Annotated in this window: 122 protein-coding genes, 2 pseudogenes and 1 CRISPR repeat array (2 of these 125 cut by a window edge); of the genes and pseudogenes, 57 read left to right on the plus strand and 67 right to left on the minus strand. The window is 56.9% G+C overall.

All coding sequences use genetic code 11. From position 1 onward, the window contains the following. The 24 genes from FNY10_RS09625 to FNY10_RS09740 all read right to left on the minus strand — a co-directional run. Positions 1-512 carry the 5' end (the start) of a phage baseplate assembly protein gene (locus tag FNY10_RS09625; protein WP_160704724.1) on the minus strand. It extends 568 nt beyond the left edge of the window, so the window shows 512 of its 1,080 coding nt (coding positions 1-512); it begins with the start codon at positions 510-512; the stop codon falls past the left edge of the window. After that, positions 509-1,909 carry a DNA circularization N-terminal domain-containing protein gene (locus FNY10_RS09630; RefSeq protein WP_160704722.1) on the minus strand — a complete coding sequence of 467 codons (1,401 nt, stop codon included), beginning with the start codon at positions 1,907-1,909 and terminating at the stop codon, positions 509-511. Before FNY10_RS09630 ends, FNY10_RS09625 begins: the two co-directional genes overlap by 4 nt. Before the next feature lie 44 nt (positions 1,910-1,953). Next, positions 1,954-3,828 (minus strand): hypothetical protein, encoded by a 1,875-nt coding sequence (locus FNY10_RS09635; RefSeq protein ID WP_160704720.1) that lies wholly within the window; start codon positions 3,826-3,828, stop codon positions 1,954-1,956. Between the two features lie 141 nt (positions 3,829-3,969). Next, on the minus strand, positions 3,970-4,248 hold the full coding sequence (locus FNY10_RS09640) for a phage tail assembly protein (protein ID WP_160704718.1): 279 nt from the start codon (positions 4,246-4,248) through the stop codon (positions 3,970-3,972). A gap of 1 nt (position 4,249) precedes the next feature. After that, positions 4,250-4,618, minus strand: coding sequence for a phage tail tube protein (locus FNY10_RS09645; RefSeq protein ID WP_160704716.1), 369 nt, complete (start codon positions 4,616-4,618; stop codon positions 4,250-4,252). 3 nt (positions 4,619-4,621) lie between these two features. Next, positions 4,622-6,133 (minus strand): phage tail sheath subtilisin-like domain-containing protein, encoded by a 1,512-nt coding sequence (locus tag FNY10_RS09650; RefSeq protein ID WP_160704714.1) that lies wholly within the window; start codon positions 6,131-6,133, stop codon positions 4,622-4,624. Beyond that, positions 6,134-6,313, minus strand: a complete 180-nt coding sequence (locus FNY10_RS09655) for a DUF2635 domain-containing protein (RefSeq protein WP_025713564.1) — start codon at positions 6,311-6,313, stop codon at positions 6,134-6,136. 3 nt (positions 6,314-6,316) lie between these two features. Next, on the minus strand, positions 6,317-6,862 hold the full coding sequence (locus FNY10_RS09660) for a hypothetical protein (protein WP_025713565.1): 546 nt from the start codon (positions 6,860-6,862) through the stop codon (positions 6,317-6,319). Next, entirely contained in the window at positions 6,859-7,221 is a 363-nt protein-coding gene (locus tag FNY10_RS09665; protein ID WP_025713566.1) for a hypothetical protein, read from the minus strand. The genes FNY10_RS09660 and FNY10_RS09665 overlap by 4 nt, the downstream gene beginning before the upstream one ends. A 5-nt stretch (positions 7,222-7,226) precedes the next feature. Further along, positions 7,227-7,595: a hypothetical protein gene (locus FNY10_RS09670; RefSeq protein WP_025713567.1), complete on the minus strand. Its 369-nt coding sequence runs from the start codon at positions 7,593-7,595 to the stop codon at positions 7,227-7,229. A 1-nt stretch (position 7,596) separates the two neighbouring features. After that, complete coding sequence (locus tag FNY10_RS09675) at positions 7,597-8,646, minus strand: major capsid protein (protein ID WP_160704712.1); 1,050 nt, start codon at positions 8,644-8,646, stop codon at positions 7,597-7,599. A gap of 97 nt (positions 8,647-8,743) precedes the next feature. Further along, a complete protein-coding gene (locus FNY10_RS09680; RefSeq protein ID WP_025713569.1) occupies positions 8,744-9,148 on the minus strand; it encodes a head decoration protein in 405 nt (134 codons plus the stop codon). Next, the gene (locus FNY10_RS09685) at positions 9,148-9,726 is read right to left on the minus strand and encodes a hypothetical protein (protein ID WP_160704710.1); all 579 of its coding nucleotides are present in this window, start codon (positions 9,724-9,726) and stop codon (positions 9,148-9,150) included. Before FNY10_RS09685 ends, FNY10_RS09680 begins: the two co-directional genes overlap by 1 nt. A gap of 1 nt (position 9,727) precedes the next feature. Further along, positions 9,728-10,597 carry a S49 family peptidase gene (locus FNY10_RS09690; protein WP_075594564.1) on the minus strand — a complete coding sequence of 290 codons (870 nt, stop codon included), beginning with the start codon at positions 10,595-10,597 and terminating at the stop codon, positions 9,728-9,730. Next, the gene (locus FNY10_RS09695; RefSeq protein WP_047723972.1) at positions 10,594-12,231 is read right to left on the minus strand and encodes a phage portal protein; all 1,638 of its coding nucleotides are present in this window, start codon (positions 12,229-12,231) and stop codon (positions 10,594-10,596) included. The genes FNY10_RS09690 and FNY10_RS09695 overlap by 4 nt, the downstream gene beginning before the upstream one ends. Then, complete coding sequence (gene gpW / locus FNY10_RS09700) at positions 12,231-12,491, minus strand: gpW family head-tail joining protein (protein WP_025713573.1); 261 nt, start codon at positions 12,489-12,491, stop codon at positions 12,231-12,233. The genes FNY10_RS09695 and gpW overlap by 1 nt, the downstream gene beginning before the upstream one ends. A gap of 8 nt (positions 12,492-12,499) precedes the next feature. Then, positions 12,500-14,623, minus strand: a complete 2,124-nt coding sequence (locus tag FNY10_RS09705; RefSeq protein WP_032717775.1) for a phage terminase large subunit family protein — start codon at positions 14,621-14,623, stop codon at positions 12,500-12,502. After that, entirely contained in the window at positions 14,565-15,128 is a 564-nt protein-coding gene (locus tag FNY10_RS09710) for a hypothetical protein (protein WP_160704708.1), read from the minus strand. Before FNY10_RS09710 ends, FNY10_RS09705 begins: the two co-directional genes overlap by 59 nt. A gap of 240 nt (positions 15,129-15,368) precedes the next feature. Beyond that, positions 15,369-16,007, minus strand: coding sequence for a hypothetical protein (locus FNY10_RS09715; protein ID WP_160704881.1), 639 nt, complete (start codon positions 16,005-16,007; stop codon positions 15,369-15,371). Between the two features lie 81 nt (positions 16,008-16,088). Next, positions 16,089-16,292, minus strand: coding sequence for a hypothetical protein (locus FNY10_RS09720; RefSeq protein ID WP_086816353.1), 204 nt, complete (start codon positions 16,290-16,292; stop codon positions 16,089-16,091). Between the two features lie 515 nt (positions 16,293-16,807). Then, positions 16,808-17,158, minus strand: a complete 351-nt coding sequence (locus FNY10_RS09725) for a hypothetical protein (protein ID WP_075594565.1) — start codon at positions 17,156-17,158, stop codon at positions 16,808-16,810. Next, complete coding sequence (locus FNY10_RS09730) at positions 17,158-17,718, minus strand: lysozyme (protein WP_160704880.1); 561 nt, start codon at positions 17,716-17,718, stop codon at positions 17,158-17,160. Before FNY10_RS09730 ends, FNY10_RS09725 begins: the two co-directional genes overlap by 1 nt. Then, positions 17,696-17,965 (minus strand): HP1 family phage holin, encoded by a 270-nt coding sequence (locus tag FNY10_RS09735; protein ID WP_142131667.1) that lies wholly within the window; start codon positions 17,963-17,965, stop codon positions 17,696-17,698. The genes FNY10_RS09730 and FNY10_RS09735 overlap by 23 nt, the downstream gene beginning before the upstream one ends. A gap of 853 nt (positions 17,966-18,818) precedes the next feature. Continuing rightward, complete coding sequence (locus FNY10_RS09740) at positions 18,819-18,995, minus strand: hypothetical protein (protein ID WP_158414542.1); 177 nt, start codon at positions 18,993-18,995, stop codon at positions 18,819-18,821. Between FNY10_RS09740 and FNY10_RS09745 the strand changes: the two genes are divergently transcribed. Then, entirely contained in the window at positions 18,994-19,491 is a 498-nt protein-coding gene (locus FNY10_RS09745; RefSeq protein ID WP_049100455.1) for a hypothetical protein, read from the plus strand. The genes FNY10_RS09740 and FNY10_RS09745 overlap by 2 nt on opposite strands. A gap of 286 nt (positions 19,492-19,777) precedes the next feature. Here the strand turns inward: FNY10_RS09745 and FNY10_RS09750 are convergent, their stop codons facing one another. The 5 genes from FNY10_RS09750 to FNY10_RS09765 form a co-directional block, all read right to left on the minus strand. Then, positions 19,778-20,560: an antitermination protein gene (locus tag FNY10_RS09750; protein ID WP_160704706.1), complete on the minus strand. Its 783-nt coding sequence runs from the start codon at positions 20,558-20,560 to the stop codon at positions 19,778-19,780. Then, the gene (locus FNY10_RS09755; RefSeq protein ID WP_160704704.1) at positions 20,557-21,522 is read right to left on the minus strand and encodes a toprim domain-containing protein; all 966 of its coding nucleotides are present in this window, start codon (positions 21,520-21,522) and stop codon (positions 20,557-20,559) included. The genes FNY10_RS09750 and FNY10_RS09755 overlap by 4 nt, the downstream gene beginning before the upstream one ends. Beyond that, a complete protein-coding gene (locus FNY10_RS09760; RefSeq protein WP_416309052.1) occupies positions 21,519-23,090 on the minus strand; it encodes a DEAD/DEAH box helicase in 1,572 nt (523 codons plus the stop codon). Before FNY10_RS09760 ends, FNY10_RS09755 begins: the two co-directional genes overlap by 4 nt. Positions 23,091-23,444: 354 nt before the next feature. Beyond that, positions 23,445-23,729 (minus strand): hypothetical protein, encoded by a 285-nt coding sequence (locus FNY10_RS26875; protein WP_227699362.1) that lies wholly within the window; start codon positions 23,727-23,729, stop codon positions 23,445-23,447. Between the two features lie 75 nt (positions 23,730-23,804). Continuing rightward, entirely contained in the window at positions 23,805-24,080 is a 276-nt protein-coding gene (locus tag FNY10_RS09765; protein WP_160704700.1) for a YdaS family helix-turn-helix protein, read from the minus strand. 143 nt (positions 24,081-24,223) lie between these two features. Here FNY10_RS09765 and FNY10_RS09770 point away from each other — a divergent pair, with 143 nt between their 5' ends. The 16 genes from FNY10_RS09770 (at position 24,224) to FNY10_RS09845 (ending at position 30,173) form a co-directional block, all read left to right on the plus strand. Further along, a complete protein-coding gene (locus tag FNY10_RS09770; RefSeq protein WP_160704698.1) occupies positions 24,224-24,913 on the plus strand; it encodes an XRE family transcriptional regulator in 690 nt (229 codons plus the stop codon). Between the two features lie 191 nt (positions 24,914-25,104). Further along, complete coding sequence (locus FNY10_RS09775; protein WP_160704696.1) at positions 25,105-25,419, plus strand: hypothetical protein; 315 nt, start codon at positions 25,105-25,107, stop codon at positions 25,417-25,419. After that, positions 25,412-25,600 (plus strand): hypothetical protein, encoded by a 189-nt coding sequence (locus FNY10_RS09780; protein ID WP_160704687.1) that lies wholly within the window; start codon positions 25,412-25,414, stop codon positions 25,598-25,600. Before FNY10_RS09775 ends, FNY10_RS09780 begins: the two co-directional genes overlap by 8 nt. A gap of 69 nt (positions 25,601-25,669) precedes the next feature. Further along, positions 25,670-25,969: a hypothetical protein gene (locus FNY10_RS09785; protein WP_160704685.1), complete on the plus strand. Its 300-nt coding sequence runs from the start codon at positions 25,670-25,672 to the stop codon at positions 25,967-25,969. A gap of 138 nt (positions 25,970-26,107) precedes the next feature. Next, a complete protein-coding gene (locus FNY10_RS09790; protein WP_160704683.1) occupies positions 26,108-26,341 on the plus strand; it encodes a hypothetical protein in 234 nt (77 codons plus the stop codon). Next, complete coding sequence (locus FNY10_RS09795) at positions 26,322-26,657, plus strand: hypothetical protein (RefSeq protein ID WP_416309046.1); 336 nt, start codon at positions 26,322-26,324, stop codon at positions 26,655-26,657. Before FNY10_RS09790 ends, FNY10_RS09795 begins: the two co-directional genes overlap by 20 nt. Positions 26,658-26,660: 3 nt before the next feature. Continuing rightward, positions 26,661-26,918 (plus strand): hypothetical protein, encoded by a 258-nt coding sequence (locus tag FNY10_RS09800; RefSeq protein ID WP_160704681.1) that lies wholly within the window; start codon positions 26,661-26,663, stop codon positions 26,916-26,918. Further along, positions 26,890-27,111: a hypothetical protein gene (locus FNY10_RS26880; RefSeq protein WP_416309045.1), complete on the plus strand. Its 222-nt coding sequence runs from the start codon at positions 26,890-26,892 to the stop codon at positions 27,109-27,111. Before FNY10_RS09800 ends, FNY10_RS26880 begins: the two co-directional genes overlap by 29 nt. Further along, complete coding sequence (locus tag FNY10_RS09810) at positions 27,108-27,497, plus strand: hypothetical protein (protein WP_160704679.1); 390 nt, start codon at positions 27,108-27,110, stop codon at positions 27,495-27,497. The genes FNY10_RS26880 and FNY10_RS09810 overlap by 4 nt, the downstream gene beginning before the upstream one ends. An 8-nt stretch (positions 27,498-27,505) precedes the next feature. Further along, positions 27,506-27,703, plus strand: a complete 198-nt coding sequence (locus tag FNY10_RS09815; RefSeq protein WP_160704676.1) for a hypothetical protein — start codon at positions 27,506-27,508, stop codon at positions 27,701-27,703. Continuing rightward, the gene (locus FNY10_RS09820; RefSeq protein ID WP_160704674.1) at positions 27,700-28,527 is read left to right on the plus strand and encodes an SPFH domain-containing protein; all 828 of its coding nucleotides are present in this window, start codon (positions 27,700-27,702) and stop codon (positions 28,525-28,527) included. Before FNY10_RS09815 ends, FNY10_RS09820 begins: the two co-directional genes overlap by 4 nt. 43 nt (positions 28,528-28,570) lie before the next feature. Further along, positions 28,571-29,158: a hypothetical protein gene (locus tag FNY10_RS09825; protein WP_160704672.1), complete on the plus strand. Its 588-nt coding sequence runs from the start codon at positions 28,571-28,573 to the stop codon at positions 29,156-29,158. Further along, positions 29,142-29,366 carry a hypothetical protein gene (locus FNY10_RS09830; RefSeq protein ID WP_160704670.1) on the plus strand — a complete coding sequence of 75 codons (225 nt, stop codon included), beginning with the start codon at positions 29,142-29,144 and terminating at the stop codon, positions 29,364-29,366. The genes FNY10_RS09825 and FNY10_RS09830 overlap by 17 nt, the downstream gene beginning before the upstream one ends. After that, a complete protein-coding gene (locus FNY10_RS09835) occupies positions 29,366-29,728 on the plus strand; it encodes a hypothetical protein (RefSeq protein ID WP_160704668.1) in 363 nt (120 codons plus the stop codon). The genes FNY10_RS09830 and FNY10_RS09835 overlap by 1 nt, the downstream gene beginning before the upstream one ends. Then, positions 29,725-29,925 (plus strand): hypothetical protein, encoded by a 201-nt coding sequence (locus tag FNY10_RS09840; RefSeq protein ID WP_160704666.1) that lies wholly within the window; start codon positions 29,725-29,727, stop codon positions 29,923-29,925. Before FNY10_RS09835 ends, FNY10_RS09840 begins: the two co-directional genes overlap by 4 nt. A 56-nt stretch (positions 29,926-29,981) precedes the next feature. Then, positions 29,982-30,173 (plus strand): AlpA family transcriptional regulator, encoded by a 192-nt coding sequence (locus tag FNY10_RS09845; RefSeq protein ID WP_115192988.1) that lies wholly within the window; start codon positions 29,982-29,984, stop codon positions 30,171-30,173. On the opposite strand, the gene FNY10_RS09850 is transcribed toward FNY10_RS09845, so the two are convergent. Then, entirely contained in the window at positions 30,154-31,335 is a 1,182-nt protein-coding gene (locus FNY10_RS09850) for a site-specific integrase (RefSeq protein WP_160704664.1), read from the minus strand. The genes FNY10_RS09845 and FNY10_RS09850 overlap by 20 nt on opposite strands. Before the next feature lie 189 nt (positions 31,336-31,524). Here FNY10_RS09850 and FNY10_RS09855 point away from each other — a divergent pair, with 189 nt between their 5' ends. Beyond that, positions 31,525-32,079: a DJ-1/PfpI family protein gene (locus tag FNY10_RS09855; RefSeq protein ID WP_032716401.1), complete on the plus strand. Its 555-nt coding sequence runs from the start codon at positions 31,525-31,527 to the stop codon at positions 32,077-32,079. A 148-nt stretch (positions 32,080-32,227) separates the two neighbouring features. After that, a CRISPR array of direct repeats spans positions 32,228-32,676; the repeat unit is 28 nt; unit sequence TTTCTAAGCTGCCTGTACGGCAGTGCAC. A 481-nt stretch (positions 32,677-33,157) separates the two neighbouring features. Here FNY10_RS09855 and FNY10_RS09860 read toward each other — a convergent pair. Beyond that, positions 33,158-34,063, minus strand: coding sequence for a LysR substrate-binding domain-containing protein (locus tag FNY10_RS09860; protein WP_131047974.1), 906 nt, complete (start codon positions 34,061-34,063; stop codon positions 33,158-33,160). A gap of 243 nt (positions 34,064-34,306) precedes the next feature. Here FNY10_RS09860 and FNY10_RS09865 point away from each other — a divergent pair, with 243 nt between their 5' ends. Both FNY10_RS09865 and FNY10_RS09870 read left to right on the plus strand, forming a co-directional pair. Continuing rightward, entirely contained in the window at positions 34,307-34,912 is a 606-nt protein-coding gene (locus tag FNY10_RS09865; protein ID WP_131048033.1) for a glutathione S-transferase, read from the plus strand. A gap of 232 nt (positions 34,913-35,144) precedes the next feature. Beyond that, positions 35,145-36,755 carry an FAD-NAD(P)-binding protein gene (locus FNY10_RS09870; RefSeq protein WP_160704662.1) on the plus strand — a complete coding sequence of 537 codons (1,611 nt, stop codon included), beginning with the start codon at positions 35,145-35,147 and terminating at the stop codon, positions 36,753-36,755. 79 nt (positions 36,756-36,834) lie between these two features. Here FNY10_RS09870 and FNY10_RS09875 read toward each other — a convergent pair whose 3' ends face one another. From FNY10_RS09875 to FNY10_RS09895, 5 genes are all read right to left on the minus strand, one after another. Then, positions 36,835-37,470, minus strand: a complete 636-nt coding sequence (locus FNY10_RS09875) for a carbonic anhydrase (RefSeq protein ID WP_131047972.1) — start codon at positions 37,468-37,470, stop codon at positions 36,835-36,837. Between the two features lie 197 nt (positions 37,471-37,667). Next, positions 37,668-38,438, minus strand: coding sequence for a DeoR/GlpR family DNA-binding transcription regulator (locus FNY10_RS09880; protein ID WP_131047971.1), 771 nt, complete (start codon positions 38,436-38,438; stop codon positions 37,668-37,670). A 147-nt stretch (positions 38,439-38,585) separates the two neighbouring features. Beyond that, positions 38,586-39,011, minus strand: a complete 426-nt coding sequence (gene arsC / locus FNY10_RS09885; protein ID WP_160704660.1) for a glutaredoxin-dependent arsenate reductase — start codon at positions 39,009-39,011, stop codon at positions 38,586-38,588. Between the two features lie 9 nt (positions 39,012-39,020). Further along, positions 39,021-40,313 carry an arsenic transporter gene (locus tag FNY10_RS09890; protein WP_160704658.1) on the minus strand — a complete coding sequence of 431 codons (1,293 nt, stop codon included), beginning with the start codon at positions 40,311-40,313 and terminating at the stop codon, positions 39,021-39,023. 45 nt (positions 40,314-40,358) lie between these two features. Next, complete coding sequence (locus FNY10_RS09895) at positions 40,359-40,679, minus strand: metalloregulator ArsR/SmtB family transcription factor (protein WP_160704656.1); 321 nt, start codon at positions 40,677-40,679, stop codon at positions 40,359-40,361. 254 nt (positions 40,680-40,933) lie between these two features. Between FNY10_RS09895 and FNY10_RS27180 the strand changes: the two genes are divergently transcribed. The 11 genes from FNY10_RS27180 (at position 40,934) to FNY10_RS09945 (ending at position 51,099) form a co-directional block, all read left to right on the plus strand. After that, positions 40,934-41,062: a hypothetical protein gene (locus tag FNY10_RS27180; RefSeq protein WP_255493190.1), complete on the plus strand. Its 129-nt coding sequence runs from the start codon at positions 40,934-40,936 to the stop codon at positions 41,060-41,062. A gap of 115 nt (positions 41,063-41,177) precedes the next feature. After that, positions 41,178-42,401, plus strand: coding sequence for an SfnB family sulfur acquisition oxidoreductase (locus tag FNY10_RS09900; RefSeq protein ID WP_160704654.1), 1,224 nt, complete (start codon positions 41,178-41,180; stop codon positions 42,399-42,401). Positions 42,402-42,411: 10 nt separating this feature from the next. After that, positions 42,412-43,077, plus strand: a complete 666-nt coding sequence (locus tag FNY10_RS09905; protein ID WP_416309044.1) for a methionine ABC transporter permease — start codon at positions 42,412-42,414, stop codon at positions 43,075-43,077. A 42-nt stretch (positions 43,078-43,119) separates the two neighbouring features. Beyond that, a complete protein-coding gene (locus tag FNY10_RS09910) occupies positions 43,120-43,896 on the plus strand; it encodes a MetQ/NlpA family ABC transporter substrate-binding protein (protein ID WP_142255873.1) in 777 nt (258 codons plus the stop codon). A 61-nt stretch (positions 43,897-43,957) separates the two neighbouring features. Then, entirely contained in the window at positions 43,958-45,001 is a 1,044-nt protein-coding gene (locus tag FNY10_RS09915) for a methionine ABC transporter ATP-binding protein (protein WP_160704650.1), read from the plus strand. 148 nt (positions 45,002-45,149) lie between these two features. Further along, entirely contained in the window at positions 45,150-46,853 is a 1,704-nt protein-coding gene (locus FNY10_RS09920; protein WP_160704648.1) for an ABC transporter substrate-binding protein, read from the plus strand. Positions 46,854-46,898: 45 nt separating this feature from the next. Beyond that, a complete protein-coding gene (locus tag FNY10_RS09925) occupies positions 46,899-47,858 on the plus strand; it encodes an ABC transporter permease (RefSeq protein ID WP_141964460.1) in 960 nt (319 codons plus the stop codon). A 3-nt stretch (positions 47,859-47,861) separates the two neighbouring features. Beyond that, positions 47,862-48,809: an oligopeptide ABC transporter permease gene (opp4C, locus tag FNY10_RS09930; protein WP_160704646.1), complete on the plus strand. Its 948-nt coding sequence runs from the start codon at positions 47,862-47,864 to the stop codon at positions 48,807-48,809. Beyond that, positions 48,806-49,786 (plus strand): ABC transporter ATP-binding protein, encoded by a 981-nt coding sequence (locus FNY10_RS09935; protein WP_160704644.1) that lies wholly within the window; start codon positions 48,806-48,808, stop codon positions 49,784-49,786. The genes opp4C and FNY10_RS09935 overlap by 4 nt, the downstream gene beginning before the upstream one ends. After that, entirely contained in the window at positions 49,783-50,769 is a 987-nt protein-coding gene (locus FNY10_RS09940) for an oligopeptide/dipeptide ABC transporter ATP-binding protein (RefSeq protein ID WP_160704642.1), read from the plus strand. The genes FNY10_RS09935 and FNY10_RS09940 overlap by 4 nt, the downstream gene beginning before the upstream one ends. A gap of 189 nt (positions 50,770-50,958) precedes the next feature. Next, on the plus strand, positions 50,959-51,099 hold the full coding sequence (locus tag FNY10_RS09945; protein ID WP_004862935.1) for a hypothetical protein: 141 nt from the start codon (positions 50,959-50,961) through the stop codon (positions 51,097-51,099). 47 nt (positions 51,100-51,146) lie between these two features. Here the strand turns inward: FNY10_RS09945 and FNY10_RS09950 are convergent, their stop codons facing one another. Then, positions 51,147-52,037: a LysR family transcriptional regulator gene (locus tag FNY10_RS09950; protein ID WP_160704640.1), complete on the minus strand. Its 891-nt coding sequence runs from the start codon at positions 52,035-52,037 to the stop codon at positions 51,147-51,149. A gap of 142 nt (positions 52,038-52,179) precedes the next feature. On the opposite strand from FNY10_RS09950, the gene FNY10_RS09955 reads away from it, so the two are divergent. The 7 genes from FNY10_RS09955 (at position 52,180) to FNY10_RS26890 (ending at position 58,260) form a co-directional block, all read left to right on the plus strand. After that, the gene (locus FNY10_RS09955; RefSeq protein WP_160704636.1) at positions 52,180-52,887 is read left to right on the plus strand and encodes a CoA transferase subunit A; all 708 of its coding nucleotides are present in this window, start codon (positions 52,180-52,182) and stop codon (positions 52,885-52,887) included. Positions 52,888-52,889: 2 nt separating this feature from the next. After that, positions 52,890-53,546 carry a CoA transferase subunit B gene (locus FNY10_RS09960; RefSeq protein WP_131047957.1) on the plus strand — a complete coding sequence of 219 codons (657 nt, stop codon included), beginning with the start codon at positions 52,890-52,892 and terminating at the stop codon, positions 53,544-53,546. A gap of 9 nt (positions 53,547-53,555) precedes the next feature. Beyond that, complete coding sequence (locus FNY10_RS09965) at positions 53,556-54,737, plus strand: acetyl-CoA C-acetyltransferase (RefSeq protein WP_160704634.1); 1,182 nt, start codon at positions 53,556-53,558, stop codon at positions 54,735-54,737. An 11-nt stretch (positions 54,738-54,748) separates the two neighbouring features. Further along, the gene (locus FNY10_RS09970; RefSeq protein WP_141964455.1) at positions 54,749-55,672 is read left to right on the plus strand and encodes a 3-hydroxyacyl-CoA dehydrogenase family protein; all 924 of its coding nucleotides are present in this window, start codon (positions 54,749-54,751) and stop codon (positions 55,670-55,672) included. 40 nt (positions 55,673-55,712) lie between these two features. Further along, positions 55,713-57,107, plus strand: coding sequence for a GntP family permease (locus FNY10_RS09975; protein WP_416309043.1), 1,395 nt, complete (start codon positions 55,713-55,715; stop codon positions 57,105-57,107). A gap of 36 nt (positions 57,108-57,143) precedes the next feature. Beyond that, complete coding sequence (locus tag FNY10_RS09980) at positions 57,144-57,914, plus strand: 3-hydroxybutyrate dehydrogenase (protein WP_160704630.1); 771 nt, start codon at positions 57,144-57,146, stop codon at positions 57,912-57,914. A gap of 175 nt (positions 57,915-58,089) precedes the next feature. Further along, complete coding sequence (locus FNY10_RS26890) at positions 58,090-58,260, plus strand: YnfU family zinc-binding protein (RefSeq protein ID WP_227521270.1); 171 nt, start codon at positions 58,090-58,092, stop codon at positions 58,258-58,260. A 193-nt stretch (positions 58,261-58,453) separates the two neighbouring features. On the opposite strand, the gene cspA is transcribed toward FNY10_RS26890, so the two are convergent. Then, positions 58,454-58,669, minus strand: a complete 216-nt coding sequence (gene cspA / locus FNY10_RS09985) for a cold-shock protein (RefSeq protein ID WP_160704628.1) — start codon at positions 58,667-58,669, stop codon at positions 58,454-58,456. A 310-nt stretch (positions 58,670-58,979) separates the two neighbouring features. On the opposite strand from cspA, the gene cspF reads away from it, so the two are divergent. Further along, a complete protein-coding gene (cspF, locus tag FNY10_RS09990; RefSeq protein ID WP_100683625.1) occupies positions 58,980-59,192 on the plus strand; it encodes a cold shock-like protein CspF in 213 nt (70 codons plus the stop codon). A 45-nt stretch (positions 59,193-59,237) separates the two neighbouring features. Here the strand turns inward: cspF and FNY10_RS09995 are convergent, their stop codons facing one another. Further along, positions 59,238-60,110 (minus strand): LysR family transcriptional regulator, encoded by an 873-nt coding sequence (locus FNY10_RS09995; protein WP_131047952.1) that lies wholly within the window; start codon positions 60,108-60,110, stop codon positions 59,238-59,240. A 106-nt stretch (positions 60,111-60,216) separates the two neighbouring features. Between FNY10_RS09995 and budA the strand changes: the two genes are divergently transcribed. From budA to FNY10_RS10010, 3 genes are read left to right on the plus strand one after another with little or no spacing between them, the layout of a single operon-like run. Continuing rightward, a complete protein-coding gene (gene budA / locus FNY10_RS10000; protein WP_131047951.1) occupies positions 60,217-60,996 on the plus strand; it encodes an acetolactate decarboxylase in 780 nt (259 codons plus the stop codon). A gap of 10 nt (positions 60,997-61,006) precedes the next feature. Further along, on the plus strand, positions 61,007-62,686 hold the full coding sequence (alsS, locus tag FNY10_RS10005) for an acetolactate synthase AlsS (RefSeq protein ID WP_160704626.1): 1,680 nt from the start codon (positions 61,007-61,009) through the stop codon (positions 62,684-62,686). A 23-nt stretch (positions 62,687-62,709) separates the two neighbouring features. After that, complete coding sequence (locus FNY10_RS10010; protein WP_100683621.1) at positions 62,710-63,480, plus strand: (S)-acetoin forming diacetyl reductase; 771 nt, start codon at positions 62,710-62,712, stop codon at positions 63,478-63,480. A 130-nt stretch (positions 63,481-63,610) separates the two neighbouring features. Here FNY10_RS10010 and FNY10_RS10015 read toward each other — a convergent pair whose 3' ends face one another. From FNY10_RS10015 to FNY10_RS10035, 5 genes are all read right to left on the minus strand, one after another. After that, positions 63,611-64,681 (minus strand): ABC transporter ATP-binding protein, encoded by a 1,071-nt coding sequence (locus FNY10_RS10015; protein ID WP_100683620.1) that lies wholly within the window; start codon positions 64,679-64,681, stop codon positions 63,611-63,613. Then, positions 64,674-66,443 (minus strand): ABC transporter permease subunit, encoded by a 1,770-nt coding sequence (locus FNY10_RS10020; protein ID WP_160704624.1) that lies wholly within the window; start codon positions 66,441-66,443, stop codon positions 64,674-64,676. The genes FNY10_RS10015 and FNY10_RS10020 overlap by 8 nt, the downstream gene beginning before the upstream one ends. A 108-nt stretch (positions 66,444-66,551) precedes the next feature. Further along, positions 66,552-67,640: an ABC transporter substrate-binding protein gene (locus tag FNY10_RS10025; RefSeq protein WP_131047947.1), complete on the minus strand. Its 1,089-nt coding sequence runs from the start codon at positions 67,638-67,640 to the stop codon at positions 66,552-66,554. Positions 67,641-68,039: 399 nt separating this feature from the next. After that, positions 68,040-68,858, minus strand: a complete 819-nt coding sequence (locus tag FNY10_RS10030; RefSeq protein WP_160704622.1) for a phytanoyl-CoA dioxygenase family protein — start codon at positions 68,856-68,858, stop codon at positions 68,040-68,042. 206 nt (positions 68,859-69,064) lie between these two features. Further along, positions 69,065-69,979 (minus strand): LysR family transcriptional regulator, encoded by a 915-nt coding sequence (locus FNY10_RS10035; protein ID WP_100683616.1) that lies wholly within the window; start codon positions 69,977-69,979, stop codon positions 69,065-69,067. Between the two features lie 500 nt (positions 69,980-70,479). Between FNY10_RS10035 and FNY10_RS10040 the strand changes: the two genes are divergently transcribed. Genes FNY10_RS10040 through FNY10_RS10055 form a run of 4 tightly spaced genes read left to right on the plus strand, consistent with a single transcriptional unit; the run spans position 70,480 to position 74,475 of the window. After that, a complete protein-coding gene (locus FNY10_RS10040) occupies positions 70,480-72,000 on the plus strand; it encodes an amino acid ABC transporter permease/ATP-binding protein (RefSeq protein WP_131047943.1) in 1,521 nt (506 codons plus the stop codon). 26 nt (positions 72,001-72,026) lie between these two features. After that, positions 72,027-72,899 carry a phytanoyl-CoA dioxygenase family protein gene (locus FNY10_RS10045; RefSeq protein WP_160704620.1) on the plus strand — a complete coding sequence of 291 codons (873 nt, stop codon included), beginning with the start codon at positions 72,027-72,029 and terminating at the stop codon, positions 72,897-72,899. A gap of 21 nt (positions 72,900-72,920) precedes the next feature. Next, positions 72,921-73,739, plus strand: coding sequence for a transporter substrate-binding domain-containing protein (locus FNY10_RS10050; protein ID WP_160704618.1), 819 nt, complete (start codon positions 72,921-72,923; stop codon positions 73,737-73,739). A gap of 4 nt (positions 73,740-73,743) precedes the next feature. Next, a complete protein-coding gene (locus FNY10_RS10055; protein ID WP_141964448.1) occupies positions 73,744-74,475 on the plus strand; it encodes a class II aldolase and adducin N-terminal domain-containing protein in 732 nt (243 codons plus the stop codon). 39 nt (positions 74,476-74,514) lie between these two features. On the opposite strand, the pseudogene FNY10_RS10060 reads toward FNY10_RS10055, so the two are convergent. Continuing rightward, positions 74,515-74,706: pseudogene (locus FNY10_RS10060) on the minus strand (TlpA family protein disulfide reductase); the annotation flags it as partial. A 669-nt stretch (positions 74,707-75,375) separates the two neighbouring features. Between FNY10_RS10060 and FNY10_RS10065 the strand changes: the two are divergent. After that, complete coding sequence (locus tag FNY10_RS10065; RefSeq protein WP_160704616.1) at positions 75,376-76,335, plus strand: helix-turn-helix domain-containing protein; 960 nt, start codon at positions 75,376-75,378, stop codon at positions 76,333-76,335. A 27-nt stretch (positions 76,336-76,362) separates the two neighbouring features. On the opposite strand, the gene FNY10_RS10070 is transcribed toward FNY10_RS10065, so the two are convergent. After that, a complete protein-coding gene (locus FNY10_RS10070; protein ID WP_202395495.1) occupies positions 76,363-76,488 on the minus strand; it encodes a small membrane protein in 126 nt (41 codons plus the stop codon). 217 nt (positions 76,489-76,705) lie between these two features. Between FNY10_RS10070 and FNY10_RS10075 the strand changes: the two genes are divergently transcribed. After that, positions 76,706-77,788: a malate/lactate/ureidoglycolate dehydrogenase gene (locus FNY10_RS10075; RefSeq protein WP_160704614.1), complete on the plus strand. Its 1,083-nt coding sequence runs from the start codon at positions 76,706-76,708 to the stop codon at positions 77,786-77,788. Between the two features lie 240 nt (positions 77,789-78,028). After that, a complete protein-coding gene (gene fdhF / locus FNY10_RS10080; protein WP_160704612.1) occupies positions 78,029-80,179 on the plus strand; it encodes a formate dehydrogenase subunit alpha in 2,151 nt (716 codons plus the stop codon). Between the two features lie 58 nt (positions 80,180-80,237). Here fdhF and FNY10_RS10085 read toward each other — a convergent pair whose 3' ends face one another. After that, positions 80,238-81,395, minus strand: coding sequence for a M20 aminoacylase family protein (locus FNY10_RS10085; protein ID WP_131047936.1), 1,158 nt, complete (start codon positions 81,393-81,395; stop codon positions 80,238-80,240). Positions 81,396-81,682: 287 nt separating this feature from the next. Between FNY10_RS10085 and FNY10_RS10090 the strand changes: the two genes are divergently transcribed. Beyond that, positions 81,683-82,882 carry an MFS transporter gene (locus tag FNY10_RS10090; protein ID WP_100683607.1) on the plus strand — a complete coding sequence of 400 codons (1,200 nt, stop codon included), beginning with the start codon at positions 81,683-81,685 and terminating at the stop codon, positions 82,880-82,882. 74 nt (positions 82,883-82,956) lie between these two features. On the opposite strand, the gene FNY10_RS10095 is transcribed toward FNY10_RS10090, so the two are convergent. The 8 genes and pseudogenes from FNY10_RS10095 to FNY10_RS10130 form a co-directional block, all read right to left on the minus strand. Further along, positions 82,957-83,679 carry an amino acid ABC transporter ATP-binding protein gene (locus tag FNY10_RS10095; protein WP_131048031.1) on the minus strand — a complete coding sequence of 241 codons (723 nt, stop codon included), beginning with the start codon at positions 83,677-83,679 and terminating at the stop codon, positions 82,957-82,959. Beyond that, positions 83,666-84,430 (minus strand): amino acid ABC transporter permease, encoded by a 765-nt coding sequence (locus FNY10_RS10100; protein WP_100683606.1) that lies wholly within the window; start codon positions 84,428-84,430, stop codon positions 83,666-83,668. The genes FNY10_RS10095 and FNY10_RS10100 overlap by 14 nt, the downstream gene beginning before the upstream one ends. A gap of 65 nt (positions 84,431-84,495) precedes the next feature. Next, entirely contained in the window at positions 84,496-85,263 is a 768-nt protein-coding gene (locus tag FNY10_RS10105) for a basic amino acid ABC transporter substrate-binding protein (protein WP_100683605.1), read from the minus strand. A 95-nt stretch (positions 85,264-85,358) separates the two neighbouring features. Then, positions 85,359-86,289 (minus strand): annotated as a pseudogene (locus tag FNY10_RS10110) (MurR/RpiR family transcriptional regulator). Then, a complete protein-coding gene (locus tag FNY10_RS10115) occupies positions 86,255-87,208 on the minus strand; it encodes an iron-siderophore ABC transporter substrate-binding protein (RefSeq protein ID WP_160704610.1) in 954 nt (317 codons plus the stop codon). Before FNY10_RS10115 ends, FNY10_RS10110 begins: the two are co-directional and overlap by 35 nt. A 9-nt stretch (positions 87,209-87,217) precedes the next feature. Next, positions 87,218-88,276 carry an iron ABC transporter permease gene (locus FNY10_RS10120; RefSeq protein WP_202395493.1) on the minus strand — a complete coding sequence of 353 codons (1,059 nt, stop codon included), beginning with the start codon at positions 88,274-88,276 and terminating at the stop codon, positions 87,218-87,220. Then, positions 88,273-89,292: an iron ABC transporter permease gene (locus FNY10_RS10125; RefSeq protein WP_160704608.1), complete on the minus strand. Its 1,020-nt coding sequence runs from the start codon at positions 89,290-89,292 to the stop codon at positions 88,273-88,275. Before FNY10_RS10125 ends, FNY10_RS10120 begins: the two co-directional genes overlap by 4 nt. After that, a complete protein-coding gene (locus tag FNY10_RS10130; RefSeq protein WP_160704606.1) occupies positions 89,289-90,110 on the minus strand; it encodes an ABC transporter ATP-binding protein in 822 nt (273 codons plus the stop codon). The genes FNY10_RS10125 and FNY10_RS10130 overlap by 4 nt, the downstream gene beginning before the upstream one ends. Before the next feature lie 567 nt (positions 90,111-90,677). On the opposite strand from FNY10_RS10130, the gene FNY10_RS10135 reads away from it, so the two are divergent. After that, the gene (locus FNY10_RS10135) at positions 90,678-92,699 is read left to right on the plus strand and encodes a TonB-dependent siderophore receptor (protein ID WP_160704876.1); all 2,022 of its coding nucleotides are present in this window, start codon (positions 90,678-90,680) and stop codon (positions 92,697-92,699) included. A gap of 45 nt (positions 92,700-92,744) precedes the next feature. Here FNY10_RS10135 and FNY10_RS10140 read toward each other — a convergent pair whose 3' ends face one another. The 7 genes from FNY10_RS10140 to FNY10_RS10170 form a co-directional block, all read right to left on the minus strand. After that, on the minus strand, positions 92,745-93,188 hold the full coding sequence (locus tag FNY10_RS10140) for a laccase domain-containing protein (protein WP_160704604.1): 444 nt from the start codon (positions 93,186-93,188) through the stop codon (positions 92,745-92,747). Positions 93,189-93,361: 173 nt separating this feature from the next. Next, positions 93,362-94,378 (minus strand): 4-hydroxy-2-oxovalerate aldolase, encoded by a 1,017-nt coding sequence (gene mhpE / locus FNY10_RS10145; RefSeq protein WP_160704602.1) that lies wholly within the window; start codon positions 94,376-94,378, stop codon positions 93,362-93,364. Beyond that, a complete protein-coding gene (gene mhpF, locus FNY10_RS10150; protein WP_131047929.1) occupies positions 94,375-95,325 on the minus strand; it encodes an acetaldehyde dehydrogenase in 951 nt (316 codons plus the stop codon). Before mhpF ends, mhpE begins: the two co-directional genes overlap by 4 nt. Next, a complete protein-coding gene (gene mhpD, locus FNY10_RS10155; RefSeq protein WP_141964438.1) occupies positions 95,318-96,124 on the minus strand; it encodes a 2-keto-4-pentenoate hydratase in 807 nt (268 codons plus the stop codon). The genes mhpF and mhpD overlap by 8 nt, the downstream gene beginning before the upstream one ends. Positions 96,125-96,133: 9 nt before the next feature. Then, positions 96,134-97,000: a 2-hydroxy-6-oxonona-2,4-dienedioate hydrolase gene (mhpC, locus tag FNY10_RS10160; RefSeq protein WP_131047927.1), complete on the minus strand. Its 867-nt coding sequence runs from the start codon at positions 96,998-97,000 to the stop codon at positions 96,134-96,136. Positions 97,001-97,017: 17 nt separating this feature from the next. Next, a complete protein-coding gene (mhpB, locus tag FNY10_RS10165; RefSeq protein ID WP_131047926.1) occupies positions 97,018-97,962 on the minus strand; it encodes a 2,3-dihydroxyphenylpropionate/2,3-dihydroxicinnamic acid 1,2-dioxygenase in 945 nt (314 codons plus the stop codon). 1 nt (position 97,963) lies between these two features. Then, positions 97,964-99,625: a bifunctional 3-(3-hydroxy-phenyl)propionate/3-hydroxycinnamic acid hydroxylase gene (locus FNY10_RS10170; RefSeq protein WP_160704600.1), complete on the minus strand. Its 1,662-nt coding sequence runs from the start codon at positions 99,623-99,625 to the stop codon at positions 97,964-97,966. Between the two features lie 188 nt (positions 99,626-99,813). On the opposite strand from FNY10_RS10170, the gene FNY10_RS10175 reads away from it, so the two are divergent. From FNY10_RS10175 to FNY10_RS10190, 4 genes are all read left to right on the plus strand, one after another. Next, positions 99,814-100,620 carry a DNA-binding transcriptional regulator gene (locus FNY10_RS10175; RefSeq protein WP_160704598.1) on the plus strand — a complete coding sequence of 269 codons (807 nt, stop codon included), beginning with the start codon at positions 99,814-99,816 and terminating at the stop codon, positions 100,618-100,620. Positions 100,621-100,718: 98 nt separating this feature from the next. Then, on the plus strand, positions 100,719-101,780 hold the full coding sequence (locus FNY10_RS10180) for an ABC transporter substrate-binding protein (RefSeq protein ID WP_160704596.1): 1,062 nt from the start codon (positions 100,719-100,721) through the stop codon (positions 101,778-101,780). After that, complete coding sequence (locus FNY10_RS10185) at positions 101,770-102,774, plus strand: iron ABC transporter permease (protein ID WP_160704594.1); 1,005 nt, start codon at positions 101,770-101,772, stop codon at positions 102,772-102,774. The genes FNY10_RS10180 and FNY10_RS10185 overlap by 11 nt, the downstream gene beginning before the upstream one ends. Next, positions 102,774-103,523 carry an ABC transporter ATP-binding protein gene (locus FNY10_RS10190; RefSeq protein WP_160704592.1) on the plus strand — a complete coding sequence of 250 codons (750 nt, stop codon included), beginning with the start codon at positions 102,774-102,776 and terminating at the stop codon, positions 103,521-103,523. The genes FNY10_RS10185 and FNY10_RS10190 overlap by 1 nt, the downstream gene beginning before the upstream one ends. On the opposite strand, the gene FNY10_RS10195 is transcribed toward FNY10_RS10190, so the two are convergent. From FNY10_RS10195 to FNY10_RS10210, 4 genes are all read right to left on the minus strand, one after another. Beyond that, positions 103,507-104,247: a substrate-binding domain-containing protein gene (locus FNY10_RS10195; RefSeq protein ID WP_160704590.1), complete on the minus strand. Its 741-nt coding sequence runs from the start codon at positions 104,245-104,247 to the stop codon at positions 103,507-103,509. The two genes, FNY10_RS10190 and FNY10_RS10195, sit on opposite strands and share 17 nt — an antisense overlap. A gap of 59 nt (positions 104,248-104,306) precedes the next feature. After that, the gene (locus FNY10_RS10200) at positions 104,307-105,143 is read right to left on the minus strand and encodes a shikimate dehydrogenase family protein (protein WP_131047920.1); all 837 of its coding nucleotides are present in this window, start codon (positions 105,141-105,143) and stop codon (positions 104,307-104,309) included. Between the two features lie 11 nt (positions 105,144-105,154). Further along, positions 105,155-106,477 (minus strand): MFS transporter, encoded by a 1,323-nt coding sequence (locus FNY10_RS10205; RefSeq protein ID WP_131047919.1) that lies wholly within the window; start codon positions 106,475-106,477, stop codon positions 105,155-105,157. 82 nt (positions 106,478-106,559) lie between these two features. Further along, positions 106,560-108,413 (minus strand): TIM barrel protein, encoded by a 1,854-nt coding sequence (locus tag FNY10_RS10210; protein WP_160704875.1) that lies wholly within the window; start codon positions 108,411-108,413, stop codon positions 106,560-106,562. A gap of 125 nt (positions 108,414-108,538) precedes the next feature. Between FNY10_RS10210 and FNY10_RS10215 the strand changes: the two genes are divergently transcribed. Next, complete coding sequence (locus tag FNY10_RS10215) at positions 108,539-109,177, plus strand: TetR/AcrR family transcriptional regulator (protein WP_131047918.1); 639 nt, start codon at positions 108,539-108,541, stop codon at positions 109,175-109,177. A gap of 26 nt (positions 109,178-109,203) precedes the next feature. Here FNY10_RS10215 and fumD read toward each other — a convergent pair whose 3' ends face one another. Next, on the minus strand, positions 109,204-109,419 hold the full coding sequence (fumD, locus tag FNY10_RS10220) for a fumarate hydratase FumD (RefSeq protein WP_100683583.1): 216 nt from the start codon (positions 109,417-109,419) through the stop codon (positions 109,204-109,206). A gap of 505 nt (positions 109,420-109,924) precedes the next feature. On the opposite strand from fumD, the gene pykF reads away from it, so the two are divergent. Continuing rightward, on the plus strand, positions 109,925-111,183 hold the 5' portion of the coding sequence (gene pykF, locus FNY10_RS10225; RefSeq protein ID WP_100683582.1) for a pyruvate kinase PykF. 154 nt of this gene lie beyond the right edge of the window; the window shows 1,259 of its 1,413 coding nt (coding positions 1-1,259); its start codon is at positions 109,925-109,927; the stop codon falls past the right edge of the window.

Raw genomic sequence — 111,183 nt, forward strand, 5'->3', positions numbered from 1 at the left:
TCCGGAAGGTCATAATAAAGCAGCGCAGACCAGCGAGTTACTCGCTCAATTATTTCCTGCGGAGACTCCCCCCAGTTAATTGTGAACTGAGGTACATTAACCAGATCACTAACATCGCAGGAAACGCTGATGCCATACCATGAAGCCAGACGGGAAGCGATACTCAGCGCATCACTTTGGTTGATGACATTGTTTGGCCACTCTGCAGAGCAGTCCACCAGGTCCTGGCACTTGCTACGCCCGTTAGCTTGCACTTCATGTCTGGACCGTGTAATTGACGGCTCCCAGTTGTCAACGTAGCCCGTCAGGACCAGATCATTACCGATACGCACTTCGCAGGACTGCCCCTCCTGCACCAGCTGCTTATCATTAGTACCTGGGTAATAGTCCATTAACCCAAGACTAAAATCGGATGGGAATCGCTCTATGCTTCTGGTAACACGAACCGCATCCCAGCCCTCAATAGTTTTATTGCCGACCGTTAACCGAACCACATCCTGATCGTCGCTCATTGTCGTAATACCTTCATTGAGGTCGGCATAAATGCCGGGTGAGGAACATTCGACTCCTGAATAAGCTCATCAGCCCTTCCGGCGTTCTGATATAACCGGTTTGCCAGCGTCAGTGCAGGCAGAGGCTGTGCCGAATTAAACTGCATCAGCTCACTCAGGCCCGCAGAAAGGGTGTTCATGGTGTCGAGAAATGACGTTCTGACCTGCAGCAGCCCGCTGTAAAGATCATCATCTCCCCGGTCACCCGCCACCAGCAAGGCGGCATCGAGCTGGTTGGCCACGCGCCGGGTGATCTGTTCGGCTTCGTCGCGGCTCGTCGGGTTGGATTCTGATGCCGCGGCTGCCATAGCTACGCTGCACAAAACGATAATGAGGGTATTGACCGTTTCAGCAATCTCTGCGCTGGCATTCGACTTCTGATACTCTGTACTGGTTGCATTGGCCAGCTTTTCTAGTGCCGAAATCCGCTCGTTAATGCCGCCCGCACAGTTGAGAATGGCATTGATAACATCAGCGGTTCGCTGGACAAAATCATCAACGGTGGTGGAGTTGTTCAGTCCGGTAGCGGTGTCAGTAATCCTCTGCCTGTCCATAATGGATTGCGCAGCAACCTGATCCGATAACGACTGAAAATCGTCAGTATCAGCCGTATCCACACTGCCGGTCGCCCCGGATGACGAGCCACCTACCGTTCCCTTGCTGTAACGACCGTATCGCTGATTGCCGAACGTGGATTTCAGCACGCTACTGATATTCGTTACCTCATTGGTGGTGCTTTCAACCATATTCGTCCAGAAGCCGATGGTGCTCTTTATGGTTTTTATTGCCTGTGTCACACCGCGAATTTCACCCTTAATACGCGCGATAGTGCTGAAGACTGTTGTGCTGACCAGTTTCAAATAATTCGTGCGAACGGTTTTACCTGCCGCACTACTGCCAGTCACAGCAAAAACCTTTAACCCGGACTCGATCGCCATCAGCGTGAATTCAAATACACGCCCACTCTTCATATCGCCGGAGAGCGTCAGCCCATTTTCAGGAACTGAAACAGTCATCTCACCCAGCGTGGGGTGAATTAGCGTCCCGCTGCCTTTGGTTTCGCATGCGGCAATTAGCGCCAGACGCTGGGAAATAACATCACCACCGCCATAAATTAGGCTATCCTGAACCAGAAATCCCTTGAGAACAAAACGGCGGGTTCCGCGCCCCATATCCTCTATCCATGCCGTGTCCCGATAAGGATATTCATGTACAGCCTGCCGGCGTCCGTGACTCCCCTCTTCACTGATGATGGCAAAGGGGACGCCACGGAAGGAGCATGGTCGAAGCTGACTTTGCCAGTCTTCAACCGTATCTCCCCCCATCAGGGATGTGATCGCATCCTGAATGATTGCCATCAATCCTCCGGAAATAAAAAACCGCCGTTAATGGCGGTTATATGTTAATAATTCATGGGAGTGGTAATTTTTCCATTATTTTCCACGTTATAGGTTTTTCTCTCCCCCTTATCATTAATCATGGTTATTTCCAGCTTTAATGGATGCTCAGAAAAAGCATCCGTCAGAGAGCGAGTAATATTATCGGCCATGATGTTAGTATCACCGCCTCCATCAGTTGGAGACAGTATGGAGGGCGGTCTTCCATTACCTCCAGCGCCAGAGATGATGTCTCTTCGCTGTTGTGTAAGATTATCGCGGCTTCGCAAGCCTGACCACCTGTCATCCATAATGGCTGACTGTATCGCATTTTTCAGTTGCTCTTCCGTGTACGGTTGCGATCCCTGTTCATGCTGAATCATTGCTGCCATCAGATTTTTAAGTACTTCAGGGTTATGCAGATCAAGGCGTTGACGAGAGTCATAGCCAGTCCTGGCGGAAACATCGTTAATATATTGCTGAGTTTTATTTTCAGTTCGCGGGGCATACGTATGAAGAATGCCACCCGGAGTATTATTACCCCGATCACCATAAAGCATTAGTTGGCGAGCCATCGCAGCTAAACCATCGTCATCGCTGGAAAACGTAGAAAAACCCTGATTTCTTCCTGTTGTATTTGAGGCATCCCTCAAATTTCCAGGGTTGTGATTTCTAAACCCAAGGGTATTTTTACCATTCGGGCTGTAAACAATGGGGCCACGTGAGGTTTCTGGCCTAATAATGGCATTTACATCGTCACGTAATTGCTGCGAGCGATCCTGATTATAAAAATACTGCCGATATTTCTTCCTGGACTCATCAGTCATTACGCCAGCAGTAAGCTGGTTTTTTTCATTTCCGTTGAGGCTCTTCTGGAATTCAGGGTCCGCCAGCGCCCTACGCATTAGTTCAGAGTCATCACCTTTGTTTTGCCCAGCAAATCGGCTCATAGAGATGTTGTCGAAGTTATTCGCCAGCATATCAGTAAAGCCGCTGACCATATCCGTCAGGCCATTGGTATCAACGTAGGCATAAACCTTACGTTCAAGCTTTGATTTAAATCCATCCCATGAGGCGCTTGCTTCCTTGACCGCAACATCAAAGTTTGTCAGTTGCTGGTTCAGGGCAGGATCCACCGTCAATCCTACCTTATCCGCTTTTGCCAGAAGCCCGGCGTATTTTGCCCCTTCACGCATCAGCGTCAGCATCTCAGGTGTTAAACCCATCGCATCGGCAAATGACTTTTGTTGATCGGGTCGAAGTTTTGGGAAAATCCTTGCAATGGACTCAAGCGTCCTTAGCGTGTTGACAGAACCATCATTATTTCTTTCAATTTGGGCGCCAATCTGTGCCATTGCAGCCATGACACCAGCATTTTTACCGCTATTTGCTTCGTTGAGAGACTTGAAAATTCCCTCGATAGAAGATGCAGCACTTTCACTGTCAGCCCCTACAAGCTGCAGAGCCCCGGAAAGCCGGGAAAAGTCCTGAACACTCATAGCAGTATTTTGCGCATGCGTGTTCAGGTCATAAGCGCCTCTGGCTGCTTCCCGGTAGCTTTCTGCAAGCTTACCTGTCGCATATGCTGCGCCACCGATAGTACCGATAACTCCACCAGCCAGCCCCAGCCCAGCCAACTTGCCTGCCAGTTCTCCCACTATTTTCATGGGGGGGATCATGTCGCCAATAAACTGAACGTTATCGCGTGCAGTCCGGGCCATAATATCCAGCCTGGAATTATATCCGTTCAGCCCATCAATCGTCTCCTGCCCGCCTAACTGCAAGCCCTGCCGGGTCTTCTCCAGTTGGGGTTCAAGGTTGCGAACAGCCTCGTCGATCTGTGCTATTGCTTCGCTGACATGATCACCGGCTACCAGTTCAAAATCAAAAGAGTTACTCATCGTGTGAAGATTTCCTGATTTTGTTAATCCTTGAGGCCTGTGATACCCACCACTTCAGACGGGAGTAGGTCATACCCCACGCCCTGTCCTCAGTCCAGCGGAAATAAAATGTCACTTCAGCAGCAAGTTCCTGCCATGCTGTCAGGGCTGCCAGGTCAAAAAACTGAGCAGATAAACCTCGCACTTGCGGAAGTCGATAAAGTCCATCGGATGCAGCACGCTTTCGCGGGTGTCAGATACCAGAGAAATCAGTAAGCGCATTGCCGCAAGAGAGGTTGAAGAAGACTGTTTTTCGTAAAACTGCTCAGCCTGGCTCAGTGTCGGCGCTTTAAGCTCAAGTTGCTCATAGCGCGTTTTCTGTGCCACATCTTCAAGAGGCGTTGTAAGAACAATGATTTTCGTACGTTCTAATTCAGCCATCTTAGTTCTCCGTGACCTCAAACCCTTCCCAGCGAACATCGAACACTGCATCTTCGCTTTCAACTTCCTGGACGTTTACCGTCCAGAGCCCTCGACCAATGATTGTTTTGCCATTCGCCAGTTCCGCGATGACGTTGACATTGGTCTGTTTGTTAAAGCCCTGCACATTTGTGCCGCTACTATCGCGCAGGCGGGCAGAAATGTACGGCGCAACAGGCTTTTCTTTATAACCGTGTACGCCATCCATTCCGGTCAGCGTGGTACGGTTTACCGTTGAGGGCTGGTATTTGAACGAGCCTTCAACCATGACCGACACACCATTAACGGTGACATAGGCAGTACCGGCAATGCGGTTAGAAGTATCAGTCATGACTTATGCTCCTGTTGATTCAGCCTGCAGGCGGAACTGGTTAAGCAGCGCAAAAATACGCAGCTGATTGATGAGCGTTCCCGGCCACAGCACGTCAACGCGGTTCGGATTGGACGCATTTTGTTCAACGATAATATTTTTCGCGAACGCGTCAGCATCCTGGGCGTAACCGTTAAACACCAGCGTCTGGTATTCGGCGATCTGGTCAGCTTTGATGATGTTGGGCGTGACAATGGGCTGACCGGGTGCAAAGCGGGTGCCGTCGGCGGCCAGTTTCATGCGCCCGAACTTGCTGGTCACCGCTGTGCGGAGATAGCGGGTCACAAACATCAGGCTGAACAACGTTTCCACCTGCAGATAGCTGTCGTCTTCATCACCGTAACTGTTTTTCTGGTAGGTGGTGATGATGTTTTCCACGTTGACCGTTCCGTCGTCGGCGACGGTATACGTTGAAATGCCGCTGTACAGCAGGTTGTTACGCTCGGTTAGTTCAAAGCGGTCCTGCAGATCTGGCGCCAGCACGCCATAAACCGGCAGGCTCTGCAGCGGGCGGCCCGGATCATTACGCAGGCTCGGGGCAATGGCGCCGGTCAGCGCGGCAGACCAGATATAACGAGGCGTCGGAGAGCGATACACGCCCAGCAGCGTTTCATGCTGGTTATTTCTGGCCTCGCCTTTTGTGCCCAGTTCAGCATAAGTTCCCGACGTCGTGCCGAAAGCATGCCCGTACAGCTGTTTATCCCACGCCCAGCGGCCGGAAGCATCGTTCAGAAACGCCTTCATGGCATCAAGAGAGGCCGTATCGTCGTACGGGTTGATGATGAAATCGAACGTTTTATCCTGCAGATTGCCGAGTGCATCCACAAAATCCGGCGCGCCGGCGCCGCCTGCCATCGAGGTAATGGTCAGGGTGAGACCTGCAGGCGTCGATTCCCCGCCCTGCGTTCCCAGATAGTTGAGACGAATATCAATCCCGTTACCCAGAAGCCCCGCATTTTTAGCCGTCAGCTCGACCGTATCGGTCGCGTCTGATTTAACAGCTGCTGTAACCGGGAGGTCAGTTTTTTTGGCGATGGCGGCGACCAGTGCCGTAGCGATTTGCGCCGGCGTATCGGTTGCCAGCACGGTGAGCTGCACGCGGTTCCCGGCGAGGTAGAGAGAGATTACGCCCGTCTCAGACGCCTGTGACGCAACCTTGATACTCCCCTTCGCGGCCACCATTGACCCGGAGTCGTCCGCCAGCGGCAGGATCCAGATTTCAGCGGCCGTGTCATTCTTCTGATAGGCAGTCATCATGCCATGCAGTTGTGACCCCTTACCGGTCAGCTCTCCCACGCCATTCGGCGAGGAGACTTTGACGGGGATATTGACCTGCGTCGAACCAGCAGCCAGCATCTGGCCAATCAGCAAGGTTCGTTGCGTCGCCGTCGCAGTATTGGCCATAGAGTTGTCGAACTCGACGTAAAACAACGGCGTCCGGAGGTTACCGGGTACGCGAGAAAACGGAACGGTCATTTAAGCGTCCTCTTTTTTAGCGGTGTTCTTCACACCTTTTTCCAGCACCAGGCTGACATCGCCATCCTTCAACCGACGGCGCCAGAACGTATTATCCGGAACTTCCCCGCCCTCTTGGGGCAAAGGCTCTCCCCGGACGGGGCAGCGAACGCTAAGCCCGTCTTTTGGTTTTACAAACATGGATTACTCCTGCAGGTTAATACTGATGCCCGGGCGCGGTGTGCCATCCGGCATTTCGACGGTGATATCGATCCCCTCCAGCGGTGGCGGGTCGATGGGATAAAAATCTTCCGGCCCCTGATAATGTTCGATGTCGATCTCAAACAGCAGCTGACCCAGATGCGCTTCACCATCACCGTCAACGTCAATCGTTGAACGGATTTCCGCGTACTTCTGGATTTTACGGGTGAGCTCGTAGCTGTTGATGACCGCCCTTTCTACCTGCTCGCGCAGGTCCTCCAGCGATTCCTCGGCTCGTAGCGCCCCATCATCATCGGTTTCCCCGTCATATTCCTGGACGCGGCCAGTGATGCGAACGGTGGTCACCGTAGTAAATGCCGGCGTATTCCGCCCCTGCGCCTTTTTATGATCAAACGGGGTCTGAACCAGCAGCGCCGGATAGAGCGCTGCCGAGGTTGGCCAGTCCCGCGGCGAATAAACGCGGTCGCCGGCATCGGTGTGACCGGACAACGCTGTCACCACCATTTTGCGAATAGCTGATGCATTCATCGTGTTTTCACCACATTGAGGACAAGGCGGGATCCGCCATGACTGTCAGGCTCGACATTGGACACCACGAATAACTGATTAATGACGTGGCCGCCGACGGTCTTAATAAACACGCGGTCCGAGACTTCAGGCTGAGGTTTCCCCAGTTTGCGGAACTCGGCATCACGCACGCCGAGCATCGGGCTGGAGGTGTTGATCACTGAATCCCCGTCGAGGTTTTCAGCAGCCTGGGCATACCCACGGTCAAAAATGCCGTTAATCGTGAAAGGAGCAGTACCGTCTTTGGGACGGTACTCGTGTTCATCGCCGAAGACGCCATGTAGCGGACTCAACAGGTGTAAATCCCAGTCCACTCCCATCGCGTTTACTCCGTAGTAATTTTCACGCCACGCGCAGCAGATAACGCACGCTGCCGAAGAACCTGAACATCGGCGATCACACCTGCAGCCAGCAGACGTTCGGCGTCCTTACCGGAGACCGGAATACGCAGATTTTCGCGGTAAATCTCGCCGTCATGACGAATGCAGTTTCCCTTCAGAACGACGTATTCAGGGGCTGCGGTTTCATCTTCAGCGCCATCCGCATCATCTGCTGAATCGTCGTCTGTTTCGTCATGCTGTTGGTTATCCTGAACGATGCCGCCCGCATTCAGATCGTCAACGTTCAGACCTTCTTCGGCGGTACTTTCCGCATTCAGGTCATCCACCGACCCGGTTTTGGTTGTTTTAGCCATATCAGACCACCGTTGCGCAGAGGGATGCGTTGACCCTGCTCGGAATAACCAGCGGGGAGGATTGCATCAGGATAAGACGTTGTGCCGGATCTTCTTTAACCCAGGACTTGGGCGCATAAGCCAGCGGACCATAGTTGAACGCCGGGTCCAGAATCACGCCAAAGGCGCGGGTGCCCATCAGGTCCGCGCCGCTCATGATGACAGCGCCATCAGGGATCATCGGTTTCTCGACGTTATCCAGCGGGTCAATAAACCAGTCGTTATACAACCAGAGGTCAAAGTTACCCCAGCGGCCTTTGTAGATAGCTCCCTTCATGACCTGCGGGCCCGCATTAATCTGGTTACCAAACGGGCTCAGCGCCGGAAATGTGATGGCGTTATCCTTGATGGTGGTATCGAGTCGGAATGCACACCATGACTTATTCGTGAAGACCAGGTCGGTGGCGACAGAACCGGACTCTTTCAGGAAAGTGGTCTGCCAGACTTCGATATCATCAGAAGGTTGGGTATTGGTCGCGCCAGCGGCAACGGTCAGCGGCCATTTATCCGAACCGCTCAGGGTGATAGTCAGGTCGGAAGCACGACCGAAATCCACCACTTTGGTTTCATAGCCTTCCCCGGTAACCGTGACGGTTCCGGACACCAGCGCGCTGGCGGCCATCCACTCCAGACGACGGTTGATCATGTCGATTTGGTCAGTCATTTCAAACTGCAGATTCAGCATTTCACGTTCGGCGGCGGTGTATTCACCACCAATTCGCTCGCCGATCTGGCGACGAATGGGTTTACGCAGATCAGGGGCGCGCTTGTCTTTGATGTAAGCAGGTTTGAACGTATTGGTCTGGTATTTACGGGACTCGACCAGTTTACCCTCCACCAGCGGAGAGACAAACGGCGCCATACGACGCAGGCCGATATCAACATCAATCGCCACTTCTTCAGTCTCGTAGGTCACGACATTCGGGAAGAAGCGATCGAGCAGCCAGTTCTGACTGGTTTTCAGGTTAGGAACGACCTGTACCAGCACGCTGGTATCATAAATATTTTCCATATTCAGTCTCTTGATAATGCCAGCTGCACGCTGGCAAAAATTGGAATGAGTCAGCCCCTGCCGGTTAAAGCATTGGGTCAGAGGTAAGAGGGTTAAATCAGGAAGCGGCTACAGGGGCCTGAGTGCTATCTTTCAGGAAAATAGCCAGCGGGCGCAGCGCCGTTTTCATTGCCGCCAGAGTCCATGATGCATCAATAATGATATGGTTCTGGTTGAACTCGCCCATCAGATAGAGTCCGCCATTCTGATCGGCTGACGAGGCATCGACATTATCAACAAGAATTGCCACAGGCGTTTCACTGCCATCTTCAGCCGTTTTCACACAAGTAGTGTATTTGCCGCTGGCGGTCACCATCCCCAGTACGGTTCCACGCTTATAGGTCCCACCGGTGATAATGCCGGTATCAGTAACTACCTGAAGCGTACCGGCGATGAGCTGGTCCGGCATAAATAAGGCACTTTTCATACCCGGAGCAAACTGATTCTGACCATACTGATCCATTATTTCTCTCCTTTGGTGGAGTTGTAGAGACTGGTCATTTTGTTCACCAGCGTCGCTTTACCGCCAGATGGTTTATCCCCATCCAGCCCAAGCCGGACATTCTCGCTTTCCTGCATGCGCTGATCGAGAGAGCGCTTGCGCGTCGCCTGGGGTTGAGTGGCTGGCGCGGTAGATGCCAGGACGTCGATAGCGGCGGCAGCGCTCATCCCTGTGTTGAATGCGAGTGAAGCGGCCAGTGACGGATTGGCCGCGGCATACTTACTGCCGAAGATGCGGGCGCAACGTTTACGCTCAGCAATGCGGGCACTTTTGGCCGCCTTGCCTTCTTTGCGGTCGTCGTCATCGTCGGAATCATCCTCTTCGGAAGCGTCCGGATCGTCGTCATCATCTTCCGCATCGTCGTCGCGTTCGTCTTCTTCAGCGTCGTCGTCACGCTCATCGTCTTCCGCATCATCATCGCGCTCGTCTTCTTCCGCACGACGGGCTTTCGCCTTTTTGGACTTTTTATCGTCTTCCTCTTCGGAAGCCGACGCGCCAAATCCGATAAGGTGGGCAAAACTAAACGGTTTCTTTGCCATTTCAGGCTCCTGTTTTTTCAAGTAAATGTCTGAACGCAGCATCCGGAGGGCATACCTCATCAGCCAGTCCAAGCTCCACACCATCAGCAGCCATAAAACAGGCAGCCTGAGTACTTTTAATCACCTTCGCGCTGATCCCGCGATTTCTGGCGACGGTATTCACAAACAATTCCCCCATCGCGTTAATGTCCTGCTGGATGGCATTGAAGGCTTCTTCAGAGAGCTCCCGCAAAGGGGAACCTTCGGCTTTACGGCTTCCGAAGGTAATGATCGTCACTTTCAGGCCGTCGTCTTTAATTCGCTGCGTCCAGTCCAGGTGCATGGTGATGACGCCGACTGAACCCACACCGCCGGTTCTGGGAACGGAAATACGGTCAGCCGCGCTGGCAATCGCATACGCTGCGGAATACGCATTTTCGGTCAGAATGGCATGGATGGGTTTCGTGCCCCGGGCGTTGTAGATTTCATCCACGAGATCAAAGCACCCGGCCACTTCACCGCCGGGCGAATCAATATCCAAGCAGATGCCGTTAACTTCCGGGTCGGCCAGCGCGGTCAGAAATGACTGGCGGATGCCGTCATAACCGGTCATGCCACTATAGGGTCGCAGACTTCCCAGTTTTTGAACCAGCGTACCGCAGATGGGGATCACGGCGACCCCGGCCACGTTGTCATATCCGGGGTCGCGTTTTGACTCCCGACCACGTTTGTCGTCGTAGCCGTACCAGTCATCGTCTTCCATAGCCAGAGAGGATTCGATTCTGCTGATGCCAAACCGGTCCATAACCGCGGCCATGATGACCTCGGCTTTATTCGGATGAAGGGCCAGCGGCGTATTAAACAGACGTTGCGCCAGATGAGGTAGATTCACTTTTCCTCCGGATCTTTGATTGTCTCGCTGGCGAACTTGTCCGCCTGCGCCCAACTGGGTAATGGGAGACCGCGTTTCAGGCAGGACTCAATTTCCAGTTGCCGTTGGTCAAGCACCTCTTCCCAGTCCTCGCCGACGTTTTCCCCCACTTCAATTTCGAGTGTGGAAAGCCCCGCATCCAGACCAAGAATGGCGCCTTTTTTCTCTGCAACCGGATCTACCCAGCCGCGGCCAGGCCCCATCCAGCGAGCGCGGGAATAGGCGGCGCGGGCCTCTACAAAGTCAGGCGCACCCGACGGCAGAGGCAGGTCCTCGTTATCATGAACTTCTTCTGCAAACGCAGTCAGGACAGGCTGCGCGGTCCCCATTGAAAAATCATCACGACGTCGGGTCAGTGTTTTCCAGGCTTCAAGCAATGAAGATCGCGCGGAGCTGTAGTTAACATCTGACCAGTCCTGAGTGACCTGTTGCGGGGAAAGCCCGGTACCGGACGAGAAGTTACGCAGCACGGCCGATTCGAACACCTCAAAGTTGCTGTACGGCCGGGCGGCATTAACCGTTGTGATTTTTTCACCTGGGTAAAGAATCGGCATCCTGGCGCCATTTTGCAGGGTCAGCCGGCGGTCATTGTGAAATTCCACTCGGCCGTCCTGATAGGCTCCCAGACTGGTGTCATCGAAGCTTTCCCCCATCGCAGCCTGAACCATTTCAGAATCATAAGGTGACTCTATATATGCTGCGAAAATGGCATTCAGAATGGCGGCCTCCAGTTCGCTCTGGTCATATTTCACCAGCATTTTCAGACGCTGAATGACCGGCGTCAGGATGCCATTGCCGCGGTGTTGAGCACCCCGCTCATGGTCGAAATCATGGACGACATGCGGACGCCCCCAGGCGGTTTCACGGGGTATACGCCGCCATGTCATAGTTTTGGCACCGCTCCACCAGTCGCCGATATGCGCCTCACGGATGTGATAAGCAATCGGTGCGCCGTCCTCATCAATCTCCACGCCACCGCGAATATTCGGCATGTCGAAATTCTGCTGTGGGTTACTGAGCCTGTCAGGATCGACGACCTGAACAGTGGTGGCATATCGTCCCCTGCCCCGCCCCAACCGGTCAGGCCGGTACTGGAGGACCATCAGCGCATCCCCGTCAATCAGCTTGTGGCGAAAGGCCAGGCGCAACATCTGCGGCACAGTCAGCTTGCGTTCAACATCGCAGTACCGCCCGGTGTCATATGCCCAGGTGCGCCAGTGCGCCTCCAGCGCTTTGCCGTACTCTTCAGCCCATGTTGAATCGAAGGATTTATTACCGGTGACCATACGCAGCACCCGGTAATCGGGTTTCATGATGGGCCTGAAATTGGCGCCGACGGCGTTATCCAGAAGACGGGTTACGGCGCCGTTCGCCCACCCGTCATTACGGACCAGGTCACGGGCACGCGAAACAATGCGATCGCGATAAATGTTGATTTCGTTGTCCGGCGACCATAGCGCTGGTTGCCAGTTCGCCAGCTGATCACTAAACGAATCGGCGGCGTCATAAGGTACCCGGCTGCCGCCCGTCAGCATGCTGGGCCGCGGTGCGCGATACGGGGTACCATCCGGGCCAAGTATTTGCACTTTATTCATCAGAATCGAAACCTCACTGGCTTACGTGGCCTCACGACAATACCCAGATACGCCTGTAGAAGCTGAATCAGCCCCAATAGTTCGGACAGTGTGGTTTGCTGGTAGGACACGGAGCGTGTTCCGTCTCCCTGCGTATAGGAAAATGAAACACCGTGGCTCCCTGCGGCTAAGTCAACGTAAGCAGCCTGGGCTTTAGCTAATGCTGCCCGCGCCTGATCATCACTCATTCCAGCCAGCAGGCTGGTATTCCGGTTGAACATGGTTTTCCTTATTGCGGCAGGAGTTTAGAAATTTGCTTACGCTTAACTGGCGCGGGTTCTTCAATAACCGCGCCGGGTAACTCGTAGCTGATTTTTTCTTCTGGTACGGCAGGTGCCGGCAGGAATTTTTCAGGGTTGGCTTCAAGGTTTGCGGCCCGAACGTTGAGCTTTAATCCCATATGTTTGAGTCCACACAGTGCGGCGTAGCTGTAAACCAGGCAGTCGAGCGCTTCGTTCGCCCGCCCCGGTATCTGTTCCCAGACACTGAAGCGCTGGCCTGCAGTCACTTTGTAAACCAGACGTTCGGCCAATAGCTGATTGAAATATCCCAGGTCCCGATCATCAGGGAAATGCATATAACCCGCTGCGGCTGCGCCCGGTGCGGGAGGGTCCAGGTGGAGGCGACCACGCACAACATCCTTGGCAGAGTTCACACCGATGATAATTGGCCGGAAACTGGCTTTGCTTTTCGATGTCGGGCGCTTTGTCGGCCAGACAGGGTTACGCCTGCCGCTTTGAGCAGACTCACCTTTGATCGCCCAGACACGACGTCCCAAACGCTCCTTAGCAAATTCGTAGACCTTTTGCGTGTGGTGGCCGCCGGAGTCCATGCATGTCGCCATGATGTTCAGTCCACGACCATCACCCCGGCGCCAGATCTGTTTCAGGTATGCATCGAGTCGTTTCCACGGTTCATCCGTTTCCAGATCGCCATAAATCACATCGTGGGAAACCGACCATGATTCCTCATCCCTCCCCCAACCGGTGATCGTGATTTCGAAGCGATCATCCTGGGTATCTACGCCTGCAGTTAACAAAGCCACGCCATCAGGAACGATGGCCGGGAAGACTTCACGACGCGCCAGCAGAATATCAACCGGCAGCTGTTTGCCGTGGTTGGGTCTGTGTGGCAATCCCATTTGCGTGTTCCACCAGGCTTGCTCTTTATCCGGATCCCCCTTCGCCTTGATATATTTTCCCGCGATATCCGACGGTTTATCTTTCTGCCAGGGGCTGAACAGTTTGGAAGCCTGATAGCCGGCATGGTGGTTATCGACAGCCTCTTTTCCGCAATCCGGACAAATCGCCCGGTAGACCGCATGCCGCGGTGATTCGGACCATTTCCAGACAGCAGCCACGCTATTTTCATCATTCGCCCGCCAGGCCTGATCGTACTCAAGCAACGGGGAGTGGCGAGAACCGCAACACTCAAACGGCCGGGTCTGATGCCAGCGGATAGTCTGTAATGCGCGCAGGCGCTCACCTTCAGACCAGCCGGCACCGCAGCATTCACAGTGGATCATGGCTGATATTGTCAGGTGTTTATCACCCTCTTTCGGCCACTGAACATGTTTGAAAAAATCCAGAAACTGCCGATGCCCACAGTGCGGACAAACAACAGAGGCCCGGCGCTGATCAGATTCGGCATAGCTGTCAGCAATCCGGCTTTCATCCTCAACGGTCGGAGAACAGGCGCGGACGGAAAGCCAGGTCAGGCCAAACGTTGCGGTTCGTTCCTCCGCCAGGGTGATCGGATCCCCCTCGCGGGTAATCGGGTATTTATCCACCTCATCCGCCAGCAGTACGCGGATAGGTCGGCGCGCCAGGTTGTCGGGGCTACCGGCACCGGCCAGCGCCAGAAATCCGCCGGTAAACGCTTTGTAGAGGATGGTTTCTTTCGAACTCTTCTGTTTTGAGTCGCCGATGATTTTCCGCAGTACCGGCGTCACCCGCACCAGCGGGCTGATACGCTCTTTTGAAAACTGCTCTGCCGCCTCTTCTTTCGGCTGCAGGAGCAAAATCGGGCACGGGTCGAGGTGAGCGAAATAGCCGAACAGGTTTTCAAGCAATGCCGTTTTCATCAGCTGCGTGCAGCACATCACCGTGACGACATGCACGCCGGATTCAGTCGCCGCCAGCATCGGACCACGGGCAATTTCTACAGTCGAGGTCTCCCAGTTCCCTGACGTACTCCCGGCCTCCTTAGCCAGCTTCCGGTAGTCATCCGCCCATTGCGGAACGCTGATACGCGGCGGTGGCGTCCATCCTTTTCTGACACTCAGTTGAAGTCGTTCAATCTTCAGCTGAGTTAAATTCTGGCTCTCCGAGGACTGAGATATGTTTGTGGACATGTTCGATCAGCACCTCTGTCATCCTGTCCGCCGGCACATCCAGATCAGCGGCCATAAGCGGTGCCACCCGGGAAGGCCAGTTCATCCAGGCATCACGCTGTTGGCGAAAGGCGTTAAACAGGACCTCTTCGGCGATGGCCAATTCAATTGTCTGGCCGCTGTCTTTTTCATACTGGAGCTTTGCCTGCAGGGCCATGTAATTTTCACGGATCCGCGCGGCCTCTTCCCTGGAAAGGTCAGCACCTTCTGTAAGCATTATCTGGCGAACGGTTTCATCAATTTCATCGTCGCCATCATTCCGGGGTGCTACGGTTTTTTTCTTCTTCGCGTTTGATGCCCGCGGATCTTTTCCATCGCGGTTTTTCTTCAGCGCGGCATCGCTCGCTTCAACATCAATCAAGTCGCCATCCATGACGATAAACCGACCAGCCTTGATCCATCGGCCAATGGTCTTGCGATCGACGCCTGAATGTTGCGCGTACTGACTCTGGTTCATCGTGGTCATGGGACATCACCTGGGGCATTTTTGGGGTGGGACATCTACCTGGGACATTTTTGCAATGTCCCACACGAATGTCCCACTGGAATAAATGGAATAATCCGTGCTGGCTCTAGCGTGGCTGGCGATCCCTTGAGGTGGGACATGGGACACAAAATAAAAAGTTGTAGCTACAAAAACACTGCGGCGCGCAATGCCCGTGCCTTACAAAAGTCTCAGGAAGGACCCAAACCCCTTGGGGTGGGGTCACCTCGCAGTCCTGATCGCGTCAGCGATGGCGCGGCTCAGCGCGCCGGGCATCAATGCCTCCGCCATCGTTCGTGAACGGTCCATGCACCCGAGCACTGGCGCCACGGGAAGAGCATCACCAAACCTCACCAGCAGCTTAGGAGAGCGCTGTTTCGGCTTCGGCCTGCGCGTACCGTTCGCTGAACGTTTTGCCCGTTTCTTCTTCGACTTCTTCGGCTTCCTGCGCTGCCAGACAGCGTTGACGCCATTCACCTCACCGACGAACACATTCGGCTTCGCTTTCATCTGCGAAAGCTTATTGCGCGGCATGTTTCCATATTTGTTCAGCTTGATGTTCTTCGGGTTGAGCAGCGCCTGGCTGTTCAGCTTATGCTCGCCGCCAAACTCGAAAGGCTCCAGATATCCGGCGGCAATATCACGCACATAAACTTTCGCGCGAAGGTTGTTCTTTCTGGCCCCCGATGAGCCCACAGCATTAACCGTGAACGGCGTCGGCGATTCCAGTTTTCGCCCCAGTGCCACTTTTTGCGCTGCGGCGATATCCCTTACTACCGATGTCATAGCTTGCGCGGTGGCGAAAGGAATTTGCTTCTGCAACTGCTTTAGCTGCCGGGATAAATCCTTAAGCGTTGACATGGTTTCCTCCAACATTATCGAGCCACCTCTTGAAGTGGCTCTGTAATGCCAAAAACGCCGCCTCAGCGACCTTGTTTAGTGCTATTCACCAAAGCAGCCCATCATCACGGCAGCCTCATGAAACTTTTTGGCCTCATCCTGTGCTGCATCAGGTAAAGCAGGGAATCGAGCGCTCTTGATTTTTTCAAATGGTACGAAGAAATCACGACTCAGTGTTTCTTCACCACTCTCATCAATCACGGTAAATGAGATGCGGACAGTGCTCTTTGGTTTTGGCTTGCTCATGCACAACCTCGTCTTAGTTGTTCGTCAGGCTATCAGTGGCAGGCGGTGACGATGCCGCTTTTCGGGAGCTACCCTAGCCACTGATGATTTTAACTCACTTTGCTATTTCAGACACTGCGTGCGGATGTAGTCCTGCTATTGACGCTTAGAGTCAACCTGCCTGATATCAGCCTTATCCCGGTTGCACTTCCCCAGCGCCGATAGCAGTCCTACGCCAAAACACAGGTGTACTCCTCCGCAATATGGTCCGGGTTGCGAAATGATTAAACATATTTAGATACACGATGTATTGTTTAGTCATTAGCTGTTCATTCAGCGCCCCGTTTACTTTTGGATATCCTCTTCGGGGTTTTTTATCACGCCGACCTCGCCATGCAGGAACGGCAATGTAGCCCCGCTACTGACTCACTGCACGGTAGTAGGCCTGCCAACGGTATTTATCTAACCGCAGTTGGCGCAGGCATTGAGCGGTTTCGACGTCTGACTGCAGGTCTTCGTCGCTGTCTTTCCCTGCGTCACTTGCTTTGCACGGCGCCGTCATCAAATCCGGGGATGGCGTTGGCAGCGTCGATAGCTCGCTGGCGCAACTGCACAGCATCATCGTCAAACCGGCACACAGTACGATTCGGAGACTGGACATATTTCACCACGTCGCGGGTTATGGTTCGGTAGATGACCTTGCCCTCTTCTGTAGCGGCAGCGGCCTTTTGCTCAACTGGCTGGATAACCTTTTCGGCTTTCTCTTTTTTCTTCGCTGCCTGAGCGTTGATATGGACAGCGTGAGAGCTCCAGCCGGAGCGCCATGAGAAAACACAGCAAAGCAGCAGGATAACCACTGCGCTGATAATGGCTGTTAAGCGGCTCATTAGAACACTCCCGGTGCAGATGGCGGTATGCCGGGATTTAATGGCCCGAAACCATCATCAACTTTCTGTGGTTTTTCACCCCACAAACACACCTCGCGCTCAATCTCGCGACGCGTTACCAAGCCCTTCCACTCTTTACCGCCGGCATACGTCCAGCGACGCAGCTGGTCGCATGCGCCTTTCTGGTCGCCCTGGTTGATTTTGCGCAGCAGCGTTGAGGTCTGGAAGTTGCCAGCGCCGACGTTATACGCGAACGAGTACAGCGCCCCACGCATCGTTTCGGGGATTGGCTGTTTGATGTAGGGGTTAATTTGGCGTGCAACTGTGTTGAGGTCTTTATTGAGAAGCGCTCGGCACTCTGCCTCGGTGTAGGTTTTACCGAGCATGATATCGTTGCCCGTGTGTCCGTGGCATACCGTCAACACACCTACGACATCTTTGTAGGGCTTATACCGCACTCCCTCCAGACCATCGTTACCGGTCGGGCCGGTGATCAGCGCTGACGCAATAGCACCACCACCAACGGCCGCGATAACACTATTCCTCAGCTTTGTTGACATAACCATTAAGCCGATCCTCCCGTTCTTTACGCCGGTAATACCAGTTCACACCGCAGGTAATAACAGTGCATGCAATACCGACAACGATCGCCCAGTCACTCAGGCTCATACCAGCCACTTTGTCGGCCAAAATCCATACCTCTGTTTTCGATACGTCGGCATATGCCTTTGCCGAAACACCGCAGCCCGTTAATGCGGTCCCGGTGCCGTATGAGAGTCTGCTGTAAATGGTGCTCATTTTGGTCATAGCCTCACCTCCGTATGATTCGGATGGTGTTGAATTTTGTTATAAAAAAAGACCCTTACCGGGTCTTTTTGCGAATGATATTCTTGATGCGAGATAGAAGTGAGGTTCTCTTCAGCTCCTTTCGGACGTCATCATCGAACTTTCTGATTATGTCTTCTGCCTCTTCCTCACTACAGCCAATATCTGTCCATAGCTTGACTCTTTTACGATGCTCGGCTCGATCCAGTCGCCTGTTAAGCCAGCGCATTAATATTGGAAAGGAAATTTTCACGAAGGCTATCAGTAATCCTATAGCCGTCATTTCTTTGTAATGTTGTATTACCTTTGAAAACAAATCATAAAGCCAATCACCCATAGCGACCCCTAGACAATTGAAAGGTCCATTATCCGCTATGCTACAAACAAGGTCATCCAGTGTATCAATGCATTTCGCACCTCCGTTAGTAACGATCGGTGCTGTGTTAGAAAGGGTCAGACCCGTCAGGCTGGATTTATCAAAAAAGCGTCAAGGATGATTCCTGCGGGACCTGATAATAAAAAAGCCATGCAAATGCATGGCCTTGTGATTTGAATCCGTTATTTACAAAATGTATTCGAGACAGTATCTTTCGACTTCCGGACAAAAAAACATATACCGGGACAAAATCTAAATGTAACTGCCTTGCCTGCATGAAACCATGCGGGCTTTTTTTTGCCCAAAGAAAAAGCCCACCGAAGTGGGCCTTACAGCTATCATCATTTTTTATTAGGTGTGGTGCCGGGTGCCTCCCGGTAAGTCGCCGCCAGTCCACAGACGACTCGCAATGCGCAAAAAAACATATCAGACTGGCAATGCCCCTCCGCATAGGGGGATTCACCACGCCAGAAATTTAACATCTTGATTATCTGATTTCAACACGCCCTTCCCGGGCGTGGCCTGCTGATTTGCAATCATTTGCAGGTCTTCAGTTGCCGCTATGTAGCGACATATCACCACATCTGATATGGTCAGATCGCCAGAAGTAACCACATCAAACTCGGTGATAAACATGGATAAATTCGACAGAAGCATTCAACGGGAAACGCTGCAACTTCTTTATGCTGTATACCCAAACGAACTAACTAACGAGCAGGTCAATGAAATCACCAATCTGTACCCTGACACTGATAGTTTCATGGCAAATTTACTTTACCTCCACCAGCACCAGTTGATAGTGAGTGGTTTAAAACCAAGCTCAGAAGGCTACGTCCTGGTCAATAGGCCCGCCATCACTCACCGTGGTATTGATTTCATCCGCGACGATGGCGGACTAGGCGCTATTCTGAATGTGCAAACTGTTAAGCTGCATGACAGCACGATCATTGCCCTGGAAGACATAATCCGCGTTGCAAACATTCCTGAAGAGCAGCGGAAGGGACTGATTTCAAAACTTCGTGAGCTTCCGGCAGACGCCATAAAACATTTGACGCTTCAATTACTGACTCCGGCGGTTCTGCATCCGCAGGCCGTAATTCAGTCAATTGAAAAATTCCTCCAGACTTTGTGAACTCCTCGTCGGGGCGGATCATTGAGAAACGCCCCCAGCCTACCAACGGACTTAAAAGCACCCAAAAGTCAGCTTGATGGTCACATGTCAGGAAAAAGCCTTTCGGGTGAAAGTGGCATGCGCAGATTTTCATAGCCTCCCCCAGAAAAGCAAAAACCCCGCCGAGTGGCAGGGTTGATAGTCAGTTTCATTTGGATGTACGTATCCATGATTAGAAGCATACACGACAACTTCGGACAAAATCAAGTCTTATGCACCGAAAAAGCAAAATATTGTCGCCATTGTTTTAAAAATCGGTCGCTTTTTGAAATTCCTTATCAGCATGGCGCTCTTCCTTCCAGCATACGTCCACCAGCGCATCACAGAAGGGTTTCCAGTTACGGGTCCATGTTCTGACGTGCAGGTCTGGAATGAGCGTCAGAATCGCTTTGTACGCAGCCGTAGACGGCATCGTTGAAAAACCATTTCCCGAACAGCGCTCACAGGTTTTATAAACCGGCACCCCCTGCTCTTTGGTCTCTTTTCGATCCAGAACCCGTCCAGAGCCACCGCAGCGGCAGCGGGCGTTAATGGCCCCCTTCCCACCGCATACAACGCACTGCCGTAATACTATCTCCTGCCTGATAATCGGGGCGACAATTTCCTCGCCGTCGCTTTTGTATATTCCGGGGTGCTTAACAACCTCCTCAACTGCTTTGGTTACACCACCACCCTCGCATGCCTTACAGATCCCGGTTGTTTCAGCTGAACGGGAATACTCTGCAAAGGCAAATTGCGCCAGAATCAGGCAGCAGCGCCCCAGCGCTTTACCCGCGGCCTTTCGCACGTTCTTTGGTGCTGTATCAAGGGCATGTCGCGCCAGCGCCTGCACCGCCAGCTGCTCATCGGTCTTACTGATTCCCGTCTTGCCGAAGAACGCCGCCAGCCCGAACCGTGCCCGACTGCTGGTCACCCCGATCCCGGTCATAATGTCTGTGCCATTCAGGCGATTCGGCGATGTGCTTTTCACGTCGTCGGTGATATGCATCCCCTGCGGGCTGAAATGCTTTAACGATGCTTCCAGTTTCATGCGGCCACCTTCTTAAAAAAGACCTGCTCACGAACCTGATCGCCGTTCATGAGAAAATCATTGAAATCCCCGTTATCCGGCCAGCGGATGCAGACTTTAACGAGGTCGTTTTTTGCCATCAGGTTTGCGTGGGCGCATTCGAACGCCGCGGCATGCCCGGTGGCTGAGTATTTGTCCATGTCAGCAAAAATGATGAGAGTCTTCACACCCGCCGGTACGCGGAATTTCTTCATGAAGCCGCTGTTAATCACCGCCCAGGTATTGACGCCATAAACCTGATAACAGGAAAGCGCCGTCTCGATGCCTTCAGCAATTCCGAGTGTTGTTGATATGGGAAACATGCGGATGGCCACAGAGCGGGCATGATCCAGATAGTTATCCTCCTGCAGCGATTTAAGCTTTCTGGCACTTACGCCGATCTGTGCTTTCTTATCGCCATCGAGAAGCGTCTGATGCAGGTAACACAATTCCGCTTTATCATCCGTAGCCAGGGCATAAAGAGACTGGAACACTTTTCCTGCATGCCGCTGACGGTCATTGAATCGCACAGCTTCAGCGGGTAACCGGGTTATGCCGCGGCTAAGGAGATAATCAGCGGCGCTGGTCCCCTTCAGTGCCACCAGCTTAGAAAATTTCCTGATAACCTTTTTCCGCAGGTTCGACGCATCGCTGGTTACAGGTACATCAATGCGCCGGAAGGTGTTGCCAATCAGCTGATCCACTTCTGCACAAATGGCCGAGAAGCTTTTTTGCAAGGTCTGGGTCAGCAGCTTCATCCCATCGCCGCTACCACATACGCAAATCCATGTCCCCTGCCCGTCACGATCATCGACACGGAATTTCCCCCTGGCACCACATACCGGGCATTCCCCCTTAAAGTGATTTTTCCCGGTGATCGGCGGCAGCCCGTAATGCTCAAAAATCATGGACCATTGGCCCTTTGCGGCTTCAGCCGTTTTCATGCGGTCTTTCTCCCTAAATTACTGCGAATTTCGTTTATGGCCTGTAGTGCGAAGTTGGTGCGTTCAGCGTCCGTGTCCCCTGAATTTCCAGGCTGTTCTTTTTCACGCTGGCGCGCTTTTGCGAAAGCTATTTGCTTATGCTTGATGTAGTTGCTGACTACCGGGGTAACCTCCATCGGGAAATCGCTTAACTCATTCGGCCACTCGCCGAACTTGTCGCGGAAGGTATGCGAGCACCAGCCATCACTAACGGGGCTCCCCATCGATTCGCGCTGACGCTGATAGAATTTGATCTGGCTCCACCAGGATTGTTTTTCGGCTTTGGTGTGAACCTTTTCGCCTTTTTTCAGTTTTTTGATGTTTCTGCCGGTATCTGTTTCCACGTCCTGCCCTGCCAGCGGTTTAAAGCCGCATTTCGGGCAGACATAAACACCGGCGGGTTTCATGAAATGACATTCAGAACATTCTTTCGGAAGTTTCTCTTCGCGTTCCTCAGCTGCGCGGCCGGCGGACTCTTTCATGCCGTCATTTTTTGCAGGAAGATCGTCATACTCGATGGAGTCAGGGAATCCGAGGCGGTGAACCGTACCGCTATGATCGAAGATCAGGCAGGCGTCTTTATCGGGTGCAGTACGCAGTCCTCGTCCCAGCGCCTGCAGCCAGCGAATTTCACTTTTTGTCGGACGGGCGTAGATAATGCAGCGAACATCACTATCAAAACCGGCCACCAGCACACCCACACTGACGATTATTTTTGTGGCGCCAGTCTCGAAGCGGTGGATCATCACCTGCCGTTCTTCGTGGGGTGTTTCTGCGACCATGACCTCAGCGTTAATGCCCGCCTTGTTAAACTGCATGGTTACAAAGTTTGCGTGGGCCTTATTGACGCAGAACGCCACCGTAGGAAGGTCCCGGCCATTACGCAGCCAGTTATCGACGATATCGCCCACCAGGTCAGAACCGCACATGATTTCCGCCAGCTGGGATTCGTCATAATCAGTACCGAACTCCACAGAGGACTTCGTTTTTACCCCGCTTAAATCCGGTTTTGTTGGAGCGAAAAATTCGTATTTACTGAGGTCACCACGCTGGATCAATTCACCGATCGTGGTTGGCTTAATCAGGTGTTGATAGTAATGGCCCAGGAACGGCGCAAACGGGGTACCAGATAAACCGATAACCTTCGCTTTTTTCTCCGTTGTGATCCGTTCGATTTCTTTCAGGATGCGGCGTTTACGCAGGTGTGCTTCATCAACAATAAGCAGATCGATGTTTTTTGGAAATTCACGCCTGATTAGCGTGTCAGCGCTCGCAATCTGGATCAGCAGATTAGGGTCGTAGTTCGGGTGATCACGCCAGATAAAACTAATCTGGTCTTCCGGCAACCCGTATTCTGTAAAGCGCTGGGCGGTCTGGTTAATCAGAATCGTATAAGGGGCGACAAACAGAACACGCATACCGCGACTGACCAGACCGGCGGCGATAAACGCAGCCAGGCCAGTTTTTCCGCTTCCGGTCGGTGAGTAGACCATGAAGGAATCGTGCGCCTTCCAGGTGCGCCGCAGCATGTTAAGCCCGCGTTCCTGTGCAAAGTTCGGTGTGATGTTAAGCATTGTCAGCCCTTTTTGAGTTCTACTCTTCCAGGAAGAAACCTTCCTGACCTCTTACCGGGATACCGTGTACCAGTTTGCTAGTGCACCGCTCTTTTATGGTTCTGTCTTCAAGATCGGTACCTACCTAACCCATGTACCTGTCTGTTGGAAAAGGACTCTATTCCTGCCCTAACTCCCAACTCCCCCCAAACCCCCCTCTTCCCTCTCCCCCATCCCATGTACTCGCAAACTGGTACGCAGAACAAAAAACAGTCAAGGATGGTTCCCTGCTATCACCCGGCACCTTTAAGCCTGGTGACCAACGGATCGTTACCGTGATCCGGCCAGGGGTGGCTGGGTCGTATACCCCTGCAGCGCGCGTCCGTGTGCATCCACGAACCTGCGAAGCCTCACATTGGCTTCATGCCGAGCCCGGTTCTCCTGCCGGTATGAAACGGGCTCAGCGTTAAACTCGATTTCGTAAACCTCTGAATACTTCAGGGCTATTTTCCGTCGCAGCGATGACGGCAACCGCAACAGATGTTCCTGTATCCAGGCTGCATCTGCCTGGCTGTACTGCGCAGGCATTTCAATCTGTACATAATCCGGGTACATAACGCCTCCGGTTAAAACAGCCTGTGCTGGTTTTCTGGTGACATGTCACACCTCTAGAATCGAAAGCGGTTTCTGTTAGCCTGCTGTGGCAGGTGGCGACATAGCGAAAGGCATTTTTCCGGTCCTTAACGCCTCAGGAATTCCATCCATGAAGCCAGGATATAAATCCGGGCGAATTTCATGTGGAGTAACCTTCCACCTGACTAATTCACAAATAGGCAATACGAAACGTGGCGGGATATGCGGCTTGTTAAACCACTGATTCACAGCCTGTGGGGTAATACCTAAACGCTTCGCGATAGCTCTTTGAGACGTCAGGCCGCGCAAGCGATCACGAACATCATCATTCATAGCAACCTCACATAAAGTTCCACTTGATTTAAATAGATTACATCAAGTTTTAATTAACATGCAAGTTGATAGCTTATGTTGTAAACTTAAAATCAAGGACAGCTTTATATGATTTCATCAAAACTTGCGGGGGAGAGTTACAGATGGCTGCGGTTACAAAGACTGATAACCGGATTTTAGAATTACTGAATATTAAAGGCTGGAGCCAGGCTGAGCTGGCAAGGCAACTGGGCGTAAGTGCGCAGTCAGTTCAGTATTGGACTACCGGGAAAACCTTCCCAAGAGGGCAAAGGCTGGCGAAGTTGGCCGAACTCAGTGGATATCCACAATCCTGGTTTTTGGGTGAAGATTCCGCCCCAAGCTTTAACGCTCCAGACGTTCCCCCAAAAAAACCTGATAGTGTTGTCTTCACCGTCTTAGATGTTGAGTTCAGTTGTGGCGATGGAACGCATGTAAGAGCAGATTTTCTTAATGTTGTTCGCTCCATTGAACTTGATCCTGAATATGCTCGGCGCCTGGTGGGTAACAGACCCTTTAAAAATATCGAAATTGGCAATGCCAGGGGAGATAGCATGACCCCTACGATAGCACCGGGAGACCTATTATTCCTCGATAAAACAGTGACATACTTTGACGGGGATGGCATTTATGCTTTTTGTTTTGAAGGTGAGTGCTATGTAAAGCGTTTACAAAAAATTGGCAGCAAAATTGTTGTACTCTCTGACAACTCCAACTATCAGCCGTGGAGCATTGAAAAGGATGCTCTTAACATGCTTTACATCCAGTCCAAAGTCATTTCTTCAGTTCCATTCAACATTAATAGATTCGGTTAATATTTGATAAATAACGGGCTTTGGCCCGTTCTATCCTTTTATTCATGTACACTCAAAAAAAACATCAAGTTTAACTTGACGCATCAATCCCGCAAGGCTAACCTCTATTCATCAAGTAAATCTTGATTATGGTTTCAAGATTGTTACGCCTGTAACGAAACTGTTTAATTGCAGTTTGAGAGGATGAGCGTGTGAGTACAAATAAATTCTATCAGTTAGTAGACATTCCCGATTATCGCTTTAGGAGTAATGACTCTCAATGCCACGGAATCGATTTCGACGCCATAGCTTCTGATTGCGATACAAAAACCATTTCTCTACTTGAGGCCATCGGTCATATCGGCCTTACCGCACTTACTTTAAGTAATGAGGAAAGCATTGACAAAGATAAATTAAGCCATCTTTGTGGTGTAATTACCGACCTTGCAGAGTTAGCCATTGCAACAAATAAAATTGCCAAATCTGCGACTTATTCAATTGGGTATAAGGATGGTGAGAATGCCTGATATTACTTTGCATCAAGCCGCGGAAAAAGCTTGTCAAGCTGACTTAGTTTCAAGAATGCTTGAGCAGTACCCAAGCAAATTAACTGATCATGATATTGAGGCAGTGGCTTCACTTTTATCAAACCTTATAGGTTCCGTTACTGCGTATTTAGTCGAAGAAGCATCGAAGAACCCTTTGTAAATTCGAATAACAGATTTAATACGGCTTAAACGCCGTGGCCAAACTCAACCAAAATTAAGGAAATTACAAATGAAAGATTTAATTATCAGTGAGGAAGTCAAAGCAGAAGTATCCCGCCTACAAGGTGAATTGCATAAATTCTGCGTGGCTAACGGTGTGCCTATGGTTGCCTGCACGTTGCAGGGTTGGGTTAAAACAGCTGAGGAGTGGAACATTGAAAAAATGCTTTCTTGCCATATCGATGGACGCTGCGGGGCTGTAGATACAACCATTCTGGCCGCCTCGGGGATTTTACATCTCGCAGATGTTCCACCTCCCATAGCACTGATTCTCGCCGCTATCGGTGAAAAGGAACACCAAAAACAATAGTTCTCAAAATCTAAATATGGGCGGGATTATGACTTTTATTATCGACCAAACAGCATATAAATCAGCCCGCCTGTACGCGATGAGCGGACACGAAATAATTGCAGCGTTATACCTGCGAAAAGCGTACGGGAGGTAATTATGTGGGACCCAACTAATGACAAAAGCATTGAGAGTGTATCGTTAGAAATAGAGAACCTCACTGAGTTATTAGATCTTATGCTTTCAAGTTCCAAAAGTATTGGCGAAAGACAAACCTCCGCGCTATTGGGATTATGCTTGAATTTATCTTCGGGTGTTTTTCTATGGGTCAAAGCAGAGGAGAAACGTCGGGAAAAAGAAGAGGAGGCGCGCCGTGAAAACAAATCTGATTGAAACGCGTCGCCGCCACCTCGTTCGGGCAAAGCTGGATTCAATGATGAGAAGAACAGGAAGCCACTTCCAGATAGTCAAACTGGAAGATGGCTCGGATTTACCTGTAGAGCTTGATGAAGATATTTTAACGAAGGCACTGATTAAATTTTTTGAAGCGATGATTTATGACATCCATAAACGCGAGCAGGCAGAAAGTTTAATTTCTGAACATTATTCGAATTGCATGGGAGTTAATAAACTAACGCCCGATGGCGTGGATTTTATGAATGCACTCATTGCAACACTGGCCGAACAGTCATTAAAAGCCGAGGGCTAAATAATGAGAATGATTGAATATCGTGGCGTACTTATTCCCGCGCCGCCACCAATGGTGCAATTAAGTTGCGAACCGGGATTTACCGGGCGGGTGGTTATTGAGCTGGAGGATGGTGAATTCGTCAAACAATACCCACTCCGCAAAGAAGAAACATTCTGCTCGCCTGAGGCTTTTCTCGAACTGGCTCAGGAAGCTGGATATCAGGTAATAGCACCCGAGACGGAGGATCACTGTGGCACTAACAGCAATTCGCATTCCTGAACGGATACACCTGCAGGCGCTGCAGATCCTGATGCGGTACCGGCGCCGGAGGATTCTCCCGCGACGTATTCGTCGGACTGGTTACCTCAGTCTCAAAGTTAACCAGCGCTGGCGCCTTCTTTCCCGAGATGGCGGCCGGAACTGGGAAGTAATGACCCACGAAAAATACAACGGAGCGAAGGACGGAAAATGACAGACAACAAAGAATATTCAGCAAATGATTCGGCGTTCGGCGTTCGCAAGTCACCAGTGTATGTGATCTGTCGTCATGGCCGCCGCCGTCGCTTCCTTAGTCGCAGCTCGGCTTTAAATAACCTGGTTCACTTCATGGTTCAGTTCGTCTTCGACAAGCAAGGGGTTTCCACCCACGAAGGCGGCTACGAACGTCAAAACGACGATACGGGCTGCATTGAGTTTAGCCGCGGGCAGCTTACAGAACGCTATTGGGACGCGCATCACCGGACTTATCGCCGCCTGATACGAATCATGGCCCGCAAACGCCAGATCCAGAAATGGAAGGACCGTCACGACGCCCTTACCCATAAATACCGCGAGCTCATGCAGCAGAAACCGTTTTGAGGGTACTGATGAAAGTCTATTCCCGATATTCCCGAGTAGTTATCGCGCTGCTGCTTGTCGGTAGCGTCTACGGCCTGTTTGTCCCTTCTCTTATTTCGATGAAGGACACGGTAGCCGTTATTTCCGGGCTGGCATTGGCATTTCTGACCCCGCCGTGCATCTACGCCATTTTTAAGGGTCTTTCTGAAAAAAAGGATATGAAATGAAAAAAGTAATTTTGGCCGCGCTGCTTGCTCTCTCCGCCGTTAGCCTGGTTGGTTGCGATCGTGTTGAACCCGGCAATGTTGGTATCAAGGTAAACAAGCTGGGCGATGACAAAGGTGTTGGCGAAGTGGTCGGCGTCGGCCGCTACTGGACCGGCTGGAATACTGAGGTTTATATCTTCCCGACCTTCAAGCAGATGAAAACGTATGAAGACGCTTTCAACTTCCAGATGAGCGACGGCACCACCATCGGCTACCACATCGGCGTGGCGTACAAGGTTGATCCGACCAAAGTCACAACCGTTTTCCAGACCTACCGCAAAGGGGTAGACGATATCACCGACACCGATCTGCGCCAGAAAATCGCGGACTCCCTTAATCGCCTGTCCAGCCGTATGAGCACTGACCGTTTTATTGATGGTGGCAAGGCCGATCTGCTGACCAACGCACTTAAGGAGATTCAGGAGGAAATGGGGCCGGTCGGTATCCAGGTTGTCAGTCTTTCGTATGTTGGCAAACCAGAATACCCGCCAACGGTGATCGACAGCATTAACGCCAAGGTGACGGCCAACCAGAAAACGCTGCAGCGCGAGCAGGAAGTTAAACAGCGTGAAGCGGAAGCGAACATGCTGCGCGCCGAAGCTGATGGCCAGGCAGATGCAAAGCTCAAACTGGCGGAGGCAGAAGCAAAATCCATCCGTATTCGCGGTGATGCGCTTCGCCAGAATCCGGAGGTTATGCAGCTGGAAGCCATCAACAAATGGAACGGCACCCTTCCCCAGTACATGACCAGCGGCGCCGGCACTCCATTTATCCAGGTCAAATAATCCACCAGCCCGGCCGGGTGCCGGGCTTTCAGAGGAATTGAAGATGGAAGCATTATTCCCGACAGATATTTTACGTGCGGCGCTCTATTGCACAGCAAAACCGGATGATAAGCGGACGTATCTTCAGGGCGTTTACATCACGCCAACGCATATCAGAGCCACCAATGGCGCGACATTAGTTGCAATGGAACATGGGGCTGATACCACTATTGATGACGTTTTCATTGTGCGCGGTGAAATCCCGGAAGAGTCAGAAGGTGTGCTATTTGCCATGCATGACGATGGGTGGGTACTTATTCATATGGATGAAGACGGCGAGCCGTTCGCTTCCAACGTATTGCAGAAGATCGATTGCGAGTACCCGGACTTTAGCAAGGTACTGCCTGAAAAAGCAGAGCCATGCAAAGAATTCCCGTTGTTCTCAGCCAGGACGCTTGCGCTGCCGTACGAAATGTTTAAGAGCAATTTCGGCCCGGTTGTGTTTAAGCCCTACGGTCCGACAGCTCCCTGTGAAGTAATGCTTGATCCGGTTACGCGCCACCTTTTCGGTAACCCGTTCATGGTGATTATGCCGCTGCAGGAAGATGTATTCGAAAGGTTAGAAGAGGTTCTGGATGAAAATAGATTTTAGCGATCAGGGGTCGGTTTCGACCATCACGGTTACCAGTTCTGTTTTTGAGTTCCGCCGGCACAAACGGGCGATTGATGTAGCTCTGTTCCTGACACCGGGTATGACCAGCAAGAGCAGCGGTTTTTTCATCATGAAAACGGTGCTGGTCGGCCAAAATAAACACGCTCTTAGGGCTTACAAACATCTGATCCGGGAGGCTGGAAAGTAATGAATAAAATCATCGTCGATACAAGCAACCTGAACACTATCAGTGAATGCCTTGAGCAATTGGCGAATGCTGAACTGGCTCAGGTAAATATCGAGACTCAGCTTGCGCTCTATGCCGGCAACAAAACCTGGAGGAAAACAGCAGAATTCGCTTTGAGGACTGTAAAGCATAAGCGTCGCATCGTGACAGCCCGCCTTGCCGTTCTTCGCCAGCAGGAGAAGGAAACAAATATGCGGATCAGCCAGCTGCATAACGATTACCTCGTGAAAGAGTTAAAAAAGATCGTCACGCCTTCTTCATTCGAGCGTTGTATCCGCCTGGCAGACCAGGCCATCGAGTCATCTTCGGGGGATGGAATGTGATTAAACAACCTCTTTCCGTAGAAGTTAATGGCCGCATTTGGCGCCTGTTTGATGTTCAGTTTGAATCTGATGATGGGATCTGTTGCTCCGTGTATCTGTATGCATTGAATCGCGAGCATGCCTCCTACCGTCTGGAAGATCTGAAGCGGACCGGAAAACTGACAGACGGCGATATAGAAGAGGTTGCGGGTGGGTAAAGATTTTGAAATGTGGCGCCACGGTTGTGGCCTGAAAGTGGTGTGAGGTGGGAAATATGGTAGACATTGAAATGATTGACGAGGAAGAGGCAATGAGGATGATCCGCGTTTCTTCACGCATGACCATCCGTAAATATACAGAGCGCTATAATTTCCCAAAACCGATCCGCACCTACCCTAAGCAGTACCTGCGCTCTGCTGTCGTGGAGTGGATCTTAAACGGGGGCATTAACCAGAAATCTTCCTGATGTGCCAGAATATTTTTTCAGCATACAGATCGTAGGCGTCTTTCTGTTCAGCAATCCAGTCATGCTTGTTATAGACAGAAAGCACGCCGCCCAGTTCATGCCCCAGCATTTTTTCAATAACGTGCGGGGCTACTCCCTCTTCAGATAGCCGGGTTGCCAGGGTGCGACGAAAGTCATGAGAAGAGAACTCACCAAAACCCAATGAATCTTTTATTCGCCTGAGGAATTTATTTGCGCCAGAAATGGTCATCGGGGTTTTCAGATCTTCACCCGGGAAAAGTACATTTCCATAAGTCATTTCGGCCTTTTTCAGTAAATCATCTGCAGCAGAGAAAATTGGACGCCTGATAATTTTATTGGTTTTGCTTTTTTCAGCCGGCACGATCCAGAGCCCCTCCTCTCTGTCAAACTCACCTTTTATAGCCAGCCGCAGTTCACTATTTCTGGCGCCGTAAAGCATCAGTAACTGATGAAGCAACCGGTTAGAAGTAGACCCGCGACTACGCTCTATAGCCATCCAGATTTTTGCGAGCTGGTTATAGCTGAGAGTAGTCTCGCCAACCGCTGGCTTTACGCCAATGTCTTTCGGCTGTAGAAGCATCAGTTCAGTTGTACTGATGAACTGTCGGCGCATACACCAGCCAATAGCCGAACGTAGCTGTATCAACAAGTGGCGGGCTCGGCGAGGGTTGATTCTCTCCTCTTCAGTGAACCTCTCAACCCACATACGCACGGGAATATCCTCGATCGGTATACCTGAAAAGGCATCTCTCATCTGCTTTATAACCGTGGATTTATAAAGCGCGACCGTTTTCTCCCTCAAGGTCACATCAACATAATTTTCTTTCCAATAGTCCAGGCAGTCCTTTACCGTTGGTTTATCCTTGGATTTGTTGTTGCCAGCTAGCGACCGTGGATCAATGCCCTTATCTGCTGACTCCCTCAAATCTGCAACTATATTGCGAGCCTCGCGTAGCGTCAGCGCCGGGTAGCGCCCCAGCCCCATTCGGTTCTGCTTTCCCTCCCAGCGAAACCGAAATTGAAAGCTGATAACCCCTTTGGGGGTTATACGAATCCCAAGCCCATCAGAATCAGTAATTTCAGATGGGCCGGAATATGGTTTACCATAGATAGAACGTAGCTTCGTGTCACTGATCGCCATATTATTTTCTGTACTCATCGATTTTGGGATTTATGTACTCAATCTGTACTCAATATCGCATGTACTAGCATAAACAACAAGATTCAGATGTGTACAACCATTTGCGAAAAGTGACAACAAAAACAAAATAAAATCTTAAAATCAATGTCATACATAAAAAACCGCGTTCATTTGTGTACACCTTAAGGCGTGCGTGTACGCAATCCTCACCTTGCTGAAGATTACGAAACCATGGTGCCGTTCCAGGCATTGCAGATGATTGGCCACCAGGTTGACGCGGTGTGCCCGGACAAGAGCAAAGGCGACTATATCATGACGGCGATCCATGATTTTGACGGGGCCCAGACCTATAGCGAGAAACCCGGACACCGCTTTGTCCTCAACGCTGATTTTGCGGCAGTAAAAGAACAGGATTATGACGCCCTGCTGATCCCCGGTGGACGAGCGCCGGAATATCTGCGCCTGAACGATGAGGTGCTCAAACTGGTACAGGCCTTCGACGCCGCGCACAAACCCATTGCCGCCGTCTGCCATGGCCCGCAGCTGCTGGCCGCCGCAGGAATACTGAAAGGCCGGACCTGTAGCGCTTATCCGGCCTGCGCGCCGGAAGTGCGGCTCAGCGGCGGGCATTATGCTGAAATAGGTATCGATCAGGCGCATGTCGACGGCAACCTGGTCACCGCACCTGCGTGGCCCGCGCATCCGCAATGGCTGGCGAAATTTGCTGAGGTGTTGCAGCAGTAGAAGCTGAATGGCGGGCTGATAAAGCGAAAATGGCGGACCGTCCAGCGGTCGGTCCTCTCGAATCACTATTTTCGGCCGTGCCTGATTTTCCAGTTTATCGTCCAGAAATGAATGGCACAATTTATTCTGATAATCAGCGAGTTAATGCGTCCCAGGCTGCCTGTACGGCAGTGCACCTATTCACCTCCTGCGGGGCGGCTGCGAGCATTTTCTAAGCTGCCTGTACGGCAGTGCACACCAGAGAGGGCCGTGCTATGGGGTTGGGTATTTTCTAAGCTGCCTGTACGGCAGTGCACACATGCTCCAGGCTGGCACCCATACAGTTTCTTTTCTAAGCTGCCTGTACGGCAGTGCACATCCCCTGCAACCTGTTCAAAATGTGCAGCACTTTCTAAGCTGCCTGTACGGCAGTGCACCGGCAAAGGGCAAAGGAGCAACGTCGTAAGGATTTCTAAGCTGCCTGTACGGCAGTGCACAAGTGGGTATGTCCTGCCCCGGTTAAAGTTCCCTTTCTAAGCTGCCTGTACGGCAGTGCACCTCGTCGTTGAAGCCGTAGAGCGTTCCGTCCTTTTCTAAGCTGCCTGTACGGCAGTGCACTGAAATAATATCAACTCACTTCTTTGTTTTATATATAAAAAACCTCAAATTTACTCATCTCACCCTTTTTTCAAAGCTGTCATTACTCTTAATGAAAATCAATAGCTTACAAAAATAACAAATAAAAAGGTCTCCGTAGTCAACTGCATAATCCTGCCTCCCTGGCAACCGTGCCCGCGATTACCCCCTCAACAACCCGACAAATGACTAAAATGAAACATGACAAATGTCGTTATTGAGACGTGTTAGCTGCCTGAAAGGCGGGAACTTTTGCATGATTTTCTATCGTCTGGTGACCGGCCGTTACGCCAGCGAAACCTGGACGGGAAGCGGAGCCAACCAGCACGGCGGGCGCTGGAATCACCAGGGACACCCGGCAGACGCCACCCCTCCGCCGGGCTGGCCGCATTTCTGGCGCTGGCGCGAGAGTTTGCCCAGTCCGCCGACCGTTAAGCGCGCCCGTTGCATGGCCGGAGCACTGCTAGAGCGGCGCTGGCAAATCTCCCCGCTGACGCCAGGCCGCAAGTTCTTCATTAAGCCAGGCGATGAACACCGCCGCTTCCGCCTTCTTTTCACTTTGCTGCGGGGTGACCAGCCAGTACGGCCAGGGATAAGGCGCAGAGCAGGCGGTGACCTGGACCAGCTCTCCGCGGTCGATAGCGCCCTGCACCAGCGAGCGCCGCTCCAGCGCGATGCCATTGCCGAGTCGAACGGCCTCCAGAACCAGATTCGAATCGTTAATACAGAGTCCGCTGGCGACGATCTCTCGCTCCAGCCCGGCCTTCAGGCACCAGGCTTTCCACGACTCCATCGAAAAGATAATCTGGCTGGCCGCCACCTCCTGCGGCGTCGCGGGCAGCAAGCCGCCGTTATACTGCGGCGCGGCCACCACAATCAGCTCATCGGCGAACATATAGCGGCTTTCCAGCCCTTCCCAGTCGCCTTTCCCCATGCGAATGGCGATATCCACCGCCTCCTGCTGCAGATTGGCAACCGTCAGGCTGGCAAGCAGTCGCAAGGTAATGTGGGGATATCTGGCGCGAAAGCTACCCAGGCGCGGCAATAGCCAGTGGCTGGCAAAAGAAGGCACCGCGGCCAGGGTTAACGTTGTCGTCCGCGGCTTAACGTGGACCAGGCGAGTCGCATCGGCGATATGATTCAGCGCTTCGCGAACATGCATCGCATATAGTCGCCCCTCTTCATTAATCTGCACCCCGCGTCCGTGACGAATAAACAATCTCACGCCGAGCATCTCTTCCAGCACTTTAATTTGCTGACTGATCGCAGAATGGGTGACATGCAGTTCTTTCGCCGCCAGCGTCACGCTACCAAGCCGGGCCACGGCCTCAAAACTGCGTAAACTGGCGATCGGTGGGTAATCCGACATCAAGCAGCTCCTTGTGTTCCCGCTCCAGGAGGTCAACGTTACCATAACCCTGCGGTTTACACCGCAGGCGACAATACCGGTCAGTGATTCTGACATCTCAGGTAAGAAATGCGTAATATTCGTCATCGGCCATTTAGCGTAATGTCTCTGTGCTGCCAGGGGCGACGCGCGCCGTGATAGCCCTCTCTGGCACCTTGATTAGCCCGGAATTCTCCTTTCAGAGACAGGAAAACAGGAATCATGATGAAACTCATTGGCATGATGGACTCTCCTTACGTGAGACGCGTGGCGGTATCTCTGGCGCTGTACGGCGTCGAATTTGAACATCTGCCGCTGTCGGTATTTAGTGCCGTTGAGCCGTTCTCAAAAATCAACCCGGTGGTTAAAGCGCCTACGCTGATTCTGGATAACGCCATACGGCTGATGGACTCGACGCTGATCCTCAATTACTTCGAATCCCAGGCGGAGATGCCGTGTAAATTGCTCCCCGTCGCCGCCCCTGCACTGGCCGAAGATCTTCAGACGCTGGGATTAATTCTGGCTGCCAGCGAAAAAGCCGTACAGCATGTTTACGAGCAGCGCTTACGGCCGCCAGAGAAACAGCATCAACCGTGGATCGAACGCATCACCTGGCAGTTGCTGGCGGCCTGCCGGGAATGGAACGCCGCGCTGGAAAATCGCGCGCCCAACGCCCGGCTCGATCAGGTCTCGGTCACCAGCGCCGTGGTATGGACCTTTATTCAGGCAATGATCCCCGACGTGGTTAAGGCGCATGACTTCCAGAATATTCGCGCCCATCGCGACATCGCCGAAGCCCATCCGGCCTTTCAACAGTTTCCGTTGCCGTGAGCGATATCAAGCGGAACCCTCATCGGGGCAGCGCCCCCTTTTTTATTGCCCAGGGGGGCAAGCCAGATGCAACAGCAGAGCAAATGGCGTCCGGCTGGCTAGTGCCGGGATTTTCGACCACACTTAAACCCGATGCCCTCCGCCGTACCGAAGGCGGAGATCGCTTTTCCCGCTTCACCGTCCGACAGACGGGAAACTGCAATGGAAGAACGTTTATCACGGGTGATTATGCATGAAGAAAATTGCGATTATCGGCGCCGGTCCCACCGGGATTTACACGCTGTTTTCCCTGTTAAAACATCAGCAGCCGCTGGCGGTGACGGTCTATGAGCAGGCGCGTCAGGCCGGCGTCGGCATGCCATACAGCGACGAAGAAAACTCGCGCATGATGCTGGCCAATATCGCCAGTATTGAAATCCCACCGATCCTCTGTCGCTATATCGACTGGCTGAAGCAGCAAAGCGAGGAGCACCTGGCCCGCTATGGCGTCAGCCATGACTCGCTGCATGTTCGCCAGTTTCTTCCGCGGGTCCTGCTCGGCGAGTATTTTCGCGACCAGTTTATCGGCCTGACCGCCAGGGCCAGACAACAGGGCTTCCCGCTGACGGTGCATGAATCCTGTGAGGTCACCGACCTGCAGGCCACGGCAGAAGGCGTCAGGTTATGGGCGCAAGGTGAGCCGCTGGCGGAGCGTTTCGATCTCGCGGTCATCGCCACAGGCCACGTCTGGCCCGCTGAGGAGGAGTCCACCCGTACCTTCTTCCCCAGTCCGTGGTCCGGCCTGATGGATGCGCAGATCCCGGCCTGCAGAGTCGGTATCATGGGCACCTCGTTGAGCGGAATTGACGCCGCGATGGCCGTGGTGATGCAGCACGGCGAGTTTGTCGAATCCGCCGAACGACCGCTGCAGTTCAGGCTCAATCCGGCCAGCGAAGCGCTGAATATCGTCCTGATGTCGCGCGCCGGTATTTTGCCGGAGGCGGATTTTTACTGCCCGATTCCCTACGAACCGCTGGCGGTGGTGACCCCTGACGCGCTGGACAAGGCGATTGCCGCCGGTGCGAAGGGGTTGCTTGACCGCGTCTTCCGGCTGATGGCGCAGGAGATTGCCCGCGCCGATCCGCAATGGAGTGCCCGCATTGCCCTCCCGACGCTGGACGCCGACAGCTTCAGCGACGCGTGGTTTGCTGAACGGCGCAAACACGACCCGTTTCACTGGGCGCAGGCCAACCTTATGGAAGTCGAACGCAACAAGCGCGAGAAATACACCGTGGCATGGCGGTATAGCCTCCTCCGGCTGCATGAGGCCGTGCAGGAGATTGTCCCGTATCTGGATGCGCGGGATAGTCAGCGCTTTCGCACCGGACTCGCGAGGGTGTTCATCGATAATTACGCCGCTATTCCGTCGGAATCGATCCGCCGCCTGCTGGCGCTGCGCGAAGCCGGGGTCATCCGCATTGTCGCCCTCGGCGAGGATTACCAGATGACGATTGAAGAGGACAAAACGCGGATAACCACGCGAGAAACCGGCGATACCTATGATGTTTTTATCGATGCGCGCGGGCAAAAAGCGCTAAAAACCAACGATCTGCCCTTCCCGACGTTACGGGAACAGCTCCAGGCGACCGGCGACGATATCCCGGATGTGGGGGATGACTACACATTACAAGAACCTGCGGAAGTCCGCGGCCGCGTGGCGTTTGCGGCGCTGCCGTGGTTAATGCATGACCAGCCGTTTGTGCAAGGTATTACCGCCTGCGCCGGGATGGCTGAAGCCATAGCAGGCGCCATTTCCCGGCCGGCGTCTCGCCGCCGCAGGCGTTTGCCGCTGACAGAGCTGTAACGCTGGCAGGTTCAGCTCAAGGCGACGAGTAGTAACCAAAGCACCGCTACACAGGGCTTCCCTGCCCTGAAGAGAGCAATTACTCGAAGTAGACGGCCGGGTTCTCGGACAGCGAGACGAAGGTTTTGGTGTGCTTATCCAGCGCGCCGATGGCTCCGCTTTCAATATCATAAACCCAGCCGTGCAGGCGCAGCGCCTTATCACGCAGACCGACGGCAACCGACGGGTGAGTTTTGATATTGTTCAGCTGCGCGATAACGTTTTCCCGCACCATCGCATTCACTTTATCGATTTCACTGTTCCAGGTGCCTTTTTCGACCACCGCTTTTGCCGCATCGGCATAGCGCAGCCAGTGTGCCACCGCCGGCATCGGATCCAGGCACTGACAGGTCGCGACCGCACTCATCGCGCCGCAGTTGGAGTGGCCGCAAATAACAATATCGGTGACGCCCAGCGCCACTACGGCATATTCGATAGTCGCGGAAACGCCGCCAGGCTCTGGCCCGAATGAGGGCACGATATTCCCCGCGTTACGAATGACAAAGAGCTGTCCAGGTTCCTGCTGGGTGACCAGTTCTGGCACCAGGCGGCTATCAGAACAGGAGATAAACAGCGCTTTGGGATTCTGGCTGGAGGCCAGGCTGCGGAACAGCTCTTTACGCTGCGGGAAGATCTCTTTCTGGAAGTTGAGGAAACCCTCAATGATATGTTGCATAGCAGTGTCTCTTTTCTCGGTATGAATTACGGTATGACAAAGATCACAGTTTGTCAGTGTAGCATCGCGGCAAAGAATAGGAATCGTTATTCAAATGCAATCTGTCGGTTGCAGCGCCGATCGTTTACCGGCAGGCGAGCGAGCAATACCCGGCAGCGGCTAAGTCTACGGGGGTTAGCCATCGCGCAGGCAACGGGTCAGACGGTATAAATACGGATATCGTGCTCGCGAAACGTGTCGCGATACTCGCGACTGATGTTCTCCTCCACCACCAGCACATCGATATCGCTGCTCTGCGCGACCACGAAACGGGCCACCGCCGGAATTTTATCCGAGGTCAGCCCGACGATAATTTCACTGCACTGTTTAATCACCGCTTTTTTAAATTCGCAATCGGCATAGTCAAACCCGGTCAGGCCGGATTCCGGCGCCATCGCGCAGCCGCCGATAAACCCCTGATCAAACAGCACCCCCTGCAACTGAGCCACCGCCGAGGTCCCCACGCAGCCGCCCGACGCTCGCTGAACCTGCCCGCCAAGCATCACCACGTCATACAGCGGCTTTTTGAGCAGCTCTGCGGCGATTTCCGGCGAATTGGTCACCACCGTTAACGCCAGCTCGGCAGGCAGCGCCTCCGCCATCGCCAGATTGGTGGTACCGGTATCGATAAAAATGCAGCCGCCGGGCTTCACCAGTCTTGCGCATTTCTGCGCGATTCTGAGCTTTGTTGCCGCATTTTTGTCTTTCCGCTCGCTGTAATCCCCGGCTTCCGGCAGGTTCATTACCGCGCCGCCGTACACCTTTTTACAGAACCCGTCTTTGCTAAGTTCATGCAGATCCCGGCGAATGGTATGCTCAGAAACGTTTAAGCGGCTGGCCAGCTCGCTACACACCACCCGACCGTTTTCCTGGAGGATCTGACAAATCAGCGCTTGTCGTTGTTGGGGGAAAGCCGCATAATCGAGCAAATCAACTCCTTAATTCATCTTAATCGAGCATTAAAGAGCATGATCATGCATCCACCCGGCTCTGTCAACCTATAGCGGGACTCGTCAGGGCTGCACGCCAGGCGCTTTTTCACTCAGGCTGAAGCGGGATTTGCCGGGCCGGATGCCTTATGGCTGCCGCTGGTCTGAAGGCGCCACGACCCATTCCCCATCCTCCTTGCGAAATGGCTGTTTCTGCGGCTGGGTAAGGATCTCCAGCACCACTTCCGACGGACGACAAAGGCGTGTGCCCAACGGGGTGACCACGATGGGCCGGTTAATCAGGATCGGCTGCTGCAACATACACGCGATCAGTCGTTCATCGCTAAGGGTGTCATCATCAAGCCCCAGCTGCGCGTAGGGTTCGACGTTTTTGCGCAGCAGCGCGCGCACCGTTATCCCCATCGCCGCAATCAGTGCCACTAACTCTTCCCGCGACGGCGGCGTGTCGAGATAGTAGATAATCGTCGGCTCAATACCGCTGTTGCGGATCATGGCCAGCGTATTGCGCGACGTGCCGCAATCCGGGTTGTGATAAATGATGGTATTGCTCATATCAGGTTCTCACGACAGAGAAAAAGAGAGACGCCAGGCCAGTGCGGCCAGCGTCACCAGCAGTACCGGTAGGGTCATAACGATCCCGGTACGGAAATAGTAGCCCCAGGAGATAGCCCTGTTCTTTTGCGCCAGAACATGCAGCCAGAGCAGCGTCGCAAGGCTGCCGATGGGCGTGATTTTAGGCCCCAGATCGCAGCCAATGACGTTGGCGTAGATCATCGCCTCTTTGATCACCCCGGTTGCCGCGCTGCCATCAATGGACAGCGCCCCGACCAGTACCGTCGGCATATTATTCATCAGCGACGAGAGGAACGCCGTCAGCACCCCGGTACCGAACGTCGCCACCCACAGTCCGTTTTCCGCCAGCACATTCAGCACCGCGGAGAGCGCCGCGGTTAACCCGGCATTGCGCAGACCGTAGACAACCAGATACATCCCCAGCGAAAAGACGACGATTTGCCACGGCGCGCCGCGCAGCACGTTGCCCGTATTAATGACCCGTCCCGTTTTCGCTACCGCCAGCAGCACCGCGGCTCCGGTGGCGGCAATCGCGCTGACCGGGATCCCCCGCGGTTCGAGGACGAAAAAGCCGGCCAGCAATGCCACCAGCACCACCCAGCCGGTCAGGAACGTCGGACGGTCTTTAATCGCGCTGGCCGGTTCAGGCAACAGGGCCAGATTGTAGACCGGCGGAATATCGCGGCGAAAGACCAGATGCAGCATCGCCAGGGTCGCGAGGATCGCCGCGATATCGACCGGCACCATAACCGCCACATAGGCGCTGAAGCCCAGATGGAAAAAGTCGGCCGAAACAATATTGACCAGATTCGACACCACCAGCGGCAGGCTGGCGGTATCGGCAATAAACCCGGCGGCCATCACAAAGGCCAGCGTCGCGCGCGGGCTGAACCCCAGCGCCGACAGCATCGCGATGACGATGGGGGTCAGAATCAGCGCCGCGCCATCGTTAGCAAACAGCGCGGCCACGACGGCGCCCAGCACAATTATCCAGCTAAACAGCATCCGCCCGCGCCCGTTCCCCCAGCGGGCGACGTGCAGGGCCGCCCAGGAGAAAAAACCCGACTCGTCCAGCAGCAGGCTGATAACGATCACCGCAATAAACGCCGCCGTGGCGTTCCAGACAATATTCCACACCAGCGGAATATCGCTCAGTTGAATAACGCCGGACGCCAGCGCCAGCACCGCCCCGAGGCTCGCGCTCCAGCCGATGCCGAGTCCCTTCGGCTGCCAGATAACCAGCAGCAGTGTGAATAAGAAAATGGTCCCTGCGAGCAGCATGCCCCACCCCATCAAATATGTAATAACAGATATATTAAGCGGCCATCAGCAGGAAGACGGCGCCGCGTCAGCCAGCCGGGCGCGCACCTCATCCCGCAGGCATCGCCATGCGCTGTCGACGATCTCTGCCGCCCAGGCCGGCATATGCGGCGACAAACGGTAGTGCACCCATTTCCCTTCCCGACGGTCAATAACCAGCCCGCTCTGGCGAATAATCGCCATATGACGGGATATTTTGGGCTGGGACTCCGCTGTCAGCGCGCAAATATCGCAGACGCACAGCTCACCTCGCGCTCTGAGCAACATCACGATCGTCAGGCGCGTGGCGTCGGACAAGACTTTAAAAACTTCTAGCGGATGCGGCATTTTCGGTTCCTTACGTGACATTAACACATATGCTAATTCATATATGTCTATCTGGAAATAACCGCGTGCAAAAAAGCGCTCTCCACGGCTGATTTCCCTGCCTGCCAGCATGCATGTTTTGATTTTGAACGTGCCAACAAGCTCCCGGCAGAGCAAATTCATGCCGTTCCGCCCGCGTGTCGGAGCGATAACCGTCAATATGGATGTTATCCGCCTCTCCAGACCAGGCCTCGCGCCACCGCTAACGGAATGTCATGGACGGCAATATTCGCTTTCCCCGCCGCAGGCTGGCGGAAATGCAACAGCCTGCTGCCACCGTCGCTGCATTTGCAGCAGCCCACCGGCGCAGATTAAAACCTAATCCATTGATTTTAATCATCTAAAAAATCGTCGCGAGCTGGCACAAGCTTTGCTATTCACATATAACACGCTGGAATTATAGGTTATTTATTTATCTATTTTTTGCATATAACCATTGAGTTAACACGAGAAATCCGTATGTCAGAACGCCAAACGCCTGTCAGCTATACCCGCCATTCGCCGGATGCCCATGTCATCCGCAGCGATGAAGAAGCCATCGCTATTGCCCACGAGATAGCCCTGCTGCTGCAACCGGGAGCCGCAGAACGCGACCGCAGCGGCACGGTCGCGCCAGAGATTATCGATACCTTCTCCAACAGCGGTCTGTGGGGCATTACGGTGCCGCGCCAATGGGGCGGGGCCGAGGTTTCCGCCGCGACCCTCACCCAGGTGATTGCCATCATCTCCGCCGCCGATCCGTCGCTCGGGCAAATCCCGCAAAACCACTACTGCCTTCTTGAGGATATTCGTCTGCAGGGCAGCCCAGAGCAGCAGGCCTTCTTTTTTGGCCTGGTGCTGCAGGGGCATCGTTTTGCCAACGCGCTCTCCGAGACCGGCGGCAAAACGGTGCTCGATATCCGCACCCGGCTGGAAAGTCGCGGTGATGGTCTGTACATCAACGGGCGCAAGGGCTATTGCACCGGATCGCTCTACGCCCACTGGATCGGCATCCTGGCGCTGGACGCCGACGATCGCGCGCAGCTGGCCTTCGTGCCGCGTGACAGCGCCGGTCTGACGGTGCTCGATGACTGGGACTGCCTGGGTCAGCGCAATACCGCCAGCGGTACGGTCCTGGCGGAGAACCTGGCGGTCGCGCCGTTCCATCTTTTCCCGACGTGGAAATCTTATGCCGTGCCGACGCTCGCCGGCCCCTTCGCCCAGCTCACCACCGCCGCGATTGATGCCGGGATCGCCCGCGCAGCTCTCAATGATACGGTCGCGTTCGTGCGCCAGTTCGCCCGCCCGTGGATTGATGCCGGCGTCGAACGGGCCAGCGACGATCCGCTCACCATCTACCATATCGGGCAGATCGATAGCCGACTGGCCGCCGCCGAGGCGCTGCTGGAGCAGGCGGGCAAGGTCCTCGACCGCTTCAAACATGATCTCAGCGAGGAGCATGTGGCGCAGGCCTCCATCGCCGTGGCCCGGGCCAAAGTGTTCACCACCGAAGTGGCCCTTGACGCCGCCAGCCGCCTGTTTGAACTCAGCGGCACCCGGGCGACCAGCAACCGCTACCACTTCGATCGCCACTGGCGCAATGCGCGCGTTCACACCCTGCACGACCCGGTACGCTGGAAATATCAGCTGCTCGGCAACTGGGTCTTAAACGGCGTTCGCCCGCAGCGTCACGACTGGAACTGAGGTGGCCCCCGTGCTGGAGTTTTTTGCCGATATCGACTGGAACGATGTGACGCAGGCGGGCATCGACACGTTAATCATGCTGGGGTGTTCGCTGGGCTTTACCGTGCTGTTCGGCCTGCCGCTGGGGATTGTCCTCTACCTCACCGGCCAGCCGCGACTGCTGCACGCCCCGCGGCTGTATCGCCTACTGTCGTTTTGCGTCAACGTCCTGCGTTCGCTGCCGTTCATTATTTTGCTGATCGTGATGATCCCGATCTCCACCTTAATAACCGGCACCTCTCTGGGCGTAGAGGGCACCATTCCGCCGCTGGTGGCGGGCTGCGCCCCCTTCTTCGCCCGGCTGGTGGAAAGCGCCTTGCGCGAGGTCGATCACGGTCTGGTGGAGGCCAGTTGGTCAATGGGCGGCAATACCGCGCAGCTGATCTGGCACACCCTGCTGCCCGAATCGCGCGCCGGTCTGCTTGCCGCCGTCACCGTCACCGCGATTTTGCTGGTGGATTACACCTCTATGGCCGGGGTTATCGGCGGCGGCGGGCTCGGGGATCTGGCGATTCGTTTTGGCTACCAGCGCTTTCAGACCGACGTGATGGTAGTCACCGTCCTGCTGCTGATTGCCCTGGTACAGGTTTTACAGATGAGCGGCGACCGCCTTGTGCGTTACGTGAGCCGTAAATAAGAAGACACGCGACTTTCCAAGGAAAAAACCATGAAAAAAATAGTGCACAAGACCCTTATCGCTGCCGGACTGCTGACCCTCTTCTCCGCCTCTGCCGCCGCCAGCGAGACGCTGACCGTCGGCGCCACGCCGGTACCGCACGCAGAAATCCTTGAGTTCGTCAAGCCGGAGCTGGCCAGACAGGGCGTGGATTTGAAAATCAAAGTCTTTAACGACTTTATTCAGCCCAACCAACAGCTGGCGGAGAAAAACCTCGACGCCAACTACTATCAGTACCGTCCGTTCCTCGATAACTACAACCAGACGCGACATACGCATCTGGTGCCGGTGGTGGGCGTCCATATTGAACCGTTTGGCGCCTACTCCAGCAAATACCACGACATCAAAGCGCTGCCGGATGGCGCCACCATCGCTATCCCTAACGACCCGGTCAACACCGGGCGGGCACTGGTGATGCTGAGCGATGCGGGTTTGATCACGCTGAAAAACCCGAAAGATCCGCAGTCGGCAACCAAAGATATCGTCGCCAACCCGCATCATTTTAAAATTCGCGAGCTGGAAGGCGCCATGCTGGCGCGGGCGGTGAATCAGGTCGATCTGGCGTTTATATTCGCCAACTATGCGCTGGAAGCGGGGATCGACACCGATAAAGCCCTGCTGGTGGAAAAAGGCAGCGATCTGTACGTCGAGTATCTGGTGGCCCGTCCCGATAACCTCAACGATCCGGGGATCCAGAAGCTGGCGAAAGCGCTGCACTCCGACGCGGTACGCAATTTTATTCTGACCCGCTACAAGGGCAAAATCGTCCCGGGCTTCTGAGAAGCGGAGCGTATCCGGCGGCGCGGCCGCCGGTTTTTTAAGGCTGACGGAGCAAACTATCGTGACCCACAACCCTCGTGCCGTACCGCATATACAGTTAAACGCAATCAGCAAAGCCTACCCCAACGGCGTTCAGGCGTTGCAGAACATTAACCTGACGCTCTATCAGGGCGAGATTTTCGGCATTATCGGCCGCAGCGGCGCCGGGAAATCGACGCTGTTGCGCCTGTTTAATCGCCTCGAAAACGCCGACAGCGGCGAAATCACCATTCACGGCGAACGGACATTGCGCTATTCACGCAGCCAGATGCGCGACCTGCGCCGCCGGGTGGTGATGATCTTTCAACACTTCAACCTGATGTCGACCAAAACGGTGGCGCAAAACGTCGAGCTGCCGCTCAAGATGGCCGGCGTTCCGCGGGCCGAAAGGCAGCGTCGGGTCGATGAGATGCTGGAACTGGTCGGTCTCAGCGCCCTGCGCGATAGCTGGCCGGCAAAGCTCTCCGGCGGGCAAAAACAGCGCACCGGGATCGCGCGCGCGCTGGTAACCCAGCCGGAAATTCTGCTGTGCGACGAAGCGACCTCGGCGCTTGACCCGGAAAACACCCTCTCGGTACTGAAGCTGTTGAAAGAGATTAACCAGCGCCAGGGTCTGACGATCGTTCTCATCACCCATGAAATGGAGGTTATCCGCACGCTCTGCGATCGGGTGGCGGTGCTGGAGCGCGGGCACATTATCGAACAGGGCGAGGTGTGGCGGGTGTTTGGCAACCCGCAGCACGAAGTGACGCGCAGCATGACCAGTACGCTGCATCACGCTCGCCCCGGCGAAAATCTGTCGTCGGTGGACGGCTCGCAACTGGTGACCCTGCACTTCGACGGCAGCAGCGGCGGTGAGCCGGATTTACACCATATCGCCGCCTTGCTCGGCGACGGCGCGCGCCTGCTGTACGGCAACTGCGAGCAGATCCAGGGGCGAGTCATCGGGCAACTGCGCATCCGCCTGTCCCGGCCGCTGGATGACCGCGCGTTGGGCCAGCACGGCTGGGTCGCGGACCGGCTGACCCTCGGCACGGAGCCGACGGTGAAAAACTCTGCCTCTTAAGCAAAATCTGGCATTTTATTGCCAGATTATTGCTAATGCCGATTCGCGATAAATCATATTTTTTCGTTGTTAGACAGGCCGTGGTGCGCCTCTTATCTTTCGTCATGAATTGTAAATTTCAGCGCAATCATTTGATGAAGGAGCACTTTTGTCCAGATTACTGCACGGATTAAAAACTAAACAAACGCGATTCGCACGCGCTCTCAGCATCGCGTTAATCGGCGGCACGCTGGCATTTTCTTCTGTTGCCAGCGCGGACGACATTTTGCAGCAAGGCATCACCCCGGCCACCGACGCCAGCCAGATCCCGGCGGCCGCCAAACTGCGTAAAGACACTATCGTCGCCGGGATTTCCGAGCCGCAGGGCATCTTTAACCCCTACTTCTTCGTTAACGGCTGGGATGAAAACGTCACCAACGTCATCTTTTCGCGCCTGATTGACTGGGACAGCCACGGCAACCTGGTCCCAGGACTTGCCGAAAGCTGGCAGGTCAGCGCCGATAACAAGGTGTATACCATCAAGCTGCGGCCGAATCTGACCTTCAGCGACGGCTCGCCGCTCACCGCGGAAGATGTCGCCTTTACCCTGACCGTGCTGCTGGATCCGAAGTATGACGGCGATACCGATATTACCCTCGCCAACATTGCCGGCGGCGCCGAGTATAAAGCCAGCAAAGCCGACAGCGTCAGCGGTCTGAAGGTTATCGACCCGCTTACCCTGCAGGTCACCACCACGCAACCTGGCGCCACAACGCTGGCAAAAATTGGCGGTCCGGTACTCTCCAGAGCGTATTATGGCAAGGAATATCAACGCGGCAATCTCGACTATCTCCGCACCCTGCACGGAAAACCGTTGGGCAATGGTCCTTACGTCTATGACAAATATATTCCGGGCCAGGAGATTCGTTTCCACGCCAACAGCCACTTCTACCGCGGCACGCCGCCGACACCGCGTTTTATTTACCGCGTCACCAACCCGTCGACCAACTTCCAGCTGTTTCAGACCGGTGAAACCGACTACGACGCCTTTACCGCACGCCCGGACGATATCGAACAGCTGAGAATGCTCGGCTTCGCCAATATCAACCTTTACGGCTCCAGCGATTACAGCCAGGTGGAATTTAACCTCCGTCGTCCGGCGCTGAAGGATGCCAGAGTGCGTCAGGCGCTGATTTACGGCCTCGACCGCCAGAAGCTGATCGATGTGGTGTACCAGGGCTATGGCAAGGTGGCCATTGAACCGATCGCCCCCATCTCCTGGGCCTATAATCCGCAGGGGGTCAACCCGTATCACTACGATCCGGCGCAAGCGAAAAAACTGCTCGATGAAGCGGGCTGGAAACCGGGGCCGGATGGCATCCGCGTGAAAGACGGTCAACGTCTGGAACTGACGCTGCTGGTCAGTAAGAAGGTGATCAACGATGCGCTAATCCCGATTGCCAAAGAGAACTGGCAGCAGATAGGCATCGTGCTCAAACCGCAGGTGGTCGACTTCAACGCCCTGATGGCCCAGCGCAAAGCCGGCAACTATGACCTGGCCTCCTTCAGCACCAGTACGCTCAACGACCCGCACGATGGCGTATGGGATTTCTACAGTAGCGAAGCCAAAGAGTCAGGCTATAGCAATCCGCAGGTCGATAAGCTGATTAACGCAGGCAACGCGGTGCTCGACGTCGAAAAACGGAAGCCGATTTACCACCAGCTGTATCAGGTGCTGGCGGAAGACCCGCCGGTTATTCTTCTCGGCTATCGCCAGGTTCTCTCGGCCAGCAGCGCCAGGGTATCCGGTTTTAAACCGGATATTTATAACGGCCTGACCGGCAGCCTGCCGGATGTGAAAATCGCCAGGTAATCATCACAGCCGCCGGAATAATCCGGCGGCTGATACGAGAATGTTATGAGAAATTTTATCCTGAGACGGCTGCTGCAGACGCTGCCAATGTTGCTGCTGGCCTCATTGATCATTTTTATGCTGTTTGCCAAAACTCCCGGCGACTTTATCGACGGCAATATTACCCTCACCGCCGCGCGCGCCGCCGAACTCAAAGCCATCTACGGCCTCGACCAGCCGCTGTTGACCCGCTATCTGCGCTGGCTCGGCCAGCTGCTACGAGGCGATCTGGGCTTCTCGCTGCAGTACCAGATTCCGGTCAGCCAGTTGCTCAACCAGTACATCTGGAACTCGTTCCTGCTGGCAAGCATTGCGCTGGTTTTTTACTGGGGTATCGGCCTGACGGTGGGCATCGTCTCTGCCATGAAGCCCAACTCGCTATTTGACCACCTGGTGAGCGTGGCGGTCTTTGCCGCGATGTCCTTTCCGACCTTTTTTCTCTGTCTGCTGCTGATTAAGTGGTTCGCCGTGGATCTGCGCTGGCTGCCGGTGGGCGGGATGACCAACACCGGCAGCGATGATCGCGGCTGGGACTATATCCTGCAGGTGGCCGCGCACCTGGTGCTGCCGGTTCTGGCGCTGGTGATGCTGCAGGCCGGCAGCCTGACGCGCTACTTCCGCGCCAGCATGCTCGACGTGATCAGAATGGACTTTATTCGTACCGCCCGCGCCAAAGGGCTGCGCGAACGGACGGTGATCTTCAAGCACGCGCTGCGTAATGCGCTGCTGCCTATTATCACCCTGCTCGGCTTCGAGCTGCCGGGACTGTTTTCCGGTGCCATCATCACGGAAAAGGTCTTTAACTGGCCCGGGGCCGGACATATTCATATCGACTCGCTGGCCGCCCGCGATTATCCGGTACTGATGGGGTTTACCCTGTTTCTGGCGGCGCTCACTATTCTGGGCAACCTGATAGCCGATATTCTCTACGCGTGGGCCGACCCGCGAATTCGCGTGAGGTCATAAATCATGTTTAGCACGCTGTTTTCAACACAACGTCGCCTGCGCAAGGCGGAGATTCCGGCGCTCGCGATGATCACCCCATCACCGTGGCGCCAGGCGTGGCGGTCGCTGAAACGCAACCGGCTGGCTATGTTTTGCCTGCTGCTGCTGGCGGTGATGGCCGCCTGGTGCGTGCTGGGGCCGCTGTGGTCGCCGTGGAAAGATGATGCCACCGATGTCCTGATGATTAACAAGCCGCCCGGCGCGGAGCACTGGCTGGGCACCGACTTTCTCGGCCGCGATGTCTACACCCGCCTGCTGATGGCCGGACGCATTTCGTTGATTATTGGCCTGCTCACCATGCTGCTGTCGGTGGCGCTGGGCTACCTGCTCGGCGCCGTCTCCGGCTATGCCGGCGGCCTGACCGATAAGCTGATCATGCGCCTGGCGGACCTGGTGATGACCATTCCCGGCCTGCCGCTGCTGATCGTCGCCGGGGCGATGTTATCCGAGCTCGATTTTTCCCCGGACGCCCGGGTCTACATGGTTGTGGTGATGCTCAGCCTGCTGGAGTGGCCAAAACTGGCGCGGCTGGTACGGGGTCAATGCCTGTCGCTGCGCGAGCGCGACTTCATGCTGGCAACCCGGGTGCTGGGCCTCTCCGCCCGCCGTCGCCTGTTTGGTCATCTGCTGCCCAATACCATTCCGATTCTGGTGGTCATGGCCACCATGGCGGTGGCGAATGCCATTCTCAGCGAATCGGCGCTCAGCTACCTTGGACTGGGGGTGGTACCGCCCACGCCCTCCTGGGGCAATATGATGGACGCCGCCAACAGCCTGATCGACTTCCAGCGCCGCCCGTGGCTGTGGATGCCGCCGGGTATCGCCATTTTTATCACCGTCATTGCCATTAACGTGCTGGGCGACGGCCTGCGCGATGCGATGGATCCGAAAATGAAACAGAGGCTGAAATGAGCGCCCCGTTAATCACCTTCCGACAACTCTCGGTCTCCTTCGCCAGCGAAAAACAGCGCGTGCGGGCGGTACAGGAGGTGTCATTCGCTATTCACGCCGGCCAGACCGTCGGCGTGGTCGGCGAATCCGGCTGCGGAAAAAGCGTCACCGCCATGGCCTTAATGGGCCTGCTGCCGCCCCAGGCCGCGCGCATTGATAGCGGCGAAATCCTCTTTCACGACCAGGACCTGCTGCGTCTGCAGGCCAACAACATGGCCGACCTGCGCGGCAACCAGCTGGCGATGATCTTTCAGGAACCGATGACCGCGCTGAACCCGGTGCTGACCATCGGCGAGCAGCTGTGCGAGCCGCTGATTCGCCACCGTGGCGAGACCCCCAAAGCCGCCTGGCGCCACGCCACCCGCCTGATAAGCGAAGTGGGGCTGGCCCGTGCGGATAGCCTGATGAGCAGCTACCCGCACCAGCTCTCCGGCGGCATGCTACAGCGCGTGATGATTGCCATGGCGCTGAGCTGCCAGCCACAGCTGCTGATCGCCGATGAACCGACCACCGCGCTGGATGTCACCGTTCAGGCGCAAATCCTGCGCCTGCTGCGCGATCGGGCGCAGGCCAGGCGGATGGCGATGATGCTGATCACCCACGATCTGGGGGTCATTGCACAAATGGCGCAACAGGTGGTGGTAATGTACGCCGGACGGGTGGTCGAAACTGGCCCGACGGCCGAGATCTTGCGCCACCCGCAGCATCCCTATACCCAGGGGCTGCTCGCCTCACGCCCGGTGCCCGGCGAGCGACGCCGCCGCCTGTACTCCATTCCCGGGCAGGTGCCGGATCTCGCCGCCCTGCCGCCCGGCTGCGCCTTTGCCGACCGCTGCGAGCGGGCCAACGCCGACTGCCGCCAGAGTCTCCCCCCGCTGCGGGGAACAACGCGGCAGGTCGCCTGCTTTCACACCCTATCCGCGGGGCCGGTTGTATGAATACGGAAAACAATGAATATGTCATTGAAGTCGAAGGATTAAAAAAACACTTTCCGCTGCGCGACGGGCTCTTTGGCCAGCAAACCGGGCAACTGCGGGCGGTGGACGGCGTCAGCTTTCGCATTCGCCAGGGGACCATTTTCGGCCTGGTGGGCGAATCAGGCAGCGGGAAAACCACCGTGGGCCGCACGCTGCTCGGACTGTATGAGAAAACCGCCGGTAGCGTGAAATACCGGGGGCGGGAGCTCTCCGCCCTCTCCTCGCGGGAGATGCAGGCGCTGCGGCCCAAAATCCAGCTGGTGTTTCAGGACCCCTACAGTTCGCTTAACCCGCGGATCCGCATCGGCGAGGCGATCGGCGAAGCCATGTTGCAGCATAAGCTGTGCAGCCGGACGGAGCTGTATGACAAGGTGATTGCGGTGATGCAGATCTGCGGCCTCGCGCCCCAGCACTACAACCGCTTTCCCCATGAGTTCTCAGGCGGTCAGCGTCAGCGGATCGGTATCGCCCGCGCGCTGATTCTCAATCCGGACTTTATCATTGCCGACGAGCCGATCTCGGCGCTGGATGTCTCTATTCAGGCGCAGATCATCAATCTGTTTTCCGATCTGCGCGACGATTTCGGCGTCACCTTTTTGTTTATCTCCCATGACCTTGGCGTAGTGGAACATCTGTGCGATGACGTGGCGGTGATGTATCTCGGACAGCTGGTGGAGACCGCCAGCCGCGATGCGCTGTTTGCCCAGCCGCGCCACCCCTACACCCAGGCGCTGCTGGCCGCGGTACCGACGCTCGACCCGCACGCAGAACCCGTCGCGGTCGTACAAGGCGAGCTTCCCGATCCGTCGAATCCACCGCCCGGCTGCCGCTTTTCCTCCCGCTGTCCCCAGGCCAACGACCGCTGTCGCCGCGACATCCCCGCCCTGCGTGAGATAGCCGACGGTCACTATGTGGCCTGCCATGAGGTGGTCGCCTCCGGCTAAACCGCGAGACCCTGCGACTGAGGTCGTTGTCCTGCGTCGCGGCAAAGCAGGACAGCTCCAGGCCGTCGCCATCGGGCCGCCCGGCGTCGGCATTATCGCTCTGTGCGGTAACGGGGCACCGAGGGTTCATCCTGCCGTGGTTTTGCCCTATACTGACCACCGTCAAAACTGAACGAAAGTGGGTAACTCATGGAAATTGATCTCGACAATCTGGTCTTCAGCGGTCTGGAAGAGGCGCAAGAGCGCAATGCTGAACGCCTTGAAGATGCTGACAAAAAAGCCGAAGCGATCGTTGCCGATGATGATTGCGGCGACGCCTGCAAAATCTGATTCCTGAACCGGCTAACCACGCCGGTTTTTTTATTCTCGCCCGTCACTCAAGCCGCAAGCGCCCCTTTCAGTGTCCCCAGCAACGCCTGCGCCGCCTTCGACAACTGCAGATGACCGGCATGGATAACCCCGATACACTTCTCAATCGGCGGGTTATCCAGCGGCAGGCATACGGCGCCCAGCGCCTGCATCTGCGACTGACAGAGCGCCGGGACGGCGCTGCCGCCGAGGCCGCTGGCCACCATTCTGCCCACCGTCACCAGCTGGTGACTCTCCAGCGCGACATCCAGCTGACGGCCGCTGCGCGCCAGCTCCTCTTCCAGCATCAGGCGGACCGCTGAAGGCCGCTGCAGCGTAATAAAATCCAGCGTCAGCAGCTCGCGCCAGCAAAGACGCGGCTTGCCGGCCAGGGGCGATGATTTCGGCACAATCGCGATAAAGCGGTCAACGCCCAGCGGGGTAAACAGCAGATTATTGGTCGGCGCCGGTTCAAAGGCGATCCCCATCTCCACCCGCCCTTCACGCACCATTTCTATCACCTGCTCGTTTATCACATCGTGAACGGTGACGTTAATCCCGGCATAGCGATCGCGAAAGGCTTTCAACACTTCGGGCAGGACGTTTGCCGCAAACGAGGGCATGGCGGCGATTGAGATTTTGCCGCGCTGCAAGGTAAAGCTCTGGCGCATCGCCTCTTCGACGTTATCCCAGTCGGCCAGCAGCTGGCGGGCCATCGGTAAAAAGATTTCCCCCTCCTGAGTCAGCGTCACCCGGCGGGTGCTGCGTTGCAGCAATGCGCCGCCGAGCCCTTCCTCCAGTCCTTTGATGGTCAGGCTGAGGGCTGGCTGCGAAATATTCAGCCGCTCACTGGCGTGGGCAAAATTCAGAGTGTGAGCTACCGCTAAAAACGCGCGTAACTGTTTGACACTCATTCTCATTTTTCACCCCGTTAACTAATTGAAAAAATTTAGTTAACAATAAATTAATAAAAAAACCCAATGAGTAGGTCACAAATTCAAAATTAACAAATCAGTCTGCGCCGCCAATGATAGCCCCATCGCAAGCCAGCGGAGGTGAAACATGGCAGGACTGGATAAGCGCGTCGCCAGCTACGAAGCGGCGCTGGAAGGATTAACGGACGGTATGACCGTGCTGGCCGGCGGTTTTGGCCTGTGCGGCATTCCCGAAAATTTGATTGCCGAGGTCAAACGCCGGAACGTGCAGGGGCTGACGGTGGTATCCAATAACTGCGGTGTCGACGGTTTCGGCCTCGGCATCCTGCTGCAAACGCGGCAGGTACGCAAAGTGGTGGCCTCTTATGTCGGCGAAAACGCCCTCTTTGAACAGCAGGCGCTCAGCGGCGAACTGCAGGTGGAGCTTACGCCGCAAGGCACGCTGGCGGAAAAAATTCGCGCCGGCGGCGCGGGCATCCCCGGTTTTTACACCGCGACCGGCTACGGTACGCCGGTCGCGGAAGGCAAAGAGGTGCGCCAGTTTGCCGGTAAGCACTACATCCTCGAAGAGGCCATCACCGGCGACTTCGCCCTCGTCAAAGGCTGGAAGGCGGACTGGTACGGCAACGTAATCTATCGTCATACGGCGCAAAACTTTAATCCGCTGATGGCCGCCGCCGGTCGCATTACGGTGGTCGAGGTGGAAGAGATAGTGCCGCCGGGCGAACTTGCGCCCTCTTCAATCCATACCCCCGGCATCTACGTCGACCGGCTGATCGTCGGCCAGTTCGAGAAACGCATTGAACAGCGCACACTGCGCGCAGGGAGCCGCTGATTATGCTGACTCGCGAACAAATGGCCATCCGCGTCGCCCGGGAGCTGCGCGATGGCGACTACGTCAATCTCGGGATCGGCATCCCGACGCTGGTGGCCAACTACATCCCGGCAGGCATTGACGTCATGCTGCAATCCGAAAACGGCCTGCTCGGCATGGGCGGTTTCCCGCACGAGGCGGAACTCGACGCCGATATGATCAACGCCGGGAAACAGACGGTCACCGCCCGGACCGGCGCGGCGATTTTCGACTCGGCGCAATCCTTCGCCATGATCCGCGGCGGTCATGTCGATCTGACGGTTCTCGGCGCCTTTGAAGTTGACGTTGAGGGCAATATCGCCTCGTGGATGATCCCGGGGAAAATGGTGAAAGGCATGGGCGGGGCCATGGATCTGGTGGCCGGGGCGCAAAATATCATCGTGGTGATGACCCACGCCGCGAAAAACGGCGAATCCAAACTCCTGCCGCGCTGTACCTTGCCGTTGACCGGCGTCGGCTGTATCCAGCGGGTGCTGACCGACCTCGCCCTGCTGGAGATACGCGACGGCACTTTCGTCCTGCGCGAATACGCACCGGGCGTCACCCTCGACGAAATCAGGCGCAAAACCGCCGGACGCCTGATTGTTCCGGACGACGTCTGCGAAATGCGTTTCAACTGAGGAGGCAACATGAAAGAAGTGGTGATTGTCGGCGCGGTCAGAACGCCTATCGGCAGCTTTCGCGGCGTATTCTCGGCGCTTTCCGCCGTTGACCTCGGCGCCGAGGTCGTGCGCGGCCTGCTGGCCCGCTGCTCGCTGCCGGCAACGCAAGTCGACGAGCTGATTTTCGGCCAGGTTTTAACCGCTGGCTGCGGACAGAATCCAGCGCGTCAGACCGCCTTGCGCGCCGGCCTGCCGGTCAGTTGCCCGGCGGTGACGGTGAATCTGGTGTGTGGCTCCGGGCTGAAAGCCGTGCAGCAAGCGGTTCAGGCGATCCGTAGCGGCGACGCCGAGGTGGTCATCGCCGGCGGTCAGGAGAGCATGAGCAATGCCCCCTATCTGATTGACGGCGCCCGCGCCGGACTGCGCGTCGGCCACAGCAGCATGCAGGACAGTATGATTCAGGACGGCCTGTGGGACGCTTTCAACGACTATCACATGGGGGTGACGGCAGAAAACCTCGCCGACCGCTATGCCATCGATCGCCAGCAGCAGGATGCCTTTGCCGCCGGTTCACAGCAGAAAGCGGCGGCGGCTATCGAAGCGGGCCGTTTTACGCAAGAGATCGTACCGATCGTCGTCAGGCAGGGCAAGCAGCAGCCGCAGACCATTAGCGACGATGAACAGCCCCGTCCGGCCACCACGCCAGCGCAGCTGGCGCAACTGCGCCCGGCGTTCCGCAAGGAAAACGGCAGCGTCACCGCCGGCAACGCCTCTTCGCTCAACGACGGCGCGGCGGCGGTGCTCCTGATGAGCGCCGACAAAGCCCGGGAGCTGGGGCTGCCGGTCCTGGGCCGCATTGTCAGCGCCGCCGTGGCGGGGGTCGATCCGGCGGTCATGGGTATTGGCCCCGTCAGCGCCTGCGAGATAGCGCTGGCGCGGGCCGGATGGCAGCTGGACGAGGTGGATTTAATTGAGGCTAACGAGGCTTTTGCCGTGCAGGCGCTGGCGGTTGGCCAGTCTCTGGGCTGGGAGAGCAGTAAAGTCAACGTCAACGGCGGCGCCATTGCGCTAGGCCACCCTATCGGCGCCTCCGGCTGCCGGATCCTCGTCACCCTGCTGCATGAAATGCAGCGCCGGGGCGTCAGCAAAGGGCTTGCCACCCTCTGCGTGGGCGGTGGGCAGGGTATCGCTATGACGATCGCACGCTAACAGGAGTCACTATGTATAAACCAACGCTGGCGGTACTGGGCGCCGGACTGATGGGTATCGGTATCGCCTGCCACTTTGCTCGCCACGGCCACCGGGTACGACTGTATGACACCGACCCGACGCGTCTGGCGGAAGTGCCCGCCGTTGCCGCCGCTATTTTGCATGAGCTGCACGAGAGCGGACAATTTGACGCCGCCCACCAGCAGGAGGTTGTGGCGCGCTTAGTCGGGACCGCCAGCCTTAGCGATCTGGCGGACTCTACGCTGCTGATTGAGGCGATTCCCGAACGTTTAGCGCTCAAACATGCGCTGTACGCTCAGCTGGAAACGCTGATTGCCGACGATGCGATTATTGCCAGCAACACCAGCGGCCTGCCGCCGGATAGCCTTGCCGAGGGCATGGTCCATCCGCAGCGGCTCCTGATCGCCCACTTCTGGCACCCGCCGCACTTTATTCCGCTGGTGGAAGTGGTGCCCGGCAGCGCCACGCGAGCGGAACTCCCCGCTCTGGTGAGCGACTTTTTCACCACCGCGGCGCTGGAAGCGGTGGTGCTTCAGCGGGCGGCACCGGGGTTTGTCGGCAACCGCCTGCAGTTCGCTCTGCTGCGCGAGGCGCTGCATATCGTCCACAGCGGTATCGCCTCGCCGGAAGTGGTGGATCGGGTGATGCGCGCCTCCCTCGGCCGCCGCTACGCGATGGTCGGCCCGCTGGAGGCAGCCGATATGACCGGGCTGGCGACGGTGCAGGATATTTGTCAGCACCTGCTGCCGGAGCTGGCCTGCGGCGCGCAAATGATGGAACTGGTGGCGGAAAAGGTCGCCAGAGGCGAGACCGGCGCGCGCAGCGGACAAGGCTTTTATCGCTGGGATAATGCCCGGCTGGAGCGTATCCAGTCGCGTCGGCAGCACCTCCTGCGCTATGCCCTGAAACCGTAGCTTCTCGAACTGCAGCCAATAACAATGAGAGTGAGGTGTCGTGATGAGTGTTTTGATCGCCCTGGCCGCGCTGGCGTTACTGATGCTGGCAGCCTATCGAGGTTATAGCGTTATCCTCTTTGCCCCTATCGCCGCCCTCGGCGCAGTGCTGCTCACCGACCCCGGCGCGGTCGGACCGACCTTTACCGGTCTGTTTATGGAAAAAATGGTCGGGTTTGTAAAGCTCTACTTCCCGGTATTTCTGCTGGGCGCGGTGTTCGGCAAACTGATCGAGCTGTCGGGATTCTCGCGCGCCATCGTCGCCGCCGCCATTCAGATCCTCGGCCGACGTCACGCCATCCCGGTCATCGTGCTGGTTTGCGCCCTGCTAACCTACGGCGGCGTCTCGCTATTTGTCGTGGCCTTCGCGGTCTACCCTTTTGCCGCCGAGCTGTTCCGCCAGAGCGCGATCCCCAAACGGCTGATTCCGGCCACCGTCGCGCTCGGCGCATTTTCATTCACCATGGATGCCCTGCCCGGCACGCCGCAGATCCAGAACATTATCCCCACCAGTTTCTTCGGCACCAACGCCTGGGCGGCCCCCTGGCTTGGCTTGATCGGTTCGCTGTTTATCATCACCTTTGGCCTGCTATGGCTGGAGCGTCAACGCCGTAAAGCCCAGCAGGCGGGAGAAGGTTACGGCACGGATTTGCAAAACGAGCCGGATACGCCGGATAACCTCAACCTTCCCCATCCGCTGATTGCCATTGCCCCGCTGCTGCTGGTGGGAGTGCTGAACCTGCTGTTTACCCGTTGGATCCCGCGGTGGTACGGCACCACCAACGAGCTGGTTCTACCGGGACTGGCGAAACCGGTCGTCACCGAAGTGGGCAAAATCACCGCTATCTGGGCCGTGGAAGCGGCGCTGTTGGCTGGCATTGTCGTGGTGCTGGTGTTCGGCTTTCGCAATATTCGCGGACGTCTGGCGGAAGGCAGCCGCACCGCCGTCAGCGGCGCCATTCTCGCGGCGATGAATACGGCGTCGGAATATGGTTTTGGCGCCGTCATTGCCGCGCTGCCCGGTTTTCTGGTGTTATCAAAGGCGCTGACGGCGATTCCCAACCCGCTGCTGAATGAAGCCATCAGCGTGACGGTACTGGCGGGGATTACCGGCTCCGCATCCGGCGGGATGAGCATTGCGCTGGCGGCGATGTCGGAGACCTTTATCGCCGCCGCCCACGCCGCCGATATTCCGCTGGAGGTGCTGCATCGCGTGGCCTCGATGGCCAGCGGCGGCATGGATACGTTGCCGCATAATGGCGCGGTCATTACCCTGCTGGCGATCACCGGCCTCAGCCATCGTCAGGCCTACGGCGGCATTTTTGCCATTACCCTGATTAAAAGTCTGGCGGTTCTGTTTGTCATTGCCGTCTTCTATTTAACCGGTATTGTCTAATGCGGCAATATAACCGGCATCACGAAGGAAAATACCATGAATCTGAACGCAAAGGTGGCGCTGGTCACCGGCTCAACCAGCGGTATCGGTTTAGGGATCGCGAAGGTGCTGGCAAAATCCGGCACGCAGCTGATTCTCAACGGCTTTGGCGATAGCGCATCCGCGCGCGCAGAAGTGGCGCAGGTCGGCAAAACGCCGGGCTACCACGCTGCCGACCTGCGCGATGTGCAGCAAATTGAGGCGATGATGGCCTACGCCGAGGCGCAATTTGGCGGCGTGGATATTGTGATTAATAACGCCGGGATCCAGCACGTGGCGCCGGTGGAGCATTTCGCCGTAGAGAAATGGAACGATATCATTGCCATCAATCTCTCCAGCGTCTTTCACACCAGTCGTCTGGCGCTCCCCGGGATGCGGGCGCGTAACTGGGGGCGAATCATTAATATTGCGTCGGTTCACGGCCTGGTGGCTTCGAAGGAGAAGTCGGCCTACGTGGCCGCCAAACACGGCGTGGTCGGTCTGACCAAAACGCTGGCGCTGGAGACCGCCGGCACCGGCGTGACCTGTAATGCGATTTGCCCCGGCTGGGTGTTAACCCCGCTGGTTCAGCAGCAGATCGATAAACGTATCGCTGAAGGTAGCGATCCGCAGCAGGCCCGCGAACAGCTGCTGGCGGAAAAGCAGCCCTCCGGCGAGTTTGTCACCCCGCAACAGTTGGGGGAGCTGGCGCTGTTTCTCTGTAGCGAAGGCGCCGCCCAGGTGCGCGGCGCGGCATGGAACATCGACGGCGGCTGGGTCGCGCAATAACCGCCCACCTGCTCAGGAGGCCCCCGCGCCTTCTGAGCAGCGCCCGGCGTGCCACATTATCTCCAACGAAATATCTCCCTGCCGCCGGTTTATTTTCGCCAAAAGACAATGAGTGCGGGCTATTTATTTAATAATGCTGTATGGTTTCAGGCCATTAAATCAGCCAGGAAATCCTATGTCAGACCGGAAAGATAGCAAAAACCGCCGTAATTATCTTGTAAAATGTACCTGCCCTCATTGCTCCCAGGATTCCGAACATAGCTTCAGCCGAGTACAAAAAGGCTCCCGGCTCATTTGCCCCTATTGCCACAAACTTTTCCAGACCACAGCAAAAAATGCGGCTTAATCGCCTGATGCCAGACGCTGATTAAATTATTCTTATCGCACTGAATGAATGACGCCATCGGCCATTATTTTCTGGCAAACAGAAAACCCGCACGCTGGCGGGTTTTAAATTTATGCTGCCTGTTATTTGGGTGAAGCGGTCTACTCAGGCTGCTGCCATCTTCGCTAGCGCCGGTCACCCACGTTCAGCATACTTATCCTAAGATGGAAACGTTTGTCGCCGCCGGGCCTTTCGCGCCACTGCCGACCACAAACTCGACCTTCTGCCCTTCAAACAGGGCGCGGAAATCTTCGTTTTGAATCGCAGAAAAGTGGACGAAAATATCCTTGCCGCCGTCGGCCGGCGTAATGAAGCCGAAGCCTTTATCTGCGTTAAACCATTTGACTAAACCAGTCATTTTATTCGACATTCAATATTCCTTTGTATGCGTCCTTAATCGCCAAACGGGTTTGCGCACGCAATCAACTTAACACTTAATGAAGGGACTCAAGGAAAGAGATATCAGCGATAACGCCTGGATATGAGAACGGCTTTAGTGAACTGCTTTGATGAACTTTTTTCTGTCTGACAAACCGACCAGACTATTAATGCACAGGGTATATTTATTAGCAAGGTTTATTTTTCCGGCGGTAAGAGTGCTCCGATAAAAAATAAAATCGATAGCTTTATTGTCCGATTAAGGTATAGTGCGACGGTACTTATTTTTACAAGGATTTTATTTGTTGCAAAAAATGACAGGCATTGTCAAAGCGTTTGATAATAAAACCGGCAAAGGCCTTATTATTCCCTCCGATGGTCGTAAAGACGTTCAGGTCCATATTTCCGCCTTATCCCCAGGTGAATCAGAAAACATTATCCCAGGTATTCGCGTTGAATTTCGCCGGGTCAACGGCCTGCGCGGTCCGACGGCGGCTAACGTCTACCTTGCATAGCCGCGCCCGACCCCGGATGACAGCCTCGAGAGCAGACCGGGGCAGCTAAAACATCTCCAGGAAACGTTTTACCGTTCGCGAACGTTCGAATCGCCGCCAGGCAATCGCAATATCCGTCGTCACCGGCGTCCCCGCCAGCGGGTGATAGATGACGTCAGGGTGTTGAATACAGGACATCGACTGCGGCACCAGCGCAAAACCGAATCCGGCGGCGACCATGCTTAAGGAGGAGGAGAGTTGCGAAGATTGCCTCGCCTGGCGCATATCGATGCCGGCGCGCAAACAGCTATTAAATACCTGCTCATACAGCCCCGGAGCCACCTCGCGCGGAAACAGAATCGGCGCGGTCTCCCGCAACTGTACCAGCGTCAGCATGGCCTCACCGGCAAGCGGGTGGTCGCGGTGAAGGGCGATAACCATCGGCTCCACATCGATAATCCGCAGGTTAAACGCTTTGCTGCTTTCGCACGGCAGACGCACAAAGGCAATATCCAGCTCCCCGTCCCCCAGCGCGCTCATCAGCGCCGCCATATTGCCCTCGACCTGGCGCAGGCTGACCGCCGGATAGCGGAGCTGAAACTGGCGCAGCAGCGCGAAAATTTGCGGATGAAAAGCATTAGAACTGGTGATGCCTAACGCCAGGCTTCCGTTCATCCCGCGGGCGATGCCTTTGGTCTTTTCCAGCGCCGCGTCGCTAAGAGCCAGGATCTGGCAGGCATCTTCATAAAACGATTCCCCCGCTTCCGTCAGCTCGATTCCCCGCGTCAGACGACGCAGCAGCGGTGTGCCAATTTCTCGCTCAAGCCGCTGAATCTGCTGACTTAATGGCGGTTGAGAAATACCGAGCTCCCGAGCGGCGCGGGTGAAATTCCGCGCCTCGGCCACGGCGACAAAATAGCGTAGATAACGAAGTTCCATATCAAAAACGTCTCAAACCAGCATGTTTTCTATATTGGAACTGAGAGCTGAATCGGGTCAACAATTATTTAATCTTTCTTATCTGTGTTGAACGAGGAAGTATCTGATGACCCATCCTTCTGCATGCACCTGCCAGCAGAGCCTGTGCGAAACCATACGCGGTTTTTCTGCCCGCCATCCTGATAGCGTTATCTATCAGACCTCTTTGATGAGCGCGCTCCTGAGCGGCGTCTATGAGGGCAATACCACCATCGCTGACCTGCTCACCCACGGCGACTTCGGTCTCGGAACCTTTAATGAACTTGACGGTGAGCTGATCGCCTTCAGCAGCGAAGTCTATCAGCTGCGCGCCGACGGCAGCGCGCGCAAAGCCCGCCCGGAGCAAAAAACGCCGTTCGCGGTGATGACCTGGTTTCGGCCGCAGTACCGCGTCAGCTTCGACCATCCGGTAAACCGCCAGCAGTTGCACGAGATAATCGACCAGCAGATCCCCTCCGACAATCTGTTCTGCGCCCTGCATATCGACGGCCATTTTCGCCACGCCCATACCCGGACCGTGCCCCGTCAGACCCCGCCCTACCGGGCGATGACCGATGTTCTCGACGACCAGCCGGTATTCCGCTTCAACCAGCGCAAAGGGATACTGGTCGGTTTTCGCACCCCGCAGCATATGCAGGGGATTAACGTCGCTGGCTATCACGAGCATTTCATCACCGACGATCGCCAGGGCGGCGGCCATCTGCTGGATTACCAACTCGATAACGGCGTACTGACCTTCGGCGAGATCCACAAGCTGCTGATTGACCTCCCGGCCGACAGCGCTTTTCTTCAGGCCGATTTGCATCCTGACAATCTCGACGCCGCCATTCGCGCGGTAGAAAACTAAGGAGCTTCATATGGACAATCAACGTCACGAACGCCAGTGGGCGCACGGCGCGGATATGGTAGTCAGTCAACTTGAGGCCCAGGGTGTACGCCAGGTCTTCGGTATCCCCGGCGCTAAAATAGATAAAGTCTTCGATTCGCTGCTCGACTCCAGCATCCGGATTATTCCCGTACGCCATGAAGCTAACGCCGCGTTTATGGCCGCAGCCGTCGGCCGCCTGACCGGTAAAGCGGGCGTCGCACTAGTCACCTCCGGCCCGGGCTGTTCGAATCTGATTACCGGCATGGCCACCGCGAACAGCGAAGGCGATCCGGTGGTGGCGCTGGGCGGCGCGGTTAAGCGCGCGGACAAGGCCAAGCTGGTCCATCAAAGCATGGATACCGTGGCGATGTTCAGCCCGGTGACCAAATACGCCGTTGAGGTGACCGCCTCCGACGCGCTGGCGGAAGTGGTCTCCAACGCCTTCCGCGCCGCTGAACAAGGACGCCCGGGCAGCGCCTTTATCAGCCTGCCGCAGGATGTTGTCGATCAACCCACCCACGGCGCGATTCTTCCGGCCGGCAACGCTCCGCAAATGGGCTCGGCCCCGGACGAGGCCATCGAGAAGGTCGCGCAGATGATAGCCGCCGCCAAAAACCCGGTGTTCCTGCTCGGACTGATGGCCAGCCAGCAGGAAAACAGCCGTGCCCTGCACCAGTTGCTGGAACAGAGCCATATTCCGGTCACCAGTACCTACCAGGCCGCCGGGGCGGTCAATCAGCAGCATTTCGCGCGCTTCGCCGGGCGGGTCGGACTGTTTAACAACCAGGCCGGCGACCGCCTGCTCCACCTCGCCGACCTGATCATCTGCATCGGCTACAGCCCGGTCGAATATGAACCGGCGATGTGGAACCTCGGCAATGCGACGCTGGTGCATATCGACGTGCTGCCCGCTTATGAAGAACGTAACTACACCCCGGATATCGAGCTGGTAGGCGATATCGCCGCGACGCTGAACAAACTGACCGGGCGCATCAGCCATAAGCTGGTGTTAACCCCGCAGGCGGCGGAGATCCTCACCGATCGCCAGCATCAGCGCGAGCTGCTCGACCGCCGCGGTGCGCAGCTTAATCAATTCGCCCTCCATCCGCTGCGCATCGTGCGGGCGATGCAGGATATCGTCAACAGCGATGTCACCCTCACCGTTGACATGGGCAGCTTCCATATCTGGATCGCCCGCTACCTGTACAGCTTCCGCGCCCGCCAGGTGATGATTTCCAACGGTCAGCAGACGATGGGCGTCGCGCTGCCGTGGGCAATCGGCGCGTGGCTGGTCAATCCGCAGCGCAAAGTGGTCTCGGTCTCCGGCGATGGCGGCTTCCTGCAATCCAGCATGGAGCTGGAGACCGCCGTCCGGCTGCGGGCCAATATCCTGCACATCATCTGGGTCGACAACGGTTACAACATGGTGGCGATTCAGGAACAGAAAAAATATCAGCGCCTCTCCGGCGTGGAGTTCGGCCCGGTTGATTTCAAAGCCTACGCCGAATCCTTCGGGGCCAAAGGCTTTTCGGTGGAGAGCGCCGACGCGCTGGAACCGACGCTGCGTGCCGCCATGGACGTCGATGGCCCGGCGGTGGTCGCCATTCCGGTCGACTATCGCGATAACCCTCTGCTGATGGGACAACTCCATCTCAGCCAAATACTTTGAGTCACTACAAAAAGGAAAACAACATGCAAAAAGTCGCCCTTGTCACCGGCGCCGCTCAGGGCATCGGTAAAGCTATCGCGCTGCGCCTGGTGAAAGACGGATTTGCCGTGGCTATTGCCGATTACAACGATACCGCGGCGCAAGCCGTGGCCGCCGAAATCAACCAGCACGGCGGCCGGGCGCTGGCGGTGAAGGTCGATGTCTCCCGCCGCGAACAGGTTTTTGCCGCCGTCGAACAGGCGCGTAAAACGCTGGGTGGTTTCGACGTTATCGTCAACAACGCCGGCATCGCCCCTTCAACGCCGATTGAAGAGATCGACGAGGAGACCATCGATAAGGTCTATAACATCAACGTCAAAGGCGTCATCTGGGGCATTCAGGCGGCCGTCGACGCCTTTAAAAAAGAGGGCCACGGCGGGAAAATCATCAACGCCTGTTCTCAGGCCGGACACGTCGGCAATCCGGAACTGGCGGTCTACAGCTCGAGTAAATTCGCCGTGCGCGGCCTGACCCAGACCGCCGCCCGCGACCTGGCGCCGCTGGGGATCACCGTTAACGGCTTCTGCCCGGGGATCGTCAAAACCCCGATGTGGGCAGAGATCGATCGTCAGATCTCGGAAGCGGCGGGCAAACCGCTGGGCTACGGGACCGCCGAGTTCGCCAAACGCATCACCCTGGGACGGCTGTCCGAGCCTGAAGATGTGGCGGCCTGCGTATCGTATCTGGCGAGCCCGGACTCCGACTATATGACCGGCCAGTCGCTGCTGATCGACGGCGGGATGGTTTTTAACTAATACCATGATGCTCTGACATGGTTTGCCCCTGCCGCGATGCAGGGGCTTTTTTATGCGCTTTTCCCGCCGTGCGGGCGATAAAGTGAGCAGACAGCGCAGACGGTTCACCGTCTGCTCAGAACCTGCCGCCTTACGCGCGCGGGAAAATCCACAGGTCGTTGGCCGGGAAGGTCAGGTGACAATGCTCCGTGTCGCGCAGCGATGAGCCATAGGCGCGAATGGCAAAATCGTCCCCCCGGGTACGGAACAGGTACTCCCAGCGATCGCCAAGATACATACTGGTTAGCAGCGGTAGCTCCAGCATATTATCCTGGGGCGTCGCCCCAAGGCGCAGACGCTCGACGCGGATCACCGCCGTCGCCTCCTCCCCGACGCTGACCCGACCGCCCGCCATCCCCCACAGCGCCCAACTGGCTCCTTCAATCCGCGCCCGTCCGTCCATTACGGCGGTAATCTTGCCGTGCAGGCGGTTATTGCTGCCCATGAACTCGGCGGCAAACAGGGTTGCCGGATTGCCATACATCTCCTGCGGCGTCCCCTGCTGTTCAATCACGCCATTGTTGAGCAGCAGGATACGGTCGGAAATCGCCATCGCTTCGTTCTGATCGTGCGTAACCATCAGCGCCGACAGCCCCAGTTTGATAATCAGCTCGCGCAGAAACACCCGCGCCTCTTCGCGTAATTTCGCATCAAGGTTCGACAGCGGTTCATCAAGCAGAATAACCGGCGGGTTGTAGACCAGCGCCCGGCCAATCGCCACGCGCTGCTGCTGGCCCCCCGATAGCTGATGCGGGTGCCGGTTGCCCAGATGCCCCAGCCCCAGCTGATCGAGCACCGCCTGCACCCGCTGTTTCATTTCGCCCGCGGCGACCTTACGCAGCCTGAGCGGGTAGGCGACATTCTCGAATACCGTTTTGTGCGGCCACAAGGCGTAGGACTGAAACACCAGCCCAAGATTGCGCGCCTCGGCCGGAATTTCGCTGCGCGGATTGCCGTCATAGACCGTATGTTTGCCGATGGCTATCCGCCCGCCGGTGGGTTTCTCCAGCCCGGCCACCGCGCGCAGCAAGGTGGTTTTCCCGCTGCCCGATGGCCCCAGTAGCGACACCACCTCTCCCCGCTTCAGCGTCATCGACACCCCTTTCAGCACCGGGTTGTCGCCATAGGTCAGATGCAGATTTTCTACTGATAATTCAATCATGTAATTTCACTCCAAAGCGCAGGGCGATACCCAGTCCGACCACCACCAGCAGGATATTGATAAACGAAAGCGCGGCGACAATATCGATGGCTCCCGCGGCCCACAGCGAGACCAGCATCGAACCAATGGTTTCCGTTCCCGGCGAAAGCAGATAGACGCCGGTGGAATACTCACGCTCAAAGATCAAAAACATCAGCAGCCAGGAGCCAATCAGGCCATAGCGCGACAGCGGCACCGTAACGTGGCGAGTGACCTGGCCCTGCGAGGCGCCGTTGCTGCGGGCGGCTTCCTCCAGCTCCGGCGCCACCTGGAGCAGGGTTGAGGAGATCAAGCGCAGCCCGTAGGCCATCCACACCACGGTGTAGGCCAGCCAGACGCTGAAAATGGTATTGCGCAGCGCCCGCAGCTGGACAATTAGATGTTCGCGCAGCCAGTCGGCCACCGGCAGCGCGGAGAGCCAGCCGTTTTTCAGCGACTGATCCAGCCACATCGGCAGGAACAGAAACACCCACAGGAATGCCAGTCCGGCCAACAGGCCCGGCACCGCGCGCGGAACCAGCACGCTGTAGTCGAGAAAGCGCGTGACATTATCCGCTTTGCGATGCATCGCAATGCCGACAAACAGATAGCAGAGAACCGCCAGCGCGCCGCCAAAAACACCGATGGCCATGGAGTTGACGATGGCCCGCAGCAGGTTCGGCTGCTGCCAGATATTACGGAAGGTCGCCAGCGACAGTTCATCCCACAGAGAAACCCCTACCCCCCAGTTGGAAATAAACGCCCGCATGGCGACGCCAATCAGCGGCACGCCAATGGTCACGGTCAGCCAGAAGACCACCACCCCGCCAGCAACCCAGCGCCACTTGCCGAGCGGTAGCGCACGTGCCTGCGACGCTTTGCCCTTCATGGTCACAAACCGATTGGCCGTGCGCATCAGGCGCCGCTGCAACATGACCAGCGGGATAGTGATACAGATAAGCACCACCGCCACCGCCGCCATCAGATGATAGGAGGGCGTCCCGAGCTTATTGGTGAGCTTATACAGGTAGGTGGCCAGCACCATGTTGCCTTCCGGGTCCCCCAGCACCAGCATCAGGCCAAACACTTCAAGGCCGAGGAAAAACAGCAGCACGCAGGCATAGAGAATCGACGGACGTACCATCGGCAGGCTGACCGAGGTCATCACCTGCAGCGGAGAGGCCCCCACCGTCCGCGCCGCCTCTTCGACATCCGAACCGACGCTACGCAGCGCGGACGAGATATAGAGATAGGCATGCGGAACGTGGGTCAGCCCGGCAATCACCACAATGCTGAACATCGAGTAGATATTCCACGGCACAAACCCCAGCAGTTGCTCTGCCCATTGCGAGAAAAAACCGACCGGCCCGGCGGCGACCACATAGCCAAACGCCAGTACCATGGGGGAAACAAAAATCGGCACCAGAATCAGCGGTTCAATAAACCGCCGTCCGGGCAAATCAGTACGCACCATTAAGAACGCGAGGATCCCGCCCAGCGGTATCGCAATCAGCACCAGCCCCACCGCCAGAATAAAACCGGACTTCAGCGCAAGATAAAAGTCGGGGTCGGTAAAAATAAACTCAAAGGCCCCCAGACTGAATTCTTTACTGCGGGCAAAAAACGGGGCGGAAAGAAAACTCTGCACCACGATAAATAACAGCGGGATATAAATCACTAATGCCGTTATCACTACCACGATACCGCGCGGTAGCCCCTGCCATTTTCTGCGTATTACATTCATAGCGTATCCCTTTGGTCAGGCGCGGAGTACAAACCAGACGGGTGTTGAAAACCGGGAATACCCGGCACGAAAAGACGGCGCATCCGATGATACGCCGCCTGGCGGCTATTATTTTGCGGCAGCGGTACGCCATTGTTTGATAAATTCCAGCCGTTTCTTCGGTTGCAGATATTCCAGCAACGTTTCATCGACCGGAATCGGTTTCAACGCGTTACCCAACATTTTGGTCATGCCGTCGATATCATTTTTGCCTTCGATATCGTTACGAATAGAGGGAATATCCGCCTGGTTGGCCAGAATGCTCTGTCCTTTTTCCGACAGCAGATAATCGAACCACAGTCTGGCGGCGTTCGGATGCGCGGATTCCTGAGAAATAAACGAGACCCGCGACAACACCAGCACATAATCTTTGGGATAGGAAATTCCCAATGATGGATCGGTTTTCGCCCGCGCCTCGGCGTAGGAGCCAAGAATGTTATAGCCCAACAGATTTTCACCCGAGGAGACCCTCTCCATCATGGTGCCGGTTGAGGACTGCACGGTCAGACCGCCTTTCGCCATCCCGGCCAGATTGGCGAAATAGTTGGCGTCGGCTTTGCTGTCCTGTACCGCCAGCATGAAGCCCAGCCCCGATTTCTCAATATCGTAGGTGGTCACTTTGCCTTTGAATTTATCCGCCTGCGCGGTGACCAGTTTTGCCAGCGCGGTGTGCGAATCCGGGACATCCCCCTGCGGGATTAAGCGTTTGTTATAGATAAAAACCACCGGTTCGTAGGTGGTGCCATAGGCTTTTTGCTGCCAGACCGCCCATTTCGGCAGTTTGCTCAACTCAGGAGAGGCGTACTGTTCGGCATAATCCGTCGCCAGTTTTAGCGCCGTATCCATCGATGAACTCCAGACCACATCGCCGCTCCCGCCGCCCGCCGCCTGCTCGCTGATATAGCGGTTATAGAGTTCGGTACTGTTCATGTCGTTATATTCAACGTTGATCCCAGGGTACTGCGCCTCAAACCCTTTAATTAACGGGCCCGCGGCTTTGGTGTCCGTCGTCGAATAGATGACGACTTTGCCCTCTTTCACCCCGGCATCCACCACTTTTTGATAATCAGCCGGGTAACCCTGGGGTAATTCTGCCAGAACGGAACAGGAGAAGACTGTCGTCAGTGAAACCACTAAACCACCAATTTTCCTATACATAAATCCAACCTTTAATTATCATTTATTAAACACAAATTTAACATATAGCGAGACATCAGGACGTTGCAATGACGGGGGGTGTTTTTTTCCGGCTTTTGTGACGCTGGCTTAATTTAAATAAACTGGCGGCCACCGCGGTCAAAAAAGAATAAGGCGAACAATATTTTCCCGCGCCGGGAGACAAAATATTAAGACAGCCTTAAGCGTCAGATGAGATGTTGATAAAACGGGGGCCGCCCTTCGCCAAAATTGAATGGCGGCAGGCCAGCATAGGCCTGCCGGAGGGCAATTTTCTGCCGTTTAATGACGCGGCAGGAAATAATAGTGACGGTCTGACAGAGGAAAAGATGGTCGGGCAAATTCAGGTCCGTATGCAGACGAAGCGGTGATTCGTCAACATTATTCTCGCGGCCAGACCCGGGGAAACAGCGGCGAGAGCAGCGGCTCGCCATCTTTCAGCGTCAGTTCCGGAAACGGTGGCGAGGTCACGCCGCCGCGATCGGCGAAGGTGGCGTCATCCCCGACCCAGCGAGCGGAGAAGACCCGCCGCGCACGCGCGGTCGCATTGCCCCGCGCGCCGTGCAGCGTCCGGTAATGAAAGGCGACCGCATCTCCCGGTTCCAGCGCCCAGCTGACAATATCGTAATCATCCTGACAGGCATCAATATCCGGCAGCTCTTTAAAACGGTCGTGCGCGTAGAGCTTTGAGCCGTTAAAACGGGTCGGGCTGTACTCGTCGCCCCAGCGATGGGAACCGCGGATGCAGCGCAGCGAGATTGCTTCCGCCACCGGGTCCAGCGGGATCCAGAAGCTGACGTTTTGCTGCCCGTCGACACAATAATAGGGCTGATCGTGGTGCCACGGCGTCACCGTGCTGCCGCCGGGCGGTTTCACCAGCGTATGTTCATGGAAAAATGTGGCCGTCTGCGATCGCATCAGCGCAGCGGCGATTTCCGCCGCCGGCGAATGCAGGACAAAGCGCGCAAAGTCGGGGATGCGCGACCAGTTGCAATAATCCTGGAAAAACGGGGCGGAGCCATCTTTCGGCACAACCGTACGGGCATGGCCATACTCGCTGGGGCTGGCCATCAGCTCCGCGACGCCGGCCGCCAGGCTTTCAATCCATGGCGTAAACACCCCCTTTAGCAACACGACGCCATCCGTCTGATAGCTGTCGATGGTCTGCGAATCGATATTCGGGACACGCTGATTTTGCATAGCTAATCTTCCTGTATGGAGAGATGATGCGGCTGAAGGTGACCCAGACAGGCCCGCTATTTAGCCACCGAGGATCGAACCTACACAGGTTATTTAATTACCTGTCGCGGGTAAATTATTATAAAACGAGTCGCTGAATAGAAAATTACGAGCCTTAGTGGCAGGAGCAGGAGAAATAAGCCTGCGGCAGTCACAGGCTTATTTATTCAACAATGCGCGGGAGTTAATTCAATACTGCGGCAATAGTCCATAAACAGTTGTGTGGGCCGGGTCGGTTCATTATTGGCAAGATGCGCCATAATTAATGTCGACGCGGGCATCTCATCTTCAATATCTAACTGCACCAGCCTCTCGCCGTCATAGGTCATATCGCACAATGGCCTGGTGACTAATACCGAAAACCCCAGTCCCTGTCCCACCATACAGCGCACCATTTCGATGGAGGGTGAACTGTAGGCGACTTCAGGGTGATAGCCCTTCTCTTTAAATATGGTGATAAAATAATTCTTGCTGGGCACCGCATCGAGCAAAATCATCGGTTCATGACTGAGCTCCTGCAAAGTCACGCTATTTTTCTGCGCTAACGGATGGCTGGCCGGCAGCAGCGCATAGGGTTTATGCGGCGCATTCAGCATCTCTTTATTGATTGAATGGCCTAATTCCAGATCATAGACCAGCGCCAGATCGAAACGCCCGCGATGCAGACCGTGCATTAACTCATGCTGCTCACCGTCATACAGCTGCAGGGTGATATCGGGATACATTTTTTTAAACCCGGCGACCAGCTTTGGCATGTACAGCGGCGCCACGGATTCGAAGCAGCCGACGGAAATCGTCCCGGAAACCAGCTCTTTATCGGCGCGGGAGTTTTGTTCAAACTCATAGGAGAGCCGCAGCAGCTCTTTGGCCTTGTCATAAAAACGCCTGCCGCAGGAGGTCAGCGAGACGCCCTGGGCGTGATGGCGAATAAACAGCTGCTGCTCAAATGTGCTTTCAAGGTTTTTAATCGCAATCGAGATCGACGGCTGAGCAATATGAAGCTGCCGGGAGGCTTCAGCGATACTCTCGGTCTCTACAACGGTGACGAAGTATTTAAGTTGTTTGAGCGTGAATCGCGTCATGGCCCCACCCTTTACGAAATATTGTCGCGAGCGAAAACGGTATAGTTTTCTGATATGCAGTCTGCAAGCATCGTGCCATTTCCCCCTCAGCGCCACGCTTTCTTCGCCGGGCAAATGATTTATTTAGCATCCTGACGAAGTCAAAATGCTGACGCTGCCGCCGCATCCGTTTAATTGCACCAGACCGCATCACGTTGCACCAAATTAATTCTTTGCGCGCCCCAACATGGCACAATTCTGGATTTAATCGCCCGTTCCGTTATCCCCTGTGCGTAATTGTTTTTTTAATGTTTAGTTCTTGTTTCGCACTCATTGCTTTAAATTTATTGAAATTAATCCACCTGTATAGTTTTTTTAAACTTAAAGACCAAAAATTTACTAATTGCCTCGCAACGAAAACTGCCAGCATAGTGTTATTGCAAGATAAAGCCTGGCGATGCCCCATTTTTGATCATCGGTATCGCATTCATTTCCGTTAATTATGGCGAGTGAAATAACCCATGACGTTTAACTGGAACTACATGTTAAGTCTGCTCAGCGATGCAGATTTTTGGCAGGCCACCTGGACCGTCATTAAATTAAGTCTGCTGACCTGGGGTTGCAGTATTGTGCTGGGATTTGTTCTCGCCCTTGCCAAGCAGTCGCCGCGCAAACTTTTTCATCTTCCGGCGCGCTTCTATATCTGGCTGTTCCGCAGCCTGCCGCTGCTGGTGCTGCTGATATTCGTCTATAACCTGCCCCAGGCGGTGCCGTCCTCAGCGCCCTTGCTCAACGACCCGTTCTGGGCCGGCCTGCTGGCGATGGTACTCAGTGAAGCGGCCTACGTCGCCGAAATCCACCGCGGCGGCCTGCTCTCGATAGCGAAAGGCCAGAGCGAAGCCGCCCGGGCGCTGGGACTGCGCTATGCCGGTACCCAATGGCGGGTGATTATTCCCCAGGCGCTGCGCGTCGCCCTGCCCGCGCTGGCCAACGAATACATTGCCATCGTCAAGCTCAGCTCGTTGGTGTCGGTTATCTCCCTGACCGAGATTTTGATGGTCGGTCAGCGTCTTTACTCGCAGAACTTCCTGGTGATGGAGACCATGGCCGCCGTCGCCTTCTACTACGTGCTGATCGTCACCGTCTTCGACTTCCTGCTCAAACGCCTGGAGAGCTACCTCGATGTCACCCGGCGGAAAGTCACCCGCCCCATCGACAGCGAGATGCTGCGGCTGGCGACGCAAACGCGCCCGGCAATCGTGCGCAGCGTGGTCGACAACCCGTCCCCGGCGCTGCAGGCGTCAAAACTGCACAAAGCCTATAACAACGTGGAAGTGCTTGGAGCCGTCAGCCTGCAAATTCAGCCAGGCGAGGTGGTCTCGGTGATTGGCCCTTCCGGTTCCGGGAAAACCACGCTGATTCGCCTGCTCAACGGACTTGAGCAGATCGACAACGGCGAGATTCGCATCAACGGCCAGCCGTTTATTCACCTCGATCGCCAGGGGGCGCAGAAACCGCGCTTTATGGAAAACGCGCAGTACCGCCTCAACATCGGCATGGTTTTCCAGAGTTTTAACCTGTTCCCCCATCTGACGGTTTTCGGCAACCTGCTGCTGGCACCGCGCTACCATCGGCTGGCCCCGGAAGCCGAACTGAAGCAGCAGGCCTGCGAATTGCTGCATAAGGTCGGCATGCTGGAGCACGCGTGGAAATACCCGCACCAGCTTTCCGGCGGCCAGCAGCAGCGCGTGGCCATTGCCCGGGCCCTGATGATGCGACCGCAGATCATGCTGTTTGATGAACCCACCTCGGCGCTTGACCCGGAAAAGGTCAATGAAGTGCTCCAGGTTATCGAGTCGCTGGCCCACGAAGGCATCACGATGGTCATCGTGACCCACGAAATGAACTTTGCCTTCAAAGTCTCTGACCGGATTGTGTTTATGGAAAAAGGACGCGTGGTGTGCGACGACACGCCGCAGGCGATGCGCGACGGCAACCACCCGCGCGTTGACGCCTTTCTGAAGGATGTCTCCCTGGCTTAACTCTCCGTTTGTGAAAGGAAAAAATTATGATCGCGCAGTGGCAAATCGAGCAGTTTCATCAACAAGGTTTTCTGGTGGTCGAAGGGGTGCTGTCGCCTGACGACATCGCCGCCTTGCAGCAGGATTTTGACGGTTGGGTCGAAGAGAGCCGCCGCCATTGCGAGGTATGGGGCGAGACGCTGGACGGTCGCCCGCGCTTCGACCTTGAAGGGGATCACCGCGCCGATCACCCTTCTCTGCGCCGGGTCAGTTCGCCGACGGAGATTTCCGCCGCCTTCGAACGTGCCGCGCTGCAATCGCGCATGGCGGCCATCGCCGCCCAGCTTATCGGCGGCAGCGGCACCCGTTTTCATCACAGCAAAATCAACTCCAAACTGCCATTCACCGCGACGCAGGTGAAATGGCATCAGGATTTTCTGTTCACACCGCACAGCAATGACGACATCATCACCGCCCTGCTGATGGTCAGCGACGTCACGCCGGAAAACGGCCCGCTGAACGTGGTGCCGGGGAGCCATAAGGGGCCGCTGTGGTCCCACTGGCAGGACGGACGCTTTACCGGCGCGGTTGACGACGAGGTGGTGTCCGCACAGTGCCAGCAGCCCGCCGCCTGCTTTGGCCCTTCAGGCTCGGTGTGCTTTATGCATACCCGCCTGCTTCATGCCTCGAGCCCCAATGAAACCGGGCTGCCGCGGACGCTGTTTATCAGCGTCTATGCCGCCGAGGACGCCCTGCCCTTTGGCGAAAACCCGTTGCCAAGCCGGCACGCGGGCCAACTGGTGGCTGGCGTCGAGAGCGGCCTGGTGCGCAGCACCGCCAATCAGTTACGTTTGCCGCAGAAACCGCGCGGCGCCTCATTCTTCGTTCAGCAGGCCGGCCACGATCTTGCCAGCATGTAATGTCATCCCCTGGAGGTTTTTATGAAACGATTTGATGCTCTGCTTCTTTGTACCGCTGGCGCTCTGACCTCGTTCAGCACTTTTGCGGCATTCCTGCAGCCGGGGAAAATCACCGCCGGTTCGGATATGACGTTTTATCCTTATGAATATATGGAAAACAACAAACCGGCCGGTTTTGATATTGAGTTTCTCGCCGGTCTGGCGAAAACCATCGGCCGCGAGGCGGTGAATACGGATACCCGCTTTCCTAATCTGATCCCCGGCCTGCAGGGCGGGCGGTTCGATATAACCAACTCCTCGATGTATATCACCGCCGAACGCCTGAAGGTGATTGACATGGTGCCGTACCTGAAAAGCGGCGAATCGATCCTGGCGCTTAAAGGCGCCAGCTATCAGCCGAAGACTCCGGAAGAGTTTTGCGGGCACAAAATCGGCTCGATGGGCGCCACCTCCTGGCTGGCGCAGTTGCAAAAACTGTCGGCGGACTATTGCGTCAAGAAAGGCCTGCCGCCCATTAAGCTCAGCGAGTACAGCACCGACCCGCAAACCACCCAGGCGCTGCTGTCGCGGGCGGTGGAGGCGCAGATTACCGATGCGGCGGTGGCGCGCGGCGTCGTTGAGAAGCTGGGCGAGCGGATCGTTATCTCTTCCGATACCTTAATTTACCCGGTGCTGAACGGCTTTGGCATCAAAAAAGGCAACAGCGAAGTGAAGAGCGCCCTTGAGGAGGGGCTGAAAAAATTCAGCGCCACGCCGGAATACGCGGCGCTGCTGAAAAAATATCACTTCCAGCCGCCGACGGAAGAGGACCTGAAAACCCTGATGCCAAAAGCGGAGTAATGCCATGGCTTACTCTTGCGAAGAACAAACGCGGATCGATCTGGCGGCGACGTTTCGTATCATCGCGCATCTCGGCATGCACGAGGCGGTCGCCAACCACTTTAGCGCGGCCCTGTCGCCGGACGGCAAGAAGTTTCTGCTGAATCCGAAGTGGAAACACTTCTCGCGGATCCGCGCCAGCGACCTGCTGCTGCTGGATGCCGATGACGAAGCGACCGCACAGCGCCCGGACGTGGACGCCACCGCGTGGGCTATCCACGGTCAGATTCATCAGCGGCTGCCGCAGGCGCGGGCGGTACTGCACCTGCACCCGGTCTATACCACCAGCATCGCCTGCCTGGCGAATCCGCAGATCCTGCCTATCGATCAGAATAGTGCGCGCTATTTTAATCGCGTGGCGGTGGATACGCTGTACGGCGGGATGGCGGATACCGCCGCCGAAGGCGCGAGGCTGGCCGGGCTGCTGGCGGATAAACGCCGCCTGCTGATGGGCAACCACGGTGTGCTGGTCACCGCCGCGACCATCGGCGAAGCGTTTGACGATATCTGGACGCTGGAGCGGGCCTGCCAGATTCTGGTCACCGCCTGGTCGACCGGCCAGCCGCTGAAGGTGTTGTCCGCTGAGGTGGCGGAGAAAACGGCCGAGGACTGGGAGAAAATCGCCGATTTTTCCCGCCAGCACTTCGCCGAAATGAAGCAGATGATGATTGATGCCGATCCTTCGCTGCTGGACTAAAAAGACGCAGACTCCCGGGCGCACGCCCGGGAGAGATGCTTATTGCTGCGCCAGTCGGGTGAATACCGCCTGGCGTTCTGCGGGTTTTCGCCATCCCTGATGCCGTTCCAGCACCCGTCCACCCGCGTCGTTCAGAACCGAGGTCGGCGTCCCGATCACCTGATAGCGTTCCCGGGTTATGTTAGGCCGATCGCGCAGCACCGGATAGCTGCTGCCGTGTTTCGCCAGCAGCGGCGCTGCCAGCCGGTAAAAGCTGGCCGCTATCCAGATTCAACCGCCGAGTGACGATTCGCGTCTGGTATAGCGTTCTCACGGTTTGCGCATCGGCGGGTCCATTTTTCACAAACCCGGCAGCCTGGAGAACCGCGGCTTCGGTTTCCTCGTTTCGCGGTTCGGCAAAATTGTCTTTGAGCCGTAAAAAAATAAACAGCAAAAATTGCAAACCATAAAACACAAATAACCATCAAAGATAAAACAATAATTTTACTCTTGCGCATACGCGGTTATTCCCGTCGCTCGTTGGATGCCTGCGCTATAGCTTGCAATCGCTTTTATCCGGCTGTCCACTGCGTTTTTCATAATATTGCCGCTTATTCAGAGCCCCTGCGCCGCAGACAGGAAAACTGAATCGGCTCTTTTTAAATAACGGCCACAGGCGCTAATAAAATATCTCCCCTGCGATGAAGGGGTTTTATTTTATATTTAGCGGACCGTAAAATAAGTCGCTATGGATAGCGAACAGCGTTTTTCACGGTCCGATCGTCGCGGCATCAGCAGCGATGAGTTCTCGCACTAACGCTCTGAAGAAACGTAAAAATCCCGACTCGCCGCTGGCGTTTCTTGAGATTATTCTTATAATAAGTGGATAAAATGACCAGCTGGCCGGGATACGAAACAACCATGCCCAGACCTACGACGCTGTACGTTCCCCATATATTAAGCGCGGCGGATATTGCGCCGGAAGAGCGCTATCAGCAAATCTCGCAGAACCTCAGCTGCTATGGCATTGAGGTGGTAAATAACCGCCGTCCGGCAGAGATTATTGCCCACCATAAAACCATATCGGCTATTTCCGGCGATTATTGTAGTGCAATGGGTTCTAAAAACGAGACAATATTCGACCCGCACCGGGTGGCTGAATCTTCAATCTATATTTCTCTGCTGGTACAGGGGCATCAGCTGATCGGCGGCAGAAAAAAATCAGCTGTTGCCCGAATTAATCCCGGACAGCTCATCGTTCACCAGCGCAATGATTATTACAATTATCAATGTGATGATGTCAAACAGCTGTATATCATTCCGCATAGCGCGAAAATCAACACGTTATTTAGCGGTCAACTGACCAACCCGGTCGTCACGCTGGATAATCACCCTTTAGCGTTATTTTTGAAATCGCATATGCTGCTGCTGGACGCGCAATCGGCAAATTTATCCGCACAGGAAACCGCGGTTATCGTCGATGGCCTACACCATATCGCGCTGCAGGTTCTGGCCGATGTGGCGCAGGAGAAAGGGCTGCGCTCGTCAGGAAAACTCGCGCATCTGGTCAACAGCGCGAAATCCTTTATTACGCTTAATTATCACCGACATGACCTGACTCCTGATCTGCTTTGCCGGATGCTGTACTGCTCACGATCCAGCCTCGATCGCGCGTTTCAACAACAGGGGACTTCGGTGATGGCGGTGATGAAAGAGATACGCCTCGAGGCGGCCCGCCAGCTGCTGGAAAACGATCCCCGTCTGCGGGTTGAACAGGTCTCCTGGCGCTGCGGTTTTGTCAGCCACCCGCTGTTCAGCAAGAGTTTTCGCGAGAAATACCACTCCACGCCGAAAGCCTGGCGCGACAACCATGACAACTAAAGTGAATACCCAGGCCGTCGACGGATATTAGCGATGGCGGAAAGATTTAAAGCGCATCGCTTTGCGTTCTTTTATATAACTCCATAAACAATAGATCGATAATCCCAGCAGCGAAATCGCGACGATAATTAAAAGCAGAGCACTGATGTTCATTTTGGTCTTCTCTTTATCATTTTTTAGCTGGTTTTTATCATAATGATTATCAGGGCCGCGAACAGCACGCCGGGCCTCAAGCCTGTTCCCTGCCCCTCATTTCTCTTCCGCGCGCTTCGCGCGCCAACATATTGATCTTCTTCGCCCATAAGCGCAGCATGAAAGCGCAAACTTAATAAAACAACAACACCCTCGAATAAGTCACAGGAGCGTATCAGTGCAAACCGGATATCGTTTTCAGGCGACGGATCTGCATCAGTTCGTCAACACGCTGTTCATTGAGCTTGGCAGTTCTCCCACCGAAGCCTCCCTTGTCGCCGACCATCTGGTGGCCGCTAATCTCGCCGGCCACGACTCACACGGCGTGGGGATGATCCCGACCTATCTGCGTTCTCATGCTCAGGGTCATTTGCAGCTCAATCGTCATGCCAGCGTGATGAAGGATGCCGGTGCGGTGGCGACACTCGACGGTAACGCCGGCTTTGGTCAGGTGGTTGCCCATGAAGCAATGCAGAAAGGGATTGAGAAAGCCCGGCAACACGGCATGGCGGCGATCGCGCTGCGCAACGCGCATCACATCGGACGCATTGGTTACTGGGCCGAGCAGTGCGCGGCGGCAGGTTTCATCTCGATCCACTTCGTCAGCGTGGTGGGCGATCCGATGGTGGCTCCGTTTCGCGGCAAAGACAGTCGTTTCGGCACCAATCCGCTGTGCGTTATCTTCCCGCGAGAAGGCCAGCCTCCGCTGCTGCTCGACTACGCCACCAGCGCCATTGCCTTTGGCAAAACCCGCGTCGCCTGGCATAAAGGCGAAGCCGTCCCGCCCGGTTCATTGATTGACGCCCGAGGCGAACCGACCACCGACCCGGCGGTCATGCAGACCTCGCCGTTAGGCGCCCTGCTCACCTTCGCTCAACATAAAGGCTACGCCCTCGCCACGCTGTGCGAAATCCTCGGCGGCGCCGTCTCCGGCGGCCAGACCACCCACCAGCAGAGCCTGCAGACCTGCGTCGACGCTATCTTCAACTGCATGACCACCATTATTCTCGACCCGAAAGCCTTCGACGCGCCGGACATGCAGCGCGAAACAGAAGCCTTCATCGACTGGTGTAAGCAGTCGCCTCACGACGCGCAGACGCCGATTCTGGTACCGGGCGAGTGGGAAGAGGCCAATCGTCAGGAGCGTCTGGCGCGGGGCATTCCGCTGGATGCCGGCAGCTGGCAGGCCATCTGCGAAGCGGCGCTGGCAGCCGGACTCTCCCCGCAAAAACTGGCGTCGTTCCAGCCTGAAATGCGCTAACCCATAACAGGACGCCCTATCCAGGCGTTCTGTAACGTCATCGTCATTAGTGACGACATCACGACGACACCGCTATCCCGCAAAATATTCCCATTTAATATCAGCAAGTTAATTTTGGCATAATTTCTGCATACCGCTCCTGTCTTCCGCTTGCATCGCGGCGAAAGGTTTCCATGACGATGGCGGGCCGGGCCCGGCCTGACCATTGATCTTCATTCACTGTTAACAGGTCTGTTACTGATGAAAAAAATCACAAGCGTTTGCCCTTATTGCGGGGCGGGTTGCAAACTCAAGCTGGTTGTCGAAAACGATAAAATTATCCGTGCGGAAGCCGCCGATGGGGTGACCAATCAGAATCAGCTGTGCCTCAAAGGGTATTACGGATGGGATTTTCTTAATGATACTCAGCTGCTCACTCCGCGGCTGAAGCAGCCGATGATTCGCTACCAGAAAGGGGGAAAACTCACCCCGGTCAGCTGGGACGAGGCGATTCGCTATACGGCCAAAAAACTCCGGGAGATCAAAGAGCAGTATGGCCCGCGCGCGATAATGACCACCGGTTCGTCTCGCGGTACCGGGAATGAAACCAACTATGTGATGCAGAAATTCGCCCGGGCGGTGCTAAACACCAACAACGTCGACTGCTGCGCCCGCGTGTGTCACGGTCCGTCGGTGGCGGGTCTGCAGGTGGCACTGGGTAACGGCGCGATGAGCAACTCCATCAGCGATATTGAACACTCAAAATGTCTGCTGGTCTTTGGCTACAACTGCGCCGATTCCCACCCTATCGTCGCCCGTCGGGTGATTAACGCGCGCGAAAACGGCGCGAAAATCATCGTCTGCGACCCGCGGCGAATTGAAACCGCCCGCATTGCCGATCGCCACCTGCAGCTCAACAACGGCAGCAATATGGCGCTGGTCAACGCCTTCGGCCACGTTCTGCTGGAAGAAGATCTCTATAACCATGATTACGTCGAACGCTTTACCGAAGGGCTGGAAGCCTACCGTGAGACGGTGAAAGCCTATTCGCCTGAAGCGGTGGAAGCGGTCACCGGCGTCCCGGCGCAAGAGGTGCGTCAGGCGGTGAGAATGTTTGCCGCCGCGCCGTCGGCCACGATTATGTGGGGTATGGGCGTCACGCAGTTCGGTCAGGCGGTCGATGTAGTGAAAGGGCTGGCCAGCCTGGCGCTGCTGACCGGTAACCTTGGCCGGGAACATGTCGGCGTCGGCCCGGTGCGCGGACAGAACAACGTCCAGGGGGCCTGCGACATGGGGGTGCTGCCGAATCTGTTCCCCGGCTATCAGGAAGTAACCGATGCCAACGTGCGCGCCAAATTTGCCGCGGCCTGGGGCATTGATCCGGTCATTATGGATGACAAAGTCGGCACCCGTATTACCGAAGTTCCGCATAAAGCGCTGAACGGGGAGATCAAAGCCTACTACATCATGGGGGAAGACCCGCTGCAGACCGAAGCCGATCTGGGGCTGGTGCGTAAGGGCATTGAGGCGCTGGATTTTGTCGTGGTGCAGGATATCTTCATGACCAAAACCGCCGAAATCGCCGACGTGCTGCTGCCGGCCACTTCATGGGGCGAACACGGCGGCGTCTTCACCTGCGCCGATCGCGGTTTTCAGCGCTTCGAAAAAGCGATTCCCGCGTCAGGCAACGTCAAACGCGACTGGGAAATCATCAGCCTGCTGGCCAGCGAAATGGGCTACCCGATGCATTACGACAACAACCAACAAATCTGGGACGAAATGCGCGAACTGTGCCCGCTGTTCTACGGCGTCACCTATGAAAAAATGGGCGATATGAACCACGTGCAGTGGCCGTGTCCGACGCTGGATCATCCGGGCACACCGTGGCTATATAAGGACAATAAATTTGATACCCCGACGGGGAAAGGCCAGCTGTTTGCCGCCCCGTGGCGCGCACCGGCTGAAACGCCGGATGCCGACTATCCGCTGGTGCTCTGCACCGTGCGCGAAGTAGGTCACTACTCATGTCGCTCGATGACCGGCAACTGCGCGGCATTGCAATCCCTTGCCGATGAGCCCGGCCGCGTGCAGATAAGCCGCGCCGACGCCGATCGGTTGGGAATCGCCGATCGGCAGCTGGTATGGGTAAGCTCGCGTCGCGGCAAAGTGATTACCCGCGCGGATGTCAGCGACCGTATCAACCACGGCGCCGTGTATATGACCTACCAGTGGTGGGTTGGCGCCTGCAATGAACTGACCCAGGACAATCTCGACCCGGTCTCGAAAACGCCGGAAACCAAATATTGCGCGGTGAAGATAGAAGCCATCAAGGATCAGCTCTGGGCAGAGCAGTTTGCCTGGCGCACCTACAGTGACATGAAAGCGCGTCTGAAGGCGGCGGTGAACGCCTGAATGCCGGTGGAGAGGCGGCGCCTCTCCCCTTTCATATTGCTGGCTGCTGGCGCTGGCGTCAGCCGACCGGCAGCAGTTTTTCCACCAGCGCCGTCCACAGCGCGACACCGTGTTCAATCAGATCGTCGTTAAAATCATAGCGGGCATTATGCAGCGGTTTCGACGGCGTTTCGCCATCGGTACCGATCCAGAAATAGGCGCCAGGGCAGGCCTCCAGCATGCAGGCAAAATCCTCCGACGCCATCGACGGCGCGATCTGCCCGCTCACCGCCGCCTCTCCCAGTACCGCCACCGCCGCCTCGCGCACGTTTCGCGCCTGCGCACGATGGTTTTTGGTCACCGGATAGCCGGGATACCAGAAAATAGCCCCCTGCACATCGGAGACCGGCGGCTGCGTACTGACATAGTGCTCAATCAGCCCTTTCACCCGTTCGCGCACCGGGTTGCTTAGGCAGCGGAAGGTGCCGCGCAGCACCACTTTGTCCGGTAAAACGTTAATCGCTTCACCGCCGCTAATCTGGGTAATGCTGACCACCGCCGACTCCTGCGGCGACAGACGGCGCGAGGGGATCGTCTGCAGGGCCATAATCAACTGCGCGGCGGCGACAATCGGGTCGGCGCCGCTTTCCGGCATGGCCGCGTGGCAGCTTTTGCCGGTCAGGGTGATTTCAAAGGCGTCCAGCGAGGCCATCATCGCCCCCTCGTTAACCGCCACGTGTCCCAGCGGCAGTCCGGGCCAGTTATGCAGCGCGTAGATACCGTCCATCGGGAAGCGGGAAAATAGCCCCTCCTCGACCATTTTACGCGCGCCGCCGAGGTTCTCTTCGGCCGGCTGGAAGACAAAATGCACCGTCCCGCGAAAGCGCCGGGTGTGGGTCAGATGCGCGGCGGCGGCCAGCAGCATGGCGGTGTGGCCATCGTGGCCGCAGGCGTGCATCACGCCCGGATTGCGCGACTTATAGCTGACATCGCCCAGCTCGGTCATCGGCAGCGCGTCCATATCGGCGCGCAGGCCGATAACCGGTCCGGGGCCGTTCTCGAGGGTGGCCACCACGCCGGTCCCTGCCAGCCCGCAATGCACCTGCAGGCCAAAGGATGTCAATAATTCAGCGACGCGCCGCGAGGTTTTCTGCTCCTGATAGCCCAGCTCCGGACAGGCATGAAAATCACGACGCCAGCGGATGGCCTCGGCGATCGATGAAGGCGATACTGCCATGTGTTACTCCTTTCCTGCACAGCATCAACGCTGAACGAGTATGAAATCGGGATACATTTTATGCATGCGCCCGCCGCCGGCGGAATGCCCTCTTCGTTATATCCTTTCGCCAGCGCGCTGACAACACTCCGGCGGCCCGAACGGCGCGTTTTAGCGGGCGCCCGATGTCGCGTATCAATATTAGTCGTCATTTCAACGGTGACAGCGCGCAGCCGATTAATTAATATGCAGGGTCGTCGGCACTTTGCCGGATTATCCACCTGTTGACTTCCGTTATCGGGAATAAAATGTTTAACCCAGAGCACCATCGCCTTGCCCCCACGCTGGCGATGATTATGGCCGCATCATTAGTGGGATTTATCACCGGTTATACGGTACCTTTAATCAGCCTTGAACTTGCGCAGCAACAGACCGACACGGTCTATGTCGGCCTGCTGGCCGCACTGCCCCCGGCGGGCATGATGCTCTCGTCGTTCCTCTCGCCCGCGTTGTGTCGTCGTTTTGAGATGGGCAGCTTGCTCACGGCCAACCTGATCCTGCTGGCGCTGGCCACCGTCGCCTCCTGTCTGACCGTCGATCTCCTGCAACTGCTGCTGCCGCGCTTTCTGACCGGTATCGCCTCCGGGGTGATTATCGTGCTTGGCGAAAGCTGGATAACCGGCGGCGCGGCGGGTAAAAACCGCGCCACCCTGACCGGTATTTACGCCTCGGCATTCACCGGCTGCCAGTTGGCCGGGCCGCTGCTGATCTCTGCCGGCGCCGATTATCAAACCTGGGTCTTACTGGCCGTCATCGGCCTGACCGCCGCCTGTCTGCTGATGCTGCGCCATCTGCCGGGCGGAAGCCGCGAAAGCCTCGCTGAGCGCGCCAGCTGGCGCAGTCTGGGGGCTTTTTTACCGGTCCTGGCGTCCGGGGTTTTCTGCTTCGCCTTCTTTGACGCCAGCATTCTGGCGCTGCTGCCGCTCTACGGGATGGATAAAGGGCTGAACGAAGCGACGGCGGTCCTGCTGGTGACCATTGTGTTAACCGGCGATGCCTTCTTCCAGGCCCCGCTGGGCTGGGTGGCCGACAAATTTGGCCTCCGCCGCGTGCATCTGAGCTGCGCGGTGGTGTTTTGCCTCTCCCTGCTGGCGCTGCCTTTCCTGCTGGCATCGTATCGCCAGCTCATAATCGGCTGTCTGATTCTCGGCGCGGCGGCAGGGGCGCTGTACACGCTCTCACTGGTGCGCGCCGGTAAAACCTTCAGCGGGCAGAAGCTTATTATGATCAACGCCCTGCTGGGATTTTTCTGGTCGGCGGGCAGCGTTGCCGGACCGGTTGTCAGCAGCCTGCTGATCAGCGTATCCGGCTATGATGGCCTGCTGGTCACCCTGCTGGCCTGCGGAGTATTGTTCCTGCTGATTCAGTGCCTGGGGAAAACGGAGACAGCGCTGCTGGCAAATGAACGTCAGGACCGAGACGCCGATGTGCAGACGGAAACCGCCTGAGAAGCAGCCTTAGCCGGGCGGCTAACGGCTAACGCCATCAGCGAAGCTCCGCTGATGGCGCATGTGGTGCGCTCTTATAATACTTTGCTTAAGAAGGCCGCGGTGCGCGGATTGAGCGGAGCGCTAAAGATCTGCTCAGGCTTCCCCTCTTCCTGAATAATGCCCTGATCGATAAAGATAACCCGATCAGCCACTTCGCGGGCAAAGCCCATCTCGTGCGTGACGATAACCATCGTCATCCCTTCGCTGGCAAGGTTTTTCATCACTTCCAGCACGTCGCCTACCAGCTCGGGGTCCAGCGCAGAGGTCGGTTCATCAAACAGCATAATCGAAGGCTTCATCGCCAGCGCGCGGGCAATGGCCACCCGCTGCTGCTGACCACCGGAGAGGCTGGAGGGCCAGGCGTCACGCTTATCGCTTAACCCCACCTTCGCCAGCAGCTCTTCCGCCAGCTGCACCGCCTGCGAACGGCTCACGCCGTGCAGGTTGACTGGTGCCATGATCAGATTTTCCAGCACCGTCATATGGGGGAACAGATTAAAACGCTGAAAGACCATGCCAACGCTTTCCCGCATCTTGTTCAGATCGGTGCTGCGGTCGTGGACGGCGAAGCCGTTGACTTCGACGATGCCTTCGCTGACGCTTTCCAGCGCATTCATACAGCGCAGAAACGTGCTTTTTCCGGACCCCGACGGCCCGATAATGCAGACCACTTCCTGCGGCTTAATATCGCAGCTGATGCCGCGCAGTACGTGGCTGTCGCCGAAACGTTTGTGCAGATTATTAATGTGAATCACTTTTGCCAAACCTCTTTTCCAGACGGTTAACCAGCTGCGCCAGCAGGAAGGTAATGACCCAGTAGACCAGGGAGATGGTCAGGTAGGGTTCCCAGTAGGTGGCATAGGCGCCGGACACGGTACGCGCGGCATAGGCCAGATCGGCAAGACCGATAGCCGAAGCCAGCGAAGAGTCCTTGACGATGGCAATCGCATTGTTGCCCAGCGGCGGCAGGATCCGCCGAAAGGCCTGCGGCAAAATCACCTGGCGCATGGTTTTCCACCACGGCATCCCCAGCGCGCGGGAGGCTTCCATCTGCCCTTTATCAATCGACTGAATACCGGCGCGGAAGATTTCCGAGACGTAGGCCCCGGCATTCAGGGTAATGGCGACGATACAGGAGAGAAACGCGCCGTAGTTTGAGCGCAGTTCGCGGGCAAAATCGGCGCTCATCAGCCCGTGGCTGACCAGCAGACCGTCGCGCGGGTTGATAAACAGCGGCACCAGCGCGAAGTGCACCACCATAATCTGCACAAACAGCGGCGTGCCGCGAAACGCGCTGACGTAGACGCGCACCGGAAACTGCACCAGATAGCGCAGCACATATTTCCACGGCCCGTGTTCCGCCTTCGCCATACGCCCAAGGCCCAGCGTCAGCCCCCACAGGGTGCCGAGGATCACGCAGATAATGGTACATTTAATGGTCATCAAGGCGCCGTCCATAAACAGCGGACCGTACTCCTCGATGATCTCCCAACGGAATCCCGTCATAGTGCTTCCCTAAAAAATACGGCTATCGCACGCGTCGATAGCCGTCATGAAAACCAAAAGATGAATTATTGCGCAGGCAGCGTCGGGACGTTGTCGTCAAACCAGGTTTTATAGATTTTGCCGTAGGTACCGTCGGCAACGATTTTCTTCAGGCCGGCGTTGATTTTCGCCTGCAGTTCGCTGTTGCCTTTGGCTACCGCGATACCGAAATACTGACGTTCAAACCTGGCGTCCGGCACCAGCTTAAACTGCTTCTCCGGATGCTGCTTGATATAGTATTTCACCACGCCCACATCGCCCACCGCCGCGCTGACGCCGTCTTCAAACAGCTCCTGCAGCATCAGCGGGGTATTATCAAAACGCTTAATCGAGGTGCTGTTTTTACCCAGCACATCAGAAACCACGATATCGCCGGTGCTGGAGTTGACGACCCCAACCTTTTCACTCTTCAGCGCCGCCAGAGAGGTCACTTTGGAATCGGCCGGCACCACGATGGACTGCTCAGCCGGGAAGTAAGGGGCGGAAAAATCAACCATCTGCTTGCGCTTATCGGTGATGGTTATCCCGGAGATAATGATGTCGCGGTCGCCGGAACCGAGGGTGGCGAAGATCCCTTCCCACGGGGTATTCACCAGCTTGATATTAAAGTTTTCCGCTTTGGCGATTGCTTTGATGATATCAATATCAAAGCCTTCCAGCTGTTTCTGGCTGTTTTCATATTCAAACGGGCGGTAGGTCCCGCCGGAACCGACAACGTAGGTCTCCTGCGCCGCCTGAGCGCTGCCTGCCAGAGCCACCAACAGACAGCACGCCTTCATCCATTTCCCCATCATGACAACCTCTTTTTATGCATTAATTTTGCATAAAAATACACACCATCACGACGACTTGCAACAGGAAACCTTTCCGCGGGCGCATTATCGCGGACTTAGCCGCGTTTACCGCCGGATTTACCAATCGCTTTATGCAGTTCGTTAATGCGCTTCATCGACTTCATGGTCCGCTGCGGCGTGGTCGTCGCCACCGACAGCACCAGCATTTCGAGACACACCAGTACCGTGCCATGCAGCGGTACCCGGCCGTTATCGCCGCCGCGCGGGACGTCGATCACCACCTGCGCCTCCTGGCTGAAACGCGAGTCCAGCGCCTGGGTCAACAAAATCGTCGGGATCCCCAGCCGCCGGGCTTCACGCAGCGCGGTCATCCCTTCGCGATGCGGCGATTTCTGGCCCATCATCATCATCACATCGCCGCGCTGCAGGCCAATCAGCTGCTCGGCAAGGCTGAAACCGGTGCGGTTGAGCACGCAGGAGGGTAAGCCGATACGGCTGAACAGCCTGCCGGTGTACTCCGCCAGAATCCCCGACGCCCCGATGCCGAAAATCGCCACCTGCCGCGCCTCGCTGAGTAGCGCCACCGCCTGGGCGACGGCGGCGCGGTTGGCGGGGCGAGAGAGCACTTCGCAGGCGCGCTGATGGCCCTCCAGCACAAAATCAATGCTCGAATTGACATCGCAGGAGAGCGCATTCACCGTTGACAACATTTTCTCCGATGAGGTGATGGCGGGGCCGAACCAGCGCTCCATGGTCTGTTTCAGCTCGCGCAGCCCGGCAAAGCCCAGCGCCTGAATCGCCCGCACCACGGTGGCATCCGAAGTCTGAGTCGCCGCGGCGATCTCCATCGCCGTGCGCTCCAGCACCACTTCACGGTTTTCGTTGATATAGCTGACGACCGCCAGCAGGCGCGGCGACAGCTGGTGCGCCCGGGCGCGAAAGCGTTCGCCGAACAGGTCGACCCGCCCTTTCTCTCTTTTCACCGGTGTTTTCATTTCCGCTCCGCCGGCAGCGGACGACCGGCAATGTGCGACTGCACCTGCGCCACCATCAGGGTCAGGGCGGCATAGGAGTTGGAGATAACCTCCTCGCGCGGCAGCAGGATATAGCGGCCGCTGCGGCAGGCGCGCATAAAGTCGCACCAGCCGGGCATCACCCCTTCCATCGCCTGCAGCTCCTCCTGCGGTTTACCGCCGGTATCCGATCGCCAGGTGGCAAAAACAAAATCCGCATCCAGCTCCGGCAGCTGTTCGGCGCTGACGTCAATGCGCTGTCCGTCAGGGATCTTGTCGATCAACGGCGGAAAACGGAACCCGGCATCGCGCAGCACCCGTCCCAGCGCGTGGTAGGCATGGTGAACGGTGACTTTGCCATTGTTGGCCTGAATCACCGACACGGTGATATTGCGGGTATCCACCAGCGCTTTAAGCTGGGCTATCTGCGCCTGATAGCGATGTTCAAGAATCGCCAGCCGCGCTTCGCTGCCGGTGAGCTGCGCCAGCTTGCTGTAAATTCGCGGCGCGCTGCCCTGCAGATGGTCAATGCTGACCGTCGGCGCAATCTTCTCCAGCTGTTCCACGGAGACGTGGCGGCTCGGTTCGGTAATAATCAGATCCGGCTTCGCCGCCGCCACCGCTTCGAGGTCGATATCCGCGGTGCCGATAAACTGGATCGCGCTGTTATCAAAATCGACCCCGGTCAGCTGGGCGCTGGAGCGCAGATAGTGGCTACCGTCGGGGCGGGTGCGCCCGTGGCTGGCCACCGGCGGCACGCCAAGTTCAATCAGCGGAATCGTGATATCCAGGTCGTGCATCGAGACGATACGCTGCGGATGCAGCGGCACCGTCACCACCCGCCCTAAATCATCGGTAAACGTGTGTGTTTGACCCTCGGCGGCGCTGGTCACGCCCGCCGCTAACAACAGCAAAGAAATAAGCCAACGCATAGCAACCCTTCAACATGACAGGGCGTCACGACGACGCCACAGCAGCAAGATAAAAAACGGACACCCCACCAGCGCAATAACAATTCCGGCCGGAATTTGCAGCGGCGCGAAGGCCAGACGGCCGAGGGTATCGGTAAACAGCACCAGCAGCGCGCCAATCAACGCGCTGCCGCACAGTAGCGACACCTGGCCGCCGCGCAGCAGAAAGCGCGCCATATGGGGTGCCATCAGCCCCACAAAGCCAAGGCTGCCGACGCAGGAGACGCTGGCGGAGGTGAGCAGCACCGGCGCGAAAAAGCGCAGCAGGGTCAGCTGCTGCAGGCGCACGCCGAGCCCTACCGCGGTACGGTCGCCAAGCTGCGCCACATCCGCCGCCCTGGCGGTCAGAAACAGAATCAATGTCCCCGGCAACGCCCACAAAAAGGCCACCGTCAACAGCGTCCAGGTTGCCGCATGCAGACTGCCGGCAAGCCAGATCATCGCCGTTTGCACATCGCGCACATCGGCGGTAGTCATAAAAATGCCCACCGCCGCCGCCAGCGTCCATGAGACGCCGATACCGATCAGAATGAAGCGCGGCCGCGAGCAATCGCGGGCCAGCACCAGCACCAGCAGTGCCACCAGCGCCCCGCCGAGAATCCCCGCCAGCGGCCGCCAGACCAGGCCGACGGCGGGAAAGAACAGAATCAACGCCAGCACCACGACGCTGGCCCCCTCTTTGACGCCAATCAACCCCGGATCCGCCAGCCCGTTACGGGTGATGCTCTGCATCGCCGCCCCCGCCAGCCCGAGCATAGCGCCGCACAGCAGCGCCATCAGCAGCCGTGGGAGGCGAATATCAAACAGGATAAAGCGCGACTGTTCGCCGACGTTTTCCGGGGCGAAGAGCGCACGCGCCAGGGTACCGGCAGGCAGCGGAAAGCTGCCGCGCGTCAGGCCAAAGCTTGCCAGAAGCAGAATGGCGATAATCAGCGCCGCAGCGGTGTTCAGCGCCGCCGGGCGCAGGAGCAGATGGCAGCGCCCCGCGCGAAGGGGACGGAAACCGGCACGGCGCGCCGCGTTTTTCATTTAAAAAACCTCGCGGCGATAAAGATAAATACCGGCGCACCAACCAGCGCGGTCATCGCCCCGGTCGCCAGCTCCTGCGGCGCCACCAGGGTACGGGCGGCGATATCCGCGAACAGCAGCACCAGCGCCCCGACCGGCGCCGCCAGCGGCAGCGCCAGACGAATATCTTCGCTGACCAGACGACGGATGACGTGCGGCACCACCAGTCCGACAAAACCTATCGGCCCGGCGACCGCCACTGCCGCGCCGCACAGCAGCGCAATGGCGCCCAGCCCCAGCAGGCGGGTCTGCACAAGGTTCACCCCCAGCCCGAGCGCCACCTTGTCGCCCAGCGCCAGAACGTTGAGACGAGGCGCGATAAGCAGCGCGAGCAGGCCCCCGGCCAGCGCCGGAAGCGCCGCCGCGCGTAAAACTGACCAGTTAAGCCCGGCCAGATCGCCCGCCAGCCACGTGCGCATCGCCAGCAGCGTTTGTTCATCCAGAATCAGGATCGCGGCGGTCACCGCCGAGGCAAAGGCCGAGAGCGCCACGCCGCAGAGCGTGATGCGTAGCGGCGTCGCCCCACCGCGCCCGGCGGTCGCCAGCAGCATGACGCCGCCAAACAGCAGCGCCGCGCCGCCGGCGGCAATCAGCGGGCGATCCGGCGTCATTGCGCTCAAACCCAGCGCCGATGTTGCGACTACCGCCAGCGAGGCACCGGCATTCAGCCCCAGAATATGCGGCTCCCCCAACGGGTTACGAATCACCGTCTGCAGCAGCAGACCGGCGACGCCCAGCGTCGCGCCGGTCAACAGCGCCGCCGCGAGGCGAACCAGACGCAGTTCGACAATAATCCGCTGGTCAAAATTACGCGGGTCATAGTGCAACAGCGCCTGGAGCACCGTCTCCGGCGCAATCCAGCGCGCGCCCAGTCCCAGATGCACCACCGAACCGACAATCAGCAGCAGCGCCAGCAGCACGATCGCCCGTTTTGGTCGCGCCCGACGGCGGCGCAGCGGCAACGCGCAGGCGCTCATTGGGCTTCCCCCTGGCGCACGCGAAAGGGCATAAAGAAGGGTTTACCGGTCTGCGGGTTGAGCGACATCTGTACCTCAACATCAAACACGGTTTTGATAAGCTCCGGGGTACAGCTGGCGTTTTCGTCCACCACCCCGGCAATACGCCCTTTCTTGAGGAACACCAGGATGTCGGCATAGTTCACCGCAAAGTTCAGGTCGTGCAGCACGGTGACCACCGTGCGTCCATGTTCGCGGGTCAGGGTTTGCAGCAGTTCGAGGATATCGACCTGATAGCGCAAATCGAGCCAGGTGGTCGGTTCGTCCAGCAGGATCGTCGGCGTTTCCTGCGCCAGCGCCATCGCAATCCAGCAGCGCTGACGCTGGCCGCCGGAGAGGCTGTCTACCGGCAGATGGGCAAATTCGGCGGTGCCGGTTAACGCCATCGCCTCTTCCACCGCCCGTTCGTCGGCATCAGACCACTGGCGCATCAGCCCCTGCCAGGGATAGCGCCCGCGGGAAACCAGTTCAAAGACGGTTAATCCTTCGGGAGTGAGTGGAGACTGCGGCAGGATCCCCAGTTGGCGCGAAACTGCCCGGGTCGGCATGGAGTGGATCATCTGCCCATCCAGACGAACGCTGCCGCCAAGCGGTTTCAGCATGCGGGCAATCGTCGACAGCAGCGTGGATTTACCGGAGCCGTTGGCCCCGGCCAGTACCGTCATTTTACCGTGAGGGATCGTCAGATGAATGTCATCGACAATCAGGGTCTGGCCGTATCCGGCCGACAGGGAATCCAGCACGATTCCCCGCTCTGCAGGTATCACCCGCTGTGGCATAACTCGCTCCTGCGCCGCAACGGCGTGGCATCAGCCAGCACGCTCTGCAGTCAAACAAAAATAAATCTCATTCTCTTTTGATCATGCTGCGGATACATGTAGTAGTCAATACCCTGTTTTAGCGGACATAAAATATCTGTACTACCAGGATAAGCGCGTAGAGAAAGAAATATTTTTTATATATAAAACAAAATATTATATAACATACACCGGCAATAAAGCGCGCCAAAAACGCCGGTCTGGCAACGGCTGATTTTTTATCTTACAGAACATTTACTACTACATCCTCTCGTGATTGAATGATTCTCAATTACATGCCTGAACGCAAATCATCGCGCATGACAGGCAGATAATATTTTTAAGGGCAATGATTTAATTGGCTTTTTCTGTCTGCAAAGGACAGATTCGTTCACGAGAAACAGATAAATGACGCGATCAACGATCCCTTTCACCACGCTGAAAGGGCGAGCTCTTTTTTCACTGATATTTTTGGGTTCTTTTACCTCACCGGGATTAATTGCCGCAGAAAACAGCGTCAGCAGAGAGAAAAAGGCTGGCGACGAAACCATGACGGTGGTCGCCGGGCGCGATCGGCAAAATGACACCAACGGCTATCAGCCGGTTGCCAGCTCAACGGCGACCTTAACATCAATGCCGCTACTGGATATTCCGCAGGTGGTGAACACCGTCAGCGACAGAGTGCTGGAAGATCAGCATGCCACCTCCCTTGACGAGGCGCTGTATAACGTTGCCAACGTCGTCCAGACCAACACTCTCGGCGGCACCCAGGATGCCTTTACCCGCCGCGGTTTTGGCGCCAACCGCGACGGCTCGATCATGACCAACGGCCTGCGCACCGTCCTGCCGCGCAGCTTTAATGCCGCCACCGACCGCGTGGAGGTGCTGAAAGGCCCGGCCTCCACGCTGTACGGCATTCTCGACCCCGGCGGATTGATTAACGTGGTCAGCAAACGCCCGGAGAGCGCCTTCGGCGGCTCGGTTTCCGCCACCTCCAGCAGTTTTGGCGGCGGCAGCGGCCAGTTTGACGTCACCGGCCCCATCGAAGGTACGCGGTTGTCCTACCGGCTCATCGGCGAGTACCAACACGAAGATGACTGGCGCAACTATGGTAAAGAGAAAAGCCGTTTTATCGCCCCTTCCCTGACCTGGTCTGGCGACAGAGCGACGGTGAACGTATCGTACGCCCATCGCAACTACAGCACCCCGTTCGATCGCGGCACGATCTTCGATCTCAATACCGGCCATGCGGTCAACGTCGATCGGAAAACGCGCTTTGACGAGCCGTTTAACGTGACCGACGGCTACTCCGATCTGGCGCAGCTCAATAGCGAATATCGTCTGAACGATGCCTGGACCGCCCGCTTTGACTACAGCTACAGCCAGGATCACTACAACGATAACCAGGCCCGCGTGATGGCCTACAATTCGGCCACCGGCGCTCTGACCCGCCGCGTTGACGCCACCCGCGGCTCGACGCAGAAGATGCACGCCACCCGCGCCGATTTGCAGGGCAAGGTGGTGGTTGGCGGGTTTTATAACGAAGTGCTCACCGGCATCGCCTATGAGAATTACGATCTGCTGCGCACCGATATGATCCGCTGTAAAAACGTGAAAGGGTTCAATATTTACAACCCGGTCTACGGCACTATCGGCCCCTGCAACGCCGTGTCGGCTTCCGATAGCGATCAGCGTATTCAGCAGGAGAGCTACGCCGCCTACGTTCAGGATGCGCTCTATCTGACCGACAAGTGGATTGCCGTCGCCGGGATGCGCTATCAGTACTACACCCAGTACGCTGGCAAAGGGCGGCCCTTCAACGTCAACACCGACAGCAGCGACCAGAAATGGACGCCAAAATTGGGTCTGGTGTATAAGCTGACGCCGACCGTCTCGCTGTTCGGTAACGTCGCGCAGTCGTTTATGCCGCAGTCATCGATCGCCAGCTATATCGGCAATCTGCCGCCGGAAGAGTCCACCGCCTATGAAGTGGGCGCTAAGTTTGATCTGTTAAGCGGCATCACCGCCAACATCGCGCTGTTTGATATTGATAAACGCAACGTGCTGTACAACGAAATCATCGGCGATGAGACCGTCGCTAAAACCGCCGGCAAAGTGCGTTCACGCGGCGTCGAGGTGGATCTGGCCGGTTCGATTACCGATAACCTGAGCGTGATTGCCAGCTATGGCTACACCGACGCGAAAGTGCTCGACGATCCTGACTATGCCGGTAAGCCGCTGCCCAACGTCCCGAAACACACCGGTTCGCTGTTCCTGAGCTACGACATCCATAACGTCTACGACAGCAATACGCTGACCGTCGGCGGCGGCGGTCGCGCGGTGAGCAAACGCTCCGGCACCAACGGCGCGGACTATTATCTGCAGGGCTACGCGGTCGCCGATCTCTTCGCCGCCTATAAGATGAAGCTGCAATATCCGGTGACGCTGCAGGTTAACCTGAAGAACCTGTTTGATAAGACCTACTACACCTCATCCATCGCCACCAACAATCTGGGCAACCAGATTGGCGACCCGCGGGAAGTGCAGTTTACGCTGAAAATGGACTTCTGATTGTCTCGCCACGCCCGGACAGCCGTCGCGGCCTGTCCGGGTATATCAGGCCTCGCGCATAATCCACGAATACTGGAACGTCTTCTCTGCCGGGAAGTGGGTACGCCGCCGGTAAGAACCAAGCGATTGCGGCGTACAGTAGGTACAGCTGCCCAGCCATTCGATATTCTCCTGCATAACCCCCGCCTGGCGCAAAAGCAGTTGTGCGAAGGCCCGCAAATCGAACCACAGATTATCCTCCCCTCTTGCTGATGCCTTTTGCGCTTCGACGAACGGCTCGCTGCGCTGATGGAACAACCGGTCGCTATAGCGTTTCGTTAATTCACGCGCAGGCAGGGTGAGCAACGTCTGATAATGATGCACGATGTTGCCATGCACCAGCTTAACGGGCGCCATCTCGCTATAGGGAAATGCGGCGGTTTCGTGTACATCGAGAAAAGCGTGGCGAATACCGGGAATAGCGCTCAGTAAACGGGATTCGAAAGACATAATCATCGCGGACAGTAATAAGGGGGATAATTGACGGTAGGCCAAAACCATCGGATGCGCAAGGTGACACGCCAGCATCGCCTGGCCGGGCACAACGATGCGCCGTCGCCTGGGAAAGAGGCGGATATGAGCAGGTGAAAGGCGGCAGATACAGAATCTGCCGCGCCTCTTTTTTATTTCGCCCGGTTGCGCAGGTCCAGCGCCACATCGACGATCATATCTTCCTGGCCGCCCACCATCCGCCGTTTACCCAGCTCGACGAGAATATCGACCGCGCTCAGACCGTAGCGCGCGGCCGCCACTTCACTGTGGCGCAGAAAGCTGGAGTACACCCCGGCATAGCCCAGCGCCAGCGTTTCGCGATCGACGCGCACCGGGCGATCCTGCAGCGGCCGCACCAGCTCATCGGCGGCGTTCATCAGCGCATACAGATCCGTGCCGTGGTTCCAGCCCAGCTTGTCCGCCGCCGCAATAAAGACCTCCAGCGGCGCATTCCCCGCCCCGGCGCCCATTCCGGCAAGGCTGGCATCGATGCGATCGCAGCCCTCTTCCACCGCGGCGATAGAGTTGGCGACGCCGAGGCTCAGATTATGGTGCGCGTGCATCCCGGTGGCGGTTTCCGGCTTCAGCACCGCCTTGAGGGCGCGGAAACGATCGCGAATATCGTTCATATTCATCGCCCCGCCGGAATCGACCACGTAAATGCAGGTCGCGCCGTAGGATTCCATCTTCAGCGCCTGTTGCGCCAGCTGTTCCGGGGTGGTCATATGGCTCATCATCAGGAAGCCAACGGTGTCCATGCCCAGCTCGCGGGCAAAGGCGATATGCTGAGCGGAAACATCCGCCTCGGTGCAGTGGGTCGCAACGCGCACCACTCGCGCCCCCGCCTGATAGGCGTTTTTCAGATCGTGCAGCGTCCCGATGCCGGGCAACAGCAGCGTGGCTATTTTCGCCTGCGCGACGGATTCTGCCGCCGCCTCGATCCATTCGATATCGCTGTGCGCGCCGAAACCGTAGTTAAAACTTGAGCCCTGCAGACCGTCGCCGTGGGCCACTTCAATCGAATCGACGCCTGCCTTATCCAGCGCCTGCGCGATCTGACGGACGTTATCCAGTGAATATTGATGACGGATGGCGTGCATACCGTCGCGCAGCGTCACGTCCGAGATATAGAGTTTTTTACCGTTCATGCTGTTTCTCCCGCCGCGTCATTCATTGATTGCGCCATTCTTTCCGCCGTCGCCAGCGCCGCCGAGGTCATAATATCAAGGTTGCCCGCGTAGGCAGGCAGGTAGTGCGCCGCCCCCTCAACCTCGAGGTAAACCGCCGTTTTCAGGCCGGAGAAGCGGCCAACGCCCGGCAGGTTCACCGGCTTATCTTCCGGTATCACCTCAAACTGCACCTGCTGTTTCAGGCGATATCCCGGCACGTAGGCCTGCACCGCGGCCGCCATCTGCGCGATGGAAGCGGCAATCTCCTGCTGCGAAGCCGCTTCGCTGAGGACATAAACGGTATCGCGCATCATCAGCGGCGGCTCCGCCGGATTCAGCACGATAATCGCTTTGCCTTTCGCCGCCCCGCCCACTTTCTCAATCGCCTGCGAGGTGGTTTCGGTGAACTCATCGATGTTAGCGCGCGTTCCTGGCCCGGCGGATTTGCTGGCAATCGAGGCGACGATTTCCGCATAGTGCACTTTTGCCACCCGGGACACCGCCGCCACCATCGGGATCGTCGCCTGGCCGCCGCAGGTCACCATATTGACGTTGCCCTCGGCAAGGCATGCCTCAAGATTGACCACCGGCACGCAGTACGGGCCGATGGCCGCCGGGGTCAGGTCAATCACGCGGATCCCCGGCCTGGCTTCCCGCAGCGCGGCGTCGTTTTTCACATGCGCTCCGGCGCTGGTGGCGTCAAACACGAAATCAATATCGGCGAACTCCGCCATCTGCATCAGGCCGCCAACGCCCTGGTGCGTGGTGGCGACCCCCATGCGCCGGGCGCGGGCCAGACCGTCGGATTCAGGGTCGATACCGACCATCACCGCCATCTCCAGGTGCTGGCCGTGGCGCAGAATTTTGATCATTAAATCGGTGCCGATATTGCCGGATCCGATAATGGCGACTTTACGTTTACTCATGACTGCCTTCCTCTTCGGCGACAAAAGTTGCCGCCACTGAACCTAAACCGTCGATATGGGCCTCAAAGCGATCGCCTGGGTTAATTGCCACCATTGGGCCTAGCGCCCCGGTCAGCACAATATCTCCCGCGCGCAGCGGCTCGCCGAGGCTGGCCATTTTGCGCGCCAGCCACACCGCCGCATTGAGCGGATGGCCGAGGCACTCGCTCCCCCGCCCGCTGGATACCGCTTCCTGATTACGGGTCATGCTCATGGTGCAATTTTTCAAATCCAGCCCTTCCGGGCGCCGCGCCGGGCCGCCGAGGACATACACACCGCAGGAAGCGTTATCGGCCACGGTATCGACAAAGCCTATCGACCAGTCGCGGATGCGGCTGCCGACCACTTCCAGCGCCGGCAGCACCCACGCAATCGCGGCGTACAGCTCGTCAAAGGTGGTGTCGGCGTGCGGCAAATCCTGTTTCAGCACCAGGGCGATTTCCGCCTCCACTTTGGGCTGGAGTACGCGGGCATACGGCACCCCGGCATTATCGCCATAGCACATGTCGGCGAACAGGGTGCCGAAGTCCGGCTGGTTGACGCCCAGCTGCTGCTGCACTTTAGGGTGCGTGAGCCCGACCTTACGTCCGACAACCCGCCGTCCGCAGGCGACATGGTGCTGAACGTTAATGCGCTGAATGGCATAGGCCGCCTCCGCGTTATCTGCGCCGAGGAGATCGCGCAGCGGTTCAATGGCCCGCCCCTGGGCTTCGGCGTCACGCAGCCGTTGCGCCAGTTGTTCGAGAGATTGCGTTGTCATCACGGCTCCTTATTTCCGCGCCAGAAAATCCAGCACCAGCTGGTTGAAACTGTCGGCATGTTCCCACTGCGCCCAGTGGCCGCAGTCACGATAGATATGCAGTTCAGCGCCGTTAATCCCGGCGAGCAGGCGCAGACCGGCATCCATCGGCACAAAGCGGTCATTGCGTCCCCAGACGATCAGGGTCCGGGCGCGAATTTCGCCAAGACGCGGGCTAAAATCCGGAAACTGTCGCGGGTTGGCTTCCAGACTTTTGACGAAATTATCCAGATGATCGCGGCGCGACAGCATATTGTTGAGGCGCGCTTCGAACAGGGCTTCGGTCAGGTCGCGGGTGTCGAAGACAAAGATATTCATCATCTTCTTCAGGTTTTCGATAGTCGGTTCCCGGTACAGGCCGTTCAGCAGCTTGATGCCTTCGGTTGGCATCGGCGTGAACAGGCTCATGCCGCCGGTGCCGCCGCCCATCAGCACCAGTTTGCCCACCCGTTCCGGCCAGCTCAGGGTGAAGGCCACCGCGCTGTGTCCGCCCATCGAGTTGCCCAGAAGATGCACTTTGCTGATATCCAGCTGATCAATAACGCTTTTCAGTACCCGGGCATTCAGGTCGGAACGGGAGCCGCGATTGACGATCGCGTCGCTTTTCCCCCAGCCAGGGCAGTCCAGCAGAATCACCCGGTAGCCCGCCTCGACCAGCGGGTCGATATTGCGGCTAAAGTTGGCCCAGCCGGTGGCGCCGGGGCCGGATCCGTGCAACAGGACCACGGTTTCCTCCCCCTGGCCGCAATCATTAAAATGGATGCGTAGCGTTTCTCCGCCTTCTTCCACGTTGAGGAAACGGCTGGTGGCGGCTTCGGTTTGCGGTTGATAGCTCATGTTTATCTCCTGATGAATCAATTCTGCGTGATGGCGCTCAGCGAGCCGAATCCGGCAATCCACTCCGGTATTGGCCGGTAGTAGCGCCCTTCGCAACGCCAGTTGCCAAAAGCGGATAGCGCGGCAAAGGCCGCCACCCAGGTTTTCGTTTCGTGCGTCGATTTGCCGGCCATTGCCGACAGCTCCTCGTTACTGACCGCATCCAGCTCCGTCAGCCGTCCCTGCGCCAGCAGGCTCATAAAACGGTTGTCCCAGACGGGATTGAGCGGATAGAGCGAGTTCTGGTCCTCGATAAACTGTTTCGCCGCGCGAATGACTCGCTGCTGGCGCAGCTCCCGCTCGTCCGGCGGCAGCTGCTTGCCGCTGCCGAGCAGCCGGTCGCGCATATGGGCGTCGGCCTTCGCCAGCTCCGGTACCGGCGGCTGATGCGACAGCCCGCCGGAGCCAAGGATTAATACCCGTTTATTGAGGGTGGTCAGGAAGCGGCCAATGGCTTCGCCGAGCATGCGGGCGCGCTGAAAGCCCGGCAGCGGCGGGGCGACGCCGTTGATAAACACCGGCAGAACCGGCAGCCTGTCCAGCCCACCGAGCAGGAACTCCAGCGGTTGCGCAAAGCCGTGATCCACCTGCATGCAGTACGAGACCGCCAGATCGATCCCGTCCTTCATCACCGCATGGGCGCAGGCCTCCGCCAGCGCCGTCGGCACCGGCAGAACGCCGCTGGCGCTGCTGAAATCACCGATCGCGGTGGCGCCGATGCCTAAGCAGAACGGCGGCATCACGTCATAGAAAAAGCCGTTGTAATGGTCAGGGGCAAACAGCACCACCAGTTGCGGATCGAAGGCGGCAATCCGCGCCCGGGCTTCGGCGATAACCCCGTTGACTTCGTCCAGCACCGACGGTTGCGGGTCGACGTAGCCCACCAGCGGCGTATGGGAGAGACAGTGAAGAAAGGCATTCATATCAGGCCACCTTTTCAAGAAGGGAGGAGTCGGCCGCAGCCAGATGCAGGGTAGTCGCCAGGCGGTCGAGCTTAGCGCCAAGGGTTTGCGGAATGGCCACCGTCGCCACAAAACGGTCCGGACGCACCACCGCCACGGCGGTCTGATGCTGCGCAAACCAGCTTTTCAGGCGATTTTGCGTATCGCCGACGCGGATAACGTCGGCAAAATTGTCCTGCTGGCGATGAATCTGGACCTCCGGCACCACCTGGATAAAGCGCACGCCGACGGCGCGCCACTGGGCTATCTGCCCGGCATTCAGCCCCCATTGCGGGTTGCAGCCCCAGGCGATAATGGCGAAATTCGTGCCGATGACCTCATCCAGCAGCGTGACCGTACCGCTTTCGAGGGTGACTTTGGGCTGAATAAACATTTTCCCCACCGGCGAGTTTTTACCTTCCCCCTCCAGCAGCAGAGCGCCGGCGCGATATTGCGGCATCGGCTTGAAGCGCATCTCGAGGAAGTAGCGTTTGACCGGCGGGAGATAGTTCAGCAGCCAGGAGACTCCGTCGCGCACCGCGCCATGCCAGCGCTTCGCCGGCGCCAGCACGTTGCCGGCGGTCACCGAGAGATCGATCATCGCTTTGGCATGATCGCGCCGCTCCTGTTGATAGCTATCGAGCAAGTCGCTGCCCGCCTTGCCGTGCACCACCAGCGCCAGTTTCCAGGCGAGGTTAAATGCATCGCGCATCCCGCTGTTGTACCCCTGCCCCTGCCAGACCGGCATAATGTGGGCGGCATCGCCCGCCAGCAGAATGCGATCCAGACGGAAACGTTCGGCGATCCGGGCGTTATGGGTATAGACGCGCTGGCGGATCGGTTCGACGTTGTCCGGGTCCGGCAGCACCTTGCTCAACAAGCGGCGCATGTTGTCCGGTTCACTCAACTGGGCTTCGGTTTCGCCGGGCATCACCATAAATTCAAAGCGGCGTATAGCGTGCGGCAGCGCGGCGGAAACATACGGGCGGACCGGGTCGCAGCACAGATAGACATGCGGCGTCGCCAGCGGATCATTGGCGATATCAATCACTATCCACTGATTTGGCGCAGTTTTTCCTTCAAAAGGGATCGCTAAACTGCGGCGAATAAAGCTGCCGCCGCCGTCGCAGGCGACCAGCCAGTCGGCCTGCACCGTTTCGTGTTCGCCCGCCGGCCCCTTCAGATGCAAGGTCACCGCGTCGCAAGACTGGCTAAAGGCTTCCACTTCCCGGGAGAACAGGCAGCGCACATGGGGAAAACGCTGCAATCCTTCATACATAACCGCATCCACCTGCGGTTGAATAAACGCGTTGCGCCGCGGCCAGCCAAACTCATCGGTCATCGGCTGGATATCGGCGAAGCAGCGCCCTTTCGGCGTCAGAAAGCGCATCGCGTGCCACGGCGTGGTATGCGGGAGAACGTGGTCCACCAGCCCGATGCCCTGCATCGCGCGCAGTGATTCATCGTCAATGCCGATGGCGCGCGGGTAATCAATCAGCGCGTCGAGCTTTTCAACAACCACGACGCTGACGCCCATCTGACCAAGGTAGTTGGCCATCATCAGGCCGACCGGGCCCGCGCCGACGATAGCGACCTGGGCGGTGTGCTGCACAGCGGGTTGAATATCCGGATTCGATGTTGTCATTGCAGAACCTCACGACTCAGACAAGGTATCGGGCATCGCAAACTGATGCCGGCCACCTTGTTAACCAGATGTGAATATATTTTTACATTGAGGTCAGTATAGGGTCGGCAGGATGCGCTACAATCAAAACATCACCGAATGTGCACCAGGTGCACATCGTTGTTTATCTGGATATTTGTCGAGGAAGCATGCGCGAAAACAGCCAGGCGGATTACAAAACGGTCCGCGGATTGAGCCGGGGGTTATTGTTACTTAATTTGTTAAATAAATTCGATGGCGGGGCCACGGTAAGCACGCTGGCTGAGTTTAGCGGCCTGCATCGCACCACCGTCAGACGACTGCTGGAGACGTTGCAGGAGGAGGGTTACGTTCGCCGTAGTCGATCCGATGACAGCTTCCGTTTAACCCTCAAAATCCGTCAGCTGAGTGAAGGATTTCGTGACGAACATTGGATTTCTGCCCTCGCCACCCCGTTGCTGGGAGAGCTGTTACGCGAAGTGCTGTGGCCGACGGATATCTCCACCCTGGATGTTGACGCCATGGTGGTACGTGAAACCACGCACCGCTTCAGCCGCCTGTCGTTTCATCGCGCGATGGTCGGCCGTCGGCTCCCGCTGCTGCTGACCGCCTCGGGACTCACCTGGCTGGCCTTCGCCCCGGATCATGAGCGCCAGGCGATGATCGAACTCCTCGCGACGCGTCCGGAAGAGGAGTATCAGCTGGCGCGGGAGCCGGAAAAGCTGGCGGCAATTCTTGAGCGCACGCGGCGCCAGGGCTACGGCGAAAACTTTCGCAGCTGGCGGCAGGAGGAGAAAATCGCCTCCATCGCCGTGCCGATCCGCAGCCAGCAGCGGGTCATTGGCTGCCTGAACCTGGTTTATATCGCGAAAGCGATGAGCCTTGAGCAAGCGGCGCAGAAATATCTGGCGCCGTTGCAAAAAGTGGCCGCGCAGATCGAGTCGCGAATGACCGAAGAAGAGGTTTTTTACGAGTAAAGTTGTCCTGAATGGGTAGACAGGCCGGTAAGCATTGCTTCTGCTAACGCTATATATTTTAATATACAGCGATTCCTCTTACCTAACCGAGTCTTCTCATGTCAAAACGACCCCGTTGCTTACCGGGGCTGACGCTGGTCAGCGCCTGCCTGTTTGCCGGTTATGCCTTTGCCGACCGTACCGTCACCGACCAGCTCGGCCGCGAGGTGACGCTTCCTGACCACGTTACCCGCGCCGTCGTGCTCCAGCATCAGACCCTCAATCTGCTGGTGCAGCTTGATGCCGCCGATGAGATTGTCGGCGTAATGAGCAGCTGGAAAAAGCAGCTCGGCCCGGCTTTCGCCCGCTTTATGCCGGGGATTGAACAGCTGCCGGCGCCGGGAGATTTAACCCAGGTCAATATCGAAAGCCTGCTGGCGCTGCATCCGCAGGTGGTGTTTGTCGCCAACTATGCGCCGCAGGCGATGATTCAGCAGATTCAGAACGCCGGGATCCCGGTGGTGGCTATCTCGTTACGCCAGGACGTCGCGGGTGAAAAAAACAAGATGAACCCGTCGATGGCCGATGAAGAGCAGGCCTATAACGAAGGGTTAAAGCAGGGTATTCGCCTGATTGGCGAGGTGGTCGATCGTAAAAACCAGGCGGAAACGCTGATTAGCGCCGTGTTTGCGGCGCGTAAAGAGGCCAACGCGCCGGTCGCCGATATCCCCGATGACCAGCGGATACGCGTCTATATGGCCAACCCGGACCTCAACACCTACGGCTCCGGCAAATACACCGGCCTGATGATGAAACATGCCGGCGCGCTGAACGTTGCGGCGGCCTCGGTCAAGGGCGCGCGCCAGGTATCGCTGGAGCAGGTTTTACAGTGGGATCCGCAGGTGATCTTTGTCCAGGACCGCTATCCGCAGGTGGTCAAACAGATCGAGTCCGACCCGCAGTGGCAAGGAATCGATGCGGTAAAAAACCACCGCGTCTGGCTGATGCCGGAGTATGCCAAAGCCTGGGGTTACCCGATGCCGGAAGCGTTGGCCCTCGGCGAGCTGTGGATGGCCAAAAAGCTGTACCCTTCCCGCTATAACGGCGTGGATGTTGATGGTAAAGCGCAGGAGTATTACCAGCGATTTTATCGCGTGAAGTGGACGCCGGATGCTCAGTAATCGTCACCCGGCGCTGTTGCAAGGCGCGCTGGCGCTGGCCGCCTTGTGGATTGCCGTCGCCTCGCTGTGCGTCGGCCAGTATCACCTGAGCCTGAGCGAGGTGTTCAGCCAGCTGGCACACCTGTCGCCTGCTGACGGCGTGGCCGGACAAATCGTCTGGTCGGTGCGCCTGCCGCGCGTTACCATGGCGCTGCTGGCCGGCGGTGCGCTCGGTCTGTGCGGTGCCGCGTTGCAGGGCGTGTTCCAGAACCCGCTGGTGGATCCCCATATCATTGGCGTCACCTCCGGCTCCGCCTTTGGCGGCACGCTGGCCATCCTGCTGGGGCTGGACAGCGTGCTGATGATGACCTCCACCTTCGGTTTCGGCCTGCTGGCCTTAATGCTGGTGTACCTGATTGCGGCGCTACAGGGGCGGGAAAACACGCTGGTGCTGATTCTTTCCGGGATCATTCTCAGCGGTTTTTTCGCCGCTCTCGTCAGCCTGATGCAATATCTGGCCGACAGCGAAGAGACGCTGCCGAATATCGTCTTCTGGCTGCTGGGCAGCTTCGCCACCGCCAACTGGCACAAAGTGGCGCTCATGGCGCTGCCGGTGCTGCTCAGCGCCGCGGTCCTGATCGCGCTGCGCTGGCGGATTAACCTGCTGGCGCTGGAGGAGAAAGACGCGCGCGGGCTCGGCGTCTCGGTGACCGCGCTACGTCGCGGCGTGCTGCTATGCTGCGCGGTGCTGGTGGCCGCGCAGGTGGCGGTCAGCGGCAGCATCGCCTGGGTGGGGCTGGTTATCCCGCATCTGGCGCGACTGCTGGTCGGCGCCGACCACCGCCGTCTGCTGCCCACCGCCTTCTGGCTCGGCGGCGGGTTTATGATCGCGGTAGACGATCTGGCACGCTCGCTGACCCAGGCGGAGATCCCCATCGGGATCATTACCGCGTTGCTCGGCGCCCCGCTGTTTAGCTGGCTGCTGATCCATACGCGTCGTCGGGGAGCGGTCTGATGAAGATGTCGCTTCGCCTGTCGGCACTGTGCTACGGCCACCGTCAGCCGCTCTTCCGGCCGCTCAGCCTGCAGTGCCTGCCCGGTGAAATCTGGGCGGTGCTCGGCGCCAACGGGCGCGGGAAAAGCACCCTGCTCGACACCCTCACCGGCGTGCTGCCGCCGCTGGGCGGGAGTTTCCACAGTGAAGGCGGGATAGCGATTGTGCCGCAGTCGTTCCGCCCGGCGTTCAACTGGCAGGTACGGGAGGTGGTGTTAATGGGCCGCGCCCGGCAAGTCAATCTGTTTGCCCAGCCGGCCGTTGAGGATGAGCGTCGGGTCGAGGAGGCTTTACACCAGTTGAGCATCGCCGATCTCGCTGACCGCGCGTTTCGTTCGCTCTCCGGCGGCCAGCAGCAGCTGGTATTGATTGCCCGCGCGCTGGTGGGCGCCAGCCAGAATATCCTGCTCGATGAGCCCTGCTCGGCGCTGGACCTGTCCAACCAGCAGGTGGTACTGCAGCTCATCAGCGACCTGGCCCATCGCCAGGCGCGCACCGTACTCTTCACCACCCACGACCCCACCCATGCCCTGCAGGTCGCCAGCCATACCCTGCTGTTGCTGCCGGACGGCGAGTGGCTGGCGGGACGCTCCGGGGAAGTGCTTAGCGAGGCGCATCTGCAACGCGCCTACGGCCTGGCGGTGCGTAAAATTACGCACCCCGGTTCAGACATGCCGCTGCTGGCGCCGCAGTTTACGATTCGGCGCTAGCCGGCAAAAAACCCGCAGCCTGCAGAGCGTGCTGACCTTCGGCTCCGAGAATAAAGCGACACAGCCGCTGCGCCCCGGCGCTCTCGTCGAGGGTGGTTAGCAGGTAATCGGCCTGGATATTCCACGGCGCCGGAATCGTGACCGTCCGCAGATCGTCGGCCAGCGCCATCTGACGGGCATAATGGGCATAGCCGATAAACAGGTCGGTTAATCCTTCGCGAATAAGCCAGGCTCCCGCCGTCTCGCCCGGCGGGACGCTGAGCGACTGTCGTCCTCCGACCAGCGGCTGAGCACGGGCCATCATCGCACTGCCGACGCCGGGGAAGCGGGCTTCAATGCGCTCAAACAGCTGCCAGGTATAGTCGCCGGACGGGTCGCAGCCCGGCGTCGATGTAGCCAGACGCAGCTGCGGGTTAGTGAGGAGCGTCAGCCAGTCGGCCATATCACCGGCGGCGGCGCGACGGGCGGTCAGCATCAGCTGGTTACGGGCAAACAGATGGCATTCCCCCGCCCTCCCGGCCTGGCGCAGCGCCTGGGGATGCTGGCGGTTGGCAGAGGCGAATACCGAACACACCGCCCCGCCTTCAATTTGTTCGCGCAGCAAACCGGCGGGGCCGAAATGGGCCTCAACCAGAATACCGGTTTGCTGATGGAAACGCGCCAGCAGCGGGATAAACGCCCCTTTCAGGCTCCCCGCCGCCAGCAGAACGACTGCGCTGGTCATCGTGATTGCTCGCTAAACGCCCGGAAACAGAGCGCTATAGTAACCGGGCCGTTGGCGATTCAGTAGCGAATTTCCGCCAGCTCGCGCAGCTGCTCCGGAGTCGCTACCGGCAGGTTGAAGAAACGCAGATAGGCCGGGATCATTTCAAACAGCATGTCGGTGCCGCGCTGAACCGGACAACCGCGCGCCTCGGCGGCCTGCAGCAGCGGCGTAAAGGCCTGGGTCATTACCACTTCCCCCACCCAGGTGCCGGGCGTCAACCTCTGAGGGTCCAGCGGCAGCGGGTCCCCCGCCTTCATCCCCAGCGGCGTGGCGTTCACCACCAGATCGTGCCCCTGCGGATCGCGCTGCATCAGGCTGATATCCAGCAGCGGATAGTGTTGCAGCAGACGGGCCGCCAGCGCATGCGCCGCATCGGCATGGCTATCGTAGAGCGTCAGGGCGCGTACCCCCGCCGCTGCCAGCGAAGCGGCGATCGCCGACCCCACGCCGCCGCAGCCGACCACCAGCGCCCGCGCCCCCTCGGGCCGAAAACCTTTACGTCGGATACCGAGCACAAAACCGTCGCCGTCAAACATATCGCCGCTCAGCGTGCCGTCGGCCTCGCGGCGGATAGCGTTGCAGGCGCCGGCAATGGCTGCCGTGGGGCTTAAGCGATGCACCAGCCCGCAGGTGGCAATCTTATGCGGCATCGTGACCAGCGCGCCGATAATATTGGTCAGCGTAAACAGCGCCGGAACCACCGTCGCCAGCGCCTCCGGTTTCACCCCCGTAGGCACCACTTTGACATCCACCTGCTGTCGGTCGAACCACGGGTTGTAGATCATCGGCGCCTTAAAGCCGCCGGTCGGATAGCCCAGATGCGCGATCAGCCGCGTATTACCACTAATTATCATCCCCTGCTCCTTTACTGCGATAGCTCGATGCGTTTGACATCGCCCAGAATAAACAGATACGCCACGACGCCGAGGAGCGCCGCGCCGCCGATATAGATCAGCGCATAGAAGAAGTCGCCGAAGGCCGCGACGATAAAGCCAATCACCAGCGGCGTGAGGATCCCGGCTAAGTTAGCGCAGAAGTTAAACAGGCCGCCGGTCAGGCCGCCCAGCCCTTTCGGCGCGATATCGGAAATTAACGTCCAGCCCAGGCCGACCATTCCCTGACCAAAGAAGGCGAATGACATCACCAGAATCACCGCCAGATCGCTGCTCAGCCAGTTGGCGGAAATAATGCCGCTGGCCATCAGCAGACCGACGACGATCGGCAGCTTACGCGCGAGGTTGGCCGATCCGGTGGCCTTCAGCAGCTTGTCGGAGAGCCAGCCGCCGAACATCACCCCGCCGGCAGCGGCAAGGAACGGCAGAATGGCGAAGAATCCCACCTTCAGCCACGGCATATGCCGCTCGGTGGCCAGATAGGTCGGGAACCAGGTCAGGAAAAACACCAGTACCGTATTGCCAGCGAACTGGCCGATGCTGGCGCCCACAATCTGCCGTTTCCCCAGCAACTGCCGCACCAGCGGCCAGCTGAAAGCCGTCTGCTGGTCGCTCGCCGCGACCAGGCCGCCGCCGTTGACAATATGCTCTCGCTCCTGCTGGCTGAGGTGCTTATCTTCGTGCGGTTCGCGGTAACAGCGCCACCACACCAGCGCAAACAGCACGCCGACAGCGCCGACGCTGATAAACAGCGCCCGCCAGCCGAAACTGCCCATAATCCAGAACAGCAGCGGTGAGAAGCAGGCCAGCCCGAGGTACTCCCCGACGGTATAGACTGCCGTTGCCTTGGCCCTCTCCTGCTGCGGGAACCACGTGCTGACCACCCGGCTGTTTACCGGGAAACAGGGTGCCTCGCTGACCCCCAGCCCAAAGCGGCACAGCAGCAGAGTTTTCAGCCCTATCGCCATACCGTGGAACAAGGTAAACAGCGACCACAGCGTCAGCGACAGGAAGTAGGTCACTTTGTTGCCGAAACGGTCGAGGAACAGGCCGCCGGGAATTTGTGCCAGTGCGTAGGTCCAGGCGAAGGCGGAAAAGACAATCCCCATGACCGCCGCATGAATCCCGAGTTCGGAAGTTAAGCTGGGGGCCGCTATCCCCAGCACCGTCCGGTCGAGGTAGTTAATCATCGTGCCGATAGCCAGCAGCGTGAGGATCCCAATCCGCCGCCGGGAGCGCGGCACGGCGGGAGCGGCTTGCGCCGCTGCCGTGTGGTTATGGCTGTACGCGTTCATAATCGTTTTCCTGTCGTAGGGTGCAGATGAATGTTGTTATTGTATTGACGATGTTGTGCTCAACGAACCATTTGATACATCACTAGCTGTACTGCATTGCCGACAGGCGAACGGCGGCATTTGCCGCGCCGTACAGGGCATAGCCATCGCGTCTTTCGGTCAATTCGAAGAAAAAGCGCCCTGCCGAGAACGGCCGGGTATAGAGGTGGAGGAACTCCCCGCCGCGCGGATCGCGGTCATAGAGAATATGCAGACGTTGCAGCGTCGCGACGTCCACCGTCTCGCCATAGCGCGCCAGCAGGTCATCATAGTAATTAGCCGGAATCGGCAGCGCCTGAAGGGAGACCTGCGGCAGAGCGTCGAGGGTCGCCGGCAGGTGATGGCAGGCAAACGCCGCGTGCTGCAAGCCCGCCCCTTGATAGCAGGCCACCGAGCGGGCAATCTGCGTGGCGCGGCTCTGGGAGATATTCAGCGCCAGGCGAATATTGCCCTGCGGGCTGTGAACCGCCAGACTGCGCACCAGACCATACGGGTCCGGCAGCGTCTGTTCATGTTCGAGGGTGAAACCGAAGACGGTGCGGAAAAAGGTAATCCAGTTATCACGGCTCTCCGCCTCCATCCCCAGCGCCAGATGATCGATGCCGCTGTAGTCATCGCGTAACGTCGGCGCGTCGTGCAGATGAAAATCGCGGGTGTAGATATCATCACCGGCTTCAATTAAATAAATCAGGCTGCCGTCGGGGGCGCAAATCGCCGGAATGGGGCTTTCATTCGGCCCGGCATCGCCCTGCCAGGTGGCGTAGCCATAGGCGCGGGCGCGCTCAATAATCGCCGCGCTGCGGCTGACGCGCAGCGCCATCGCGCACAGCGAGACGCCGTGGCGCTGGTGAAAATGATCGGCCCAGCTGTGCGGCTGGGCGTTGACAATCGCTCGCGCGCCGCCGTTGCGCCACAGCGTCACCTGTTTTGAGCGGTGGCGGCCTTCCTGACCGAAGCCCAGCTGCGACAGGCGCTGGCCAAGAGCCTGCGCTTGCGAGGGGCTGGCGGCAAATTCGATAAATTCCAGTCCGAGATAATCCGGCAGCGTCGCGGCATGAAACAGCGACGCATCGCTGTCGTCCAGCTGTTGGCGGGTCTGCTCTTCCAGCCATTGTAACGAGCGGTAGCCATCTTTCGCCGTTGCGCCATTCGGCGAAGCGCGGAAGCCGTCATTGAAAATTTCCAGCGACCACGGGCCGCGATAGCCGCAGCGGGTCAGATCGCAGGCAAAATCCACCAGCGGCAGCTGCCCCTGTCCCGGGAAACAGCGGAAATGGCGGCTCCATTCAAGGACATCCATCTTCATCAACGGCGCATCCGCCAGCTGCAGGAAGGTGATTTTGTCCACCGGGACTTCATGCAACCGCTGCAAATTGTCGCCGCGAGCCAGAATATGAAAGCTATCCAGGACAATCCCCAACGCCGGGCTGTTGACGCTTTTCACCCGTTCCCAGGCCTGATACCAGCGGTTGACGTGCGTTCCCCAGGCCAGCGCTTCGTAGCCGATGACTATCTTTTCCTGCTCCGCCAGCGCCGCCAGCGCGGCGAGATCCGCCACCTGCAGCGCAACATCGGCGGAACAGTCCGGCTGCACATTGCTGCACAGGAGCAATGTGTCGCAGCCGAGCTCATGCATCAGCGCGAATTTGCGCTTCGCCCGCGCCATATTCGCCGCAAACTGGCTGCGGCTGGCGCCTTCAAAATCGCGAAAGGGTTGAAAAAGCGTGATTTTTAGCCCTAAATCAGCCGCCAGATTGCGAATATCCGCCGGCGTGCCGGTATAATAAAGCAGATCGTTTTCAAAGATTTCGACGCCTTGATAACCCGCAGCCGCAATAGCATGGAGTTTTTCGGGTAAGGTGCCGGAAATCGAAACGGTGGCAATGGATCGCAGCATAGGTCCTCGGGTCATCAGCAGACGTGAGCCCTGAATATGAATCATTTGGTTCATTCACGCCACACGAGGTTGCTAATTTGTGATCATTATGTGTATTTTTTGTCTCTCAGAAAAAAGGAGTGGTTATGTCTGTCGTGGCTCATGATGAAGCGCAGTCCCTGAAGGAACGGATTTTTACCGCCGCCATCGTCGTCTTTGCCGAACACGGGCTGTCCGGGGCGCGCATGGAACAGATTGCCACCGAGGCGCAGACAACCAAACGCATGGTGGTGTACTACTTCAAAACGAAGGAGCTGCTGTATCAGGCGGTGCTGCAACATGTCTATGCGCGTATCCGCGAGACCGAACAGCAGCTTGGGCTGGAGCAGCTTCCGCCGGTTGAAGCGCTGGTGCAGCTGGTGCGCTGGAGCGTGCGTTATCACGCCACTCATGCGGATTTTATGCGGGTTATTTGTATGGAGAATATGCAGCGCGGTAAGTGGTTGCAGTCATCGGGGCAGCTGAAACCGCTGAATCGAACCGCCCTGTCGATTCTGGAGGATATTCTGCAGCGCGGGCAACAGCAGGGAATTTTTCAGGAGGGTCTACAGGCGCGCGATGTCCATCGGCTGATCAGCAGCTTTAGCTTTTATCAGGTGTCGAACTTTTACACCTTCACTCGTCTCTTCCTCGACGACCCGCTGCCGGCTATCGACGATGAGGAGATGATCGCTCACCACTGCGATTTAGCGGTGAAAGCGGTCGTGCGGTTTGTGATTTCCTGAGCCTGCGTAAGCCGCGCGCAGGAAGGCTAGTCGTGCCCGGATAAGGCGTGGATCACCTTCTCCATGGCTTCTTTGGTCAGTTCAGAGCGGGCGATTTTCGGGTTGGCCAGCGAGGTACGCACCACCCCGGCAATCACGATATGTTTTGGCTCCTGGCCGAGATCGCGCATTTCGAGCACCACTTTCCCCACCACCCGGCACATTTCCTCGTACAATTCGGCGTCTCTGGCTTTATTTCCCATACTTTTCGGCTCACAAATTATCATTATCAATCAAATCATTATTAATATGTTTTCGTGATAAATCAAACCAGCGCGCTCTTTTTATACCAGTGCGTTGTTTCCAGGCGCTAACCGCGATGAAATTCGCATGATAGTGGCGTTTATTGTTGTCGGCTGATGAAAAAATGTGTTGCGAAGAAGATTTGAAATAGTTCGAGTTTTGTTACATTTTCATGGGGAATAATGAAACGTCGTTTTCATTTTCCTTTTTTGTTCCGGCGTCGTATAATGGCCCCCGATTCTTTCTTGAATGGTTTCAGCGCATTGGACTGCACGACTAAACGCATAAAATACTGCCTCTTTTCATGGGCTGAACCGCCAGCACACTTTCTTCTGCACGCTCTTTTGTTGTCACCTATTCTTAGAGCGTGGCAGAACAACTTTCGCAATACAGGTTTGACTCCACGGCCGTGCGCCTACGGAGCGATATTTCCATATCCTTCACAACTTAAAGACTAAAACTTTCATGAAAAAGACCAAAATTGTTTGCACCATCGGTCCGAAAACCGAATCCGAAGAGATGCTGTCCAAAATGCTGGACGCGGGCATGAACGTCATGCGTCTGAACTTCTCTCACGGTGACTATGCTGAACACGGTCAACGCATCAAGAACCTGCGTAACGTGCTGAGCAAAACCGGTAAGACAGCGGCTATCCTGCTGGATACCAAAGGCCCGGAAATTCGTACCATTAAGCTGGAAGGCGGCAATGACGTCTCCCTGAAAGCCGGTCAGACATTCACCTTCACCACCGATAAATCCGTCGTCGGCAACAACGAAATCGTCGCCGTGACCTATGAAGGTTTCACTACCGACCTGTCCGTCGGCAACACCGTTCTGGTCGACGATGGTCTGATCGGCATGGAAGTGACGGCCATCGAAGGTCAGAACGTCATCTGTAAAGTGCTGAACAACGGCGACCTCGGCGAGAACAAAGGCGTTAACCTGCCGGGCGTTTCTATTGCCCTGCCGGCACTGGCTGAAAAAGACAAGCAGGACCTGATCTTCGGTTGCGAACAAGGTGTTGATTTTGTTGCTGCTTCCTTTATCCGTAAGCGTTCTGACGTGGTCGAAATCCGCGAGCACCTGAAAGCGCACGGCGGCGAAAACATCCAGATCATCTCCAAAATTGAAAACCAGGAAGGCCTGAACAACTTCGACGAAATCCTCGAAGCCTCTGACGGCATCATGGTTGCGCGTGGCGACATGGGCGTGGAAATCCCGGTTGAAGAAGTTATCTTCGCCCAGAAAATGATCATCGAAAAATGTATCCGCGCGCGTAAAGTGGTTATCACCGCAACGCAGATGCTGGATTCGATGATCAAAAACCCGCGTCCGACCCGCGCAGAAGCCGGCGACGTAGCCAACGCCATCCTCGACGGCACCGATGCGGTCATGCTGTCCGGCGAATCCGCCAAAGGGAAATACCCGCTGGAAGCCGTCACCATCATGGCGACCATCTGCGAGCGTACCGATCGCGTGATGACCAGCCGCCTGGAGTTCAACAACGACAACCGTAAGCTGCGCATTACCGAAGCGGTGTGTCGTGGTGCGGTAGAAACCGCAGAAAAACTGGAAGCTCCGCTGATTGTTGTCGCCACCCAGGGCGGTAAATCTGCGCGCGCCGTGCGTAAATACTTCCCGGATGCCACCATCCTGGCGCTGACCACTAACGAAACCACCGCCCGTCAGCTGGTGCTGACCAAAGGCGTAGTGCCGCAGCTGGT

The sequence above is a fragment of the Klebsiella sp. Lac1 genome, assembly GCF_009825425.1.
Lineage (GTDB): Bacteria > Pseudomonadota > Gammaproteobacteria > Enterobacterales > Enterobacteriaceae > Klebsiella > Klebsiella electrica.

Excerpts from the sequence above, each read along its gene's own strand:
- FNY10_RS09630 (WP_160704722.1), bottom strand. The coding sequence starts at position 1,909 with ATGGCAATCATTCAGGATGCGATCACATCCCTGATGGGGGGAGATACG.
- FNY10_RS09635 (WP_160704720.1), bottom strand. The coding sequence starts at position 3,828 with ATGAGTAACTCTTTTGATTTTGAACTGGTAGCCGGTGATCATGTCAGC.
- FNY10_RS09640 (WP_160704718.1), bottom strand. The coding sequence starts at position 4,248 with ATGGCTGAATTAGAACGTACGAAAATCATTGTTCTTACAACGCCTCTT.
- FNY10_RS09645 (WP_160704716.1), bottom strand. The coding sequence starts at position 4,618 with ATGACTGATACTTCTAACCGCATTGCCGGTACTGCCTATGTCACCGTT.
- FNY10_RS09650 (WP_160704714.1), bottom strand. The coding sequence starts at position 6,133 with ATGACCGTTCCGTTTTCTCGCGTACCCGGTAACCTCCGGACGCCGTTG.
- FNY10_RS09655 (WP_025713564.1), bottom strand. The coding sequence starts at position 6,313 with ATGTTTGTAAAACCAAAAGACGGGCTTAGCGTTCGCTGCCCCGTCCGG.
- FNY10_RS09660 (WP_025713565.1), bottom strand. The coding sequence starts at position 6,862 with ATGAATGCATCAGCTATTCGCAAAATGGTGGTGACAGCGTTGTCCGGT.
- FNY10_RS09665 (WP_025713566.1), bottom strand. The coding sequence starts at position 7,221 with ATGGGAGTGGACTGGGATTTACACCTGTTGAGTCCGCTACATGGCGTC.
- FNY10_RS09670 (WP_025713567.1), bottom strand. The coding sequence starts at position 7,595 with ATGGCTAAAACAACCAAAACCGGGTCGGTGGATGACCTGAATGCGGAA.
- FNY10_RS09675 (WP_160704712.1), bottom strand. The coding sequence starts at position 8,646 with ATGGAAAATATTTATGATACCAGCGTGCTGGTACAGGTCGTTCCTAAC.
- FNY10_RS09680 (WP_025713569.1), bottom strand. The coding sequence starts at position 9,148 with ATGGATCAGTATGGTCAGAATCAGTTTGCTCCGGGTATGAAAAGTGCC.
- FNY10_RS09685 (WP_160704710.1), bottom strand. The coding sequence starts at position 9,726 with ATGGCAAAGAAACCGTTTAGTTTTGCCCACCTTATCGGATTTGGCGCG.
- FNY10_RS09695 (WP_047723972.1), bottom strand. The coding sequence starts at position 12,231 with ATGAATAAAGTGCAAATACTTGGCCCGGATGGTACCCCGTATCGCGCA.
- gpW (WP_025713573.1), bottom strand. The coding sequence starts at position 12,491 with ATGTTCAACCGGAATACCAGCCTGCTGGCTGGAATGAGTGATGATCAG.
- FNY10_RS09705 (WP_032717775.1), bottom strand. The coding sequence starts at position 14,623 with ATGTCCACAAACATATCTCAGTCCTCGGAGAGCCAGAATTTAACTCAG.
- FNY10_RS09710 (WP_160704708.1), bottom strand. The coding sequence starts at position 15,128 with ATGACCACGATGAACCAGAGTCAGTACGCGCAACATTCAGGCGTCGAT.
- FNY10_RS09715 (WP_160704881.1), bottom strand. The coding sequence starts at position 16,007 with ATGTCAACGCTTAAGGATTTATCCCGGCAGCTAAAGCAGTTGCAGAAG.
- FNY10_RS09720 (WP_086816353.1), bottom strand. The coding sequence starts at position 16,292 with ATGAGCAAGCCAAAACCAAAGAGCACTGTCCGCATCTCATTTACCGTG.
- FNY10_RS09725 (WP_075594565.1), bottom strand. The coding sequence starts at position 17,158 with ATGAGCCGCTTAACAGCCATTATCAGCGCAGTGGTTATCCTGCTGCTT.
- FNY10_RS09730 (WP_160704880.1), bottom strand. The coding sequence starts at position 17,718 with ATGTCAACAAAGCTGAGGAATAGTGTTATCGCGGCCGTTGGTGGTGGT.
- FNY10_RS09735 (WP_142131667.1), bottom strand. The coding sequence starts at position 17,965 with ATGACCAAAATGAGCACCATTTACAGCAGACTCTCATACGGCACCGGG.
- FNY10_RS09745 (WP_049100455.1), top strand. The coding sequence starts at position 18,994 with ATGGATAAATTCGACAGAAGCATTCAACGGGAAACGCTGCAACTTCTT.
- FNY10_RS09740 (WP_158414542.1), bottom strand. The coding sequence starts at position 18,995 with ATGTTTATCACCGAGTTTGATGTGGTTACTTCTGGCGATCTGACCATA.
- FNY10_RS09750 (WP_160704706.1), bottom strand. The coding sequence starts at position 20,560 with ATGAAACTGGAAGCATCGTTAAAGCATTTCAGCCCGCAGGGGATGCAT.
- FNY10_RS09755 (WP_160704704.1), bottom strand. The coding sequence starts at position 21,522 with ATGAAAACGGCTGAAGCCGCAAAGGGCCAATGGTCCATGATTTTTGAG.
- FNY10_RS09760 (WP_416309052.1), bottom strand. The coding sequence starts at position 23,090 with ATGCTGCGGCGCACCTGGAAGGCGCACGATTCCTTCATGGTCTACTCA.
- FNY10_RS26875 (WP_227699362.1), bottom strand. The coding sequence starts at position 23,729 with ATGTACCCGGATTATGTACAGATTGAAATGCCTGCGCAGTACAGCCAG.
- FNY10_RS09765 (WP_160704700.1), bottom strand. The coding sequence starts at position 24,080 with ATGAATGATGATGTTCGTGATCGCTTGCGCGGCCTGACGTCTCAAAGA.
- FNY10_RS09770 (WP_160704698.1), top strand. The coding sequence starts at position 24,224 with ATGGCTGCGGTTACAAAGACTGATAACCGGATTTTAGAATTACTGAAT.
- FNY10_RS09780 (WP_160704687.1), top strand. The coding sequence starts at position 25,412 with ATGCCTGATATTACTTTGCATCAAGCCGCGGAAAAAGCTTGTCAAGCT.
- FNY10_RS09785 (WP_160704685.1), top strand. The coding sequence starts at position 25,670 with ATGAAAGATTTAATTATCAGTGAGGAAGTCAAAGCAGAAGTATCCCGC.
- FNY10_RS09790 (WP_160704683.1), top strand. The coding sequence starts at position 26,108 with ATGTGGGACCCAACTAATGACAAAAGCATTGAGAGTGTATCGTTAGAA.
- FNY10_RS09800 (WP_160704681.1), top strand. The coding sequence starts at position 26,661 with ATGAGAATGATTGAATATCGTGGCGTACTTATTCCCGCGCCGCCACCA.
- FNY10_RS09810 (WP_160704679.1), top strand. The coding sequence starts at position 27,108 with ATGACAGACAACAAAGAATATTCAGCAAATGATTCGGCGTTCGGCGTT.
- FNY10_RS09815 (WP_160704676.1), top strand. The coding sequence starts at position 27,506 with ATGAAAGTCTATTCCCGATATTCCCGAGTAGTTATCGCGCTGCTGCTT.
- FNY10_RS09820 (WP_160704674.1), top strand. The coding sequence starts at position 27,700 with ATGAAAAAAGTAATTTTGGCCGCGCTGCTTGCTCTCTCCGCCGTTAGC.
- FNY10_RS09825 (WP_160704672.1), top strand. The coding sequence starts at position 28,571 with ATGGAAGCATTATTCCCGACAGATATTTTACGTGCGGCGCTCTATTGC.
- FNY10_RS09830 (WP_160704670.1), top strand. The coding sequence starts at position 29,142 with ATGAAAATAGATTTTAGCGATCAGGGGTCGGTTTCGACCATCACGGTT.
- FNY10_RS09835 (WP_160704668.1), top strand. The coding sequence starts at position 29,366 with ATGAATAAAATCATCGTCGATACAAGCAACCTGAACACTATCAGTGAA.
- FNY10_RS09845 (WP_115192988.1), top strand. The coding sequence starts at position 29,982 with ATGGTAGACATTGAAATGATTGACGAGGAAGAGGCAATGAGGATGATC.
- FNY10_RS09850 (WP_160704664.1), bottom strand. The coding sequence starts at position 31,335 with ATGGCGATCAGTGACACGAAGCTACGTTCTATCTATGGTAAACCATAT.
- FNY10_RS09860 (WP_131047974.1), bottom strand. The coding sequence starts at position 34,063 with ATGTCGGATTACCCACCGATCGCCAGTTTACGCAGTTTTGAGGCCGTG.
- FNY10_RS09865 (WP_131048033.1), top strand. The coding sequence starts at position 34,307 with ATGAAACTCATTGGCATGATGGACTCTCCTTACGTGAGACGCGTGGCG.
- FNY10_RS09870 (WP_160704662.1), top strand. The coding sequence starts at position 35,145 with ATGAAGAAAATTGCGATTATCGGCGCCGGTCCCACCGGGATTTACACG.
- FNY10_RS09875 (WP_131047972.1), bottom strand. The coding sequence starts at position 37,470 with ATGCAACATATCATTGAGGGTTTCCTCAACTTCCAGAAAGAGATCTTC.
- arsC (WP_160704660.1), bottom strand. The coding sequence starts at position 39,011 with ATGAGCAATACCATCATTTATCACAACCCGGATTGCGGCACGTCGCGC.
- FNY10_RS09890 (WP_160704658.1), bottom strand. The coding sequence starts at position 40,313 with ATGCTGCTCGCAGGGACCATTTTCTTATTCACACTGCTGCTGGTTATC.
- FNY10_RS09895 (WP_160704656.1), bottom strand. The coding sequence starts at position 40,679 with ATGCCGCATCCGCTAGAAGTTTTTAAAGTCTTGTCCGACGCCACGCGC.
- FNY10_RS27180 (WP_255493190.1), top strand. The coding sequence starts at position 40,934 with ATGGACGGCAATATTCGCTTTCCCCGCCGCAGGCTGGCGGAAATGCAA.
- FNY10_RS09900 (WP_160704654.1), top strand. The coding sequence starts at position 41,178 with ATGTCAGAACGCCAAACGCCTGTCAGCTATACCCGCCATTCGCCGGAT.
- FNY10_RS09925 (WP_141964460.1), top strand. The coding sequence starts at position 46,899 with ATGAGAAATTTTATCCTGAGACGGCTGCTGCAGACGCTGCCAATGTTG.
- opp4C (WP_160704646.1), top strand. The coding sequence starts at position 47,862 with ATGTTTAGCACGCTGTTTTCAACACAACGTCGCCTGCGCAAGGCGGAG.
- FNY10_RS09935 (WP_160704644.1), top strand. The coding sequence starts at position 48,806 with ATGAGCGCCCCGTTAATCACCTTCCGACAACTCTCGGTCTCCTTCGCC.
- FNY10_RS09940 (WP_160704642.1), top strand. The coding sequence starts at position 49,783 with ATGAATACGGAAAACAATGAATATGTCATTGAAGTCGAAGGATTAAAA.
- FNY10_RS09945 (WP_004862935.1), top strand. The coding sequence starts at position 50,959 with ATGGAAATTGATCTCGACAATCTGGTCTTCAGCGGTCTGGAAGAGGCG.
- FNY10_RS09950 (WP_160704640.1), bottom strand. The coding sequence starts at position 52,037 with ATGAGAATGAGTGTCAAACAGTTACGCGCGTTTTTAGCGGTAGCTCAC.
- FNY10_RS09955 (WP_160704636.1), top strand. The coding sequence starts at position 52,180 with ATGGCAGGACTGGATAAGCGCGTCGCCAGCTACGAAGCGGCGCTGGAA.
- FNY10_RS09960 (WP_131047957.1), top strand. The coding sequence starts at position 52,890 with ATGCTGACTCGCGAACAAATGGCCATCCGCGTCGCCCGGGAGCTGCGC.
- FNY10_RS09965 (WP_160704634.1), top strand. The coding sequence starts at position 53,556 with ATGAAAGAAGTGGTGATTGTCGGCGCGGTCAGAACGCCTATCGGCAGC.
- FNY10_RS09970 (WP_141964455.1), top strand. The coding sequence starts at position 54,749 with ATGTATAAACCAACGCTGGCGGTACTGGGCGCCGGACTGATGGGTATC.
- FNY10_RS09980 (WP_160704630.1), top strand. The coding sequence starts at position 57,144 with ATGAATCTGAACGCAAAGGTGGCGCTGGTCACCGGCTCAACCAGCGGT.
- FNY10_RS26890 (WP_227521270.1), top strand. The coding sequence starts at position 58,090 with ATGTCAGACCGGAAAGATAGCAAAAACCGCCGTAATTATCTTGTAAAA.
- cspA (WP_160704628.1), bottom strand. The coding sequence starts at position 58,669 with ATGTCGAATAAAATGACTGGTTTAGTCAAATGGTTTAACGCAGATAAA.
- FNY10_RS09995 (WP_131047952.1), bottom strand. The coding sequence starts at position 60,110 with ATGGAACTTCGTTATCTACGCTATTTTGTCGCCGTGGCCGAGGCGCGG.
- budA (WP_131047951.1), top strand. The coding sequence starts at position 60,217 with ATGACCCATCCTTCTGCATGCACCTGCCAGCAGAGCCTGTGCGAAACC.
- alsS (WP_160704626.1), top strand. The coding sequence starts at position 61,007 with ATGGACAATCAACGTCACGAACGCCAGTGGGCGCACGGCGCGGATATG.
- FNY10_RS10010 (WP_100683621.1), top strand. The coding sequence starts at position 62,710 with ATGCAAAAAGTCGCCCTTGTCACCGGCGCCGCTCAGGGCATCGGTAAA.
- FNY10_RS10015 (WP_100683620.1), bottom strand. The coding sequence starts at position 64,681 with ATGATTGAATTATCAGTAGAAAATCTGCATCTGACCTATGGCGACAAC.
- FNY10_RS10020 (WP_160704624.1), bottom strand. The coding sequence starts at position 66,443 with ATGAATGTAATACGCAGAAAATGGCAGGGGCTACCGCGCGGTATCGTG.
- FNY10_RS10025 (WP_131047947.1), bottom strand. The coding sequence starts at position 67,640 with ATGTATAGGAAAATTGGTGGTTTAGTGGTTTCACTGACGACAGTCTTC.
- FNY10_RS10030 (WP_160704622.1), bottom strand. The coding sequence starts at position 68,858 with ATGCAAAATCAGCGTGTCCCGAATATCGATTCGCAGACCATCGACAGC.
- FNY10_RS10035 (WP_100683616.1), bottom strand. The coding sequence starts at position 69,979 with ATGACGCGATTCACGCTCAAACAACTTAAATACTTCGTCACCGTTGTA.
- FNY10_RS10040 (WP_131047943.1), top strand. The coding sequence starts at position 70,480 with ATGACGTTTAACTGGAACTACATGTTAAGTCTGCTCAGCGATGCAGAT.
- FNY10_RS10045 (WP_160704620.1), top strand. The coding sequence starts at position 72,027 with ATGATCGCGCAGTGGCAAATCGAGCAGTTTCATCAACAAGGTTTTCTG.
- FNY10_RS10050 (WP_160704618.1), top strand. The coding sequence starts at position 72,921 with ATGAAACGATTTGATGCTCTGCTTCTTTGTACCGCTGGCGCTCTGACC.
- FNY10_RS10055 (WP_141964448.1), top strand. The coding sequence starts at position 73,744 with ATGGCTTACTCTTGCGAAGAACAAACGCGGATCGATCTGGCGGCGACG.
- FNY10_RS10065 (WP_160704616.1), top strand. The coding sequence starts at position 75,376 with ATGCCCAGACCTACGACGCTGTACGTTCCCCATATATTAAGCGCGGCG.
- FNY10_RS10070 (WP_202395495.1), bottom strand. The coding sequence starts at position 76,488 with ATGAACATCAGTGCTCTGCTTTTAATTATCGTCGCGATTTCGCTGCTG.
- fdhF (WP_160704612.1), top strand. The coding sequence starts at position 78,029 with ATGAAAAAAATCACAAGCGTTTGCCCTTATTGCGGGGCGGGTTGCAAA.
- FNY10_RS10085 (WP_131047936.1), bottom strand. The coding sequence starts at position 81,395 with ATGGCAGTATCGCCTTCATCGATCGCCGAGGCCATCCGCTGGCGTCGT.
- FNY10_RS10090 (WP_100683607.1), top strand. The coding sequence starts at position 81,683 with ATGTTTAACCCAGAGCACCATCGCCTTGCCCCCACGCTGGCGATGATT.
- FNY10_RS10100 (WP_100683606.1), bottom strand. The coding sequence starts at position 84,430 with ATGACGGGATTCCGTTGGGAGATCATCGAGGAGTACGGTCCGCTGTTT.
- FNY10_RS10105 (WP_100683605.1), bottom strand. The coding sequence starts at position 85,263 with ATGATGGGGAAATGGATGAAGGCGTGCTGTCTGTTGGTGGCTCTGGCA.
- FNY10_RS10115 (WP_160704610.1), bottom strand. The coding sequence starts at position 87,208 with ATGCGTTGGCTTATTTCTTTGCTGTTGTTAGCGGCGGGCGTGACCAGC.
- FNY10_RS10120 (WP_202395493.1), bottom strand. The coding sequence starts at position 88,276 with ATGAAAAACGCGGCGCGCCGTGCCGGTTTCCGTCCCCTTCGCGCGGGG.
- FNY10_RS10125 (WP_160704608.1), bottom strand. The coding sequence starts at position 89,292 with ATGAGCGCCTGCGCGTTGCCGCTGCGCCGCCGTCGGGCGCGACCAAAA.
- FNY10_RS10130 (WP_160704606.1), bottom strand. The coding sequence starts at position 90,110 with ATGCCACAGCGGGTGATACCTGCAGAGCGGGGAATCGTGCTGGATTCC.
- FNY10_RS10135 (WP_160704876.1), top strand. The coding sequence starts at position 90,678 with ATGACGGTGGTCGCCGGGCGCGATCGGCAAAATGACACCAACGGCTAT.
- FNY10_RS10140 (WP_160704604.1), bottom strand. The coding sequence starts at position 93,188 with ATGTCTTTCGAATCCCGTTTACTGAGCGCTATTCCCGGTATTCGCCAC.
- mhpE (WP_160704602.1), bottom strand. The coding sequence starts at position 94,378 with ATGAACGGTAAAAAACTCTATATCTCGGACGTGACGCTGCGCGACGGT.
- mhpF (WP_131047929.1), bottom strand. The coding sequence starts at position 95,325 with ATGAGTAAACGTAAAGTCGCCATTATCGGATCCGGCAATATCGGCACC.
- mhpD (WP_141964438.1), bottom strand. The coding sequence starts at position 96,124 with ATGACAACGCAATCTCTCGAACAACTGGCGCAACGGCTGCGTGACGCC.
- mhpC (WP_131047927.1), bottom strand. The coding sequence starts at position 97,000 with ATGAGCTATCAACCGCAAACCGAAGCCGCCACCAGCCGTTTCCTCAAC.
- mhpB (WP_131047926.1), bottom strand. The coding sequence starts at position 97,962 with ATGAATGCCTTTCTTCACTGTCTCTCCCATACGCCGCTGGTGGGCTAC.
- FNY10_RS10170 (WP_160704600.1), bottom strand. The coding sequence starts at position 99,625 with ATGACAACATCGAATCCGGATATTCAACCCGCTGTGCAGCACACCGCC.
- FNY10_RS10175 (WP_160704598.1), top strand. The coding sequence starts at position 99,814 with ATGCGCGAAAACAGCCAGGCGGATTACAAAACGGTCCGCGGATTGAGC.
- FNY10_RS10180 (WP_160704596.1), top strand. The coding sequence starts at position 100,719 with ATGTCAAAACGACCCCGTTGCTTACCGGGGCTGACGCTGGTCAGCGCC.
- FNY10_RS10185 (WP_160704594.1), top strand. The coding sequence starts at position 101,770 with ATGCTCAGTAATCGTCACCCGGCGCTGTTGCAAGGCGCGCTGGCGCTG.
- FNY10_RS10190 (WP_160704592.1), top strand. The coding sequence starts at position 102,774 with ATGAAGATGTCGCTTCGCCTGTCGGCACTGTGCTACGGCCACCGTCAG.
- FNY10_RS10195 (WP_160704590.1), bottom strand. The coding sequence starts at position 104,247 with ATGACCAGCGCAGTCGTTCTGCTGGCGGCGGGGAGCCTGAAAGGGGCG.
- FNY10_RS10200 (WP_131047920.1), bottom strand. The coding sequence starts at position 105,143 with ATGATAATTAGTGGTAATACGCGGCTGATCGCGCATCTGGGCTATCCG.
- FNY10_RS10205 (WP_131047919.1), bottom strand. The coding sequence starts at position 106,477 with ATGAACGCGTACAGCCATAACCACACGGCAGCGGCGCAAGCCGCTCCC.
- FNY10_RS10210 (WP_160704875.1), bottom strand. The coding sequence starts at position 108,413 with ATGCTGCGATCCATTGCCACCGTTTCGATTTCCGGCACCTTACCCGAA.
- FNY10_RS10215 (WP_131047918.1), top strand. The coding sequence starts at position 108,539 with ATGTCTGTCGTGGCTCATGATGAAGCGCAGTCCCTGAAGGAACGGATT.
- fumD (WP_100683583.1), bottom strand. The coding sequence starts at position 109,419 with ATGGGAAATAAAGCCAGAGACGCCGAATTGTACGAGGAAATGTGCCGG.